This is a genomic window from Beijerinckia sp. 28-YEA-48 (assembly GCF_900104955.1).
Taxonomy (GTDB): domain Bacteria; phylum Pseudomonadota; class Alphaproteobacteria; order Rhizobiales; family Beijerinckiaceae; genus Terripilifer.
The window spans coordinates 4,273,817-4,386,363 of record NZ_FNSI01000001.1; the positions used below are offsets into that span (position 1 = coordinate 4,273,817).

Consider the following 112,547-nt stretch of genomic DNA (forward strand, 5'->3'; position numbering starts at 1 on the left):
CAGAGAAGACCAAAAGCGGCTTGCCAGCCTGATCGGACAGAATCACATAGTCGATCGACGCCAATGGCGCCGCAGCAGCGATTTGATTGCGAAAGGCTGTCAGATCTGAAGAGCGCAGGCTGTCGCTTGTCGCCACCGTTCGCAGCGTATGAGCGATCTTCTCGACGTCGCGATGCAATATTTCGGTGATGCTTTCAACGACATCGAAACGCCGGGCCTCGATCACCCGGCGCTCGGCGCTGGCATAACGATCAGCGAGGTAGAGACTCAGAGCCAGAAGCGGCAGCAGGATCGCCGCGATGAGCAGGACAAGCAGCGTCCGGATGGTCAGCGGACGCGGTCTTGCCGCGGGGCCGGGCAATCCTTCACCGCCCATCATCTCGTGCTGCAAAGACGGAGCGGAACTCTCCCGACCGAACATTTCACCTACCAGGTGGCCCGACGATGTTTCCCCTTATGGCAAAACACGACGGCAACAATCTCAAATCGATACTATTCATCAGCAACAATCGTCATATTCGCACAAACCGGCTCCACAAGGAACTCTGAACCGGCGCTCCCAACATCGCCGGATGCGTGCGGAAAAGAAAGCGGCTGCCATTCGGCAGCCGCAGCTTCTGGAGATCTCTGGCGTTCTATCGCCCGGTGGATCGATCAGGCGGAGGGTTCAAACCCGGCGCGGTTGGCGCGGAGCTGCCCGGACGGGCGGGCGTGACCACCTTGAACTCAGGCGCGGTCTTTAACTCTTCCTTCGTCGTGTTCAACACCAGCCGTTCCTTGTCATCTTTCATCGTCACCTTGATGTTCTGAAACGGCACGGCAATATTCTTCTCACCTATACCAAGGAAGCCGCCGACACCGATGACCGCGGCCGCAACCGCGCCACTGGAGCGATCAAGGAGAAGATCGTTCACCTCGCCGATCTTCTCGTCCTTGGGATCATAAACATTCTTGTTCACGATCCCTGACGCCAGGGATTGGCTCGACGAATATGTCGTCACATAATTCGACGCGGGCGCCTGTGACATCGTGGACGGCGCGGATTGCGCGATGGCAGAACCACCCGCCAAGATGGCAAGAAGCGCCGCTGCGCTCACGCTCTTCAACATGGCCTGTTCCTTCCGTGTGTCGTTGATCGGCCGGAAGCGGTTTTGCTTTGGCTTCCATCGATGAAACGTCCAGTCGCTGCGGGGGTTCCGTGTTCAGAGGCAAGTCGACGATTGCGTCCGTAAATTGGAGAGCCAAAAGCGGCTTGGGAACTCGCCTTCGATTGAAACGTTAGCCATTTGACCGTTCTCCAAAACGGTTTGTTTTCGATAATTATGAACCGATCGCCGCGCGGACGATATTCGCGGGACTATGGAGTATTATGCCATGACGCTCGGCACTCTCCTGCTGATCATACTTATTTTGCTTCTTCTGGGTGTGATCCCGACGTGGCCGCACAGCCGCAGTTGGGGCTATGCACCCTCTGGTACACTAGGTACGATCCTCATCGTCGTTCTCATTTTAATGCTTCTGGGACGCATCTGATTTCAACAACAATGGAGCACCACACATGGCTCAAGTAGATGACATCGAAAAATTCGGGCGCAAGCTGACAGATGATTATACGGCGCTGCGCGAGGATATTTCCAAGCTTTCGGAGACGGTCGCCAAACTTGTTTCGCGACAAGCCGACGTCGCTGGCGACAGAGTTGCCGAAGCGGTGGGAACGGCAAAGGCCGCCCTGGCGGACTCCGCCGAGAGGGCTCAGGATAAAGTTAAAGGCATCGGAGCGGACATCGAGTCCAGCATCGAACGCAATCCCTATTCCGCGGTTCTGATCGCGCTGGGCGTTGGCCTTGCCCTTGGCCTCTTGAACCGTTCGCGATAGGCCGATGCAGAAGCTCTTCGCGACGTTTCTCACGGAAGCTTCAGGGCATGGCCGCAGGTTGGCGATCTTTGCGATCGTCATGATCTGCGCCGTGCTGCTCGGCCTCATCGGCGTGGGCTTTGTGACCGCCGGCGCGTATTTGTGGCTGGCGCCACGCTATGGCGCGATGGAAAGCGCGTTTGGCATAGGGATCTTCTTCATCGTCATCGCGGTCATCGCCGCGGTGGCCGCCAGTACGAAGCAGGCCCCCTCCAGCGCGACGGCAGCGCCCGCCGCGGCCGCTCCGCCCAAAGTTGAGACGCCAACCCCGCCGGCGGTGAACAGCCTGCTCCAGGCCTTGCAGGAGAACGGACGGGACAATGAGCGGCTTGCCGTGCTGGCCGCCACCGAGGCCATTAAGAGTGCCAGCCCGCTGCAACTGGTCGTCACCGGCCTGGTGGCTGGCTATGTCGGTGGCCAGATGTTGAAACAGACCCTGACGAAGGCGAAAGACCGACGGCCTTAATACAGGCCGTCGGCGACGCCGGTCAGAGTGATGACCGGCTCGGTCAGCGGGAGGTGACCGCCTGATCGCGCCGTTGCGATTTGCGATCGAAGAACAGAGCCTGGCTGACCACCGCCTTCACCGTTCCCGGAACATAAGGCTTGGCGATCAGAAAGGCTGGCTCCGGCGCTTGGCCGGTCAGAAAACGTTCGGGATAAGCGGTGATGAAAATCACCGGCGCCTCGAAGGAGCCAAGGATTTCATTCACCGCCTCGAGCCCGGAGCTGCCGTCAGCCAGATGAATATCGGCCAGGATCAACCCCGGCTGGTGCAGCTTTGCAGCCGAGACGGCTTCCTTGTGGGTGCGCGCGACATTGACGACGCTGTGGCCGAGATCCTCGACCAAGGCTTGCAGATCAAAGGCAATAAAGGGCTCGTCTTCGATGATCAAAATATTGGTGGCGATCTGTTCGTTGATCTCCTGCCCCGCATCCGCCAGCAGCCGATCGACCGTAGCGACCGAACAATCCATGATCTGAGCGATCTGCGCCTGGTCGAAACCCTCCAGCGTCCCCAGCAGGAAGGCGACGCGCGGCCGCTGCGACATGGCGCCGAGATGGCGCTGTGCGCCGGCTTCGTCGCCATAAGCAGAAGTTTCCGGCACGGCCCGCATCGGGTTCGACGACCAGCATGCGAGGAAGCGCCGATAGAGCGCGATCCGGAGATCGGGCGCCGCCTTGAAATCATCAGGGGCGGCGACCAGTGCCTCAAGCGTCGCCAACACATAGGCATCGCCATCGACTTGCGTGCCCGTAAGCGCCCGGGCAAACCGGCGCAAAAACGGGACATGTCTGGAAATCGACTCGGAAATGGCCATGTATCGCCCTTTTGTCGTCTTGAGACTCGCCGCATCCGCAATTTGGCATTGCGACGTAAACGTCTGTCATCAAAAATAGTTCCGGGATAGGGAACCTGTAATCGACTCTCGCGTTGGCTCTCACAGACCAGCTTACATGATGCTGAATGTGCGAGATTCAATAAGTTGAGGGCGCCGCTTCTATTTAGGATGCAGTTAGATGAGCGAACCCGAAAAAACGGATCAGCGGGACAAAGTGGATAATAAGCTCATTGAAAACAAGCCGGATGCCGGCCGTCCGCCCCGCCGGCGTACTTCCCCCGCCAAGCGGGAAGTTCATGCGCAGATCGGTCGCCAACTGCGATCCATCTACGACGATGTTCTGAACCAGCCCATCCCGGATCGTTTCCTCGATCTGCTGCTGAAACTGGAAGACGATAAGCGTGACAAGTAGCCCTCAGCAAATCCAGGAAGCGGCCACCCCGTCCCTACGGGCAGATATGATCGCGGCCATCCCCAGCTTGCGGGCTTTCGCTGTTTCGTTATCCGGCAATGCCGATCGCGCCGACGATCTGGTGCAAGAAACCTTGGTCAAGGCCTGGGCCAATCTTGGCTCGTTTCAGGCCGGTACCAATCTCTCGGCCTGGCTCTTCACCATTCTACGCAACGTCTATTATTCCGAATATCGCAAGCGCCGACGTGAGGTCGCCGATAGCGATGGAATCTTTGCGGCGCAGCTGATCGAACCGGCGGCGCAAGACGATCACATGCACTTCCTCGACTTCCGCGCGGCGATGCAGAAACTGCCGCCCGACCAACGCGAGGCGATCATTCTCGTCGGCGCGTCCGGCCTTTCTTATGAAGAAGCCGCCGCTGTGTGCTCCTGCGCAGTCGGCACGATGAAGAGCCGCGTCAATCGCGGCCGCAACAAACTGGGCGAGCTGCTAGCCGCCAATCCATCGCCCGAAAAAGTTGAGCCGCCTGAAAAATAATCTCAAAGATGACCTACTGCGCAGCCACCGGCTGCGCGACGTGACGGCGTGGCAACAGCACCAGCGCCGAAGCGATCAGACATAGGGCGCCCGCCACGAAGAAGGCTGGCAGATAGCTGTCGAGAACGGTGCGTGACAGACCAGCACCGAAAGCCGCTGTGGCCGCGCCCAATTGATGGCCGGCAAAGATCCAACCGAAAACCAGATTGGCGCGTTCACGACCGAAATGCTGCGCTGCCAGTTTCACCGTCGGCGGCACGGTGGCGATCCAGTCGAGGCCGTAGAACATCGCGAACAGCGACAGGCCGTAGAAGGAGAAGTCGGTGAACGGCAGATAGAGCAGCGAGAGGCCGCGCAAGCCGTAGTACCAGAACAACAACCAGCGATTGTCGTAGCGATCCGACAGCCAGCCCGACCCGACGGTGCCGACGAAATCGAAAATGCCCATCATCGCCAACACGCCGGCAGCGCTCACAGCTGCAAGGCCATAGTCGCCACACAGCGAAATGAAATGGGTCTGGATCAACCCATTGGTCGAGGCGCCGCAGATGAAGAACGTCGCAAACAACACCCAGAAGATTCCGGTGCGCGAGGCATCACGCAAGGCTTCGAGCGGGGCGGTGACCAACGACCATAGCGACGGCGTGTTCGGCGCCGGCGGCACGACCGCGCTCTCGCCATAGGGCGCGAGCCCCAAGTCCGACGGACGGTCGCGCATCAAGAGGATGACGGCGATCGCGGCGACAACCTGCAAAGCACAAACGAGCAGCAGGGCCGAACGCCAGCCAAGGTGATCGGTGATTTGCGCCATCAGCGGCAGGAAGACGAGCTGTCCGGTGGCGGAACTGGCGGTCAGCAGGCCGATCACCAGGCCACGCCGTTCGGTGAACCAGCGTGTCGCCACCGTCGCGCCCAGCACCAGCGCCACGAGGCCTGTGCCAAAGCCAACGACGACGCCCCATAGCATGACCAGCTGCCAGACCTGGGTCATGGCGAGGGAAGCCAGCATGCCGCCACCGATGAGGGAAAGCGCGGTGAGGATGACTCGGCGCAGACCGAACCGGTTCATGAAAGCGGCGGCGAACGGCCCCATCAGGCCAAACAGCAAGAGGCGGACGGCCAAGGCGGAGGAAATTTCCGCCGTCTGCCAGCCAAATTCCTTTTCCAGGGGGACGATCAGAACGCCGGGTGCGCCGACGGCCGCCGCGGTGACCAGCATGGTCAGGAACGTCACGGCCGCCACGACCCAACCGTAATAAATGCCGCGGCCACTGAGCGTCGCGGCCAGACGAGAAGACAGCATGGGAGCTCCGAAATAGGCGGCGCCCGGAGATCCACGAGGTCCGGCCGTATCGCTTTACATTACGATCATCATATTATATGTTGAGCGTCATGTAAAGGAGCTTTCGCGCATGCGCTACGGCAAGGGGCATAAGGAGGAGACGCGGAAGCGAATCCTCGATGTGGCGTCAAAGCGGTTTCGCAAGGACGGCGTCGATGCGGTGGGCGTGGCTGGCCTGATGGCTGATGCCGGCCTGACCCATGGCGGCTTCTACAGCCATTTTCCGTCCAAGGAACATCTGGTGCGCGAGGTGCTCGATACCGTTCTCGACACGCGCCACACCAGCCTTGAACGCTCAGCCGCCAGCGGCAACGGCATCGAGCCGGTGATCGAGCGCTATCTCAGCGAGCGGCATCGCGACCAGCCGGAAGATGGCTGCCCCTTTGCCTGTTTCGCCGTGGAGATCGCCCGCCACGATACCGAAACGCGCGACATGTTCACGACGAAATTCAAACGCCATGTCGAATTGCTCGCAAAGCATCTGCCGCAGGGAACGGAGGATCAACGTCGTCAGCGCGCCACCGCCCTGCTCGGCCTGATGTCGGGCATGCTGCAATTGGCGCGGGCGACACCGAGCCAGGAAACCTCAGCCGAGATCCTTGCCAGCGCACGCCAGCATGCCGTGGCGATGGCGATGGCGCCCTACGCCTGAAGAACTGCGTTTCTGTCGAAGCGCAATTTGCTTCATAGCGTTTTGCAGTTTGACTTAGTCAAACGTCACAAAGACGCGTCAAACAAAGATCCCTGGCAAAATTGCGTTTCTAACGAAACGCAATTTGCTTTAGTCGTTGTGGGTCTCGTGCACGCTGATGGCGCCGATCTTCCAGTAGCCGGCAGCCTTCACCCATTGCTTGGGATGGCCATGATCTTCGACGAGGATGCGGCGCAGGCGCTTGGCGGTGAGAGATTCGCACGCCACCCAGGCATAACCATCGCCCGACGGCAGTTTCTGCTTGGCCACCGCTTCATCGAGCAAAGTGGTTTTGCCCGGTTCGGCCTTGCCGCGATGCAGCCAAATGGTTTCAACCAACGCCTTGCTGTCGAACTTCTGTTCTTCGGCCGCGTCCGTCACCTCGGCGATGACGATCGCGCGGGCGCCCGGCCGCAATTCGGCGAGACGGCGGGCGATGGCGGGCAAAGCTGTTTCGTCACCGACGAACAGGTTCCAGTCGAAATCGTCAGCGACGACGAACGAGCCGCGCGGACCACCTATGCCGAGGATATGACCGGGCGCGGCCTGCATGGCCCATTGCGTCGCCGGCCCGGCTTCGTGAATGGCGAATTCGACATCGAGTTCGCCCGTGGCAGCATCGTAACGACGCGGCGTGTAATCGCGCATGATTGGCTTCTCGCCATCCTCCAACGGCGGCGCACCGGGCACCGTCACCACAGGCTGTGTCTCGCCTTCACGCGGGAAGAACAGCTTGATGTGATCGTCATAGGCCGCGCTGAAAAAGCCTTCGAGATCGGCGCCCTTGAGCGTGACACGGATCATGTTCGGCGTGACATGGGCGACGCGCGCGACGGTCAGCAGGCGGCGTTTGGTTTCGTGGCGCACGCGCTCAATGCGATGCGGCGCTTCGGGAGCGGAGGTTGCAACAGCAGTATCGGACATCTGAATTCCTTCGAAAGAGCTGGCGGATTGCCAGACACTGCGACGGCCGTTCTCAGGACGGGGACATCGCAGCATGATCACTTGAGCGCACAGCCGCTCACATCAGGATCATGCCGAAGGTAGGACCGCTTCACGCCCAACGCAAGGATTGGCGCGCAATCTTGAACCTTTCAAATCTACGTCGCTAGAATGCGGCCAATAGCAGGGCCACTCAGCGCACGCCGTAAGCTTCGGCCATCATATCGATCGTGGCGAGCTTGGCCTGGAACACAGACCAATCATCCGCGGCGGCGATCGGCGCCCAGACCGCCTCGACCTCGTCGATCAGCATCGTACAGGGAGCTTCGAGGGCGAAATAAGCATGGTCGACTTTGGCCCCAGCGGCGGTCTCCCTCCGCAGCAGATCGGCCCGCACCGGGGCGAATTCGGCCTGAGCATAGAAAGCCGCCATGGGACCGGCATCGGCCCGCGCCGCGCCCGCCGCGCCGCCATACCAATCGAAGAAGAAACGTTCGAACGGCATGCGCGTCTTCTGCAGAAACGGCCAGATGACGCGCGCCAGCGCCGTATCCTTCTCGTCGCCCTGGCTGACGATGCCCAGACGCCGCATCAAGGCCGCGAGAAAGGCTTCGTGAAAAGCTGGCCTGAAGGCTTCCAGGGCTTTCTCCAAAGCCTCTTGCGGTGCCAGCGGCAACAGGCATTCGGCGAGCCGCGCCAAGTTCCACAGCAGAGTGTCGGGCTGCGCGCCATAGGCATAAAGGCCGTTCTCATCGAAATAAGCGGCCGTGAAACGCGGATCGAGCACCAGCAGAAAACGCCACGGGCCGTAGTCGAAACTTTCGCCAGTGATATTGATATTGTCGGTGTTGAGAACGCCGTGAACAAAGCCCGCAAGCATCCATTGCGCGCCCATGACGCCAACGCGGCGGCAAACCTCCTCGAGAAAGGCCACCGCGCGCGCCTCGATGCCGTCGCGCCACAGCGAGGGCATATAGGTGGTGATCGCATAATCGAGGAGACGCGCGATATTTGCGTCCTCTTGCAGATGGCGAAAGCGTTGGAACGTGCCGATGCGCAGATGCGAATGGCTGAGCCGCACCAGAACCGACGAGCGGGTCGGCGAAGGCTCGTCGCCACGCACCAGATCCTCACCCGTTTCGATCAAGCTGAAAGACTTCGATGTGTTGACGCCGAGCGCCTCCAGCATTTCCGTCGCCAGGATTTCGCGCAGGCCACCCTTGAGCGTCAGGCGACCATCGGCCGTGCGCGACCAGGGCGTCTGGCCGCTGCCTTTGGTCGCCAGATCGAGCAGGCGACCATCGACGCGATCATAAAGTTGAGCGAACAGAAAGCCACGGCCATCGCCGAGATCGGGATTGTAGTGGCGGAACTGATGGCCGTGATAGCGCAGCGCCATCGGCTGTTCGAAACTGCCCGGCAGCGGCTCGAAGCGCCCGAAATGCGCGATCCATTCGGCATCCGTTAAATCGGCGCAGCCCACCCGCTCGGCCCAGCGCTGGTTGCGATGGCGGATGATGTGCTTGGGAAAATCGGCGGCGACAACGAGATCGTAAAACTCCGGCCCCAGCGCGGCATGCGCCTTCGCAGGACGAAAATCAGGCGAAAGCGGCATGGGTGATCAAGCTCTTGGCTGTCTCTTGGGGCGTCGTATCAGGCAGGCTGGAAGTTCATGGCGACGCCATTGATGCAATAGCGCAGATAAGTCGGCGGCGGGCCGTCGTCGAAGACGTGGCCAAGATGGCTGCCACAGCGGCTGCAATGCACTTCCGTTCGCACCATGCCGTAGGCACGATCGACCGTTGTCTCCACCGCGCCCTCGATCGGATCGTTGAAGCTCGGCCAGCCGGTGCCGCTCTCGAATTTCAGCTTCGAGACAAAAAGCGGTTGATCGCACCCGACACAGGTGAATGTGCCCGAACGTTTCTCATAGTTCAGCGCGCAGCTCCCCGGCGCTTCCGTGCCGTGTTCGCGCATGATGTGGAATTGCTCCGGCGTCAGAAGTTCACGCCATTCGGCATCTGTGTGCGTGACCGGATATTGCTTGGTATCCATGGGAAACTCCCAGGTTCCTTGAGGGGATATAACGGCAATATAGGCGGAAGCTTCTGGTTTTTCTATATTGGCTGAGCCGGCTCTAGGCTGATCGAGCCTTAGACTTGTAGGGCGCCATGCCTTCGCGGGCCAGTTCATCGGCGCGTTCGTTCATCTCGTGACCGGCATGCCCCTTCACCCAATGCCACGCGACATTGTGCGGTTGTTCCGCCGCATCGAGGCGTTGCCACAGGTCGGCATTCTTCACCGGCTTTTTATCGGCCGTGCGCCAGCCGTTGCGCTTCCAATTCTTGATCCAGCCGGTGACGCCACCGCGCACATATTGGGAATCGGTATAGAGATCGACATTGCAGGGACGCGTCAGCGCCTCGAGCGCCATGATCGCCGCGGTCAATTCCATACGGTTATTGGTCGTCTCGGCTTCGCCGCCGGACATTTCCTTGCTGCGCTCACCCCATTGCAGAATGGCACCCCAGCCGCCCGGCCCCGGATTGCCCGAGCAGGCGCCGTCGGTAAAAATCGTAGCCCGCCCGGTCATTTCAGCAGCCCATAGTCACGCACGGATTGAACCTGCTGATGGAATCGCAATTTTTTCACATATTCGATCGGGTCTTTCGGCCGCACCAAGGCGCCATCAGGCACGTTCAGCCAGTCCACCAGCCGGGTGAGAAGAAAGCGCAAGGCGGCGCCGCGCGCCAGCAAGGGCAAGGCCTCTTTCTCGGCGCCGGAGAGCGGACGGATCTTCTGATAGCCGTCAATCATCGCCATGCCCTTGGTGATGTTGAAGGACATGTCGGCCTCGAAACACCAGGCGTTGAGACAGATCGCCAGATCGAAGGCTAAAGCATCATTACAGGCGAAATAGAAATCGATCACGCCCGACAATTTGGGGCCAAGGAAGAAGGCGTTGTCGGGAAACAGATCGGCGTGAATGACACCGGCGGGCAGCTGCTGTGGCCAGGCGCGTTCCAGATGAGAGAGCTCATCGGCAACCATCACCGCAAGGCCGGGCAGAACGCTGTCGGCGCGCGCTTCAGCGGTGCGAAACAGCGGATTCCAGCCGCCGACAGACAGCGCATTGGCTCGTTTCAGCTCGAAATCGCGACCGGCGTCATGCAATTGTGCCAGGGTTTCACCGATCTGAGCGCAATGCTGGACACCGGGTCGACGCACCGACATGCCATCGAGAAAGGTGACGATGACGGCGGGGCGGCCGGCGAGGCGGCCCAGTGCATCGCCCCGTCGGTTGTGCACGGGCAGCGGACAATTGACGCCACGGCGGGCCAGATGCTCCATCAGGCCGAGAAAGAACGGCAGATCGGCCTCGACGACGCGACGCTCGTAGAGCGTGAGAATGAAGAAACCGGCCTCGCAATGAAGCAGATAATTCGAATTCTCGACGCCCTCGGCGATACCCTTGCAGGACAGCAGGCCACCAAGCTCGTAGCCCACGAGAAAGACCGCAAGGTCTTCGTCGGAAATTTCAGTGTAGACGGCCATTTCTGGGTTCCGGCAGCGGATCGCGCCGTTTTGCCGTGCGCTTGCGCCCGTGTTAGCCACGTGGGCCGGCCAGGTCAAACACTAGGCGTCAAACTAGGGCGAATGGTGGGCACACGAATTTATCGAACATAACAGAGCAGAAACGCTGGAATGCTGGGTTTGTCGGCCGCCTTCGCATGGGCCTCGTCCTGGATTTTCTCTTGGATTTTTCCTTGGTCTTGGGCCTTTTTCACCATCGGCGCCTCGGCCGCCCAGACCGCGCGCAACGCCATGCAGCGCGACCTCACTGCCACCCTCGGCACGGCCGGGGCCACCTATGTCCGCTTTCTGTTCAGCCTGCCGTTCATCGCTGTCCTGTTCCTGATTGAAACAGCGGTCATCGGCCTGAATCCGCCGCATCTGTCGGCGGCCAGCCTGACCTGGCTGCTCGTCGGCGCGCTGGCGCAGGCCTTGGCGACGGGCCTGATGCTGGCCGGCATGAAGACACGCTCCTTTGTGGTGGTCACCGCCTATACGAAGACGGAACCGATCATCCTGGCGATTTTCGGCGCCATGTTTCTGGGCGATCACCTGTCGCCAGCGGCGATCGCCGCCGTGATCATCGCCACCGCCGGCGTCATGCTGATGTCTTGGCCAAAACGCGCCGCCGGGACACCAACCAGCAAAGGCGAATGGCAATCGGCAGCCCTGGGGCTGGCGGGCGGCGCCTTCTTCGCTCTTTCAGCCACTTGCTATCGCGGTGGCCTGATCGGCCTCGATGGATCAAATGTCGTCATCATCGCCACCACGGCCTTGCTCGCCGCGCAGCTGATGCAATGCGCCTTGATCATCGTCTATCTCGCACTCTTTGATCGCACCTTGCTGAAAGCGATCATCATACACTGGCGCAAGTCGCTGTTTGCCGGCGGCATGGGCGCGCTCGCTTCGCAGCTGTGGTTGATGGCCTTCACCCTCACCTCCGCCGCCGCCGTGCGCACGCTGGCGCTCGTTGAAGTGCTGATGGCGCAGGTGGTGACCCGCCGGATGTTTAGGCAAGGCACGTCACGGCGCGAATATATTGGTATGGCGCTGATCGTGAGTGGCATCGTTCTGCTGCTGCACGGCTGAACGCTGATCGCTCGCCATCTGCAAGCGCATCTGCGGCAGGGCGTGCGGATATTCGGCACGTAGAAACGTGATCAGTTCCTCACGGATCTGGCAACGCAGATCGAAGGTGCGCGGCGACGTCGAGGCGCTGACGAGAATGCGCACTTCCATGGTCGCCTGTTTAAAATCAGTGATCTGCACATTGACCACTTTGCCGTCCCACAGCGACGAGCGACGGGCGATCTCCTCGACCTTGCGGCGCAATTCATCGATCGGCACCATATAATCGAGATAGATCATCACCGTACCGATGAGCGCCGCGCCTTCGCGCGTCCAGTTCTGGAACGGCTTCTCGATGAAATAGCTCAACGGCAGCACCATCCGGCGCCAATCCCAGATGCGGATGACCACATAGGTCGAGGTGATCTCCTCGACATTGCCCCACTCACCTTCAACGAGCAGTGCATCGTCGATACGGATCGGCTGGGTGATGGCAAGCTGAATGCCGGCGAACAGATTCTTCAACACTGGCTGCAGCGCCAGACCGATGACAACGCCGGCAGCACCAGCGGAAGCGAGCAGACTGAGGCCATATTGCCAGACGCGCTCGAAGGTCATCAGGCAGGCGGCGACCGCGATAATGATGATCAGCAGATTGACGACGCGGCGCAGGATGTTCGATTGGGTGACATGCTTGCGCGCCAGCAGATTGTCTTCCGCATCGAGCTTGAAACGGCGCAGATAAACCACCGTCCAGATATGCACCGCGATCTGCGCCATCCACGCCAGCAAAATGATCAAGGCGATGGTCAGAAAATGCGCCAGAGCTCGCGCCAACCCGGTCGACAGCGGCAAAACGGCTTGAGCCAGCGCCAACGCCACCATGATGGCGAACAGGCGCGAAGGCCCCTGGGTGCGCGACACCAGCGAGCGCCAGAACAGATCGCGATTGGCGACCATGATGGTCAGGCGCTGAAAAATGATGCGATGGGCGACGATCGCCAGCACGCCAAACAGCATCAGCCCGCTCAGATCGACCAACCAGATGGGGAAGAAGGCGATCAGACGTTCGACTTGGGCGAGCGCGTCAGTCAAGGGCATCGGCGAAAAGCATCGAATTGTCCTTTTGGGGACAACCCGATCACCGCTGCGACGGTTCCATCCGCCTTATTCGATACGTGATTTTCGCGTTAGGCGCGCTGGCGCAATTCACGCGGCGGCGGGAAATGCACGCCCTCCTGCGCCGTCACCACGGTTTCCACCGTCACGTCGAAATGCGCCCGGAAGCCGTCGAGAATTTCCTCGACCAGAACTTCCGGCGCCGAGGCGCCCGCCGAAATGCCGACCCGCGTCACCTTTTGCAGTACTGGCCAGTCGATGTCGGAAGCCCGCTCGACCAGAAGCGAAATGGCGCAGCCAGCGCGCTCGGCCACTTCGCGCAAGCGCAGCGAATTGGACGAATTCGGCGCGCCGACGACGATCATCGCCTCAACCTGGGTGGCCACGGCCTTTACCGCGTCTTGCCGGTTGGTGGTGGCGTAGCAGATGTCTTCCTTGTGTGGGCCGACGATATCCGGGAAACGTTGGGTCAGCGCTTCGACGATCTCGCGGGTATCATCAACCGATAAGGTGGTCTGCGTCGCCCAGGCGAGATTTGCCGGATTGGGCAGCGCCAACCGTTCGACATCGGCGACGGTCTCGACGAGCACGACGGCGCCGTCGGGCAATTGTCCCATCGTGCCCTCGACCTCGGGATGGCCGTCATGACCGATGAGGATGACCGTGCGCCCACGCCGGGCATGGATCTCCGCCTCGCGGTGCACCTTGGTGACAAGCGGACAGGTGGCGTCGATGGTGAGGAAATTGCGCTGGCGCGCCGCTTCCGGCACCGCCCTTGGCACACCATGGGCGGAAAAGATGACCGGCGCCTCGGTATCGGGAATTTCATCGAGATGATCGACGAAGATCGCGCCCTTGGCGCGCAGGCTGTCGACCACGTAACGGTTATGGACGATCTCGTGACGGACATAGACCGGCGCCCCATACAGCTCCAGCGCCCGCTCCACGGTGTCAATGGCGCGCACAACCCCGGCGCAAAAGCCGCGCGGGGCACAAAGCAGAATCTGAAGTTTCGGGCGTTCGCTCATCAAACCTATCCTGTGTCGTGTCCTTGGAGCGCGGCGCGCGACACTGTCAAGACCAACCGTGCAAGACCAACCGTACAAGACTAACCGTGGCGGAACATCTCTGTGATTCTTTCCATCAAACCATCGCGCACGCTGCGATAGGCTTCGAGCCGTTGCTCGCGCGACCCGTGCACGGCCGTCGGATCGATCGTTGGCCAGTATAACGCATCAACCGCCATGGTGCGAATATAGTCCAGCGTCGTGTGGTGAGCCTCGGGCGACAGGCTGATAATCATATCAAAATTGTCATCTTCAAGATCATCGAAGGTGCGCGGCACATGGCGGGTGATATCGATGCCGATTTCGGCCATGGCCGCCACGGCGAAGGGGTCCAGCTCGCCCGGGCGCACGCCAACCGAGGCAAAGAAGACCTCGCGCGGGAACAGGCTGCGGCCGATCGCCTCGGCCATGGGCGAGCGGACCGCATTGAAGGTGCAAGCAAACAGCAGCGATTGCGGGCGTTTGCGTGAGGCAAAGGGCGAGGGAGCGGGATCGCTCATGCGCACCGACGGGCCATTAATTCAGCCCCTCCGATGCAACGCGGTCAAAAGCGTGAACAGGCGGCGCGCGGTGTCGAAATCGCACTCCACCTTGCCATCGAGACGCTCGGCAAACAGATGCGCGCCATCGTTGTGCAGGCCGCGACGGCCCATGTCGATGGCCTCGATCTGCGCCGGGGTCGCCGTGCGAATCGCCGCATAATAGCTTTCGCAGATGGCGAAATAATCGCGCAGGATGCGGCGAAACGGCGTCAGCGAGATGATGTGGGTGACAACGCTCTCGCCTTCGCGGCTGCGCACCTCGAGCGCCAACTTCTTGTCGTGGATCGCGACATGTAGCGCATAGGGGCCATCGTCGCGGCCCGGCAGGCTGAAATTGCTGTCCTCGATCAGATCATAGATCGCGATCATGCGCTCGTGTTCCTGATCAGCGTTGCCTCGGCCGATCGAGGCCTCGTCAAGCGTCACAGAAAGCAACCGGCGCGCATTTTCAGCGGTCATAAATCATCCCAGATCTGCATCATCCAAGGTTGAGGCGGATGGAGACCGAGCGCGCATGCGCATCGAGCCCTTCCGCCTTGCCCAGCGCGATGGCCGCCGGCCCGAGAGCGCGCAGACTGTCGGCACTACATTTGAGGATCGACGTGCGCTTCATGAAATCGAGTACGCCGAGCCCCGACGAGAAGCGCGCCGAGCGCGCCGTCGGCAGCACGTGATTGGAGCCGCCGACATAGTCGCCGATGGCCTCCGGTGTATGGCCGCCGATGAAAATGGCGCCGGCATTGCGTACCTTGGTCGCCAAGGCATCGGCATCGGCGGACATGATCTCAAGATGTTCGGGTGCGAGGCGATCGGTGATGCCGATGGCATCAGACAGGCGCGCGCACAAAATAACGGCGCCGAAATCGCGCCAGCTCGCAGCGGCGATGTCGCGGCGCGGCAAGGTCGCCAATTGCCGTTCGAGCGCGCCGACAACCGCATCGGCCAGGCCTGCATCGTCGGTGATTAATAGCGATTGCGCCGCCACGTCATGTTCGGCCTGAGCCAACAGATCAGCGGCGATCCAATCGGGATTAGCGGTGCGATCAGCCAGGATAAGAACTTCCGACGGACCAGCGATCATGTCGATGCCGACCTTGCCAAAGACGCGGCGCTTGGCGGCGGCAACGAAGGCATTGCCGGGACCGACGATCTTCGCCACCGGCGCAATGGTCTGCGTGCCATAGGCAAGCGCGGCAATGGCTTGGGCGCCGCCGACTCGATAGATTTCATCGACACCGGCGATATCAGCGGCCGCGAGCACCAAAGGATTGATGATGCCATCTGGCGTCGGCACCACCATGACGATGCGCGGCACGCCGGCAACCTTGGCCGGCACGGCATTCATCAGCACGGATGAGGGATAGCTCGCCGTGCCACCGGGCACATAGAGGCCAACCGCTTCCACCGCGCTCCAGCGCCAGCCGAGCTCAACGCCTTCCTCGTCGCTGAAATGCACATCGCTTGGCCGTTGCCGCTGATGAAAGCTGAGAATGCGGCGATGGGCGAAGTGCAAGGCTTCCAACGCCGTCTTGTCGCAAGCGGCAATCGCGGCTTCGATTTCCGGGCGCGAGATGCGCAAGCCAAGAGCGGCCACATCGACACGATCGAACTTCAGCGACAGGTCCACCAGTGCCGCATCGCCGCGGGCCACCACATCCTCAATGATGGCGCGCGCCGCATTGTCGACGTCCTCGGACACTTCACGCTTCATGGCAAGCAGCGCTGTGAATTCGTGCTCGAACCCAGCATCGCGCATATCCAGCCGCACAGGCATACACAACTCCTCGTCGCGCGCGTTTCCGGCGCGCTCAACCTTGAAAATTATTTATCGGTTTCGCCGAGCGGGTGCCCGGGCACGGCGCGCGCCGGCCAGCGCCCACCAAGATCGCGCAGTTGCGCATCGATACATTCGACATGCAAACGCACCGCCGCACCGCCGGAGAACACGAGGTCGACAATGCCGCCAGGCGCTTCGTCTTCGGCGAAGGTGATCCCCAGCAGATTGAGCGTCGTCTCACGGTTATGCTGATCGAAGCCGGACAGGGCCGCCTTCTGCACGCTGTCGAAATGCAAGCCCGCGCGTGTGCGTTCCGGCTTGCCCGCCGCCGCCGCCAACCAGTCGAACCGACAGCCGACCAGCGCGAAACGGCGCTGCGCCGGCAGATAGGTCATGTCGGCGACGCGGAAGATGGCGTCCTGCATGGCGGCCGACAACACTTCCACGTCCTCGCCGTCGAGAGCGAACAGGCGGAGCGGTTCGGAGAATGTTTTCGTCGGCGCGTTCATGGGTTCATATCATAGGCTTATGTGTTGGGCCGTCTAGTTGGCCCGTCACGTTGGGCGATCTAGCCCGGATCGCTCACGCGTTCGATCATCGCGCCGCAGCCTGCCAGCTTATGCTCAAGCCGCTCGAAGCCGCGATCAAGATGGTAGACGCGATGGACCGTCGTCTCACCTTCCGCCGCCAACGCGCCGATGACAAGAGACACCGAGGCGCGCAGGTCCGTCGCCATCACCGGCGCCCCCTTCAGCTTCGGCACGCCCTCGACAATTGCCGTATCGCCATCAAGCCGGATTTTGGCGCCAAGCCGGGCCAGTTCCTGCACGTGCATGAAACGGTTCTCGAAAATCGTCTCGGTGACCCGCGACGTGCCCGAGGAGCGGGTCATCAAGGCCATGAACTGGGCCTGCAGATCGGTCGGGAAGCCGGGGAACGGATCGGTGGTCACATCGACCGGCGCGATGCCCGCGCCATTGCGCTGAATGCGGATGCCATGATTGTTCGAGGTGACGGTGGCGCCCGCTTGCGACAAGTGATCGAGCGCCGATTGCAGTAGATCAGGCCGGACGTTTTCGAGGAAGACATCGCCACCGGCCATCGCCACCGCCATGGCGAAGGTGCCAGCCTCGATGCGATCGGGCAAAACCGCATGCTGGGCGCCGCTGAGCGAACCAACACCGGAAACTTCCAGCTCGGACGTGCCGATGCCCTTGATGCGCGCACCCATTTTGACAAGGCAATTGGCGAGATCGGTCACTTCCGGCTCGCTGGCGGCATTGCGGATCAGCGAGTCGCCGTGCGCCAACACAGCGCCCATCAGCGCCGTATGGGTGCCGCCGACCGTGACTTTGGGGAAATGAATTTCGCCCCCGCGCAGGCCTTTCGGCGCCTTGGCGACCACGTAGCCACTGTCGATATCGATCTGCGCGCCAAGCTTTTCCATGGCCAGCAGCAAGAAATCGACCGGGCGCGTGCCGATGGCGCAACCGCCCGGAAGCGACACCCGCGCTTCGCCCATGCGCGCCACAAGCGGCGCCAGCACCCAGAAGCTGGCGCGCATGCGTGAGACCAGTTCATAGGGGGCGACGGTGTCGACGATATCGCCTGCGGTGAAGCGGATGGTCTGGCCGGCATTGGCGCTGTCGCCGTTGCGCTTGCCATCGATCATGTGATCGACGCCATGGTTGCCGAGGATGCGGATCAACATGCGCACGTCGGCCAGACGCGGCACGTTCTCCAGAACCAGGGTTTCCTTGGTCAACAGAGAGGCGATCATCAGCGGCAGTGCCGCGTTCTTTGCCCCCGAAATTGGAATTGAGCCGTTAAGTTTCTGCCCGCCGACGATTCGAATCCGGTCCATCTGCACTCTCAATAGGTGGCGCCGCCACGGACGCTGGTTGCCCCCTTTCTAACATGATTCCGGCCAGATCGAGGCCCCAATCACGGATCTTCCCGGTCTTCACTGGTCTCGCCCCCCGACTTGCGACTGCGGGACTGGTCCTTGCGGCGCTTCAGATTGTCCCGCAGCGCCTGGGCCTGGCGGCGCAGGCGCGCCCCGGCGGCCACGGTCTTGGAATTGGGCGCAGGCGCTTTTGCGCCGGAATCGGCCGTTTCGCCTTCGGTTTTCGTGTCGGAAGCCATAGGGAATGACATATAAACCTGCCGATCGGCGGGCAAGTGGTCCGATTTGAGCACCGCCGATTTGGGGAATTCACTATGTCGCGACGCCGCGCCGATGTTGTCCTGGTCGAGAACGGCCATTTCGAAAGCCGGGCGCGGGCACGGGCCGCGATCGAAGCCGGGCTGGTCTTCGCCAACGGCAAACAGGTGCGCCGGCCCTCGGAAGAACTGCCTGAGGACGTCGAAATCCGCGCCAGCGCTCCCCATCCCTGGGTATCGCGCGGCGGGCTGAAGCTGGTGGCGGCCCTGGATGGCTTCGGAATCGACCCGAAAGGCCGCATTTGCCTCGATGTTGGGGCCTCGACCGGCGGTTTTACCGAGGTTTTGCTGGCGCGCGGCGCCGCCCGTGTCCATGCCATTGATGTCGGCCATGGCCAATTGCATGCCCGCTTGCAGCACGACCCCAGGGTTTTGGCCCGCGAAGGCACCGATGCCCGGCAGCTGAAGCCGGCCGATTTCGTCTCGGAAGCCGGCGTCGTGGAAGCGCCAGATCTGATCGTCTGCGACGTCAGCTTCATTTCCCTCGCCCTGGTCCTGCCGCCGGTTCTGGCGCTGGCAGCGCCGGGGGCGCAGTTGGCGGTGCTGGTCAAACCGCAATTCGAGGCTGGGCCGGGCAAGGTCAACAAAGGCGTGGTGCGCGATCCCCTGGTGCATGACGCCGTGTGCGCGAAAATCCGCACGCTGGTCGAAAGCCTCGGCTGGCGCTGCCTGGGCCTCCTGCCCTCGCCGATCGAAGGCGGCGACGGCAACCGGGAGTTCCTGCTCGGCGCGCGGCGCGATTAAGCCATTCGCTTTGCGCCCCGGGACAGGCTAGACAACCCCATGTTTCGCGCCAGCACTCTCACCATCGAACGCCTCGGACAGCGCGGCGAAGGCATCGCCGTCAATGATAATACGTCGGTTTTCGTTCCCTACACCGTCCCCGGCGATGTCATCGAAGCCGAACTCGACGGCACCCAGGGCAAGCTGGTCAAGATTCTCCAGCCGTCCCCCGATCGGATCGCCGCCTTCTGCACCTATTTCACCGCCTGCGGCGGCTGCGCCGTGCAGACGCTTGCGCCGGCGCCCTATGCTCAGTGGAAACGAGATCTCGTCAGCGCGGCCCTCACGCATCAGCGCGTCGAGGCGACCGTGGCGCCGCTCATCGACGCCCATGGTGCAGGGCGGCGGCGGGTCACGTTTCATACCCGCATCCGGCGCGATGCCCTGGAGCGCACGACAATCGAAGTCGGCTTCATGCGCGCCCGCGCCCATGACATCATCGACATTGAGGCCTGCCCGATCCTGGCACCGGCGCTGGACGGCGCGGCCCATATCGCCCGGCGCATCGCGCAATTGCTGGCGCAAACCGGCAAGCCGCTCGACATATCGTTGACCGAAAGCCTGGAAGGGCTTGATGTCGATATTCGTGGCGTCGGCAAACTCAGCCCGCCTTTGCGCCAGCAGATGGTCGAACTGGCGCAGCACATCAATCTTGCCCGGTTGTCGAATCATGGCGAAGTGATTGTCGAGAACCGGCCGCCACGCCTGCGCATGGGCCAGGCCATTCTGGTCCCGCCGCCAGGGGCTTTTCTGCAAGCAACGGAAGCGGGCGAAGCGGTGCTGGCGGACCTCGTCCGCAAAGCGATCGGCAAGAGCAGCCTTGTCGCCGATCTGTTCGCTGGCGTCGGCACATTCACCCTGCGCCTGGCCGAGATAGCGCGGGTTCACGCGGTCGACACTGACGCCGCCATGGTCAATGCCCTGAGCCGCGCCGCGCATAACACGCCCGGCCTGAAGACGATCACGGCTCAGGCGCGCGATCTGTTTCGACGTCCCCTCGCCGTAGCGGAACTGAAAGATTATGACGCCGTCGTCTTCGACCCGCCACGGGCCGGCGCGGAAACGCAGGCCAAGGCGTTGGCGCAATCGGACGTGCCTGTGATCGTCGCGGTGTCGTGCAATGCGCAGACCTTCGCCCGCGACGCGAGCATCCTGATCGAGGGCGGCTATACGCTCGGCACGGTCACGCCGGTCGATCAGTTTCGGCACTCGCCCCATGTCGAGGTCGTCGCCACCTTCCGCAAACAGTCCTCGCGGGCGATCAAACGCAAACGCAGCATACTGGGTTAGAGTTGCGTTGTATCAACCGGCGCGCAGGCGGCGCCAGGCCACCAGAGCAAAGATGACCAGCAGTGTCACCGCTAGGCCGAACCAGGTGAACGCGTAGGACAGATGATCGTTGTGGATGTTGACGGTGGTGGCGCCGCCGCGCAACACCGCACCCTGGGCATTCGGATCGGCATCGAGCGAAAAAACCGCCGCGTCGTTCAAGCCCAAAGCCTTGGCGATGGCCGGCGGATCGCGCGTGTACCAAGTGTGCTGCGCCGGATCGTCTGATGGCGTGAACATGTTGCGGTCTTCCGGCCAGCGCAACACACCCGACAGAGTGACGTTGCCTGTCACCTGATCGGCCACACGCTGCGCCGGATCGCGCAGACGCTCCGGCACGAAGCCGCGATTGACGAGAATCGAGCCGCCGCTTTCAAGCCTTAGCGGCGTCAATACATAGAAGCCCGCTTCGCCCAGGCCGGAACCTGCGGTGCGAAAGACAAAGGCTTCCTTGTCGTGATCGAAAACACCTTTCACCGTCACGTGCCGGTATTCGTCCGCAGCCTGTGACAGCGAAGACCAAGACGACGGCAAAGGCTGCGGCGGCGCGTTGAGACGTTCGGCGATCTGGGCGAGCAGCCCTTCCTTCCAAGCCAGCCGCTGCAATTGCCAGAAGCCCAGCGACATCAGGAACGCAAAAGCGGCCAGAGCGAATACCGCCGGCAGCAGGAGCGAGCGGGCGCGCATCGCCCGGTCAGCACTCATGGCTCGAGACGGCCCTGTTCCGCCTTGTTGCGATATTGCAGGGCGACGAGCAGCCCCTTCAGCGGTCGCAACAGACCGAGGCAGACGATGAGCGTCAGCGGCATGAAGATCACCATATGAACCCAGAACGGCGGCTCGTAATTCAGTTCCGTCCACAGTGCCGCGCCGAGCACGAGAAAGCCCGCGAACAAGGTGACGAAAACCGCCGGACCATCGCCGGAATCCGCGAATTTATAGTCGAGCCCGCAGGCGTCGCATTTCGGCGCCAGATTGATGAAGCTGGTGAACAGCCGACCTTGCCCACAGCGAGGGCAGCGCCCAGCGAGCCCGGTCGAATACGGCGACTGCGGCGGATAGTGCCCGTCAAAATCCATCTCGACCTCCGAAACAGAAAGGGCGGCTCAGCGCCGCCCTTGTTGTTATGTCAGCGCCGGCTTTAGTGCCCGGCGATCGGGGCGCCGTGATTGCCCCAGACATAGATGCAGCAGAACAGGAACAGCCACACCACGTCGACGAAGTGCCAATACCAGGCGGCGAATTCGAAGCCGAGATGCTGTGTCGGTGTAAAATGGCCGGCATAGGTGCGGAACAGGCAGACCAGCAGGAAGATGGTGCCGACCAGCACGTGGAACCCGTGGAAGCCCGTCGCCATGAAGAAGGTGGCGCCGTAGATCGAATCCTTGAAGCCAAACGGCGCGTGCGCATATTCATACGCCTGCACGCAGGTGAAGATGGCGCCGAGGATGACCGTCAGCCACAGGCCCTTCTTGAGACCATCGCGATCGCCATGCAGCAACGCGTGATGCGCCCAGGTGACGGTGGTGCCCGACGTCAGCAGGATCAGCGTGTTAAGAAGCGGCAGATGCCAGGGATCGAACACTTCGATGCCCTTCGGCGGCCAGACACCGCCGAGGAATTCGGCGCGCGCCACCTGATGCGCCTCGTTCGGGAACAGGCTGGCATCGAAGAACGCCCAGAACCACGCCACGAAGAACATCACCTCGGAGGCGATGAACATGATCATGCCGTAGCGATGATGAATCTGCACGACGCGGGTATGGAAACCGCCTTGCGCCTCGCGCGTCACGTCGGCCCACCAGGCGGCCATGACGTAGAGGATGCCGATAAAGCCGACGCCCGCGATATAGGGCCCGAGCTTCAGGCCGAACATCATCATGCCCTTCATCCACATGATGGCGCCGACCGCCGACAGGAAAGCCGAGATCGAGCCGATCAGCGGCCATGGGCTCGGATCGACGAGGTGATAATCGTGGTTCGGTTTGGCGTGGCCGTCAGCCATGAGCGTCCTCGTTGGGTCGTAGATGGTCTTAGATGATCTTGTTAGAGATTGGCCTTATCCGCTTCCTTCGCCGCCGCAACGGGCGACTTCTGGCGGACGGGCATGAACGTGTACGACAGGGTCAGGCTCTGCACCTGTCTCATCGTCTCTTCTTTTTCGAGCGCCGGATCGAGATAGAACACGACGGGCATATCCATGCTCTCGCCGGGGCCGAGTGTCTGTTCGGTGAAGCAGAAGCAGGAGATCTTGTTGAAGAAGCCGCCGACCTGGTCAGGCGCGACATTGTAAGTGGCGATGCCCGTCACCGGCTTATCGGAGCGGTTGACCGCCTTGTAGAACACCGTCGCGGTTTCGCCCGTGCGCAGCCGCATCTGGCCGATCTCGGGTTCGAAGGTCCACGGGATGCCACCGCCGACATTGGCGTCAAAGCGCACGGTCAGCGTGCGTTCGCCAAGACCTGTTGCCGGCCCTTGGGCAATGATCGGGGTACCGCCGAAACCGGTGGTCTTGCAGAACATTTCATAGAGCGGCACAGCGGCAAACGACATGCCGAGCATGAACAACGAGGTGCCAGTAACGGCAATCGCAATGCGGCGATGCGCCCGCGCCTGCGGCGACTTGCTCTGAGTCTTGCTTTGCTTTGGGTCGTCCGGAAGTTCGCTCATAGCTTTTCCTACAACGGCCGATCGAACACGCCCGCGCCAAGCTTGGCCCAGGTGATGACGTAGAACAGCAAGGCGACGAAGCCGATGGTCAGGCCCAAAGCCAGATTGCGCGCGCGGCGGCGCTTCTCCTGCTCAGGCGTGAGCCGGATACCGGGAGGATTGTCGTTCTGGGCGGGTTGATCAACCATGGCGCTCACTCAGAATCCCCATCGGGCGAGACAATTCTCGACGACGACGACGGCGAAGAGAACGAAAAGATAGAGAATCGAGAAACCGAAAAGCTGCATGGCGGCCCGATCGGCCGAGGCACCGGTGCGCACAAGCCAGACCCGCACGGCGAGCGCCAGCATGGCGAGCCCCGCCACCGCCGCGATAACACCATAGACCGGCGAGGCGAAACCGAAGAACCAAGGCGACACGCCGAGCGGCGCCAGCAGAATCGTGTAGAGAAGAATTTCGAGCCGCGTGTGATCCGGCCCTTTGACATTCGGCATCATCGGCACGCCGGCGGCGGCGTAATCCTTCGACTTGACCAGCGCCAACGCCCAGAAATGCGGCGGCGTCCAGATGAAGATGATGGCGAAGAGAAGAACGCTCGACAGGCTGACGCTGCCCGTGGCGGCCGCATAGGCGACAACCGGCGGAAAAGCACCGGCGGCGCCGCCAATGACGATGTTCTGCGGCGTCGAACGCTTCAGCCACATCGAATAGATGACGGCATAAAAGAAGATGGTGAAGGCGAGCAGGCTCGCCGCCAGCCAGTTGGTGGCGATGCCGAGCAGAACGACCGAGAACGCCGACAGGATGAGACCGAACGCCAGGGCTTCGCCCGGCTGCACCCGGCCCGAGGGGATCGGCCGGGTTTTCGTGCGGCTCATCACCGCGTCGATATCGGCGTCGTACCACATGTTCAACGCGCCCGAGGCGCCAGCGCCGATGGCGATGGCGAGAAGCGCGGTGAAGCCCAGCACCGGATTGATCTTGACCGGAGCGATCAGCAGGCCAGCGAGCGCCGTGAAGACGACCAGTGACATGACGCGCGGCTTGAGCAGCGCGAAATAGTCGCCCGGGCCCGCCAGCGACACGAGCGCAGGATCGAAACCGTTCTGGTCGCTGACGAGACTCATTTACTCAACCTGCTGCGCGCAATGGCGCTTTGCCTAAAGGAGGTCGGCCCAAGGGGGGCCGACTTATTAGTGGTCCGAGCCGGTGATACGCGGCAACGTCTCATACTGATGGAACGGCGGCGGCGACGGCAGCGTCCATTCCAGCGTGGTGGCGCCTTCGCCCCACGGATTGGCACCGGCGGGGATCTTACGCGCGAACGTCTGCCAGACGATGTAGAGGAACAGCAGCACGCTCAGACCGGAAATGTAGGAGCCGTAGGACGACACCTCATTCCACAGCAGGAACGCATCCGGGTAGTCGACGTAACGACGCGGCATGCCGGCGAGGCCGAGGAAATGCTGCGGGAAGAACGTCAGGTTGACGCCGATGAACATCATCCAGAAGTGAATCTTGCCGAGCGTCTCGTTGTACATGTAGCCCGACATTTTCGGGAACCAGTAGTAGAACGCGGCGAAGATCGAGAACACGGCGCCCAGCGACAGCACGTAGTGGAAGTGCGCGACGACATAATAGGTTTCGTGCAACTGACGGTCGATACCGGCATTGGCCAGCACGACGCCGGTGACGCCACCGACCGTGAACAGGAAGATGAAGCCGATCGCCCAGATCATCGGCAGACGGAAGGTGATGGAGCCGCCCCACATGGTGGCGATCCACGAGAAGATCTTCACGCCCGTCGGAACCGCGATGACCATGGTCGCGAACACGAAGTAACGCTGCGTGTTGAGCGACAGGCCGACCGTGTACATGTGGTGAGCCCACACGACGAAGCCGACGAAGCCGATGGCGACCATCGCATAGGCCATGCCGAGGTAGCCGAAGATCGGCTTCCGCGAGAAGGTCGAGACGATGTGGCTGACGATGCCGAAGCCGGGCAGAATCAGGATGTACACTTCCGGGTGACCGAAGAACCAGAACAGATGCTGGAACAGGATCGGGTCGCCGCCGCCTTCCGGATTGAAGAAGGTGGTGCCGAAGTTACGATCGGTCAGCAGCATGGTGATGCCACCGGCGAGAACCGGCAGGGACAGAACCAGCAGGAAGGCCGTGATCAGCACCGACCAGGCAAACAGCGGCATGCGGTGCAGGGTCATGCCCGGCGCGCGCATGTTGAAGATGGTGGTGATGAAGTTGATGGCGCCGAGGATCGAGGACGCGCCAGCCAAATGCAGCGACAGAATGACGAAATCCATCGCCGGGCCGGGGTGACCAGCATTGGACGACAGCGGCGGATACATCACCCAGCCACCGCCGAAACCGTGCATGCCCGGCGGACCATCGACGAACATCGAGATCAGGAGCAGCGAGAACGACGCCGGCAGCAGCCAGAACGAGATGTTGTTCATCCGCGGGAAGGCCATGTCGGGCGCGCCGATCATCAGCGGCACGAACCAGTTACCGAAGCCGCCGATCAGCGCCGGCATGACCATGAAGAAGATCATGATGACGCCGTGGCCGGTGATGAACACGTTGTAGAGATGCTTGGCGTGATCGAGCGAACCGTCGCCCGTCAGCATCTTGGAAATCCACGGGAAGATGTGGACGCCAGTGCCCGCGAGTTCGGCACGCATGGCGATAGACAGCGCCGTACCGATGAGGCCGGCGAAGATCGCGAAGATCAGATAGAGCGTGCCGATGTCTTTATGGTTGGTCGAATACAACCAGCGCCGCCAGCCTGTCGGCAGCGGGTGCGCATCGTCATGATGGTCGTCGTGGGTGGCTGCGTGAGTTGCCATGTTCGTATTCCTTGAAAACCTTCGACTACATCAAGCTGTGGCGCGATCAGTTACCCACGGCCGCCGCGAGGCGGACCGGAGATTCAACTTCTGCGAATTTCTTCTGACCTTCGGCAAGCCAGGTCTTGTAAGCCTCTTCGCTGACCACGCGGAACACGATCGGCATATAGGCGTGGTCCTTGCCGCAGAGCTTGGAGCACTGACCGTAGTAGATGCCTTCCTTCTCGGCCTTGAACCAGGTCTCGTTCAGACGACCGGGCACCGCGTCGATACGCACGCCGAAGGCGGGAACGACGAACGAATGAATGATGCCGACCACATCAGCGGTGACCTGCATGCGGATGATCTTGTTGACCGGAACGACCGCTTCATTGTCGACGTCGAGGAGGCGCAGCTTGCCGGGGGCGAGCGTGTCCTGATCGAGCAGGCGCGACTGGAACTCGAAACCGCCGCCTTCATCCTTCGGATAGGAGTAGGTCCAGGCCCAGGACGCGTTGCCGGTGACTTTCACCGTCATGTCCGCATCGGGAATGATGAGCTGGTGGTTGAGCAGACGGAACGACGGGATGGCGATACCGAGCAAAATCAGCACCGGCAGGACCGTCCAAGCCACTTCCAGGAGCGCATGGTGCGTCGTCTTCGACGGCACCGGGTTGGCCTTAGCGTTGAACTTAACGACGATGTAGATGAGCAGCGCCAAAACGAACAGGCAGATCACCGTGATGATCGGCAGCAGGATGGCGTTGTGGAAGAAATCGATCTCGTGACCGATCACAGTCACCGATTCCGGCAGGCTCATCCCACCGGGGCGCGGAGCGCCAACGAAACCCTGCGCCAGCGCCGGCCAAGCCGCAGTCATTGCCCCGATCGCGGCCAAAGATCCTGCGACTGACCGGAGCACGCCTGCGCGGAAAATTCTTGATGTCATGAAAGTCGCCGCTCCCGTCAAAACGAATGACGATTTACAGCCTGTCAGTCGAGCCGGCAAACCGCCAGCGGCCCATCAGGCAAACCCCTGGAGCCAAACGATTGCCACGGCTCCTTTGGATCGGTTCCAACCACAATCCGCCAGCGAGCGCAACACAGCGATCCGTGCGGCATAAGGGCGCGTAAATTTTATGCTCTGCGGCGGACATAGCCAGGTGCTTGGCCAGGTGCTTGTTAAGGCGCTTGTTGTGACCGTCCGAATCGGCTTCCGTGATTGCCTTGGGCGGCGCGGCCTTCGATAATCGCCGGCAACGTGATTCGGCCGTTTTTCTGTGTTCAGCCGTTCGCAGAAAGCCTGTGCCTGGAGACTTTATGACTGCCCCAACGCCCGTTCGGCCAAGTTCCGCTCGCTTGATTCCGACTCACCAGATCTCGACTCGCCTGGTTCGGAGCGCGCTTGGCGCCCTCGCCCTGATCGTTCTCGGTTCCCAGGCGATGGCGCAGCCCGTCGTGCGCGGCAAGCATGGCGACTGGGAGATGCGCTGCGAGACCCCGACGGGTGCCAGCCGTGAGCAATGCGCTTTAATTCAATCGGTTGCGGCCGAAGACAAGCCCAATATGAACCTTGTCGTCATCGTGCTGAAGACCGCCGACGGCAAGTCCCGGCTGCTGCGCGTGATCGCGCCACTGGGCGTGTTGCTGCCCGCCGGGCTCGGCCTGAACATCGACCAGGCCGACAAGGGCCGCGCCGGCTTCGTCCGCTGCATCCCGTCTGGCTGCATTGCCGAAGTGGTGATGGACGACAAGCTGTTGGAAGAAATGCGCAACGGCAAGACGGCCACGTTCATCGTCTTCGAGACGCCCGAACAAGGGACCGGAATACCATTAACCTTAACAGGGTTTAAAGACGGCTACGAAAAGCTCCCCTAATGATGCTCGTTTTTGGGACTATCTATTTGATCTGAAATAGACTCCCACGATGAGCAAAGCGTCCTGCCCGGAACCATCCACACCGTTATGCCGCCACGCGCCGGGTAGCCAGTCGCCCGATCTTAAGATATTTCTCGCCGAAATGACGGTCGCAATGACCAGCGCTTGGCCCCAAACCGGGCCGAACCAGTGCAGCGTAACGGAGTAAGGACATGCGTCAGGCAACAACAGCGGCCCGGACTTTGCGGTTTTCGCTGGCACTGGCAGCATTTGGGGTGCTTTCCGGCTGTGCTGGCGGCGGCAGCGGCGATCCGGCCGATTCGATCGGCAATGTCCTCGCCCGTGGCGCCTTCGGCGGCGTCAAGGAGCAGCCCGTCGATCCGCGGCCGCAGACCGAAGCTGAGGTCACCTGCCCCACCGTGGACGTTCGGGAAGGTGGCGCCGCCTATCGCGCCTATGCCGGCGGCCAGTCCAACGAATCGCTGCGTTACCAATATTCGCTCGGCGAAGTGGTGCGTGATTGCCGCGTTGTCGGCGGCCAGATTCTGATCAAGGTCGGCGTCGAAGGTAAGGTCCTGCTCGGCCCCGCCGGCCAGGCGTCGAACTTCACCGTGCCGGTTTATGTCGGGGTGCGCGCCGAAAACGGCGAAAAGATCGTCACCAGCAAGCTCTATAATGCCTCCGTCTCGATCCCGTCAGGCCAGAGCCAGGGGGCATTCACGCTCGTTACCGACGAATTGTCGGTGCCCTATCTGCGTGAGGGCGCCAATGAAGATTATTTGATCTTCGTCGGCTTCGAGAATCCCGGCCGCAACGCCCCCGCGCACCGCACGGCGCGCCGCCGGCATTGATCGCCACAAAGACGCGTCAAAACAAAGATCCCAGGCAAAGTTGCGTTTCTGACGAAACGCAACTTGCTTTGATGGGCAGCTGCCCCCAGCATTTTAGCGCTTCCGTCAAAATTCTGCCCACCGCGAATTGACAGGCGGCCGCGCTCGGCTACTTTGCCACCGTCAGATCAAGACCCTCCGCGGAAGAGTCCGAATCGGTGCAAACCGTTTCGGCGCCGAAGGCGCAACCGCCCCGGAAACGCTCAGGCCAATGGACCGCGCGAGGGATGACACTCTGGAAAGCGACACGCCACGATAGGCGGGTCCACCGACGGGCGTAACCGGCGGTCGCGCAAGCGACGCGGGAAATCTCTCAGGTCACCGGACAGAGGGGGCGCAGGATCGAGGTCCAAGGTGGGCTCGATCGTGCGTCGTACTCCTGTTGAGGTGTTTCCGGGCATGTCCACTGACGTCAAGCATACGCCGCTTCATGGTCTTCATCAGGCGCTCGGCGCCCGAATGGCGGCTTTCGCTGGCTATGACATGCCGATCCAATATGCGACGGGGATCCTCACCGAACACAATTGGACGCGCAGCAGCGCCGGCCTGTTCGATGTCTCGCACATGGGCCAGGCCTTTCTCGTCGGCCCCGATCACGACACCACGGCCGCCGCGCTGGAAGCGCTCTGCCCCGCCGACGTGCGCAGCCTGACGCCGGGCCAGCAGCGCTATTCGCAGTTCCTCAATGCGGACGGCGGCATTCTCGATGACTTCATGGTGGCGCGCCCCATCGCCGGCGACGGTACGTTGGCGCTCGTCGTCAACGCCGGCCGCAAGGACGAGGATTACCGCCACCTCGAATCATCTCTGCCCAAATCCGTCCGCCTGGTGACGCGCGACGATCGCGCCTTGCTAGCGCTGCAGGGGCCGCTCGCCGTTGACGTGGTGACGAGCCTCGGCGGCATCGCGGCCGACATGCTTTTCATGACGGCGCGGCCACTTACCATCAGCGGCATTGCCTGCGAGGCGTCGCGCTCGGGCTATACGGGCGAGGACGGCTTCGAAATTTCCGTGCCCGCCGATCGCGCCGCCGACCTGTGGACGCTGCTCACCGCCGATGCACGGGTAAAGCCAATCGGCCTGGGCGCACGCGATTCGTTGCGGCTCGAAGCCGGGCTCTGCCTCTACGGCCACGACATCGACGAGACCACCTCGCCGATCGAAGCAGCGCTTGCCTGGTCGATCGCCAAGCGTCGCCGCGAAGACGGTGGTTTTCCGGGCGCGGAACGAATCAAACGTGAAATCGCTGAAGGCCCCCGCCGCAAGCGCGTCGGCCTGACCCTCGAGGGCCGCCAACCGGTGCGCGAGGGCGCCGAGATTCTCGCCGGCGGCAGCGCGACCGGCATCGTCACCTCAGGCACATTCTCGCCAAGCCTCAATCGCCCCATCGCTATGGGCTATGTCGCGACCAACAATGCCGCCAAAGGCGTGGCGCTTGACATTCTGGTGCGCGGCAAGGCGCTGCCCGCGCAAACCGCAACCATGCCTTTCGTTCCCCATCGCTACAAACGCTGACTTAAGGAGCCACCCGTGAGCACCACTTATTACACGCAGGATCACGAATATATTCGCGTCGACGGCGACATCGGCATTGTCGGCATCAGCGACCACGCGCAACAGCAATTGGGCGACATCGTCTTCGTCGAACTGCCGGCATCGGGCAAGATCGTCGGCAAGGGTGAGCAGACCGCCGTCGTCGAAAGCGTCAAAGCGGCGAGCGAGATCTATGCGCCTGTCGGCGGCGAGGTGATCGAGATCAACAGCGCGCTGGAAAGCGAACCAGCGGCGGTCAACGAAGACGCTGCCGGCAAGGGCTGGTTTCTCAAGCTCCGCATCAAGGACCAAAACGAGCTCGCCGGCCTGATGGATGAAGCGGCCTATGCCGCTTTCGTCAAAACCCTCGATTAATCAGAGAGTCTCCCATGCGCTTTCTGCCGCTGACCCCAGACAACCGCGCCGAGATGCTGCTGCGCATCGGCGCTGCCGGCATCGACGATCTTTATGGCGATGTGCCGCGCGACAAACTGCTTGCCAAAGCACCCGATCTGCCGCGCCACGCTTCGGAAATCGAAGTCGAGCGCGCCTTGGGGCGCATGGCCGAACGCAATATCGACGCCGGATCGGCGCCGTTCTTTGTGGGCTGCGGCGCCTACAAGCATCATATTCCAGCCAGCGTCGATCACCTGATCCAGCGCTCGGAATTTCTGACCAGCTACACGCCTTATCAGCCGGAAATCGCCCAGGGCACGTTGCAGATGCTGTTCGAATTCCAGACGCAGGTGGCTTCGCTCACCGGCATGGAGGTCGCCAATGCCTCCATGTATGACGGCTCGACCGGCTGCGCCGAAGCCGTGCTGATGGCGCATCGGCTGACCAAGCGCAAACGCACCGTGCTCTCCGGCGGCCTGCATCCGCATTATGGCGAGGTGGTGCGCACCATTTCACGCATGGCCTCCGACGATGTGGTCAGCCTGGCAGCCGATCCGACAGCGACAGAGAATATTCTCGACCAGATCGACGGCACGACCTCCTGCGTCGTCGTGCAATCACCCGATGTCTTCGGCAATCTGCGCGATCTCAGGCCGATCGCCGCCAAATGCCAGGCACAGGGCGCACTGCTGATCGCCGTATTCACTGAAGTCGTGTCCCTGGGCCTCGTCGAAGCGCCCGGCGCCATGGGTGCCGACATCGTCGTTGGCGAAGGACAGTCGATCGGCAACGGGCTGAATTTCGGCGGGCCCTATGTCGGCTTGTTCGCCACGCGGCAGAAGTTCGTGCGCCAGATGCCGGGCCGCCTCGCCGGCGAGACCCGCGATGCGGAAGGACGGCGCGGCTTCGTGCTGACGCTCTCGACGCGCGAACAACATATCCGACGCGAGAAGGCGACCTCGAACATCTGCACCAATTCGGGCCTGTGCGCCTTGGCCTTCTCGATCCATATGAGCCTGCTCGGTCAGGCCGGGCTGAAGAAGCTGGCGCGGGTCAATCATGCCAATGCGGTGCAACTCGCCGATCTTCTGGCGCGCGTGCCCAATGTCAGCGTGCTCAACGATGCGTTCTTCAATGAGTTCACTATTCGCATCAAAGGCAATGCGGCGCGGGTGATCGAGGATCTGGCGGAGCGTGGCGTTTTGGGCGGCGTGCCGTTCTCACGCCTGGCGCCACGCGCCGGGCTGGATGATCTCATCGTCATCGCTTCCACTGAAATGAACACCAATGCCGACCGGGCTGCCTTGGCCGCCGCGCTGAAAGGACTGATGTGATGTTGAACACGCACGGACGCCCCACCCATGCTGGCGACATCGGCGTCGTCGGGCGCAACACCTTCAGCCGCAACCGCGCCTTGCAGATGGAAGAGGCGCTGATCTTCGAGACCGGCCACCTCGAAACCACCGGCCTCGATCTGGAAGAACCCGGCGATTTCACGCCGCGCCTGGGCGAGCACGAACGCACGAGCGAGATCGGCCTGCCCGGCCTCAGCGAGCCAGAGACCATGCGGCACTATGTGCGGCTGTCGCAGAAGAATTACGCCATCGACGCCGGGCTCTATCCGCTCGGCTCCTGCACGATGAAACACAATCCGCGCCTGAACGAGAAACTGGCGCGCCTGCCGGGCCTCGGCGATATCCATCCGCTGCAGCCGCAATCAACCGTGCAGGGCGCGCTCGAGCTGATTGAAACGCTGGCGCATTGGCTGATGACATTAACCGGCATGCCGGCGGTCGCCATGTCGCCGAAGGCCGGCGCCCATGGCGAGGCCTGCGGCATGATGGCGATCAAGGCCGCCATCGCGGCGCGTGGCGAAGGCGCGACGCGCAATGTCGTCCTCGTGCCCGACAGCGCCCACGGCACCAATCCGGCCACCGCAGCGCTGATCGGCTATCACGTGCGCGCCATCCCGGCACGCGACGACGGCCGGGTGAGCGCGCAAGCCGTGCGCGATGCACTGGGCCCGGATGTGGCGGCGATCATGCTCACCAATCCCAACACCTGCGGCCTGTTCGAAACCGAAATCGTCGAGATCGCTGCGGCGGTGCATGAGGCCGGCGCTTATTTCTATTGCGACGGCGCCAATTTCAACGCCATCGTCGGCAAGGTGCGGCCGGGCGATCTCGGCATCGACGCCATGCATATCAATCTGCATAAAACCTTCTCGACGCCCCATGGCGGCGGTGGCCCGGGCGCTGGCCCTGTCGTGCTGTCGGCGGCGCTGGCGCCATTCGCACCGGTGCCATTCATCCATAAGGACGGCGAAACGCTACGCCTCGTCGAGGATGCGGAAGGCACCGAGAGTTTTGGCCGCATGACCGCCTTCCATGGCCAGATGGGCATGTTCGTGCGGGCGCTGTCTTACGCCATGTCACACGGCTCGGACGGCTTGCGGCAGGCGTCAGAGGATGCGGTGCTGAACGCCAATTACATCCGCGCCTGCCTCGCCGATCTGATGTCGCAGCCGTTCGGCGATCACTTCTGCATGCATGAGGCACTGTTCGACGACCGTTGGCTGAAAGACACCGGCATCACCACGCTCGATTTCGCCAAGGCGATGATCGACGAGGGCTATCATCCGATGACGATGTATTTCCCGCTGGTCGTGCATGGCGCGATGTTGATCGAGCCAACCGAATCGGAATCGAAGGCGTCGCTCGATCTGTTCATCATGACCATGCGTGACCTGGCCATGAGCGCACGCAATGGCGAGGCCGAGCGCTTCTCCGGCGCGCCCTATCTGGCGCCGCGCCGCAGGCTCGACGAAACGCTGGCTGCACGCCAGCCGGTGCTGCGCTGGCAGCCGCCGGCCGTGGCTGTGGCGGCGGAATAGATAGAAGCGGAGGGGCGTGGCTATCGCGCCCCTCCGCTCTTCCAATCAGCCCCGTTGATCTTTCCGTCAGCGCTCCGCAGCCGGCTGTGGTTGCCGTGTCGTTATATTGAAGTCGGCGGCTCGCAGGATATCGGCCGCATCATCGAGGGGCGGGTAGATGCGTTGTTGATTGGTCCGGCGTTTGTGTGCCTTGGCGGCTTCACCTGTCTTCTCGACCACTCGCTCCCATCCATTGGTTAAAACGGCGCCCGCGCCACCCAGGTCGAGACATGTCGCATAGGGCGAGGTCTTGAATTCAACGGGATCGAGGCCGAGAAGGCCAGCTGCCGCGTTGTAGCCTGCGTACTTTCCCATCGGAATGGCATGCTGGCAGCTCGGAAGAACATAGTGTCCCTCTTCCGCCCGTGCCGCAGCGGTATCGCCAGCCACGTAGATGGATGGATCAGTCGGAATTTTCAGATAGTCATCGACAAAGATACGGCCGATCTTATCGCGCTCGGCCTCGATGAATTGAGTCAATGGGCTCGCAAAAATACCTGCCGTCCAGACAACAGTCTGCGTTGGAATACGGGCACCATCATCAAACTCGACAGAATCAGCTGAAACGGCGGCGACTTTCGCATCCAGTTTAAGCTCGACGTTCAATTCATTCAGAGCCGCCAGAATGGTTGGCCGAGGACCACTCCCCAATTCGGGGCCCACCACCGGTGCGACATCGACCAGAACGACGCGCACTTCCGAGCTTGCATCGAGGCGGGCGGCAATCGCGCGCAGTCGCTCCACCAGTTCGGTTGCGATCTCAAGACCGGTAAAGCCAGCTCCGACGACAACTGCGGTGAACCGCCCGACGCCCCGCGGCAACTGGTGAATATGACGATCAAGCGCGATGGCGCCCTCCATCGTGTCGACATCGTGCAAATAGCCTGCGCCCGCGAACCCGGGCCGCTGAATTTGGCTGCCGCTTGCCAGCACGAGTTTTCGATAGACTATCTGCGTCTTTTTTCCCTCAACGCTTGCAAGCGTTATGGCCTTGGCCTTTTGATCGATCTCAATGACGCTCGCATCGATCTTATTGACGTCGATCGGCTTTAAGATTCGCGCCAAGGGCACAGCCATGTTCTGCGGCTCTGCTTCATAGAGGCGCGGACGCATCACGAGATCGCGCCCCGGACAAGCGAGAGCGATTGAGAACTGTCCGCTGTTTTTCTGCCTCAGTCGCGCCGCGGACGCCGCAGCCCAAACGCCGGCGAAACCACCACCGACGACCAGAATATCCGTCATGCTTTCATCAGTCATTTCATCACCATGAGAGAACGATCATTGAAACGAGGGTTTGGCTAAAAGTGCTGTCCACCATCGAGCCGGGGGGTTGACGCAAACAACATGAGCGCGCTTACGCAGCTGACCGCGCAGACTCCAACCATGTAGAGCGACACCAAAAAAGACGATGGATCGATGGCAAATAGAGACGTTGCGAGAAGCGGCGACATGCCTCCCAAGATGGACGCCACACCTAATGTCCAGCCCATCCCGGAGTAGCGGACAGCGGCCGGAAACAGATCGGCCAATATGCTTCCCTGCAGGGCATGAGTAATCGGGAACACCGCGCCCATGCCCATCAACGTGAGAAAGACAACCGTCGGATTCTTTGTATTGAGGAGCGGAAAATACGCCGCAGCCGCTACAATCAGGATCAACGTTCCGATGATGAAAATCGAACGTCGACCATTTCGATCAGCCCATCGACCCCAGATCGGAATGCAGATGAACCAAAGGATGCTGCCGCAGGTCACTCCCAGAAGAAGCATTGAGCGATCGAGATTAAGCGCCGCCGTGCCATAGGAGAGCGAAAATACGCTCCAGACGTAGGAAACCGTGGACGCCGAACAGATCGCTAGCGCCGTGAGAATGATCCTGAACCAATTATTCCTAAGCGCTTCGATCCCCGGCGCGGAAACAATCTCCCGCTTCTTCTTGGCCCTAAGAAAGTGCGGCGTTTCGGCGATTCTCAAACGGATCACCAGCCCGAATGCAACGAGAATGAAACTCAGAAGAAACGGAATGCGCCATGCCCAGCTGGTGAATGTTTCCGGCGAAGTGACCGCCGTCGTCGTGAAGAATGCCAGATTGGCCAGCACCGTCCCAGCCGGGACACCCATCTGCGGAAAGCTGCCATAGAAGTTCATGCGGTGCGCCGATGAATGCTCGACTGAAATAAGGACCGCTCCTCCCGTTTCGCCGCCCAACGCAATACCCTGCAGAAGTCGCAGCCCCACGAGCAAAATCGGAGCTGCTATTCCAATCGTTTCATAAGTCGGGAGAAGACCAATGAAAGCTGTCGAGCCGCCCATGATGAGCATCGATACGATCAGTGTTTCCTTGCGGCCGAGTTTGTCGCCGAAATGACCGAAAATGAGCCCGCCAACGGGGCGGGCGGCAAATCCGACGACATAAGCGGCAAAAGCCGCAAGTGTTCCGGCCACCGGATCAAGGCCTGGAAAGAACTGCTTGTTGAAGATCAGCGCTGCGGCCGTCCCATACAGAATGAAATCATACCATTCGATAGTTGCCCCTATAAGACTGGCGGCGGCCACGCCTGACATGTTTTGTGTCGGCGGACCTGCGACCCTCACTTCAGACGCGACGTCGGTCGCGCTCGATTCTGACATTTCTCCCACCCTCTCCTCCAAATTCTAGATATCTTATATCTAGAATAATCTGGATGGCCAGTATCCAGGTTGCAACTATTGTTTTCGGGATATATTTATTGCCGGGTCTTATGAATGGACGCTCAACGCCGGTCCGCCAAAGGCAAAGCCACAGAAGAAGCAGGTGCCACAATGAAAATGAGCGAAGGGGTCGAATGGGCAACACATTGCTGCCTGACGCTGGCTTGGCTGGAAGACGAAACCGATACCGCTATCCCAACGGCGACCTTGGCTGCAGCCTTCGATTTACCCGCTCACTATCTCAACAAGTTTCTCCAGGCCCTGGCGCGCGCTAATATTTTGGTTTCGACGGTTGGCCCCAAAGGCGGCTTCAGACTGGCGCGTCGGCCAGAAAAAATTACCTTGCTTGATGTCGTGAACGCCATTGAAGGCGAGGATGAAGCATTTCGTTGCACCGAGATCCGGCGACGCGGAGCCGGCGTTACAGGCAAGTCCAGCGAATTCGGCCGGCCGTGCGGTATCGCTGTCGCGATGAAAAAAGCCGATCAAGCTTGGCGCAACGCTTTGGCGGCGCAAACCGTTCGGGACTTGATGGGGCCAAAATCCGCAGCGGGCGCCGCCCGCATGCAGTGCTGGTACGCCTCGCGAAGCCGGTGAGAGAGAGCGATTCTGATCTAGCCGACAGAATCGGAATCGAAGTGCTCAAAACTCAAAGCAAGGGCCTCGGTTCGAAACCGAGGCCCTTGGCTTATTGTTTTACGGCGGTGTTCGCCTCACCTGGCCCGCTGCTGCTGAGCCTGCGGCGCGGGCTTTGGCGCCAACGGATCAGCGGGGTTGAGCTGGCGCGGCTGGTAGTTCGTACGCACCAGGCGGCCGTTCTTGCCCATGAGAACGAACAGGCGATTGCCGCCATCGTCCTGGATGCCATAGATGTCCTGAGCGGTCTCGCCAAAGCCGCTCGAGGACTGCTGCTGCAATTTACAGCCCAGCGCGTTCTGGATGCTTTCCAGGGTCGCTCCGGGGCGAAGAGTGGCCGCCTTCTCCTTGCTGATCGAGCAAGGCGCGGCCTGCGCGCCAGCCACGGAAGCGATTGCAAAAGCAAAGAAAACTGCAATAGACGTCTTCATATTTCCCTCATCAATCCTGCTTTTCCTAATCCATCGCCGCCCAGCCGAACTTCAGCAACGGCAAAGTGGTCTTGGCAAAATCCGCAGCGGTCGCCACGAGTTTCGGTCCATCCAAAATTATTTTGTCGGCAATCGGCATGCGGACGATGAAATTACGCGATCGCAAGGCCGGCGACAATTTGTCGTCAACCTCCTGAAAGCCCTGTGGATTGCGCTTCAGAGCTTCGTTGGTCGACAATTCCAGCCCCGCGTCCTGGAGCTTGCCCTCGATGCCAAGCCAGGCCGTGCGCTTGGCGACGATGGCCTTGCGCATGGCGAGCAGTTGCGGCGGCTCGGGATGATAGAAGCCGGCGGCCAGGAAACAGCCCTCCGGTGAAATGTGGGTGTAGAGCAGGCCGGGCGAGCCCTTGGTGCCAGTGCGCGTCAGCACGCAGCCCGCATTGGTCTTGTAGGGCTGCTTGTTCTTGGAAAAGCGTACATCGCGGTTGAGACGGAAGATCGCCCGTTTCGGCTCGCCCTTCAGCGGCAGCTTGCGCGCGCCAAACTCGACCGACAGCGCCGCGACATAAGCCTCCAGCGGCTCTTTGACGGCGCTGACATAGAGCGCACGGTTCTCCTCGAACCATTCGCGTGTCTGGTGGAAGCCCAGCGCCTTGAGGAATTTCAAGGTGTCTGGAACGAAGCCGGGAAAGGCCGGCGCAATGGTCTTCGGCGGCATCGTTATTGGGTGTCCGGCTCGAAGCGCAGCGCCACGCCGTTCATGCAATAGCGATCGCCCGTCGGGCGCGGGCCATCGGGAAAGACATGGCCAAGATGGCCGCCACATCCGGCGCAATGCACTTCCGTGCGCATCATGAAAAGGCTGCGGTCGACGGTGGTTTCGATCGCATCGGTGAGCGGCTCGAAAAAGCTCGGCCAGCCGGTGCCCGATTCGAATTTCGTCTCCGCATTGAACAGGCTGCGGCCGCAGCCGGCGCAATGAAAAACGCCTTGGCGCTTTTCCATGTTTAGCGGGCTGGTGCCAGCGCGTTCGGTGCCGTGGTGGCGCAACACGTCATAGGCCTGCGGCGACAGTTGCGCGCGCCATTCCGCGTCGCTCTTGGCGACGGGGAATGTCTTCTCTTCCGTCGGTGCGGATTTTCCAAACAACGCCATGGCCTCGTTCCTCAGCGGACTGTCAAAACAACGAACCCTGATCTTTCGCCGGCGTGACACGCCCGGGTTTTTGCGGCTTCGCCACGGCGGGCGCCTCACCCTCGGCCTGCGCCTTCACATGACCATCGGCGAGTTCGATGTCGAGCACGGTGCCTGGCGTGAGCGCCATGATGGAGCGCACCGGCGTGCCGGAGGCATCGCGCACCAAAGCAAAACCGCGCGCCAGCACGTTGCGATAGCTGAAGGAAGCCAGCAATTGCGTCATGGAGCGCAGCAGCTCCTGCCGACGCGGAACGACGATGCGTGCACATTGCGCAAGCCGCTTGTCGAGATCCGCGATGCGCAGGCGCTGGGTGCCGATCCGCTCGCTGGCGTTGTGGACGCGATGGCGCATGGCGGTGCGCAGACGGTCGCTTTTCACCCGCAGATCGCTCGCGCGGCGCTCAGTGAACAATCCAGGCCTGGCCAGCGCGACATGGCGGCCGACCAGCGCATCGAACTGGGCGCGCCGCCGTGCCATTTCGGCCTGCGGCGAATGTTTGGCCAAGAGGCTCGCCAGGCGGCCGAGGCGGAGTTGGCGCGCATTGATCGTCTGATGCAGCCGCGCCGGCAGGATTTCCGCCGCACGATCGAGACGCTGACGCGGCAGCGCCAACAGATCCTCGGCATTGGGGAGCGCGCGCGCCAAAGCCCGGAGATCGCTGCGGCGACGTTCGAACAAGCGGGCGCGGGCACTGAGGATACGGCTTTCAAGCGATGCCACCTGCGCCAGGAGATCGCTGCGCACCGGCACGCACATTTCCGCCGCCGCCGTCGGTGTCGGTGCGCGCTTGTCGGCGGCGTGATCGATGAGGGTCCAGTCGGTCTCGTGGCCGACGGCTGAGATCAGCGGAATCATGCTGCCGGCGGCAGCGCGCACGACGATCTCGTCGTTGAAGCCCCACAGGTCTTCGAGCGAACCACCACCGCGCGCGACAATGATGACATCGGGACGCGGCAGGGCCCCGCCTTCCGGCAGCGCGTTGAAACCATCGATGGCGGCGGCGACTTCAGCGGCGCTGGTCTCGCCCTGCACGCGCACCGGCCAGACCAGAACGCGCGTCGGGAACCGATCGGCGAGACGATGCAGGATGTCGCGAATCACCGCGCCGGTCGGTGAGGTGACGACGCCGATGACACGCGGCAGGAAGGGCAGCAATTGCTTGCGCGCTTCATCGAACAGGCCTTCGGCGCCTAGGCGCTTGCGCCGCTCCTCGAGCTGCGCAAGCAGCGCGCCGACGCCGGCCGGCTCGATCGATTCGACGACGATCTGATAGGCGGATTTGCCGGGCCAGGTGGTGATCTTCCCGGTGGCAATCACCTCCATGCCTTCTTCCGGCTTCACCCGCAGGCGGCCGTAAGTGCCCTTCCAGATGACCGCATCGATGCGCGCGCCTTCGTCCTTCAGTGAAAAATAGCAATGGCCGGACGAATGTGGGCCGCGCCAGCCCGAAATTTCGCCGCGCACTTTCACATAGCCGAAACGATCCTCGATGGTGCGCTTGAGCGCGCCAGAGAGTTCCGAAACCGTGACTTCGGCGGCATTGCTCGGGGCGGCGGGTTTTGTCTGCGATTCTGCTCGGGCGACCATGGCTCTGAATATGGGGGATTCGCCCGCTCGGCAAAAGGCGCCTGATCGTTTTGGGGCCTATTCGACGGGTTCGCCTCGAGTCTGGCTCAGAACCTTGCCCAGATTATCGAGAATCGTCCCCCAGCCGGCCTGGGTGCGCGCCTGGTAATCCGGCAAAACGCCTTCATGGGTCAGTGTCAGCAGGCATCCTGAGCCCTGTGGGGCGATTTCCACCGTCACCCGAGTGAAATCGGCCGAGAATTGCGGCACGCCGAAGCTGAACACCAGCCGGCGCGGCCGCTCGATCTCCAGATATTCGCCTTTATGGATCACATCGACGCCATCGCGCCGGTCGACGAAGAGAAATTGGCCGCCGACCCGCGCATCGATCTCCGCCGTCACCATCTGGCCGGTGGCGGTGGCGAAGAGGAATTGGCTGGCTTTCGCCGGGTCGAGCCACGCATCGAACACCCGCTCGACCGAGGCGGAGAAAACATGGGTGACCTGAATCCGGTGCCGCTCATCGTCCATGGGGTTGTTCCTCAGTTTTGGCGGCTACGCCCTCGACTTGGTCCTCAGCTTTCAGCAGCGCATCGAGCGCCTGCAGACGCGCCGCCCAGACGCCCTGTTGATCGGCGATCCAGCGGCCCAGCGCCTCCATGGGGCGTGGATCAAGCGCAAGAATATGCTCGCGGCCGACCCGGCGGCGATGCACGAGACGGGCGTTTTCCAGCACTTTTATGTGTTTCGATACCGCATTGAGCGAGATCGCATAGGGCTTGGCGATTTCGGTAACCCTGAGATCGCCGCCGCCCAGCCGCTGCAGAATGGCGCGCCGGGTCGGGTCAGCGAGTGCCGCGAGGGTGGTGTCAAAAGCGGGTTCGACTTGGATCATGGCATATATTCAACCTTATAGTTGAATATTTACGCACATTGTTTTCGCAGTCAAGTTCATAACCGCGCTATCAATCTTGCCAGCCGCTGGCGTGTGTGTCACAAGGCGCGCGCTTTCAGATTTACGGCCCTGCGCCGACGAAGCATGCTGCCGTAGCTCAGTGGTAGAGCACTCCCTTGGTAAGGGAGAGGTCGAGAGTTCGATCCTCTCTGGCAGCACCAGTTTTTCTTGTTATTTCAATTGGATCGGGCGGCCACTCCCTTTCCTTAGGGAACAAAGACGCCTCTCGACGGCAAGTCCGAGGAATCTTTGTCGCTTAGCCAATCCGCGCGCAAGTACGCTCCAAAGCGATTGTCAGCTGAATATGGGATCGCGCCCCGGCGGGAAGCGGGGGGCGCTTCAAATTTGTGGTCTCGCTATTCACGTCGGCTTCCGCCTCGTCGGGCCAGGCCGGCGAGCATACAGCCTACCGATATCTGTCCGCGTTCTTCAGAACTGTGACATAGCGCGCCACGCCTTCCTCAACATTGAGGAAAGGTGCGGCATATCCTGCCGCCCGCAGATTGCTCATCGAGGCCTGCGTGAAATATTGATATCGCTCACGCAGTTCCTCGGGCATCGGCACATAGTTGATCTGCGGCTCTCGTCCGCAAGCCTTGAACAGAGCTTCCATCAACTGACGGAAACTCGCCGCCTGTCCCGTGCCAACATTAAACAAGCCGACACTGGGGCCGTGCTCCAAGAACCAAAGCGCCACTTCGACGGCGTCATCAACGTGAACAAAATCACGTAACTGACCGCCGTCCTGATAATCGCTTCTATGGCTTTTAAACAGGTCGATCGGTTGACCGCTGATCGCTCTTTCGAAGTTCTTGCCAACCACCGAAGTCATCGAACCTTTATGGTATTCATTGGGACCATAAACGTTGAAGAACTTAAGACCGATGCACTTCGGCGGCAACGGCAGACCCGCGCTGACACGCTCCGCGACGACGAGATCGATCTGATGTTTGCTCCAGCCATAAAGATTGAGAGGCTTAAGCTGGCGCAACTCCGAGAAAGAGAAATCATCCGTAAAGCCGTCATCGCCATTGCCATATGTCGCTGCGGATGACGCGTAAATCAAAGGGACCTGAGCCTGTGCGCACCAGTCGATCAATTCAAGCGTATAGAGGAAATTGGTGCGCATGATTTCGTCGCCATTCGTCGCCGTCGTCGACGAATTCGCGCCCATGTGAATAATCGCGCTGGGCTTCAAACGGTCCAATCGCCGCGTCAGATCTTCCGGGAAGACAAACTCCCGAAACATCCGTTTGCGCAAATTCTGCCAACGGCTATCCGAACCAAGCCAATCGCACACCGCGATATCGTTGATCCCCTTTTCGTTCAGCCGGGTGACAATATTCGAGCCGATGAATCCCGCGGCGCCCGTCACGACAATCATTGTATCTCCACTACTTTAGCGCCGTTCAGCATGCGCGAAATGCCTTCGATGACATCGGACGGCTTTATGCTGGTTAGACATATCAGGTCTTTACCACATTCGGAGGGGTCCTGTATCCCGCACCCGCAACACGGTGTTCGCCTCGAGATGATTAGGCCTTCGCCGTCCTGGCCCCATTCATTCCAATTCACCTGGCACATATGAATGCTGACGACCTTAGCCCCTCGGACCGCGGCAAGATGTTTGGGTCCCGTATCATTTCCAACGACCACGCCAGCGAAGGACAGCAATGCGTCCATATGATCAAAGGGCAACAACCCCTCAATGATCTGAATGCCACCGTGAGATTTCAACTCGGCCGTTACCGTGGCCGGCAACGGGTCATCCGCGAAAAAGACAACCGGCAGTCCCAGCTCCTGACGGCAGCGAATAGCCGTCGCAACGAAATTCTCGAGAGGCCATCTCTTGATCGCCAATCTCGCGCCACTGTGCAGAACGATGTAGCGACCTTGTTGCAAACCATAATTTGCAAGAACTGACGAAAGACCCGGACGCGGTGGGAGCCTTTCAGGCTGGGGCGATGCAACAACACCCAGCGACTCAACCAGACTCCTCAACATCGTCGTATGCGATGCTTTTTCCCGCCGATTGATAGGATCACGCGTGCTGGCCTCAACGGCCAGGTCAAGAAATGCAAAGACCGTCGGATTGAACCCGACGAGATAACGCGCGTTCAGCATCTTCAAAACCGGCCTGGAATCAGCCCCCGGAGACAGATCTACAGCCAGATCCACGGGCATCTCCGCAAATCTGGCGCGCAGCTGATCCTCGTCGCTCTTGCTCAAATGACGCGTTCTGGTCGCGTGATCATAGGGAAAGGCAACCGCGACAACCTCACTGAACATGCCCAGCGTTTCAACGAGCGGTTTGTTCGCTGGCGTCACGAGTGCAATAAATTCGCTCGACGGCAAGATCTCCCTGATCCGAAGCATCGCCGGCATCGACGTGGCGACGTCGCCAAGCTGATCAAGCCGCATGATGACGACCCGGCGCAACGGTTCCTGGAATACGGAGCGATTGGCGGGACGGACCATGGATGGCAACGCCAGAACACGTTCGACAGCAGAACGTCTTTCCTTCGGATCAGCCCTAGGAATAATGGCGTCAGACACATCTAAAGCATGGGTGCCCGCGCTATTATCTACGTAAGCGGCCCAATCGGCGCGCAAAGCCGCGCCCGCATTGAAGTCCACCGACATTGAAATGTTGACAAATCCATTGGGGAAATTCGAAACGTCTGCCCAGACATTGCAATAATAAAGATGCATGCCTTGCGCGTCGGTGGCCGCAATATCAGGCGTCACCTGCTCGGCAATCTCACCATTCAGTCGAACGGCGGCGCGGACGATGCGGCGGCGCGAATATACCCGCGCACGAACGGCGACGACGCTGCTAAGGCAGGTAAATTCGACGCCTTCGATGCTCTTTCTCAGCCATCCCGTATCGATCAGCTCGATACGCTCAGGTCCATGAAACAGATTGTTCACAGCAACGACATTTGGCTGCGGCTGAGCATTCTCTTTCGATGTCTGCCCTCCTGCCCGAGCGACAGCCTCGGCCACCACCGGATATTTTTGCACGATGCCCGATATTTCCCCGGGCTCTATCGTTTCGGACATGAGATCCACGAGGCGCTGTCCAACCTCCGGATCTTTATGTTCGAGGACATAGGCCAACAGGCTTTGAAACGCAGGCTTGTTTTCCCCGAACAATCGCCGAACTTCGATATTCTTCAACGATAGATTAGGCGGCACCCAGCCATCGAATGAAATCCACGGGCGACGAACGAGCTCCGCTTCGATGGGACCGCGGAACTCTGTCGGCACAGTCCTTGCGACTTGAAGCAATTTTTGATCGTCAAGAAGACGGGCAAGATACGCAGCGGCTCGCACATCGGGCTCAGCTTTTTGGCCGTCCGAAGACATCATGTTCTTGAGGGCTTCAACAACAGGCCCAGGAATCTGTTCAGCATCTCCGGATGCTGCGAGCGCGGCGTTGGAATGATGGGTCGGTGCGGCAAACATCGCCGCAATGATCGCCGGATCACGATTGGCGATGTCGATTGTTTCTTGTAAACGCGTCGCGATTTGCCGGCTTGCGTTCAGCAAAACACGATCGGCCAAAAGGCCGATATTTTTGGGCTCCAGCAAATCTCGCAGGGATATTGGAATTTTGCCGTCTAAATGCTCGGTGACATCGGCCAGTTTTTCCGCCGCTTCAACAATCGATCCGCTTTCGGAAAATACGGCTCCAACCACGCCGTCAATCGCCGCCGCAAGGCCTGGCATCAACGCCGCGTATTCTTCATCGTCCCATAAAAGGCGGTCAAAGAATGCGACGGACGCGCCATTTTTGATGGCCGAAGCGCCAGCGGCGCTAAGCTGCGTCCGCGTGCGGCCGGGCGCCGCCACGACCGCGGCAAATGGGGTTTTTTCAGTGCTTTCAGCCCCGCTCGATTGTCCGCCAGATCGTGTTTCAGGCGTTAAAACAAAATTGAACTTCGCTGCGACGTCTTGAATCAACGCGGCGCGCTCGCCAGAGGTACCCGCGACCAGAAGCGCCAATTGAAAGAGCATTTTAGCATGCGACATCAAAAGCAAGGACGTCGCAGCAATTGACGCCTTTACCAGAGCGTCGAAGTTCAGAGGGGCCGCTTCGGCATATGCCAGCAAGCCGACAACACTGGCTGTACCGTGCAAGAGAGGCAGAGGGCCCGCGCTTGTCCTGATCTCCGCAAGATTCTTAAGCGCTTCATGGTGGCCCAACACATAGCACGCTTGAAAGGCGCAGTCGGACGCCGCGAAATTAAATCTGCGCTTAAAGACGAGGCCGGCCTGATTGATAGCCTCTGGTATTTGCGCGGGATCGCGAACCTTGGATAATCTCTTAATGGCCTTCGCGGACCAACCGAGGTGATCCTCGCACATCGCGGCTTGAATGCGCGCACCGTCATAGGCCGGATAGAAACGTAAAAGCCAATCATATGCTCTGACGGCGGCTAACCAGTTGCCGCGATTACGGCGATCGTCAGCAATTTTATGAACAACCGCAGCCGTCCGCCCTTTGGCAAACTCAATCACGGAAAAAATACGTTTCATGGCCGGTCGACTGCTTCCTTTGCCCCGGTACGGGAGGTAGAAACCCTGGCTCGAGCAGCGACAGCAGCTGCAGATAATTCCTAACTGGCGTTCGCAACTCGATCACCGCGAAGAAGCTGAAAGTCTTGGCCTCTTCGCGGTCGCTCATTCACCCTATTCTCCAGGGTCCCTTAAGATCCCCTGATTGCGATGATCGCAATCGAAGTCGACGGAAAGCCGTCAACGCTTATCTTCACATGCGGTGAATTCGGCTTATTGAGATCATTCATGTATTGATGAGGAAATGGCGGCACGTCGACAAAGCTGTCAAAGAAGCCAGATCCAGCCTCAAAATCGATGGCAAGCAATCGGTCGCCTTGCTTTTCAAGACGCTCCCGCAATATTTCAAAATGCTTTTTCTGAAAAAGCACCGTGCCCCAATTGTCGATCGTTTGCGTCTGATCGAAATTATATTCGGTCGTGTGAACCGCCGCGCCTCCCGGCTTCAATGTCTTCATGGCGTTGCAAACGAACTGAAGCCCTTTTTCGATCGAACCGAGATGTTCGAAAGCGCAAATGGACCAGCAGAAATCAAATTTATCGTTCAAATCAGCCGGAATGGCTGTCATGTCGACAGGACGATAGCTGCAATTGGCAGAGAACTGCTCCCACGTCCCAAACTGCTCGCGCCAAAGCGGCTTGATATCGCTGGCGTGTTGATCTGTGAGACGCCACCCTTCGGCACGCGAATCGTCCGCCCCCAAATCCGTCGCCACAATTTGCGCACCTTGCCCGACGAAATAGGCGGGCAACGCTTCCGCGCCGACAGCAAATCCCAAACCAGACTTGCCTTTGGCGAACATACCAAGTTCCCATAAACACTGAAGAGCATATGCATCCTCCCAAACCTTGCGATGCAGATATGGGGTATACTTCAACTGGTCAGTCCAGAATAAAAACCAATCCGACGAGAAGTCTGCCTCTCGACAAATTCGGCCGGAAATCCCTATGTTCTGAGGTTGTTTTAAAAGCGGCTTGGATTTGATATGCTGATAATAGGTTAGTTCCGCGATATACGAAGCAAGGACTTTAGAGTTCAATCGAATGTTGTCGATATCAGACAAGAGAGCAGATAAACCGCCGAGCGGCCGGTTATGCTCGTCGACTCTTCTGCGCAGCAATTCACTCAATGCCGCAATATCTTTATCTTCCATAGAACTCCTCGCTTACAGTACGTCGCGAGCACATATGGACGACAATCCTAGTCGCGAATGCGCCGTTCCGTTCGCCTCCATAAGACAACTCCTGAAAAATGTATAGGCGAGCAGAATGCTAATATGTCTGTGCGGAACGCCATCCATCATCCTGAATGGCGTCATAAGACTGATGACGACGGTTGCTCAATCGACTTTCGATTCTTTCGACGCTGTGGGCGCGAACGACACCAGTGAGTTACGCAAGGCATGGCGTCCCTTGGACGACAAAAATGCACTCATCGTATACAGCAACAATCTCCAGAATGATCTTGCTCAGCTCCTCTTAGGCGCGCGTCTTCCCATTCTGCTTTGCATTGATGACTTCTCTTATCTCATGAACAACGCGATGGCGGACGGCATCACCACGACAATGGAAGGCGCCCAACGAGCGACCATTTGGTATGCGCAACTCGCGGCAATTGCCACGTCCGGACAAGCATTTTGTATCAACTCCAAAGCATATACTGAAGAAGCAATAGATATAGCCAAGAAAGTGATGGATTATTTCCAGATAAAATACACGGAAGAGGCATTGAGTGAAATAAGAAAAAATATAAATGGCGATTCAGATTTAAATATTACCTTCCAGGAATTTATCAAACGTGAATTTGGGCACGCCTTCGATCCGAACCTTTACCGTACTTCAGGCTACACTTTCGACGGAGTCGGCGTCGACAGTATTATAAATGAATTGGCTACATCTTACGCCGTGCTCGCTGACGGCAAACCAGTCGAAAAAGTCTATTGGCACCGTCTGCTTTTTCGCTACGGCGACGTGCCCGACAAATATCTTCATGGCTCCGTCGCGCTCGTTGGCCCAGCGCGCATGCTGTTTTTTGGGCCCTATCTACATTTACCTCTCGGACAATGGGTCGCGGAGATCGAGTTCGAAGTGGCCGAATGTGGCGCCGACACGATTGCCATGGCAGATGCCTATGATGATGGCATTTTGAATGCCGTCAGCATGCGCTTTCCCCGGCAGGGAATCTATAGCTTTACTATAGAGTTCGAGGTCACAGATCCCCTAAAGGCCATCCAGATACGCCTGCAGATGCTGAAAGGCGCTATCGAGGGCGAGTTTTTACTTCATGGGATTGAGGTCAAACGCCAATCCCTTGCTAACTGACGGGTCGCGTCTTAGTGGGATACGGGGCTCGTCGGTCACCGGTATGTATGTTTATGCGCGAAATCACTGAACACCTGCATCAAGTCACAATCGTTGTCCTCGGCGATCTCATGCTCGATCGCTATCTCGTTGGGGACGTCGAGCGCATATCGCCGGAAGCCCCCGTTCCTGTCCTGCGTTGGTCGTCGGAACGCGAAACGGCCGGCGGCGCCGGCAATGTCGCGTTGAACATTGCTTCGCTTGGCGCGCACGCACGCCTCATTGGCATTGTCGGCGACGATGAGGAAGGCCGGCGCCTTGCCCGCATTCTTCAATCGGCTGGTGTCGCTTCCGATCTCGTCGTCGACACGCAAGCGCCGACAGTTTCGAAGACACGCGTGCTTGCCGGGCATCAGCAGCTGCTGCGGATCGATCAGGAAATCATCTGCGAGCCTCATCAACAAGTCGAGGCTGCCATTTTGGCGAAACTGTCGGCCGCAATCTCCGATGCGGATGCCTTGATCATCGCCGATTACGCGAAAGGATGCCTGTCAGACAGCATCCTTCGAAAGGCGATTGCCTTAGGCAAGCAGGCCGACATCCCGATCATCGTCGATCCCAAGCGTTTCGATTTTACCGCCTATGCTGGCGCCACCTATATCAAGCCGAATCGGAAAGAGTTGTCGCTCGCCACAAAGATTGATTGCTCGATACCCGAAAACATCCATGCGGCCAGCCAAAACGTCATTGCAATCACGGGCTCGAATATTCTTTTGACCCGCTCGGAAGACGGCATGTCGTTCTATGGAACCGACGGCCACGACTTACACCTGCCGACGGAAGCGGTCGAAGTCTTCGATGTCTCGGGCGCCGGCGATACGGTTGCCGCCTGCTTCACTTTGGGCATTGCCACGGGCGCCACCATTAGCGGTGCGATGCGCTTTGCCAATGTTGCCGCCGGCATTGTCGTTGGCAAGACCGGCACGGCAACAGTCACGATCGCGGAAATATTGGCGGCGGAATCCGCTGCTGCGCCCACGGACACTCTCCCACGCGGCGCGCTGGCGTCGTGGGAAGGGGCCAAGGCTGTCCGTGAGCAGTGGAAAAGCGAAGGTCTGTCGGTTGGCTTCACGAACGGCTGCTTCGATCTTCTGCATCCGGGACACATCTCGCTGTTGCAGGGCGCAGCAGCCCATTGCGATCGCCTGATCGTCGCCTTGAACACCGACGCCTCCGTCTCCCGGCTCAAAGGCCCGTCGCGCCCCGTCCAATCGGAAGCGGCGCGCGCCGAAGTGATGGGGGCTATCAAAGGTGTCGATCTCGTCGTGCTGTTTGATCAAGAAACCCCTCTTGAGATTATTCGGTTGCTGGTGCCCGATGTTCTGGTGAAGGGCGCCGACTATGCGGAAGAGGCCATTGTCGGTAACGAGATCGTCAAAGCCGCCGGCGGTCGCGTCGAAAGAATCGAACTGCGGCAGGGGCAGTCGACGACCAAGCTCATTGGGCGAGCCAACGATAAATCGGGCGCCAAATTGGCGGTGGATCTGAACTAACCCAGGATCGTTCGCGTGACAGACTTCAACAAGATGGCGGCCGAGGCCCGCGGCTGGCTGTTAAACAGCGCCATCCCGCTCTGGCTGGAACGCGGTGTGGACTGGAAGGGCTATGGCTATCACGAGAGCCTCAGCCTCGACACGGTGGAATGCTCCACAGCCTTCAAACGTCTTCGGGTGACGACGCGGCAGATCTATGTGTTTGCCGCTGCTACGCGCATGGGCGTTACCGACGCGCGCGCCGCGCTCGATCACGGGCTGGATTTCCTTTTGGATAAAGCACGCCATCCCGACGGCGGTTTTGCCAGCCGTTTCGATCTCGCCGGCAACATCATCGATCCAACCCGGGATCTCTACGATCTGGCTTTCTGTCTCTTCGCCTTCGCGCATGCCTATTCGATCCGGCGCGACCAGGCGCTGCGCGATGAAGCCCGCAAGCTGGCGACGTTTATTGCGACGCGCATGCATCATCCCCATGGCGGCTTTCACGAAGCCTTGCCGATCTCCAACAACCGACGCCAGAATCCTCATATGCATTTGCTTGAGGCCGCGCTTGAATGGCGGCGCCTCGACGATGCGGCGATTTTTCGCGATCTGTGCGATGAGATCATCGCGCTCTTCGAGCAGCGATTTTTCTCCGCGCCGCATGGCGCACTCATCGAGCATTTCGATGATACACTCGTCCCCGCCGCTGGCGATTTAGGACGCATCACGGAGCCTGGCCATCATTTCGAATGGATCTGGTTGCTAGATCGATACGAAACCGAGGACTCTCGGAGAGACCAGACCCGCGATCTTCTGTATCAATTCGCCATCACACACGGCCTTGATGGCAGCTCCGGCCGTTTATATGGCGAGGTCTTGACCGACGGGGTCGTGCAGACGCGCGAAGCGCGGGTATGGCCACACACCGAATGGCTCAAGGCCGAATTGGTCTTGCCCTATGATGACAAGGTCGAACGCGTTTCCAAAGCTTGGCGCGCCCTTCGCGCCTTTCTCGCAAGCCCGGTCGAAGGCCTTTGGCACGAGCGTTGGCTGCCGCATGAGGGACGGTTTTCTCACGAACCGGCCCCGGCCTCGTCCCTGTATCATTTGACATTGGCGATCGAGTGCTTCGCAGAGGTCGCCGAGCGGGACGGAGTGAAGTGCAGTGATTGAAACGGGTAAAGCTGGCGCTGCCTTAAAGGGCGCGGTGTTTTTTGATCGCGACGGCGTCTTGAATGTCGACAAGGGCTATGTCTATCGCCCCGAGGACTTCGAGTGGATACCGGGCGCCCAGAAAGCGATCCAGCTCGCCCAGGATGCCGGCTATTATACCTTTGTGGTCACCAACCAATCCGGCGTCGCCCGCGGCTTCTACCAAGAAGACGATATACACCGGTTGCATCAATGGATGAACGCCGAGCTCGCCCGCTCTGGCGCGGAAATCACGGCTTTCTATCATTGCCCTTTCCATTCGGAAGGCAGTGTCGAGGCATATATCGTTGCCGATCATCCGGATCGAAAGCCCAACCCCGGCATGATCCTAAGGGCGATCGAGGAGTGGCATCTCGATCCGAAGATGTGCGTGCTGATCGGCGATAAGACGTCAGATATCGAAGCCGCGTCGCGCGCCCATGTCGAAGGCCTGTTGTTCGACGGCTCGAACTTGCAGACCGTTGTCGAACGCTGGCTGGACAGGCAGGCCGACTAAGCCGAGGCGCAAGCCCCTGGCCTGAGCGACAGTCCTGGCCACATTTTTCACAAAATATCGCCTGCTGCAGCGCAAGATTTAACTTGTGCGCCGCACAAACACGTGTCAGCCTTAGTGACAATCCGGTGACGGAGCCAGACTGACCCCGCAACTTGCAGATGGAGGTGATCGTGAAAGCCGGTCAAATAGTCCAGCTCAAGACCGCTGCCCGTGCGGCGCAGCATATGTCGATCCCGCCCGAGGCAGAAGGCACGGTGATCTGCACCTATCGCCTGCTGCAGCGGTTTCCCCGCCATCCCGACCGGGTCGATGTCGACTTCAAGGACTATGGCGTGCTGTGGGGCGAAGCCTCCGACCTCTTCGAGGTCAAGAGCTGCGGCGAAGCTCCCAAAAACGCTTAGTCAAAACGCGGATTGCCTGCAGACAGTCTAACCCAGCGCGGCGAAGGCCGGCGCATAATCGATACGCCCTTCGCGCGCCAGCACATCGTCCCTGAGCGTCAGCAGCATCAGATATGGCCCGGCATAGGGCGAAATGAAACCGCTGGCCCGCGCTACATCAAAGCCGAAGCGGCGATAATAGGCCGGATCACCGAGCACGAAGACAGCTTGCCAAGGTTCGGACCAAGCCTCTGGCCATGCTTCCGCGGCCGCCCGTTTCAAGCCTTCGCGGATCAACGCACTGCCGATGCCGCGGCCCTGCCACTGCGGCAGCACAGCCACGGGGGCCAGGCCCAGCGCTTTGAAGGGGGCCGTCATTCTTGAGAACATGACGTGTCCGACCACGGCCTCTTCTTCAATCGCGACCAGCGAGATCACGCTGTCGCCGGCGGCACGGAGCTGATCGACGAGCGCCGCCTCCACCGCTTGTCCGAAGGCTGCTTCGACCACATGGTGAATGGCGGCGATATCGTCTGGTTGCTCATCTCTGATCAGCATCGATAACCTTGCTATGGTTCTGCCTTAGCTTACTGCCGCCGATTGTTCTTCAATCCGCGCTTCGGATTCAACACCCGTTAACGACAGCAGCACTTGCGTCGAAGATTCATGCCCAAGCGATTGTCAGGCAGCCATCACCTGATACCGTTCTTTCAATGCATAAATTTCAAACAATTTGAGTTTTTCATGGGTGACCGGCGCAAATTGAGCCTGTCCCAGTAAAGTCGCATTAACGCGGCTTCCCCTATGAACGAACGCTCGCCAGTCCTTCGGACATCCCAATGCCGTTGCAAAATGTTCACGACATCGTTTCGAAATCTCCGGACGACCGCTCATTTCGCACCATCCGCATCCTTGCCGTTCTGGCGGGGCTCGGCCTGCTTGCGTTCTTTTCCCATGTCCTGATCGATTCACGCCGCGATACCCTGCGATTTGCCGCGCAGGCCGATGCCAATCTGGCACGCGCCATAGCCCAGGATATCGCCATGGCATTCGAGAGCTATGACCTCTCGTTGAAAGGCGCGCGGCTTGCGCTTACCGAGCCCGATCTATCCAGTGCAGCTGAAATCGTGCGGCAGTTCGCGCTTTTCGATCATTCAGCCAATGCGCGCTATCTCAACCGCATGGCGATCGTGAATGTCGACGGTCGGATCGTCGCCGATTCCCATCGCAGCAATCCGCTTCCCACTGACAACCTGTCGGACCAGGAATTTTTTACATATCAGCGCGACGCCACCGACGATGCGCTCTTCGTCAGCAAACCATTGCAGCTGCGTCTCGATAATGGCGAGTGGTCGACCGTGTTGAGCCGGCGGATCATCCGGCCCGATGGCACATTCGGTGGCATCGTCATCAGCAGCTTGAACTTAAGCTATTTCCAGGCAATGTTTCTGAATCTCGATATGGGCGATCAAAGCACGTTCTCCATCATCGGCACCGATCGCACGATCTTCTCGCGCCAGCCATTCCGGCTGCGGGAGATCGGCAGCAAGCTCGGCGAGAACGAGCTGTTCAAACACTATCCGGCCAAGCAAATCGGCAGCTTCGAAAGAGTGTCGATGTCAGATCAGGTCGAACGCATATACACCTATGCGCGTATCCCCAATCTGCCGTTGATCGTGGTCGTCAGTTCAGCCAAAGCGCGCATTCTGGCTGGATGGCACCAGAAGGCCATGATCATGGCCTCGGTGCTCACAATGCTTATGCTCGCGCTGGTGGCGGCTGGCATGCTGCTGTCTCGGGAGTTTCGTCTGCGCCGCCGCGCCGAGATGAAGATGACCGCGCTCGCCACGCGCCTGGCCTATATGGCGACCCGCGACAGCCTGACGGCCTTGGCGAACCGCCGGTCGTTCGATGATACCGCGGCGAAGGAGTGGAAACGCGCCATGCGCGATCAGCTGCCGTTCACGCTGCTGCTCATCGATATCGACAATTTCAAAACCTACAATGACGAGTACGGCCATCTGCGCGGCGACGATGCGTTGATTTCGGTCGCCGCCTGTATCCGTAAAAATCTCAAACGCCCCGCGGATTTCGCGGCGCGCTACGGCGGCGAGGAATTCGTTATTCTCTTGCCCGATACCGATCAATCGGGCGGGCATATCATCGCCGAGGATATCCGGCGTTCGATCGAGATCGCGCATCTGGCCAATGGCGCGCCGAAGGCCGTCACGGCCAGCATCGGCATCACGACCGTCGTTCCCGCGCACAGCCTGCCGTTCGCCAATGCCTTCGCGGCCGCCGACAGCGCGCTCTATTGCGCCAAGAGGTTAGGCCGCAACCGCATTGAATACCGCGATTGCGACCTTCCCGCTGACAAGATCAGGGCTTCTGCCGCTTAGCACTGTGACGGCTCGGCGGGCGCGGCAGGCCGAGATTTTCGCGCAGGGTCGCGCCTTCATATTCCTTGCGGAACAGACCGCGCTTCTGCAATTCGGGAATGACCATGTTGCAGAAATCGTCGTGCTGGCCGGAGATATAGGGCGGCATGACGCAGAAGCCGTCGCAGGCATTGGCGGCGAACCATTCCTCCATATAGTCGGCGACCTTCTTGACGCTGCCGTGGATGGAATTCTTGCCGCGCGCGCCGGCGCAACGCTCGCCGAGCTGGCGAATGGTGAGATTCTCGGCGCGCGCCATCGCCATGATGCTCTCGAAATGGCCCCGGCTGGCATTGGTCAGCGGCAGATCGGGCAGCGGCTCGTCGAGCGGATAGGGCGTCAGATCGGCGCCACCCAGCATGGTCGAGAGAATTTCGCGGCCGACAATGGGATGGATGAGCGATTGCAGCGTGTTGAAATCCTCGGCGGCCTTGTCGTCGCTTTCGGCGACGACGACGCTGATGCCCGGCAAGACCTTTAGATGATCGGGATCGCGATTGTAGGCCGTCATGCGGCCCTTGACGTCGTCGTAATAAGCCTTGGCGGCCGGAATGTTGAGATGCGGCGAGAAGATCGCCTCGGCGTATTGGGCGGCAAGCTCACGACCTTCATCGGAAGCGCCGGCCTGCACCATCACCGGATAGCCTTGCGGTGGACGCGGCACGTTGAGCGGACCACGGACCTTGAAATGCTCGCCCTTGTGATTGAGATGATGCATGCGATCGGGCTCGAAGAACAGGCCGCTTTCAGCGTCGCGGACGAAAGCGTCGTCATCCCAGCTGTCCCACAGCCCCTGCACCACTTCGGCGAATTCGCGCGCCCGCGAATAACGTTCCGAATGTTCCTTGACGCCATCACGGCCGAAATTCTTAGCCTCCGCCGGCTGGCCCGACGTCACCAGGTTCCAGCCAGCACGCCCGTGGCTGATGTGATCGAGGGAGGCGAATTTGCGGGCGAGGTTATAAGGCTCGTTATAGGTGGTGGAGGCAGTTGCGGTGAGGCCGATGTTCTTCGTCACCATGGCGAGAGCCGATAGCAAAGTGATCGGCTCGAAATGGGCGACGAATTGGACCGAGCGCGAGATCGCCTCGATATCAGCGTCGCGCGTCGCATTGCCGTCGGCGAGGAAGATCATGTCGAATTTGGCGCGCTCCGCCGTCCGCGCGATTTCGACATAATGCTCGATGTTCTGATGAGCATCGCGCTGCGCCCGGGGATGGCGCCATGACGCCACATGATGCCCGGTGGGATTGAAGTAGGCCGCGAGCCTCATCTTCTTGTTCATCGATCGCCCTCTCACTGTTCCGTTGCATCGGCGCCGGATCGACGCCCCCTGCCTGGTCCCGGATAGAAATCGCGACGCGTGGCTTTTGCAATAGCTCTCTTGCCGACACGCGCGCGCATTGCCTAAATTGCAACATGCTGCGACGCAATAACAGGGCGGGAGCCGTTCTTCTTGATGCGAAGAACCGTGATCAACACCGATATCTTATCGATGACCGACACGATCGTTTCATTCTCGCGAACTCTCGCCGCCACACTATGTGGCAGGACCTTTGGCTCACGTCAGCCAAGCTGAACGACGATTCGGAAGTGGCCGTCATCGGCCTTCGGCGATGGCGGTCGCGCGGTCGGCGATATGGTGCGGGGTGGCGATGATCTTGTTGACATAGGCGCTCATCTCCTCGCCCCACATGGGCAGGATCTCAGCGCCGCGCTTTTCGGAATCCTCGCGATACCCTTTGTCCTGCAGCATATCGACGAAAGCCTGGCGGATGATGCCATAGGCCTTCTCGTTCATATCCGGCGGACCGGCGAAACCGCGACCGATGGTCGTGATCGATGTCATGAAAGTGAGGATGTCGCGCGCCTCCTGGTCCTGCGCCAGTTCGACAACCGTTGGCACATCCGGAAACATCGGATGGCGAAAATCGGAATATTGCACGATGACGCGAACCTTCTTCTGATCAAGCCAGTCCTTGAGTTGTTCCTTGAACAGAATGGCTGGCGACACGGTGGCCTGGGTCTCGCCCCGCTCCATCGACACGCGGGTCTCGTTGGTGCCGGGATAGCCGCTGATCACCTTCCACTTCATGCCGAGAAGGACATTCATCGCCCGGGCGATGTCATTGTGCACGCCACCGACACCGACCGCCGCCGTGACGACCTCGGTCGTCTTCAGATCCGCGATGGTTTTAACCGGCGCGGTGTGCCAGACCATATGCACCGGCACATTCGGCGCGATGCGCACGATATATTTGAACTTGCTCGCATCGTAGCGCACGCCGGCCATATGGCGGGCTTGATTGGTCGCCACTTCCTGCGTCACCACGGCAATGGCCGTTCCGTCTTTCGGCGCCACGCTGGCGAGATAGTTAAGCGCGGTGATACCAGCGCCGCCGGGCATATAGCTGATCACCACGGTCGGATTGCCGGGAATGAACCGGCTCAGATACTGGCTCGCCAGCATCCCATAGAGGCCATAACCCGTGTCGACCGTACTGCCCGGGAGAATGATGCGGATCTGCTTACCGGCGAAATAATCCTGCGCCTGGGCCGGCACCGCCAAAACAGTTGAGACAGTCAAGGCTGTGAAGCCGGTCGCGGCGAGCGCGCACCATGCCCGTGTGCTGCAAACGAGACGCATGTTCCCTCCCAGGATATGTGAAGTGCTAACTGTCAGGCCGGGCTGTGATCGGCGCGAAAAGCTGAGAACGCGCGCGGCTCCGGTGCGGCCCTGTCATCGACTTCGATGTCGAGAACGACCTCACCGTCCGAGGTCACTTCCAAGAGCCGTGCACAGCCACGCGTGCCGACATGAGTACCGGCTGGTTTGCCGTTGTCGTAACACAGGCCGCCGAAGGTGATCAGCGTGTTGCCGGTTTGCGGCAGGCGCCGCGCGCCGCCCTGGTAGCAGCCGAACAGAGCCGGCTGGCGCTCCTCGCCATATTGCCAGATCTGCCTGATGGTTCGGCTCTTCTCGTCGATCTCGAATTCAACAGCGCGGCTGAAGTTCTCAGTCGGATCGACAGGTGTCTCGAATGCGCCAGCGCGGAAATTGCCATTGTCGAAACACAGAATGCGGCCCGGTCCAGTCACCGAGCAATCGTGCTGATGGAACTGCCAACGCACCGATGGGTCAGGCTTGAGCAGATATTGCCGCCAGGGATCACGCCATTCGCTGGGATTGCCGAGGATCCAGCGCAGCCGTCCATCCTGGCGGCCGAATTTGATGATGCAATCCTGATGGCGCAGCGACACGACAAAGCAATCGTCGTTGGGATCATAGGTGACCGCATTGGCATGCGACCAATCATTGGTGCCGGGAAAGCCGAGATGATGCCAATAGTTGTCGAAACTGCCGTGGGTGATGCGATAGGGATCGATCAGATCGAAGATGTGATAGGCGCGCACCAGGCGACCCTCACGCGTGATCTCCTTCACCATATCGCCGACGACCGCGGCCCGGTGGCGGGGCGCGTTGCGATCGGCACTGTTCGACGGCCAGTCGTCGAAAGAACGTTGCTCGGCATCGAGGATGAGGAAATTGCCGTTCGGCATCACATTCACCGTGTGATGCGTGTGGTTCACCGGCAGTTCGACACTGCGCAATGGCGGCGTCCGATCCTTCCACTTGTCGCGGGAATGCCAGGTGGCATGGATCGAACCGTCGGGGTTCACCTCGTAAATGATGCCCTGCATCGACTGGGAAAATAGAATTTTGCCATTGGGCAGGCAGCGCACGTCTTGCGAGGTTCCCTCGAAGCGACGCTCCAGCGCGATCTCACCCTCAGGTCCAACCCCGATCAGCCAGCCGACCGTCGTGCGCGGGCCAGCGCCGCCGCCGGGGCGGGTGGTGAAGTAAACCGTGCCAGGTTCGCGACGCCGCGCGTTGGACGTCCTGACGGTAATCGGCAAAGTGCCCGTTCGCGTCCACATGGTGTCCAGCATTCTTCCCCCCACGCGATCTTGCCTGACTTTGACCGAGACGATTGATTTTTGGCGCTATCGCAGCAATGGAAAAGCGGTATCGTGCCACTAGATGGCACGTTCGCCAGCAAATCCACGCGGACTGGAGATTGGGCAATGGAGGCTCTTCCGCAGATCCGCGCGGTGCATCGGGCGCTCGATGTGCTGGAGTTTCTGGCCGCCAACGGCCCCTCGGAACTGCACAGGCTCCATAAAGGCACCGGTCTGTCAAAAAGCACCTTGCGGCGCCTGCTGGCCACCTTGATGGAGCGGCGCTTCATCCGCCTGGGGCTGAGCGATGGCCTGTATCGTTCCAACATCGCCGCCTCGGACAGTTCCCATGCCGAGATGGTTGTGCGCATCGGCGAGCTGGTGGAGGCGGCCAAGCCGCATATGCTGGCGCTGACACGGGAGACCGAATGGCCCGTCGATCTACATATCTATGCCACCGGCCGGATGCGGATTCTGGAATCCACCTATGGTCAAAGCCCTTTTCCTTCGTCGAACATGCTGAAGCCCGACACCGAGCTGAGCGTTTTCGCCGCTGCGACCGGGCTGGCCTATCTGGCGGCCCTAAGCGAGAAACAGCTGATCGCGTTGATCGACACGCTCAAGGGTGAAAAATCGGCGTCACTCGAGCGTTTCGGACTGACAGCGCCCCTGTTGATCAACGATCTGATCAATATCCGCAGCGCCGGCTTTGCGACGCGACGCCAGTCCCGCACGGGGCTCGGCGATCGCAACGCCATCGCCGTGGCGCTTTATGACGGCCGCCAGCCGATCGGGGCTTTAGCGATCAGCTGGAAGCGCCAGCTGATGAATGCCTCAGCCTTCGCCGCGCTCCATCTTGACCGCCTGAAACAGGCAGCGGGTGCCATTTCAGCCTCATTAAGTGGGGAGGACGAAGCCGGACGACCGGCCCCCGACGTTTATGCCTGGGACTACTCCTAGCGCATTTCCACCCGTGCCGGTTGGGCAAGCAAAAACTGCCCTAGGTCAAAGAATCGCCGGCTTGGTTCTGCTTCAAGCTGGCCCTAATGGCCCAATCTTGTCTCCGGGGAGGACTTGTTTCCCAGGACGGCTTGATTCTTGGGACAACTTGGGCCGATCCTTTGTTTCACCTGCGGGGTATATAAAACAATGCATACGCAAGTCGCGATCATCGGCGCCGGACCTGCCGGGCTTTTCCTTTCGCATCTGCTGAAAGAAAAAGGCATCGAGAGTGTCATTCTGGAAAGCCGCAGCCGCGAATATGTGGAGGGACGCGTGCGCGCCGGCGTGCTGGAGGCTGGCACCGTCGACACGATGGCACGGCTCGGCCTCGATGAGCGGATGCGCCGCGAAGGCATGGTCGACAACGGCCTCGATATCCGTTTCAACGGCCGCACCATTCATTTCGATCTGCCGGCGATGACCGGCCGCAGTGTCATGATCTATGGCCAGCAGGAAGTGGTGAAGGATCTGATCGCGGCACGGATCGCCGCCAATGATCCGCTGATCTTCGAAGCCCCCGTCAGCCGTATCGAGGGCATCGAAAGCGATAAGGTGACGGTGCATTATCAGGAAGCGGGGGAACCCAAGACGCTCACCTGCGATTATGTCGCCGGCTGCGACGGCTTTCACGGTATTGGTCGAGCGAGCATGCCGCAGAATGTGTTGAAGACCTTTCAACATGTCTATGACTTCGCCTGGTTCGGCGTACTCGCGCGCGCCCGGCCGCTTCATGAAATGACCTATTCCAATCACGATCGCGGCTTCGCCCTGTGCAGCCGCCGTTCGCTGTCAGTCTCACGCCTCTATCTGCAAGTGCGCGCCGACGAGAAGATCGAGAACTGGTCGGATGACCGCTTCTGGAGCGAGTTGCACACGCGCATGTACGATACGGACAACGAGATCGTCGAAGGGGAAATTTTCCAGCGCGATCTGGCGCAATTGCGCGCTTTCGTCGCCGAGCCGATGCGGCACGGTCGCCTGTTCATCGCCGGCGACGCAGCCCATATCGTGCCCCCGACCGGCGCCAAGGGGCTGAACGCGGCGGTGGCCGACGTGCGCGTCATGGCCAAAGCCTTTGGCGATTTCTATCGCAACGGTTCCACCGTCGGGATCGACAGCTATTCGCAACAATGCGTCGAGCGCGTGTGGCGTGTGGTGCGCTATTCGACCCATATGTCGTCGCTGCTGCATCGCTTCGACCACACGCCGATGGATCGCAAACTGCAATTGGCCGAGCTTGAATCCCTCGCCAATTCACGCGCGGCACAGACGGCTATCGCCGAGCAATATGTCGGCCTAAACTCGGTCAACGACTAAACTCAAAAACGATCGCAGCGGAGAAAAGCGTGGCGGACACATCGCTCTTTCACGACACGATGGCGGAAATGACCGCAACGGCCATTACGGCCGCCGCGCAGCGTGGCGCCATCGCTCTGCTGCCGATCGGCGTTATCGAATGCCATGGGCCGCATCTGCCGGTGGGAACCGACGCGTTCATCGCGTTGGAACTCGCCCGGCTGACGCAGCGCTATGCTGCCGTAGCGGGGCGCGAATGTATCATCGCGCCGCCGTTCTACTGGGGCATCAATGGCATTCTAGTCGACTTCCCCGGCAGTTTCCGCATTCGTCCGGAAACCGCCGCAGCGCTGCTGCGCGATGTCATTGACTCTCTTATCGCCAATGGCTTTCGCGAGGTGCTGCTGATCAGCCACCACGGCGATCGCATCCATAACGAAATGATCCGCGACGTGCTGAACGATCAGCACGCGCAGGGCAACACCGGCGCGCGCTGGCTCTATACGCCGTTTCGCTGGCGCATGTTCGAGCGGCTGGGGCTCACCGGCAAGGAACCGATCTGGGTGCCTTGGGAGCCGATCCCAGCGCTTGAGGATTTCAAGCTGACGGGGCTGCTCGGCGTCCATGCCGATGAATATGAAACCGCCGCCATCGTTCGCTACTTCCCCGACACGGTGGACTATGCCGCGCTGAAAACCGTCGAGCCGACGCGCCTCACCCTGGCCGATCTGCAGGAGTGGCGCACCGGCGGGGAAGCCGCAAAGCGGTTGACGCCAGGCGGCTATTTTGGTGCGCCCAATCCGGTCGATCCGGATCTGTGGCGACACTATGATGAGACCGCGAAGGTGATGGCAACGGCGATCGCCGGCTGAGCCTCAAGCGAACTGGTATCCCTGCTTCTTTGTGCCTATTCTTGCTCGATTGAATCGAACGCGTTGGGCAAGAGAGCTGGCTATGAGCGACCTTAAAGCGGTGATCCGCGATCTACCGAAGTGCGAATTGCACATTCACATCGAAGGCAGCCTCGAGCCCGAACTGATGTTTGCCTTGGCCCGGCGCAACGGCATTGCTCTGCCTTATGATTCAGTGGAGGCGGTGCGTCGCGCCTATCATTTCAGCCAGCTGCAGGATTTTCTCGACATCTATTATCAGGGCATGTCGGTCCTGATCACCGAACAGGATTTCTTCGATCTCGCCTGGGCCTATCTGGAGCGTGCGCACGCCGACAATGTTCGGCACGTGGAGATATTCTTCGATCCGCAGGGACATACCAGTCGCGGTGTTGCCTTCGAGACCGTGGTGGCTGGCCTCTACCGCGCTTGCCAGCAGGCAAAGGCGACATTCGGCATCGATGCGACGATGATCATGTGCTTCCTGCGCCATCTCGATGAGAGCGATGCGGAACGCACACTCGAATCCGCCCTGGCGCACCGCGACAAGATCGTCGGCGTCGGGCTCGATTCCTCCGAGAAGGGCCATCCACCAAGCAAGTTCAAGAATGTGTTCCGCAAAGCGCGCGATGCCGGCTTTCATCTCGTCGCCCATGCGGGCGAGGAAGGGCCGGCCGACTATGTCTGGGAGGCGATCGACATTCTTGGTGTCGAGCGGATCGATCATGGGGTGCGTTCGCTCGAAGACCCGGCGCTGATCAAGCGGCTGGCGCGCGATCGTATTCCGCTGACGGTCTGCCCGTTGTCCAATCTCAAGCTCGGCGTGGTTGCCGATCTCGCCGATCATCCGTTGCAACGGATGCTCGACAACGATCTCGTCGTCACTGTCAATTCCGACGATCCGGCCTATTTCGGTGGCTATGTGGGAGAGAATTACACAGCCATCCAGTCGGCGCTCAATCTGTCCGAGGCCGAAGTGACGGCTCTGGCCCGCAATGGTTTTACCGCGGCCTTGATGAGCGATGGCGAGCGCGCCAGCGCGCTCGCCGCTTTCGATACGCCGCCCAAAAAGGCCTGAACGGCGGAACGCTTAAGCCTCAAGGATCAGTGAGCGCTGTTCGTCACTTTCAATTCGTCGAGGGCGCTCGTGTCAGCCGCATCGTCATCGGTGAAGCGGTCGCCGAAGTCGAACATATCGTCGTGCTGGAAGCCGTCGATGCTCTGCACTTCCCACCAATTGTGGTCGAGGTCTTCCAGATAGAATGAGTAGACGCCGTGTTGCAGGTTCGGCTTCAGGACCTGTTTGATCTTGTACTGTTCCTGGTACTTCAGGGCATTCTGATGGGCTTCGTCGACCTTCTCGCGGCTCTCGACATCGATGCCCCAATGGTTGAGCACGTTCAACGGATGAACGTTGTCGCCCACTTCGACGCAGACGATGTGGAATTTCAGGCCGCAGCGAACGACCATGGCCGGCAGCGCATGGCGCACGCATTCCAGCCCCAGAAATTCCTCATAGAATTTGCGGCTGTCCTTCATGTTGCGGCATTCCATCGTGCCATGCGACATGACATAGGGCTTGATGATCGACTTACGTTCCGCCGTCGGCTCGACAATACCGTCGACGATCATTTCGCGTGTGATACTCATCGTGTTCTCCCTCCACTCTTGATTTAGCCGTCGACCTTCTCGGCGAGATCGGCTTGCGTCAGAAAACTGTCGGCGAAAAACGCGTCCTCCGGTAGTCCGTTTTCCGCAAAGTCGCGTCGGGCAGCTTCGACCATCGCTGGCGCCCCGCAAACATAGACCTCGACCCCGGACATATCGCCAATCATATCCATCGCGACGCGATGTACCAGCCCTTGCCGACCCTCCCAGGCACAGGCCTGCGTCGGCTCGGACAGGACAGGAACATAAGTAAAATCACTGCGCGCCTGCGCCCAGGCTTGCGGCAGATCACCGAGATAGAGATCCTGGCGGGTGCGCGCGCCCCAGAACAAGGTGATCGGACGCCGCTTGTCGATCCCGCGCTCGAAAGCCCATTCGCACATCGCCTTAAGCGGCGCGAAACCGGTGCCGCCCGCCACCATGACAATTGGCTTGTCCGTATCGTCGCGCAACGAGAACGACCCCAGCGGCCCCTCGAACTTCAACAAATCACGCTCTTTCAGCTTCGCCAGCACAGTTTCCGCGAACCAGCCACCCGGCAGATGGCGGATATGCAATTCGATCGCGATGACACCCGCCACTTCCGGCTTGGAGGCGATCGAATAGCTGCGGCGCGTATCATCAGGGAGGAGGAATTCGACATGCTGCCCGGCAACGAATTTCATGTTTTCATTCAAAGGCAGGCGCAGATCCAGGATCGAGACATCCGGCGCTGGTCTTTCGATGCGGCTGACGCGGCAGGGAACCTTGCGCACCTTGACGCCGGCCAAGCCTTCCAGCTCCTTGACCTGAATGCGCAGATCCGAGCGCGCGCGCGCCTGACACAAGAAGGCAAGGCCCCGCGCGCGATCCTGTTCGCTGAAATAGGACGGATGCACATCGCCGAAATCCACCACGCCTTCGGCGATGATACCGCGACAGGCGCGACACATGCCGACGCGACAGCTGAACGGCATGGACAATCCAGCTTCGAGACCGGCATCGAGAATCTTCTGCTCGGCAGAGATCTCAAAGCTATGGCCGCTTGGCTCCAGCGTGACCTTGTAGGACATGTCGCGCGCTGCCTCCCTGGCACGCAAAAGCAGTTGCGTGCATGTTCTCTTACCGGCAGACTAACATTCTACACCAGGGAGGGCAATTATGCGTTACGCGACCATCAAGACGAGCCACGGACTTCGCCCGGCCGTGCTTGTCGACGACGAGATCCTCGATATCGCCGCTGCGCAATCGTTGCTCGCGCCCGATGTTGCAGCGCCGCAAAGCCTGCTTGAAATCATTCAGGGTGGTAGCGAGGGCTATGATCTGGTCGCCAATCTTTTGCAGGCCGTGGGACCCAAGGGCGCGCAGTTGCGCTCCGCCGGTGTCTTGAAACCTTATGCAGGTGCGAAACTTGCCGCGCCACTGCCCAATCCCGGCATGGTGCTGTCGATCGGCGCCAATTATCACGAGCATCTCAAGGAGATGAACACGCCGGCGCCCGCAACACCGATGTGCTTCTATAAGAGCGTCGCCAGCATCATCGGGACGGGCGAAAAGATCATTCCGCCCAAGAGCAATCCCGACATGCTCGACTGGGAAGGCGAGTTCAGTGTCGTGATCGGCACGACCTGTCACGATGTCAGCATCGACGATGCGCTGAAATATGTAGCCGGCTATACGATCGTCAACGATGTCTCGGCGCGCGACTGGGTGGCGCCGGCGCTGGTCGCCCAGGGCATGATGAATACGGTCGTCGCCTGGGAGCACAATATTCTCGGCAAACTGTTTCCGACCTTCTGTCCGATGGGGCCGGTGATCGTCACGGCCGACGAGATTGCCGATCCGCACAATCTCAATCTGGTGACGCGGCTGAACGGCACAGTGGTCCAATCGACCAATACGTCGGACCTGGTTTTCAACGTCGCCCAGATCATCTCCTATTACTCCCGCTTCCTGATCCTGCGGCCGGGCGACGTGATCACCACGGGATCGCCGAGCGGCGTCGGCTATGGTCGCAAGCCGCAGTTGTTCATGAAGTCCGGCGATGTGATCGAGGTTGAGGTTCAGAACATCGGCGTTCTCCGCAACACCATCGCCTGACCGCTCGACGGCTAAGAGAACAGCCATACAGCCCTGCGCACGGCGGGGAGCGGCCATGCACGCCTCTCCCGCGCCATCCCTGCTCTTGCCCCACCGTCCGATATGGTTTTTGTGGGCCACGAGCCCGCTTCGGGGCGGGATCGGGGTAAATTTAGATGGATTTTGACTCTCTACCCTCGATCTGGCTGCTGATGCTGGCTTTTCCCGCGGTCACCGCCGCTTATGCCATTTTCGCCATGGCCGGTTTCGGTGCCGTCTTCATCTCCGCCCCAGCCCTAGCGCAGGTGATGCCTGTCGCGACCATCGTGCCAGTTCTGGCTCTGGTGGACTGCGGCGCCGCCGTGATCAACGGTCTGAAACTGGGTCGCAAGGTCGCGTTTAACGAGCTGAAATGGCTCATCCCGCTGATGGTCTGCGGCACACTGATCGGCGTTAAGGCGCTGCTCGTCATCCCGGCCAAGCCGATGATGTTCGCACTCGGCACTTTCGTCGTCTGCTATGCGCTTTATTCCTTGTTCGTGCCGCAGCGCGGCGGCGAGATCAGCCGCAAGTGGATCGTGCCTTTCGGCTTCTTCGGCGGCATTTTCAGCGGCATGTTTGGCAGCGGCGGCTTCGTCTACGCGATGTATCTGACGCGACGCCTGTTCGATCGCGACGCCATCCGCGCCACCCAGGCGGCCCTGATCAGCCTGAGCTCGTTCACTCGTGTCGTGCTTTTCGCCATCGCCGGCATCTATAGCGACCTGCATACTTTGACGCTGGCGCTCGCCTGCGTGCCGGCGATGTTCCTGGGCACCTGGATCGGCCATCGCATTACGGTGTCGATGTCGCGCGAACAGTTTCTGCGGGCGATCTATTGCCTGCTGCTGATCTCCGGCAGCGCGCTGCTGCTGCGCGCCTGGTTCAGCGCTTAGAGCGTTTTGCAGTTTGACCTAGTCGACGGCCCGCTTTCTGACGGTTGACATCAAATACACTCTATAGTGTACTTTTGATGTTCCAGGGAGGGACCGAATGACCATTCAGCGTGATCTTTTTGTCGAGATGAGCGACGGCGTGAAGCTCGCCGTCCGCCTGCATATACCCGCAGGCGCGGGCCCGTTCCCGACCTTGTTCGGCGTTTCGCCTTATCGCTTCGACAACGACGACCTGCCGGACACCAAGCGTTTCCTGTGGCGCGAGACCGGGCCGATCCATTGGTATCTCGAACAGGGCTATGCCTATGTCCGCCTCGACGTGCGCGGCTCGGGCCGCTCGGGCGGGGACTATGGCTTCTTCAACACGCGCGAGCGACGCGACCTCTATGAAGTGATCGAATGGATCGCGGCGCAGCCCTGGTGCAGCGGCAAGGTCGGCGGCATTGGCGAATCCTACTACGGCACGTCGCAATGGTTCATGGCGGCGGAGAAGCCGCCGCATCTGGCCTGCATCGCGCCCTATGACGGCCATATCGATCTCTATAACGGCTGGGCCTATACGGGTGGCATTCCCAGCGAGTTCATGTCGCTGTGGTGGAACAACACGGTGCGGCCGATCAATCGCAATCCGGCGCAGGGCGAGAGCCGCCATATTCCTTATGATCTCTCCTACGAGATTGGCCTGCATCCAACCTATGACGACTTCTGGAAGGAGCGCGAGCTGCGCTCAAAGCTCGCTGATGTCTCCATTCCGATCTATTCCATCGGCGTCTGGGCCAAGATGGATCTGCATCTGGGGGGCAATATCGCCGGCTGGGATCTGGTCAAAGGACCGAAATGGCTGATGATCACCGGCGCGCCGAATGCCTTCGAGGCCTGCGCCGAGTTCGAGACGCCAGCCTTCCATGAAAAGATTCTGCTGCCCTTCTACGATCGCTATCTAAAGGGGATCGAGAACGGTTTCGAAAACAAGCCGGCGGTCGAAACCTTCGTCAGGGGCAAAGGCACGCTGCGCGCATCAACTGCCTGGCCGCCAAGCGACGTCAGCGAACGGGTCTTCTATCTCGGTGATCAACCCAGCGGCACGGTTCAATCTTTGAACGATGGCAGCCTTGCTGGATCACCGCCCGCGCAGGGCGGCGCGACCTCCTATGATTATCCGCGCGCCGATTGGGCGATCGGTGTCGCCACGCTCGATGCCAAAGGCCCCGATCCGCTGCGCGAAATTCTGACTTTCACCTCAGCCCCGCTTGAGCGCGATATCGAGATCGCCGGTCCCTGCGAGCTTGTCGTCTATCTCTCCTCGACAGCCAAGGAGGCCGATCTCATCGTCCGGCTCAGCGACGCGCCGGATGGCGGGCGCGCCAATGTCATCACCAAGGGCTGGCTACGGGCGTCGCACCGGCAGACGGACAAGACGCTAGACCGTCCTCGCGCGCCAGCGCCCGATCACCGCCGGGAAGTGCCGCTTGCACCCAATGAGATCGTCGAATGCCGGGTGCCGCTGATGCATGCCGGCTATCTGGCGAAAGCCGGTTCACGCTTACGGCTCGAAATCGCCAATGGCGATTCCCTGATCACCGATCCGATTTTCTCGCATGCCTATACGCCCGACCGGGTCGGCCGCGACACCATCCATCATACATCAGCCCATCCGACCCGGCTGCTGTTGTCGGTGCTCGAATAGACGGGATGAAGATGCGATGACATGAAGGCCCGGTTCTGATTGAAACAGAACCGAGCCGTCGCTTTTCTGAGTGCGTTAATTTAGTGGGCGCCGCGCTGGTAACGATACGGCCCCATCATCATAAACAGAGCGATGCAAGCGAGGCAGACCGCAGCGAGGACGTACATCGTCAGCGAATAGCTGCCGGTCGCCTCGCGGCTCATGCCAGCCAGAAAAATCCCCGTAGCGCCGGCGAATTGAAACACGGCGAAAATCGCACCGTAAATTTTGCCTAGCGATTTGCGGCCATGATAGCGCGGGATGATATAGCTCAGCACGTCGAACTCGGCGCCGACGATTAGGCCAGCGAGAGCCGCGCCGACAATCGCCATCGGCAAGCTCGGCCCCTGGGCATAGAGCAGGGCCGTGATGAAACCGCCGATCAAAAAGAACGCCATGACGATCGACGCTTGCACATGATCGAGCAGCCAGCCCGTCCCCAGCCGGGCGACGATCAAGGCAATGCCGAAAGCCGATGGAATGGCCGTGGCGGTCGCTGCCGGAATGCCGGCGTCGAGAAAGATGCGAACCTGATGGACGACCGTCGTGCTGCTGAAAAGGCCGAGCAGAAAGAAGGCAGCGACAGCGATCAGGAACGGCCGTGTCTTCGCCGCCTCCCAGAACTCCTGCCCTTCCCCGATCGCCGCCGCGACGTCGCGGGTCGGCTCGACCAGGAAAAAATAGACCACCGGCCACACCAGCAGGGCGAGGACGCCCAGCCCGAGAAAGGCTTCGCGCCAGCCATAGGCGCCGATCAACGTGGCGACGATCACCGGCGTCAAGGCCACTCCGACGCCGATGCCCGCATTGGCGACACCCAGTGCCAGGCCGAGGTTTTTATCGAACCAGCCGGCCGTCGCGCGCAGATAGGAAATCGGCCAGCAGCCTAATCCGCAAATCGAGATCCCCACCCAGGCGGCATAGAAAACCATCAGACTGTTGGGCAGGAAATACATCGAAGCGAGCGAAGCCGCGAACAGCGGAATGCTGATCAGGATCAGCCGGCGGCTGCCGTATTTGTCGACGAGCGCCCCCTGGATCGGCGACAGGATCATGATCATGATCGTGATGATCGAAGCGCCGATGGCGATATCGGGAATGCGCCAGCCAAACTCCTGTTGCAGCGGCGCCATGAAGGCGGCGAAAGCCAGGACCGTCAGCGAACTGGCGCCGAAGGTCAGGCCAAACATCGATGCTAAAGTCGTCGACCAACCAGCATTGCCGCTGCCGGTCCTCACGGCATGCGCCGCCATAGATTGCGGAATCTGAGTCATCGTTCCCTCCCTTAGCCAATGCCCCTCCGCACTGGCCCCCTCAAAAGGATACTAATCAGTGTAGTTTATCTGTCAACGGGAGGCGCGAGCGATCGAACCAATTCAGGCGAACGGCGTTAGGCCTTGCAGACGCGCCAGGCGCGACACCGAACGGGAACGGACAAAGGGGAGCGTAACGGATCACCGCAGCTTCGAGCCCAGCCGAAGTTCCGCGGTCATAACATCCACCTAAGATGCGTGGATGTTTTTCGCACTCGTAATTTTGTATTCACCAATCGTTGCAGAACCCGTGCGTAATTACTGAGCAGCGATTGACTTTTACAACCTGGAGTTCCAGTGCAGTGGTCCACACACGGCGGGATTCTTTTAGGCCACGTCGAACGTGTTTGCTGGGTTAGCTTAACTGGTAAAGCCACCAGACGTATCTGGTGAGATGATAGGTTCAAGTCCCTTCACCCAGCTCCATTCCTCATAGCTATATTTAGAGGACGTCGGATTTTTCTTATTTCTCCGACCTTTAGCATGACCAACCGTTGACGCTACTCTCTTGTTAACGTTAATGTAGTGTTAACAATGGCATTCATCTCTGGGGCAGTAGTAGCGCTATGTCGTATGAAACAACGGCGTCTGTGTCTGAATCTGTACATGAAACTGTCGATAGGAACGTAGCCCTACCGCAACCGCCGCGACCTGTTCCAGCGATTGCTCCAGCTGGTGCTCCCGCTCTTGTCCCAGTTCCTGCCCCGCCTAAGAACAACCGCTTCTTCCCACGCCAAATCACCGCCGAGCTGGTGTTGAAAGCGTTCAACACGCGCGCCTTCAAGCGCGAGAAGCCGGACAATCCTGATCTCATGCTTGGCATTATTCAGGAGGCCTTGACCAAAGGCGCGCCGGTGCCCTTCGTCGTCTATTGGGGCAAGGGGCCGCGCCCGTTCTTTGGCACGCCGGAATTGAATTGCCTCGACTATATGAATTCGATGATGGAGCGCATCCGGCAGATTTATCCCGCCGGCGTCGACGTCACCTTGATCTTCACGGATACCCACGCCGCGCTGAACGGCCATAAGCACGAAGCCATCACGTCCTATTTCGGCGAACTCACGGCCAATGCCGCAGCAAGAGGCTTCAAGACCCGGCTGCTCAGCGAGTTGATCGCCGAGATCGATCTGCCGTTGCAGGCGGATGCGGCGCAAGCCGTCGTGCCCAGCTATCTGATGACCACCTTGCGCGACTGCGCCGCCAAATGGTTCCGTGGCGAAGGCACCGTCGAGGAAGGCGCCACGCGCTATTACCAGGCCAATATGATCGAGCGGAAAGTGGTCGAACTGATCTATCCGCGCTGTATATTCGTGAGCTTCAACGGCAGCGAGATGCGCGACATCTTTCCCGAGCATCTTCCCGTTTTTTACATGTTCTCGATCCGCCACGGCGTCAGCGACAAGCCCTGGTTCCTCCCTTCGGAGCCTATCCCCGCGACCGGACAAGGCGGCATAGTGATGGGCTGAGACGACCGGTGAAAGGGCAGTTCATGGCCGACTATAAGGTGATGTCGGCTGGAGATACCGCACTGGTGGTTGATTTCGGCAACCGTATCGAACAACGCATCAGTGAACGGGTCGTCGCCCTAGGGCAGAGCTTGAGCGAACAGAAGATTCGCGGCATCTCCGAAATCGTCCCGACGATCCGCTCGCTCATCATCTATTACGAACCGCTGATCGCTTCGTCGGGCGCCCTACAAGCCTTGATCGACGCCACCATGTCGGGGCTTCTGGTCCAGGAAAGCTCCGGCCGGCTGTGGCAAGTGCCCATCTGCTATGATCCCGCGCTGGCGCTCGACCTGACCTATGTGGCGGACACTTGCGGCATGTCTCCCGCCGAGGTCGTCGATCTGCACAGCAGCATCAAGTATCATGTCTATATGCTGGGCTTTCTGCCTGGCCTCGCCTATCTGGGCGACTTGCCCGACGCATTGGCCTTGCCGCGCCGCGAGAGCCCGCGCCTCAAAGTGCCCGCCGGATCGGTGGGGATCGGCGGCAAGATGACCTGCATCTATCCGATGGAGACGCCATGCGGCTGGCATCTCATCGGCCAATCGCCTGCGGCGCTCTGGGCCCAGGATGGCCATGCCGATGCGCTGCTCTCGGCCGGCGACAAAGTGCAACTGCAACCCATCTCGCTGCGCGAGTTCGAGCATTTACGAGCGAGCGGCAGCGCGCCAATCCCCATCTTGTCATGACGGCGGCGCTCGCCATCCTCGAGCCGGGTCTACAGACCACTGTCCAAGACCTGGGAAGGCCTGGCTTCCAACATCTCGGTGTTGCCGTCGGCGGCGCACTGGACCCGTTGAGCTTTCGCGCCGCCAATGTCCTGGTCGGCAATGCACCTGAAGTCGGCGCGCTTGAAGTGGCCTATCTCGGCCCGAAACTACGTGTGGAGGCCGACAGCCTGCGCTTTGCCTGCGCCGGCGCCAACGTCTCCGTCGAAGTCTTCCCGGATGAGACAGCCCGAACCGGCACCTCGGTTGGCACATTGCGCAGTTTTAGCGCCCGGCGCGGTGACATCATCCGCATCGGCGCGCTGCAGGATTCCGCCGTCGCCTATATCGCGGTGGAAGGCGGCTTTGCGCTGCGACCCGTCTTCGGCAGCGTTTCGACCTATATTCGTGGCGGCATGGGTGGCTGGCATGGCCGCGCCCTGATGGCCGGCGACCTGCTGCCGTTGCAACGACAAAGCGCCAGCGAGCGTGGCGAATATCAGATGAGCGAACTGGATCTCAGTTTGCCGCCACGCTTTCGCGTCATCGTCGGGCCGCAGTCCGACTATTTCTCCGATGCGGCGCTGCGCCAACTGTTCGAGGGGCAATATACCGTCAGGCCCGATTCAAACCGGATGGGCATGCGCCTGTCCGGCCCGAAACTCGAACATGCGCAGGGCTTCAATATTATTTCCGATGCGATCGCACCGGGGTCCATCCAGGTTCCAGGCGATGGCCAGCCGATCATCCTGATGGTCGACCGGCAAACGACCGGCGGCTACCCGAAGATCGCCACAGTAATTTCAGCCGATCTTCCGGCACTCGGACGGGTGCGCCTGGGCAGCAGTGTCGCCTTTGCGGAAGTCACCCTTGAGGAGGCGAGCCGGCTGCGCCGCCTGTTCCTCGATGAGATCGAATCCCTGCCCCGTCGTCTCTCTCCCTACCAGCCTGGCGACATCGCCAGCCGATTGTTCGGCGTGAACCTGATCAGCGGCGTTGTCGACGCCTCGCTTCCGGCATAGACCCTGGACCACCATGAACGACGCCGCCTCGCAAAACCCGTCCCTGCCACGCCTCGCCGAACCGGCGGCCGCCGCTGCGCGGCCACCGGCGCAGGCCGAGGGCAATATCCCGCTCGGGATCATGTGCATGATCGCCGCGACGGTCGCCTTCGCCGCCACCCATGCGGTCAGCAAATGGCTGATCGCCAACTACCCGATCGGCCAGGTCATGTTCTCGCGCTCGCTCGTCGGGCTGGTGATCGCCTCGGCCATTCTGCTGCCGATCCATGGTTTCAGTGTCTATGGCACCAAGCAGCCACAAAACCATCTGATGCGCGGGCTGTCGCAATCGTTGTCGCAAACCTTTTCCGTTTTGGCGTTTGGCCTGATGCCGCTGGCCGGCGCCGTCGCCATCAATTTCTCGGCGCCGCTGTGGTCGGCGCTCGTTGCGATTGTCTTTCTCAAGGAGAAGGCCGGGCCGGTGCGATGGCTCGTCCTGCTCATCGGCTTCACCGGTGTGCTGATCGTGACCAATCCTGGCGCGGACACGTTGACGCTCGGCGCCATCTTCGCTCTGCTCAACGCCATCATGCTGGGCACGGTGACGGTGGCCGTACGCGGCATGGCTTCGACGGAATCGCCACAGACTCTGCTGATCTGGCAATTAAGCACAGTGACGTTTTTCCACGCCTTTCTCTTGTTCTTCGGCGTGAAATGGGCGCCGCCCGCTGACCTGGCGCTGTTCGCACTGGGCGGCATCACCAATCTGATCGGGCAATATTTCTGGACCAAGGCGCTGGTCCTGGCGCCGGCCACCGCCGTCTCGCCGTTCTTCTACTTCATGCTCGTGTGGGTGATGGTGATCGGATTTCTGGTCTGGGGCGATGTGCCGACCACGGCGCTGCTGACCGGCTCGGCCATCGTCATTGCCTCCGGCCTGTTTCTTTTGTGGCATGAAGCGCGCCGCCGGCGCGCGAAAGCGGCTTAAAGCAAATTCCAAAACAGTTTCAGCGCGGCCCGGCGCGTTACGCGGGAATATACTTCTTGTCTTCCCATTCCTCGATCACTGCAGGGACCTCCGTGATCGGCACCGGCCTGCCGGGGAGATAGCCCTGCACGGCGCCGCAACCGAGCCCCTGCAGCAATTGCAGCTGCGCCGACGTCTCAATCCCTTCGGCAACGGTTTTGATGCCCAGCCCATCGGCCAAGAGCACAATTGCCTGAACAATGACATTGCTCGAGCTGTCACGGCCGAGATCGGCGACGAAACTGCGATCGATCTTGACGATGTCGAAGGGGAAGTTGCGCAGATAGGACAACGACGAATAGCCCGTGCCGAAATCGTCGAGCGCCAGTTTTACGCCAATGTCCTTCAGCCTGCGCAGGGTGGAGATGGTTTTATCCGTCTCATCGAGCAGCACCCGCTCGGTGATCTCAAGAGTGAGGCGGCTCGGCTCCAGGTTGGTTTCGAGCAGCACGCGGCTAATGGTCTGCGATAGGTGCGGACTGACGATCTGGACCGGAGACAGGTTGACCGAAACACTCAGCTCCCCTGGCCAGGATTTAGCGGCGCGACACGCCTCGCCAAGTGCCCATTCGCCCAGGGGAAGAATCAAGCCGCAATCTTCCGCCACGGAAATGAACGTCGCCGGCGAGATCATACCCTTTGTCGGATGGTGCCAGCGCGCCAGAGCTTCGAACGCCACGATCGCATTGCGTTTGACATCGATGATCGGCTGGTAATGCAGTTGCAACTCGTTGTTCTCGAGCGCATGGCGCAGATCCGATTCGACCTGATGACGATCATTGACGTCGTCATGCATGCGCTGCTCGTAGAACCGATAGGAACCGCGCCCCGACACTTTGACCGCATAGAGCGCCAGATCGGCCGCCACCAGAAGATCGTCGTCGGTCTTGCCATCGCGCGGGCCTACGGCGATGCCGACGCTGACGCTGGTGGTGATCAGATGACGGTCAACCTGGAACGGCTGCGTCACCACGTCGATGAGCCGCGCCGCCAATTTCTGGATTTCTTCATAGCTGTCGAAAGAGCTGATCAGAATCGCGAATTCATCGCCGCCCAAGCGGGCAAGCAGGTCGTTCCGGCGCAGAGTCGCCCGCAGCCGTTGCGCCACCTCGACCAATAGTCGGTCACCAATCCGATGGCCAAGAGTGTCGTTGACGACTTTAAAGCGATCCATGTCGAGAAACAGAACCGCGAATTCCGCCTGTCGTTCTTCAGGCACGCCTGACATGCGGCGCTGCCGGGTGAGTTCATCGATCTTGGAGCGGAACACCCGTCGGTTCGCCAGTTTCGTCAGCGGATCTTCCGAGGCGAGCCGGGCAATATGGGCCTCGGCTTCGCGGCGCACGGTGATGTCGGTGAACGTCTGAACGACGCCGCCATCGGGAAGCCTGGTTTTACGCACTTCGATATAGGCGCCATCGGGGCGCTTGTAGTCTTCGATCTTCGGGTCGGTTGTCGGCTCCCCGGCCTTGCGGTCGACAGGATCGATGGCGAGGGTGAAATTGCCGTTCCGAGCGCCAAATTGCGCCAGCTCGAAAAAGGAGGGCGGCTTTTCGACCATGTCCTTCGGCAATTGCAGCAGCTCACCGCAACGCCGGTTGAGGATCGGCACCTGGTGATCCTTGGTGACCAGCATGATGCCCTGGCTGATATGCTCCAGGGTCAGCTGCAATTGTTCCGCTTTCTGCTGCGCCCGCTCCTCGGCCCGGAGGATCTGCTCCAGCGCGATCAAAGTCAGAAGCGTGAGGCAGCCGACAATCCAGACGTTCTGTTTAAGATTGGCCCAGGACGCCTCGTAGATGGCATTGGTTTTCGTGCTGACCGAGACCCAGAGCGGATAGCCGCGCACCGGATGGACGGTGATGAACTGCGCCTCATCGTCAGGGGATACACCTGTATCCTCGAAGGTCGTGTCCTTCCCGGCTTCCATGGCGCTGAACAGTTTGGTGCCCTTCAGGCTCTGCCCAAGCGGCAAACGTTCGGCAGCCCCGCCGCTCGAACGCACAACGCCATCGCTGCCGATCAAAGCGACCGCTGTCGCCGATCCCAGATCGATCTTGTCGTAAAAACTGGCAAAATGCTCAGGCGACATCGAGGCCACGACGACGCCGGCGAACGAGCCATCCTTATTGGAGAAGCGACGGGTGAATTGAACCGACCACTTGCCGCTGGCCCGGCCAATCACCGGCTTGCTGATGAACAGCTTGTCTTCATTGCTATCGAGATGCGCCCGGAAATGTTCGCGATCCTTGACGCTGATCACGCCTGTTGGCTGGGCCGTCGCGTTGGAACCGCGGCTGATGCCGTCGGCATCGATGACCGCCATCTGAACGATGATCTCGCTCAGGACGTCGGTGGTCATGACGATGGTCTGGTAGTCTTTATAGTCCTTCGCCGCCTCGACGCTGCGCCGCAGATAGAGCAGGGACTTATCGATCTCACCAATAGACCGCAGAACGTTCTCTTCGAACAGCATGGCATAGTTCTGATTACGCCGTTCGTAGTCGAGCTGGTCCTGGTTGATGTCCTCGCGGTAGATCGCCGCGACGGCGACCCACAACAGGGCAATGATGATCATCCCCAGAATCGCGGATGTCCGGCGCTGAAAGATCAATTTTGGCAGATGAGCGATGTGCAGCTGCATTTCGATATGCGCCTTGATTTCCTTAGGCTAATTTGGCGTATCGTTGTTTCAATAACTTTAATCCCCCGACTTTTAGGATCGCTGGTTAAGCCAACGTTAAGACGCGACCTCTTCCACGGCGGTACTGTGCGACTTCGGACACGCGGATCATAATAAATGACATTTAGCTGACGCGGAATTTTTCGCGGCGGAACCTGTCGACTTCATTAATAATATCAATATGCGCCGTCGGCCGATTCGTCATCAAGGCGGCCTGACGGGAAAACCGCCGCCGAAATGATCGGCAGCGGTTCAAAAAAGCGAGCTTAGATCAAAAGATTACTGCGCCGAGATATGAGCCTCGGCGACGATCTTGGCATTGATGGCGGCGTCGTCGCGCATCAATTTGCCCAGGTCTTCCGGGGTGCCAGCCTTAATTTCGAAGGTTTGCGACGTGAGGCTTGCCTCCACCTTCGGATCACGGAGGATTTTAGCAATCTCCGTATTGAGCCGCTGAATCCGCTCCGGCGGTGTCCCACCCGTGGTCAGAACCGCGAACCATGACGTGACCGGCGGCATGTTCTTGACCCCGATTTCGGTCAGCGTCGGTGTATCCGGCAGATATTTGGTGCGCGTCGCATCGGTCAACGCGATGGGAATGAGCTGTTTCGTCTCAAAAAAAGGCAGAACCGCATTCAACGGCGCCATCATCACCAAAATCTGCCCGGAGACGAGATCGCTGACCGCAGGCTGCGTTCCCCGATAAGGAACATGCACCAAGGTGAGCCCCGTCGCCCGCGACAGCAGTTCACCGGCGAGATGCGGCGGAGAGGCGATACCCGGGGAATTGTAGCTCGCGCCCTCCTTCAGAGTTTTGACCTTATCGACGAACGACTTGTAGTCCGTTGCCGCGAAGGACGGATGGACCGTCAGGACGGTCGGCGTTTCACCCAGCTTAATGACCGGCGCCAGGTCGTTGAACACGTCGAAGGGCATATCCTTGCGCATGGCCGGCAAGGTGACCAGCGTGTTGGAGGCGATCAGCAGGGTGCGGCCATCCTTTGGCGCGCGGGCGACGAAATCGGCGCCAATCGCGCCGGACGCGCCCGCCCGGTTCTCAACAATCATCCCTTCGCCCAACACCGGGCCGAGCTCGTTGGCGACGGTGCGGGCCAAAATGTCGAGGGTGCCACCAGCGGGAAAGGGCACGATGAAACGCATCTGCGCGCTTTCCTTGGGCACGCCCCCCTGGCTCTGGGCGAAAACAGCAAGGCCTGACAGCGACACGGTCGCAGCTACCAGAAATCCTCGCAACAGCGCCTGACGCCCAATGGCCCCGCGATTTCTCATCTCTCTATCCCCTCGCTTTTAAGGCCTGACTTGGCCCCACCGGACCATCCGCGCCGGCTCTTTAGATGTTGTAAAACTAACATATGCCGGAAGCGATAAAGTTGGAAAGCTAATTGTTTTTGCAAATGATGCCTGTCTTGACGGCACCTACAGCAAAGTATGAGCTTGCGCAGGCTCGCGAATCCGTTATAGATTTAGATTAGCTATCCAACATATCAGCGTAGACGCTGATCGTGATCGCCACGTTGAAGGAGAGGAGGCCGTTATCATGACCGGCACTGTTCGGCGCCCTCGTCGCGTTGCCGCTTCGCGTCCGCGCCTACCGGCGCCTGGCACCTCGCCGCTCGATACGGGCACGAAAGCCAGCCGCATCCGTCAGAAAAATGCTGCGCTAGAAGCGGATTCGATCCTGCCCGCCACGCTGGCCACACCGCCCTTCCTGAGCGAGCCTTCCGTTTCAAGCCAGGGGCCGCTGCTGCGCCATCTCCGGCGGATCGCTTTCGACACCTATGAAGCCCTGGCCGGCAATCTCGGCATCAGCCCGGTCGGCAGCCTGTTGCTGCGCATCCTCGCCACCGGGCCCTGCGACAGCGACAAGCTGCGCGAGCTGGCCGCGCTCGACACAGTCAGTTTCGCCAAGGAAATCGGTTTTCTGCAGCAGGCCAACCTCACCGCGATCACCGCGCCTTCGGCCGACCGGCGGCGGCGCATCTATGCGCTGACCAAGGAGGGGCGCGCCACGCTCATCCGCGTTCGCCGCGTCATCGCCTCGGTCGAACGCTCGTTCCTGGCCGGCCTCAACGAACGCGAGGCATCGCTCTTCACACGCATCTTCACCAAACTGGTTCTGGCGCACTCCGCCAACGGCACCATCCGCCAGAACCCGGCGGTGATGGATCTCCTGGACGGTAAGCTTGATCCAGTGGCGCTGCTGCGCCGTGGCCGACAGATTTCCGTGGACCTGTTCACGCTTGAATGCGGCACACTGAACATCACGCCCATCGAATCCGGCGCCCTCAATCTGATCGGCGCGTTTGAGACGATCGCGACCAAGGATCTGCCGAAACTTATCGACGTCAATCGCGGCTCGGCTTTCGCCGTCGTCGCCAAGCTGCTGGCGATGGGCTTCCTGTCCCCGGAAGAACATGCGCAGCGCCGCCTCACCCTGACGCCAATCGGCAAGATCTTCCAAAAAGATCTGGCTCTGCGTGTGAAGCGCGTCAACGCGCGCATGTTGAGCGTTCTCAATCGCAGCGAACAGACCCATCTGATCCGCCTGATGCAGAGCATCTATCAACACAGCAAAACCGCATGATCAAACCCGCATGACGCGGCGATAAATTACAACGGATGTAACGACAAAATATCCATCTAAAAGACTTGCAAGGAGACTATCTATGAGTGGAACATCTCACCTGCCGCAGATTGCCAAGATCGCTTCACATGGCGCCGCCGCAACCTATGAAACGATCACGGCCACGCCGTCGAGCCCGCATGTCGGCGCCGAGATCAGTGATATCGATCTCACCCAGCCGCTCAGCAACAAGCAGGTCGAGGAATTGCATGATGCCTTCGCCCGCTATCAGGTGATCTTCTTTCGCGACCAAAAGATCAGCTTTGAGGATCAGATCCGCCTGGCTGGCTATTTCGGCCCGCTCGGCAAGCATGTCGGCGCGTCCACCATCAGCAAGAAAACCGACAACGATCTGGTGCGGAAATTTCACTACGACGAAACGTCGAAACAGATCTCCGGCGAGAACTTCCATTCCGACCAATCGTGCGCCGCCGTTCCGCCGCTCGGCAGCATGCTTTATAACCACACCGTGCCGCCGGACGGCGGTGGCGACACCATGTTCGCCAGCATGTATGCCGCCTATGAAGCCCTGTCGCCACAGATGAAGGCCTATCTGAAAGGCCTCACCGCCACCCACGATGGCACGCGCGTCTTTGGCCCCGGCACCCCGGTCAACGTGCATCCGGTGATCATCCGCCATCCGGTCACAGGACGCGAAGTGATCTACGTCAACACGGATTTCACCTCGCACATCAACGAATTGCCACGGCTCGAAGGCGACCGGATCCTGCAGTTCCTCGTCGACCACTGCAACAAGCCGGAATGGACCTGCCGCTTCCGCTGGCGGCCGCATTCGATCGCCTTCTGGGACAATCGTTGCACCCACCACAAGGCGATCTGGGATTATTGGCCGAATGTGCGCTCGGGATTCCGTGTGCAGATCGAGGGCGTCGCGCCGCCGGTGGCGGCCTGACCGGCCAGGGCCGCCCGCAAAATATTGCAACAAGGGGCGCGCTTAACCATGACCAGATGGCTGTCAAGCCGAAACAATATCGTAAGGCAGGATTTATCCGCAGTATTGCGGCATTTATCCGTCGATCACGAACGGTCGCCTGTTGCACAAATCAGGCGATCGACGTAGCTAGTGGCCGTGCCTTAATTCCATTTATTCCCACTATGGAGGGAAACTGTGCAAATGCGTTTTAAAGCTGCGATCGCCGGCATCCTGTTCGCGATCCCCCTCGCTGGTTGCCAGACCACGCAGGAATCCGCCGCCAGCGCGCAAATGACCTGCGATGCCCAGGGCCTGCGCCCCGGCACCGAGCGTTATCGCCGCTGCGTCGCCGCGACCTACCAGACCAATCGCGCGCAGTCGCAAGACGCCGCGAACGCCACCACGGCGGCCGTTGCGGCTGGCGTCATCGGCGGCGCGGTACTTGGCGCGGCTGCGAGCGGTCCGGGCTACGGCTACGGCTACCGTCGCTGCGGCTACTACGGCTGCTGGTAGTCAGAACTATCCGGAGGGCGGGCCTGCCCGCCCTCCATCTTTTTGATGTTACGGATACCACGGTCGCTTTCGACCGATTTGCCTGAGCCGCGAGCTTCGCCCGCCATTTCAAGCCTCAGGCCGTTTCAGCCACTTCATGTTGTCGTATCGGTGGCGCTGCAGCAGTGCTGTTGCTTTCACGTGGATTTGCCTGCGCGTTCGCTTGCGCACGCCTCGGCTCCAAATGCTGGCGTACTGGCTCTTTATCAAGACGACTCATTCGGCACGCCAAGCCGCCCAAGCGCGTGGCTAGAACGTAGATTGTTCTATCAGAAACTGGCGCCATCGACCTTTCGGATTTCAAGCGCATCTAGATCGATGCCCGGAACACAGCGCAGATTGACGGCGCGCATCTTAGCACCGCCCATTTCACCCTTGGCGAAAACCTGCGTGCCACACGTCTGGCAGAACTGATGTTCGATCTTGTGCTTGTTGAACGTGTAAGCGACGAGGTCCGCCTCGCCGCTTTCGAGAGAGAACTGGGTGACCGGCACGAAAGTCAGCAGAAAGCCCTTCCGTCGGCAGTGCGAGCAATTGCACGACATTGCCTCTTTGGGCGGTTCGCCATCAACGGAAAAAGCAACCGCGCCGCAGTGGCAGCTTCCACGATAGGCCATGGCGTCTCTTCTTTCCGAAGTGTGAAGTCGATCGGTGCTTCGCCGTCACGATATATGAGTTCGATGCCTGATGAAAGCGGGCAAGAGTATCGGGCACGGCTAACCATAAGATCCTGGAGTCGTGATTTGCGAAGCTGTTAAATATCCGCCAGATTCGAATTCGAAAGGCGGATAATAGCGACATGAGTGAACCACGGAACGGCTCGCGCAGCACGCTGCTCGCGGTCGAGGACACCGAATTCCTGCTGCGCGATGAGATGCGGCCGATCCGCTTCGCTCTGGAATACAGCAAAGCCGAGCTGTCGTTGCGGGACTGGGGCATTCGCTCGACCATTATTGTTTTCGGCAGCGCGCGCATTCCCTCGCCCGAGCAGGCCGCGACCACCGCCGCGAAAGCGCAGACGGACGCCGAAAAGACACTGGCGGAGAAGGGGCAGAAGCGCTCCGAATTTTATCGGATCGCGCGCGAGTTCGCCCACATCGCTTCGCAGCGGGGCGGCGCGCTAGCGCCCAAGAATCGCTGGCGTGACAATGTCATCACCACCGGCGGCGGCCCTGGCATCATGGAAGCCGCCAATCGCGGCGCGTTCGATGCCGGCGCGCCGACGGTCGGCTTCAACATCACCCTGCCGCATGAGCAGGAACCCAATCCCTATATCACGCCGGAACTGAGCTTCCGCTTCCACTACTTCGCGATGCGCAAGATGCATCTGGCCATGCGCGCCAGAGCGCTGGCGGTTTTTCCCGGTGGCTTTGGCACCCTGGACGAACTGTTCGAGGTGCTGACACTGCAACAGACGCACAAAGCGCCGCCGGCGCCCATCGTCCTGTTCGGCGAAAGCTATTGGCGCAGGATCATTAATTTCGACGCCTTCGTCGAAGAAGGCATGATCTCGGCCGACGACCTCAAACTGTTCGAATTCGCCGAGACCGCCGAGGAGGGCTGGGCTTCGCTCGTCCGCCGGGGCTTGCACATTCAGGGTTCGGAACAGATCGACTGAACCCCTCGCCGACGCAGCCCCGCCACAATAGCTTTACCTAGACATAGATCCAACCGCGCGCGGCGCCGCGGATCGATGGTGCTGTTCCAAAGCGAAGCCACTCACCTCGTTAAAGCGCGGCGAAGCCACCATCGACGGGCAGTACGACGCCGGTGATCGCCGCGGCCTCCGCCGAGCATAGAAAAGCCGCAGCGCTCGCGATCTCCTCGGGTGCGATCACCTGTCCAAGCGGCGCCGCCTTGCCGACCGTGTCGCTGCCGCCTTGCTTTTGGCGCAGCTCGGCACCGGCGCCTTTCATCGGAACAGCCATGAAGCCCGGCGCGATGCAATTCACCCTTATGCCGCGCGGCCCATAGGCGACGGCGAAGGTGCGGGTCAGTGATTCGACGCCAGCTTTGCTGGCCTGATAGGCATAAGCGCCCTTGGCGCGCCCCATGAAAGCCGTGACACTGCTGAGCAACAATAGGGAAGAACCGTTCGCCAATCGCGTGCCCGCCAGATCGCAGAGATAAGCCACGCCGTTCAGATTGATATTGAGAACCTTGGCGATGGTCGTGGGATCGGACGCGCCGGCTTGTGTTTCCAGCAGAATGCCATGAGCGGCGACCACGCATCTGATGGTGCCCAGCGTTTGCGCATGATCGAACAGGGCGACGAGGCTTTGCGGATCGGTGACATCGCATTTGAAGAAGGATTGGCCGGCCGCAACCGGGCGAACATCGAGATCGGCGGCAATCACATGCAGGCCACGCGCCTGCAATACGGCTGATATCGCCGCGCCGATCGCGCCTGTGCCACCGGTGACAAGAGCGATATCAGTCATAGCATTTCCTTCACTTCCGCTTCGCGGAGATCATAATCAAGGCCTGTGCGGGCATCGCCGGTGATCTTGGCTCGAAAGGCTTCGATGGTGCCGGGCCAATGGGTGAAGACACCGCCATCGCCGCCAGCCCGATACCAAGACGAGCAATTGCCGAGCACCAACACGCTATCGCTGGCGCGCCGCTGGATATCCTGGTTGTAGGTGTCGTGGGTCTGCGGCGACACTTCGACGGTGCGCGCGCCGCTGCGGGCCATGGCTTTCAGAGCATCGACGATCAAGGCAACCTGGCCCTCAATGAAGTCGGTGGCCGAGGCGCCGCTGACATTTGGCCCGTTGATGAGGAACAGATTGGGGAAGCCTTTGACCAAGGTGCCGTAATAGGCCTCAGGTAGTTCTCGCCAGAAGGCTTCAAGCGTTTGGCCGTCGCGCCCGGCGATTTCGAGCCCGCCGAGCATATGGGCCGTGTCGAAGCCCGTCGCCCAGATGATGAGATCGACCGGATAGGCATTGCCTTCCTTGTCGACGATGCTGCCTTCCGTGAGGCGGGAGACGCCACTGCCAATCACCTCGACATTTGGGCGTTTCAGCGCCGGATAATAGTCATTGCTGAACAGCGGGCGCTTGCAGCCGAACCGGTAGTTCGGCGTGAGGATGTCGCGCAGGCGCGGATCGTGGATCACCTTATCGAAATGCTTGCGCCATTCGCCTTCCTGCTGCGCGATCAATTCGCTGTTCATCGGAAAACGCGCTTCGGCGATCTTCTCGAACAGGCGGAACCATTCCTCGCGACGCTCGCGTTGGCGGGCGGCGAAGTCCGGGCTCTCGCGATCCTCCAAGGCGAAGAACAGATCGGGCCGTGGCAGGACATAGGACGGCGTGCGCACGAAGACATGCGCCTTCCTGGCATGTTGCGCTGCATAGGGTGTCACCTGAATCGCGGTGGCGCCGCCACCGACAACGGCGACGGCCTTGCCCTCCAATTGAACCTTGTCCGACCATTCGGTCGTGTGCAGCATTTCGCCTTTGAACAGATCCCTGCCGGGCACATTCGGCACGACAGGGCGTGACAGAAGACCCCCGGCCCAGATTAGAAAGCGGCTTGTGAAACAGCGCCCGTCCTTGGTCTCAAGGGCCCAGTGGGCATGCTCTTCGTCCCAGATAGCGCGCGCGACCTCGGTGCGAAATTCGATCGACGGCCGCACGTCATATTGATCGGCGAATTCACTGAGATAGTCCCAGATCTCATTGCCGGGGGCGAAGTTAGTCGACCAGTTGCGCCCAGGGAAGTAGGAAAAGGCATAGAGATCGATCGGCGTGTCGCAAGCGACATTCGGATAACGATTGGCGCGCCATACACCACCCAGATCGTCAGCCCGCTCGAACACGACGATGCGATTGATCCCCGCCTGTTTGAGCTTGGCGGCAGAGGCGAGACCACCAAGACCGGCGCCAACAATCGCGACGTCATAGGCTTGCGATGGCTTGTGTTCGCTGCCGCCGTGTAATGCGCTCATAGTTTATCTCGCTCGTATTGCTTAAAGTACGGGATCGGTCGGACGCCGGCTGGTGCCGTGCGCGATCTGTTGGCGCAGTTCATGGCCATCCAGATAAGCGACCTCGCCCTTGATCAGACCGTCTTCGAAATAGATCCACACCGTCATCGGCAGGCACAAAGTCTTGCCGGAGGTCGGCATGCCAAAAAAGGTGCCCGTTGGCGTGCCGGAGAAATAGCCGTTCCCGACCATGATCTCATCGGAAACCACCCAGCGGTGCGGAAAGAAGCCTTGGCCCTGAAACGTCGTCAGGCGGATGCGATAGAATTCGCGCATGGCATCGAAACCGCGCACCTCGAGGCCCGTGGCGTACATAAGTTGAAACGGCTCGTTGCGCGTCATGGTCTCCATCGTGCCATCGAGGTCGCCCGACCACTCGGCGCTCGTATGGGCCAGCATCATCTGCCAATTGTGCCTGGCTGCAATGCCACCGGCCCAGTGGATGTCTTCGGAATAATCGAATGGCGCCGCCCGCTTGGCGATTTGCGACGCATCAAGGCTGAGCATGTTCCTCTCCCAGGTCCTTTGACCCTTGCCCCTTGACCGCACTTTTGAGCCGCGCGTCAGGACGCCTCGAATGTGCGGCCTGACAGATAGCGTTGCAAATTTATGTTCATGTTGATTACTATTTCCGGCGTGAATATGAGGGTCGCCCCGTGCGCAATATGAACATGCTCGACCTCAACCTCTTGCGGGTGTTCGAGGCTTTGATGCGCGAGCAGAATGTTTCGCTGGCGGCCGAGCGGTTGAATCTCACCCAACCTGCTGTTTCCAATGCGCTCAACCGCTTGCGCGCGGTGTTCGAGGATCAGCTCTTCGTGCGCACGCGCAATGGCATGGAGCCAACGCCGGTTGCGTTGGCTTTGTATGAGCCGATCCAGCAGGGGCTGACGTCGATCCGGTCGGCTCTTTCCGAAGGCCTGGCTTTCGATCCCGCGACCTCGCAGCGCAATTTCACCATCATCACGACGGATGTCGGCGAGCTCACCTATGTGGCGCAGCTGCTGCGGATGCTGTCGCGCGAGGCGCCGCATATTGATCTGGAAGTCATGGAGGCTTCGCGAGAGGAGTATGAGAAACTGCTCGATAGCGGCAAAGCCGATTTCGCGCTCGGCCGTTTCAAGATCAGCGATTCATTTCGCTGCGAGTTGATCGGCTCCTGCATCTATGTCGCGGTGATGTGCAGCACATATGCGCGCAAGCTCGGCATAAAAAAGGGCAGTGTCATTCCTTATGACACATTCCTCGGCCTGGCCCATGTCGATGTCATGCCGCGCGGCGCGACGGCCAATCCGATTGCCCCAGCGCTGGGCCGCGATGCAGCGCGGCGGCGGATCGCGCTGACGATCCCGCACACGTCGGTTCTCTCAGGGCTGCTTCCAGATACTGAACTGGTGGCCACGGTGCCGCAGCCGGCGGTGTCGAGCCTGTGTCGCAGCGGCGCGCTGACCTGGGCTTACCTCTCCTTTGAAACCGAGATTACGCAGCTGTTCATGGGCTGGCACAAGCGCCAGGATAGCGACAAAGGCCACGTCTGGATCCGCGAGAAACTGCGAGCCATACAAGTGAACGAATAGCGGGCGCTATTGCAGCCGGCCGCGTGAGGTCTCGCGCAAAGAGAACACCGTCGCTGTCGTAAACAGCGCGATCACCGCCACATAATAGGCTGGTGCCGTCGCCGAGCCGGTTTTGTCGATCAGGATCGTCGAGATGAACGGGGCAAAGCCGCCAAACACAGTCACGGCAATAGCCGAAGAAATGCCAACCATGGTCGCGCGCCGTTCGGTTGGGAACAGTTCCGAGATGATCGCCGGGCCGACGCCAGCGATCATCGCCGTAAAGACCGACATGACGATCTGCAGCAGAACGATCACCTGAAAGCCCGGTGCGCTGGCGATGATGCCATAGAAGGGAATGGGCAGCAGGATGAAGGCCGCAGCGCCCGCGCCGAACACAGGACGGCGGCCCAGCCGATCGGAGACGGCACCGAAGACTGGGATGAGAAACACGCCAATCAAAGTGCTGATCGATGTCGACCACAGGGCCTGTTGCGCCGAGAGGCCGCCGTAACGCTGCGTATAGGTGGTCATATAAACCATCACTGCGAAACTGGTGACCGACCACAAGGCGACGACGCCGACGGATTGTAGCGCGGCGAAGAAGGAGGAGCCCTGGTTCGGCGCCTGTCGCTGCGCCACAGCCTGACTTGGGGCCTTGAACCTCGGCGTTTCCTCGACGTTGCGACGCATGTAGAGCGCGACCACCGCCAGCAGGCCACCAAGCAGAAACGGAATGCGCCAGCCCCAGGCTTCCATCTCCGCCGGCGTCAGAAAGGACGAGATGATCGCGACCGTCCCCACGCCGAGCAGCAACCCGCCATAGGTGCCAACCTGATGAAAGCTAGCGAAGAAACCACGCTTGGATTCGGGCGCCCATTCGATGAGATAGGCTGCGGCGCCGCCAAATTCGGCGCCAGCCGACAGACCCTGGGCCAGACGCGCCAACAAAATGAGGGCGGGTGCGGCAAGCCCGATCGTTGCATAGGTGGGCGATATGCCGATCAGAACGGACGCGCCTGCCATCAAGAACATCGCAAACAGCAGAACGAACCTACGCCCCTTGGTATCGGCGATACGACCGAAGATGATGGCGCCCAGTGGCCGGGCGACGAAACCGGCGCCAAAGGCCGCGAAGGTGGCGAGCAGGGCCGCAGTTTCGTGTGTGGAGGGAAAGAAGTTCCGGGCGATATAGACGACGACAAAGCCATAGACCGTGAAGTCGTACCATTCGAGAATATTGCCAAGACTGGCGATGGCCACCGAGCGCCGCGCCTTCGATGGCGCGGACGTCGACTCATAGATGGCCGTGACTTGATCTTGAGCGCTCACCGGCGTTCCCCCTCTGTCTTCCTCGCGTGACGGCTGTTGTCACGTCTTCGAGCCGGCGCCCTATGGCAAATCGCGTTTCGATAGCGCGATTTTGCCTAGAACCTCCGTTTTGACGCGTCTTCATCTCGCTCGGCGATTCCGCCGAGCTGTGAAACGCTACAGCCGGTGACAGATTGGTGCCGGTGTCAGACCCGACAGGCAAATTCAGATTTCGGATAGATCAAATCGGCGGCGTGAATTTTGGTGCCGGTTCCCGCAGGAGCGCCGACCGTTCTTTCCGCGACTAACGGCAGCCTGGACCGTAAGAAATCGTGTTTCTAGCGAACCGCGATTGCCCCGACCCTGGGTGCCGAGGCGCCCCCAGGCTCAGCCCTGTGGTTCGATTTTAGCGATACGCACGTAATCCACCCAATCGCGGATATCGCGAAGGAAGAAGTCTCGCGCCTGATCCGGGGTGATGATCCATGGGTCGCTGGCGACGCTGTTGAGAAACTGCTTGGCTTCTGGCGTGGCCGTCACCTGATTGAAGTGCTTGTTAATCTGCTCGACGATCGGCCTTGGCGTTGCTGACGGCACCATGGCGGAAAACCAGCCGGTGACATTCATCGGCGTTCCAAGTTCGGTCATGGTCGCAATGTCGGGATTTGCGTCCAGACGTACGTCGCTGCTGACGGCCAAAATGCGCACACGGCCTTCCCGCGCTTGCGATGCTCCGAAGATATTGTCGTACAGGGCGTAGTCGATAGCGCCACTTTTAAGATCGTTCATGGAATCGGCTGACGCGCGATAAACAACCTCGACAGCTTCGAGCTTGTTCAATTCCTTGTAGATCGCGCCCATCACCTTCGCCATGGGATTGGAGGTGCCATATGTGACTTTGTCACCACGTGCCTTGGCGAAGGCCGTGACCTCAGCCACGCTTTTCCAAGGCTTGCTTTGATCGACACAGAAAAACGTCGGTTGACGGCTAATGGCAGCGCAAACCGTAATCTCCTTGGCGACATCGACGGGAGGGTTTTTGAACAACTGCATGTTGGCCGCCAAGGCCCCGGCACTGTGCACGTAGATCGTGTGTCCATCGGGCTTCGAGAGCGCTGTGTATTGGGTGGCGACATTGCCAAGCGCGCCGATGCGATTTTCGACGATGATCGTTCGACCGAAAAGAGGCCGCAATTTCTCCGCGTACCATCGCACAATGAGATCCGCACCAGAGCCAGCGGGAAAAGCGCAGACGAAACGCACATCCTGCGAAGGGTATGATTGCGCCCGGACGATCGATGGGGACATGACGGTAGCGCAGGCGGCGATCATGCCTGAGTTAAACCGGCGGCGAGATAGGTTGTTTTCATCCTGGATCATGCACGTCCTCCCCCCATTTTACGGACGCAAACTGGCGTAAACGCTCAGTTGGACCGACGGGCTGTTTCGCCCCGGATCAAAACCTAGGCGCGCAGCCGCGTACGGCTCGACAAGACGTCGCCTGTTGGCGGACGGCCGGAATAGGCCGGCATCCTGATGCCACCCTTTCATATTATGCATAAAATGAAAAACTTGCACAATAAATATTTCCTGCATAAAAATCTGAGGTTGGCGGAGGGTAAAGACCTTCCGAAAGCTCCTCGGCTAGGGAGACGACATTGGCATTCTCACCAGCGGCGCTTCGATTTCGAAAGCTGCCTTTCACACCATGAATAGGGGCTCATGCCTGTTTGGGCCCGCCGCGCCACAGCAAGAGACCCCAACCCAAAGACCAGTGCGCCACGCTCTCGTGCAGGAAAAATCAGAATATGAAATTGAAACCGTTGTTTGCCGCGACATCGATATTACTGGCGCTTTCGCCCATCGCCGGCCAGGCTCAGGACGCAGCCGCTGGTCAGGCCGTTTATAACCAGTGTCGTCCCTGCCATCAGGTCGGCGAGAACGCGCGCAATCTCATCGGCCCTGAACTCAACGGCTTGCTCGGTCGCAAGGCTGGCTCGGTGGAAGGCTACAGTTATTCAGAAGCCAACAAGAACTCCGGCATCACCTGGGATGAAGCGACGTTCAAAGAGTACATCAGCAACCCACGCCAGAAAGTGCCTGGGACCAAAATGGCGTTCGCCGGCATCAAGAACGAAACGCAGATCCAGAATCTGATTGCCTATCTCAAGACCTTCGCGGCCGACGGCAAAGCACAATAGCTCCGCGCGGCCCTTCGTTCGCTCAACGCGAGTTCAGCGATGAATACACAGCGCGAACGGCCTCCTCACCCCCTGAAGTGTGAGAGACCCTGGCCAGAGCGCAACGACAGTCGGCAGATTTCCTACTCTGAACATTCAACATCAGCAGGAGAGACACGTGGGTTTCATATCGAAGAAAGCCATATGCGCGATGTTCGCGATCGGCTTCGTCACGCAATCGGTGACCGCCGGCACCCTGGATGAATGGGAAAAGGTTCAGCTTCCACAACGTCCCGAACCGGAAGCCGTCAGTGTCGATCCGACTAAAACCGCTCTCCTGATGCTGGACTTCAATCGTCCGCCTTGCGACCCGGCGACACGCCCAAGATGCGCCGCGACAATTCCAGCGGCCCAGGCTCTGTTGGAGAAAGCCAAAGCCGCCGGCGTCTACGTCATCTATACCTTGGGCGGCGGCGGAACCGCTGCCGACATGGACAGCCGCATTCAGCCCTCTGGCGCGGAGCCCACGTTCACCGCACCGCCCAACAAGTTTCTGGGATCTGACCTGGAAACGCTTTTGAAGAGCCGCGGCATTGAAACAATCATTCCCATGGGCGCCGCTTCAAACGGATCGATTCTCTACACGTCCAGTGAGGCCGCATTTCGCGGTTACAAAGTCGTCGTGCCCGTCGATGGCATTTCGGCGGCCACGGTTTACGCGGAGCAGTTCACGATTTGGCAGTTGTTGAACGGACCAGCCGTGAACAATCGCGTTAAACTGACAAGAACAGACACCATCAAATTCGCGCCCGGAAACTGAAGCGGACGATATTCGCCGGCTGATCGCGGGTCGGCGCTTCTCGACAGTTAGGCGCTCTGCGCGGCGTCGGGGTGAATTGCTGGAATGAATACAACTAAGGACCCAGCCTGACGATAACGTGATCTATGTCACGAGAAATGGGTTGCTTAGTAGAGATCGAACTCTCAGCGCGGTGCGTCGAGCACCGCGACGGTATCGTTCGCGTCGGTCGATACGACATTTAAATAATGATTGTAGCGCAGGTATTTCTTGAAACAGGTGACAGCCGAAGTCACGCTGACAGTCTTGCCTAGATAGCAACATTCAAGACGAAACAAACCTTGCCGCGCGCGATCCATATTGTAGCCTGATCGCAAGTTCCGATATTCGCTATCGGAGCCTACGACCATCAGGTCGTTTCCTCCCTGACTTGGCTCCGCTTGTTGATTCATTCAACGGCGGAGTCACTTTTCTCCGCGAGAAAAGACGAGTCAGAAGTTAGGTCGAATGGCGCGACATTCTCGCGCGATGAAATGATCGCAGCTAGCGGCGGCTTGATAGCAGGCTTCGCGTTTGTCCGGAGCTGCTTGCAACTGGGCAGCGAGAGTGACCGCCGAAAGCCTCGACACGATCGTCCGTGCTTCTTGCTCTATCTGCTTCGTGTCGAGCCATTATTGTACGTCCCGCACCCCGCAGTTCCGAATCTGTTGTTCAGAGGGAGCGGATTGAAACGGAGGTAATTTCAATCTTACCGGTGATCCGGGTTCTGCGGGATGCGGGTTTTCCGGCCGGGGTATTGCGCCCCCCGACCGAAACCTAATGCGATGAGCCAAGCCTCATGCGATCAGCGAAATTCTTCGCTTTAGAACGTGCGCTCGACGCGGACACGACCCGTCCAATTACTCGGGCTGACGTCAGCCAACGTGCCAAGACCGACCGGAACCGTGAGCGGCAAGGTCTGATTCAGGCGGGCGTAGGACAGCTCGACACCAATGTCGAAGTTGCGCACCGGCGACCAGATCAGACTGCCCATGACGCCCCACACGTTGGCATCAGACAGACCACCATTGGCCCAGCTGGTATTGCGGGTCACCGAGCCTGGGGTGATACGTGCATATGAACCGATCAAGTTCGAACGCAGCGATGGGGTCCAGTAGTGGGTGAAGATCGCCGCAGCCGACCAAGCCTTGGTCTGCTCCGAGCCACCAACCGTACAGGCCGCGTTCACACAGAACAGCGTGACGTTCCGGTCTACGCGCAGAAAGCCGCCAAGCCAGCTGCCGGAGACCGCAGGGTTGGAATTGATGCCGGAGTTCGTCACGTAGTCGAGCGCGCCGACGCCGTAAGCCGCCCATGCCTGGATATGATCGCCTTGAGCGATCATCGGCAGGTTGATGCGAACGCCACCGCTGACCGCCCAGCCCGTCTGTTTGACCTGCGGACCGGCGTTGCCGACAACCGCGAGATTGGCGTTGCCGAAGGTGGCGATGTTCTGCAGCACCGCGGCCGACAGCATCGCGGAACCCCACGGCTGATCGATGCGGACGTTACCGACGAGAGCCGGCAGACCCTGAGGGTTGGGGCCCGCGGTCGCCGCCGTGCCGGTGAACGGGTTGGCGCCGAGCGTGTTGACCGAGTTTGACAACGTCAGTTCGCCGCGATTCTCCACTGCGATCGATGCCGAGATGCCGCCACCGAAGGTCGCTGTGTAGGCGAGCTGGCGGATGCCGTTCGGGAACGACGCGGTGAACATCGAATGATACTGGTAGGCTGGCAGGAATGTGAAGTTTGAAGCGGCCTGACCGGCGGTGAAACCGGCAAAACGAATGTAAGCGGCTTCGATCGTCGTGGTGTTCGCGTTGCCCGCCGCGAACACGCTGCCGCTGTAGCCTGGCGGGGTATTGGCGAGACCGGACGCTGCCTGCAGACGGAGCGAGAAGACAGTCTGTACCGTCCCCCAGGCGGATTGCGTGCGCGCATCCATGTTGATGATGCCGCGTGCGTACCAACCGTTCTGGTCAACCGCATTCGAGCTGATGAACGTGCCCGTCCCGCCGCCGGTCGAACGCCCTGACACCGCGTTCTTAGCCGGGGTGTACCAGGTGTCGACACGAACACGGCCGCCGACCTTCAAGCAGGTGTCGGTGCCGGGAATGAAGTAGAAGCCTGCACCATAAGCGTCACAAACCCGCACGAATTCGACAGGCGTGGACTTAATTGAGGGCAAATCAGCGGCCTGGCCCGAGCCCGCCATTGTAAGGAGTGCTGCTGAACCGAGCACAGCACTTCGCGTCAACATCATGGATTGATTCCTCCGTCAGAGCTCTCGGCGGGTGCCGAGTCAGCCATTCCGTAGAACTACCATGTTTGTGCACAAAAAAGCTTTTGTGCATTTATTAAATAATGTGTATGCCCAGCGTGCTGCCTAGCAGCGCTGCGAATTGGGGACTCGCGCTGTAATTGCCCAAGATGGCATGATCATCTCGGCGCGGACGCCAGCTTTCTACAACAAACCGCAGTCGGTCGAGAACATCATCGATCATCGCGTCGGACCTATTGTCGATGTCTTCGATCTCGATGTTGCTGGCTTTCCGGACGCCGCTTCAAACGAATCGATTCTCTATGCGTCCACTGAAGCCGCATTTCGCGATCACTAGGTCGTCATTCCGGTCGATGGCATTTCGGCTGCCGCTCTCGACACGGAGCAGTTCACGCGTTGGCAGTTGCGGACCGGACAGAAGAACAGACACAATCAAATTCGCGCCTGGCAACTGAAGCGAGCGATCTTCACCGGCTTGTCACACCGGTAGGCTCAAATCGATCACGAAACGGAAAGTTCATTGGTTTAGTTTGGTGGAGCCAGACGGAATCGAACCGACGACCTCTTCAATGCCATTGAAGCGCTCTCCCAACTGAGCTATGGCCCCACGCCGCAAACCGGCCTTTCGGCGGTTGCGAAATACACGATCCGTTGGGACGGACCGGGCGCTTGCGTCGCCCTTTCGGGCGGCGCGGCGCGTGTATAGCGCCTCATCGACAGCTTCACAAGCGTTGTGCAAGCTGTCGGGAGGGAAAATTCTCAGCTTTCTTCGTCGGTCTCGATATCGCCGTCGATCAGGCCGGACACGTCGTCGTTATCTTCCTCTTCTTCTTCAAGGAAGGTCTCGTCGTCGCCAGCGTTATCGTCGTCTTCGATCTCAATATCGTCATCTGACGCGCCAACAGCCTTGGCCTCGGCAGCATCGGCATCCTCAAGGGACACCAATTCCACATTCGCCGTATCTGGCTCGGCCTCGTCGTCGGCCTCGGCCCGGCGCGCCGGCGCGGCGCGCGCGGCCACAGCCTGGAACACAGTGCCGCACTTCGGGCAGATGATCGGATCGTGGTTAAGGTCGAAAAACTTAGTGCCGCAGCTCTGGCACTGGCGTTTGCCACCTAGGTCCGGTTTCGCCACTTGTCAAAACCTCATGCAATTCTGGAAGAACCGCCGCGCCGCCGGGCGGAACATGGAAACCAATTCCGGACGCTCCCGTTAGTGGGCTGTCGCGCGCCTGTCAAATGGGAAGTTAGTCGCCCGTTGCAATAATGACAGGAGCAGTTTGCGCATGGTAGGAGCGCCGCGCGAGACCTCTGAGTTCGCCCGCATTTTTGAGGATAAAATGGCCGCCGCCTCCCACGCCCATTCCGCCCCGATTCCCTTGACGGCGGCCGCCTCAGGCCCCCTGACCGGGCGTCTGCGGGCGCCCGGCGACAAGTCGATTTCCCATCGCGCCCTTATTCTGGGCCTGCTGGCGGTCGGCCGCACCACGATTGAAGGCCTGCTGGAAGGCGACGATGTCCTGCGCACGGCCGACGCCTGCCGCGCGCTGGGCGCTAAGGTCGAGCGCACCGGCCCCGGCCAGTGGACGGTTGATGGGGCTGGCCTCGGCACCCTGCAAACGCCTCGCGATGTCCTTGATTTCGGCAATGCCGGCACCGGGACCCGACTGATGATGGGTGTGGTGGCCGGCCACCCGATCGAAGCAACTTTCGACGGCGACGCCTCCCTGCGCAAACGCCCGATGCGCCGTATTCTCGATCCGCTGGCGCTGATGGGCGTCCAGGTCGTCGCCGAGAGCGAAGGCGGGCGCTGCCCGATCGTCCTGCGTGGCACCGGCGACCCGGCCCCGATCGAATATCGCACCCCGGTTCCATCAGCTCAGCTTAAGTCAGCTATCCTGCTCGCCGGCCTTAATTCGCCCGGCCAGACGACGGTTATCGAAACCGAGGCGTCGCGCGACCATACGGAAAAAATGCTGGCCTATTTCGGCGCCAATATCGTCTCCACCCCGGACGGGCCGCACGGGCGCAAGATTGTGCTGGCCGGCCGGCCGGAGCTGAAGGCGCGCGACGTCATCGTCCCGGCCGACCCCTCGTCAGCCGCTTTCGCCCTAACGGCGGCGCTGCTGGTGCCTGATTCGGACGTCATCATCGAAGGCATGATGATGAATCCGCTGCGCATCGGCCTGTTGACCACCCTGCAGGAGATGGACGCACGAATCGACGTCCTCAACGCCCGCATCGAGGGCGGTGAGGACGTGGCTGATCTCAGGGTGCGGACGTCGCAGCTCAAGGGCGTTGACGTGCCCGCGGCTCGGGCGCCGGCGATGATCGATGAATATCCGATCCTGGCGGTGGTGGCGGCTTTCGCACAAGGCGAAACACGCATGCGCGGACTGGCCGAATTGCGGGTGAAGGAATCAGATCGCCTGGCGGCGGTGGCCGACGGCCTGATCGCTGCTGGCGTGACCTGCCGAATCGAAGGTGACGATCTGATCGTCACTGGCGGACAAGACGGTCCCGGCATCGTGCGTGGCGGCGGCACGGTGAAAACTCATCTCGATCACCGCATCGCCATGAGCTTCCTGGTGATGGGCCTCGCCTCGCAGCAGCCGATGACCATCGACGACGCGGCGATGATCGCCACCAGCTTCCCGACCTTTCAGCCGGAGATGCAGCGGCTCGGCGCGAAGTTCAGCGGCTAACTCCGTCATTGCGAGGAGCGCAGCGACGCGGCAATCCAGGAGCGTGTGGTGCCAAGAAAGGCCTGCGGTGCAGGCTTTTCCACGTCTATGACTTTACACCTTAACCCCTGGATTGCGTCGCTGCGCTCGCAATGACGGTCTCGTTTTCGTGCGCTGACGAGAAACAGCTCTACTTCGATCGTTCCCGCTCGATCAGCGCCAGCACCGAGGCGAGCCGGTCTTTCACGGGCTTGGGCGCATCGATGATATCAGCGACAACCTTCTGCACTTCCTCGCCGGACACCGGATTGATGTCGAGATTCATCTTCCGTGCGTCTTCAAGGAAGGCCGGCAGTTTCATCGTCGCTTCAAAGGCGGCGCGGAGCGCCTTGACCCGTTCCGCCGGCACCTGCGGTGACGTGAAGAACGGCCGGCCGATGACGGTGGGAGCCGAGAGCAGACGCATGGCCTGCCGATCCAGATCGTTGGCGGCAAGATCCATCATCAACGGCACATCCGGCAGATCAGATGCGCGTTTCAGGCCAACCTGCACCAGCAGATAGACCTTCTTGTCGCGAATCCAGTCAGGCCGGGTCGCCTTCCAGGAGGCCCAAGAATTGGAGCCGCGGCCGGCGACCTCGCCTTTCTCCATGGCGAGATTGACCTCATTGCCACCGGGATAGCCGAGGATGATCTTGAACTTGGTGCCGACCATGCTGTTGAGCACCTGCGGATATTGCGCCGAAGTGTTGTAGCCGGTGGCGCCCATGGTCGATTCGACCTTGCGCGCGTCCTCAATGGTCTTCACCGGCGAGGTGTACCAGGTGGAGACCACATTATTCTCGACGATCGGATTGCCGATATAGATCAGCTCGCGGCTGTCGAACTTGACGCCGCTGTCGCCGAGCGCCTGTTCCAAGGCGATCGATTGATCGGCGATCCCCAGCACCGTCCCATCCTTGGGGGCAACACTATGGACATAGGCGGCGGCGATCCGGCTGCCGGCACCGGTCATGTTCTTAGGCACCAGCTTGGGCTTGCCGGGGATCTGATCGCCGAGATAGCGGGCGAGCAGCCTTGCGTAAGCATCATAGCCGCCGCCGACCGTGAAGCCGATGATGAGATCGATATTGTTCTTGGAGCGGTAGAACTGTTCGACGGCGTCCTGAGCGCGATCTTGGGCCTGTGCCGGGCTTGAGACAGCGGCGAAGGCGGCCAAAACGGCGGCCGGAGCCAGTCCGAGCCGTTTACCAAACGAAAATAGGGGCAATTTCTTGCGATTCACCGGACGTTCCCTTTCCCTGACGGCCTTATCTCGGCCTGTTTCCAGACCAGACATAGCGTCCCGGAACGCCCGTTGAAAGCCAGTAACGGGTTAAGAACAGCGGTTGGCGATCTTTTCCGCGCCCTTGACCGCCCCTACCTTATGTCTGATAGCTCTAGGAACTATTTTCATAGCCAAGTCCGCGTCTCGACTGAGAGCCTTGGGACTGCGCAGGGGTCATAGAATGAGCGAGACGATGGCGTGGCTGTCTACGATCGAAGAAGTGATCGAGGACGCCAAGGCCGGGAAGATGTTCATCCTGGTCGACGACGAGGGTCGTGAGAACGAAGGCGATCTTGTCATTCCGGCCGAAATGGCCAACGCCGAGGCGGTCAATTTCATGGCCAAGCACGGTCGTGGACTGATCTGCCTGTCGATGACCCAAGACCGAGTGGAAGAACTCGGCCTGCATCTGATGTCGCAGAAAAACCAGACGCTGCACCACACCGCCTTCACCGTGTCGATCGAGGCGCGCGAAGGCGTCACCACCGGCATCTCGGCGGCCGACCGCGCCCAGACCATCGCGGTTGCCATCGACCCGAAAAAGGGTCGCCGTGACATCGTCACCCCGGGCCATGTCTTCCCGCTCGTCGCCAAGGAAGGCGGCGTGCTGGTGCGCGCCGGCCATACGGAAGCCGCCGTCGACATTTCGCGTCTCGCCGGCCTGAACCCGGCTGGCGTCATCTGCGAGATCATGAACGACGACGGTACGATGGCGCGCATGCCAGACCTCGTGCAGTTCGCGCAATTACATGGGCTGAAGATCGCCACTATTGCCGATCTCATCGCTTATCGCCGGCGCAACGAACGCCTGATCAACATGATCTCGGAATCGAAGATCAACAGCCGCTATGGCGGCGAGTTCAAGATCCGCGTCTATTCCAACTCCGTCGAATATGCCGAGCACATCGCTCTCATCCGTGGCGACATCTCCGGCGACGAGCCGGTGCTGGTGCGCATGCATCAGGCGAGCATTCTGTCCGACAGCCTCGGCGACATTGGGCCGCCGGAAATGGTCGGCGGCACCTTGCGCGCGCGCAGCGGCGAACTCGCCGGTTCCATGCGCATGATCGCCGAAGCCGATCGCGGCGTCGTCATCTTCATCCGCGAGACGGCGCCGACCTTCATCAGCCGCGCCCTGAAAGAACGCGAAGGGCAGGCACGCGGTCCCGTGTCGGAACTGCGCCAATATGGTCTGGGCGCGCAGATCCTGCTCGACCTCGGGCTGAAGAACATCATTCTGCTCTCCAACACCCAACACAATATCGTCGGTCTCGACGGCTATGGGTTGACAGTGGTCGGCCAGCTGCCGATCAAGGAAAGCACCAATAAGGGATGAGCCGCAAAGGCTGATCCACTGCGAATAAGCGAGCCGGCGAAAACAGCCGGCCGATAAAATTTAGGGAAGCCGGCACATAACCGGCGCGGAAATGCGAAGAGGACGCACGGGATGACAGTCATCACGACGGATCGTCGTAGGATTGAGCTCGCCGGTATCGATATCGAACTGGCGCTTCATGGCGAAGGCAAGCCGCTGCTTCTGCTCTCTGGCGAAGAGCAGTTGGAGGACAATCTGCCGCTGATCGCCGATCTGGCCAGGCACCATCAGGTGATCGTGCCATCGGCGCCCGGGTTCGGGCGCTCGGAACGTCCAGACTGGATCGGCTCGCCCGACGACATCGCCTATATCTATCTCGATCTTCTCGACAGGCTGGGCTTGCGCGATGTCACCGCCATCGGCTTCTCGCTCGGCGGCTGGATCGCCGCTGAAATGGCGACGAAGAACAGCGCGGCGTTTTCCAAGCTCGTTCTGGTCAGCCCCTATGGCGTGAAGATCGGCGGCCCTTACGATGTCGACATTCAGGACATCTGGACGTCGCATCCCGACAAGGTGGCGGCCTGGCGCTGGCACGATGCCGCCAAAGGCAAACGCGATTTTCTGAGCATGGATGACGATGCGCTCACCGTGGTGGCGCGCAATATCGAGAGTTTCGCGCGTTTCTGCTGGGACCCCTATATGCACAATCCCAAGCTGAAACGGCGCCTGCATCGCATCCAAGCGCCGACCCTGGTGGTCTGGGGCGAAAACGACGGCATCGCCGATGCCGCCTATGGCAAGGCCTATGCGGAGCTCATTCCCGGCGCCGCCTTCAAGACCATCGCCGCCGCCGGCCACTATCCGCACATCGAACAGCCGGAAGCCTTCGGCAAAATCCTGAACGATTTCCTCGACTGACATCAGCAGCGAGAAAGGCACGCCCTATGTACGCCTGGCACTTCACGGAAATGCCCTATCCGCATCTGCCGCCGATCGAGACGCTGAGCACGATGCGCGTTTCGCTGGCGAGCCAGCATTTCGATCCGCGTCTCGGCGCCGATCTCTACAACCGCTATTTCGACGAATATCTGATCGCCGACGATCTTGGCCTCAATCTATTGCTCAATGAGCATCATCAGACCGCGACCTGTATCGATGTGGCGGCGCCCTTGTCGGCGGCGATCCTGGCGCGGCAGACGCGCAAGGGGCGCATCTGTATTCTCGGCAATCCGATCGCCAATCGCGGCGATCCGCTGCGCATCGCCGAGGAAATGGCGATGATCGACTGCATTTCGCGTGGCCGGCTCGATGTCGGTTTCGTGCGCGGCGTGCCCTATGAAATCTTCGCCGCCAACACCAATCCGACGCAAACGGTCGAGCGCCTGTGGGAAGGCATCGACCTCGTCACCAAGGCCTGGACCACGACCGATGGTCCCTTCAATTTCGAAGGCCGCTTCACCCATCGCCGCGCCATCAATCTGTGGCCGCGTCCCTATCAGACACCGCATCCAGCGATCTGGCTGACCGGATCAAGCGATCTCGACAATATCAAACGCGCCGCCGCGCGCGGCTTCGTCTTCGCCACCTTCCTGCAACCGCATGCAAAGGTGAAGTGGATGTTCGATGGCTATCGCAGCGCTTTCCGCGATACTGGCCTGCCGGGTGGCGGCGGCACCGCCTATATGCCTTTGGTCTTCACCGCCGACAGCGACGCGGAAGCCGAGGCCGGCGCCCGCGAGCTGACCTGGTATCTCGACGCCAAGTCGGAGCCGCAATACCGCAACCCGCCGGGCTATGTGACGGTGGATTTCAACGTGCAAGCGTTGAAGGGCGCTTTCTCGGGACGCTCCGAGGCGATGCGCAAACAGTCGATCGAATTTCTCAAGGATCAGGGCGTGCTGATCTACGGCAAACCCGACGACGTGGCCCAACAGATCAAACGCCTCTACAATCTCGTCGGCGGCTTCGATCATCTGTTGATGATGCAACAGGCCGGCTACATGAGCCATGAGCGGACGGTGAAGAGCATGACGCTGTTCGCTAAGGAGGTCTATCCGCAGATCCTCGACCTGCCGCGCACCAAGCCGCTCAGCGTCGCGGCGGCCGAATGACAACAGGCCAATATGTGAATGTCGATGGCGCGCGCACCCATTACTACGAGGCGGGCACGCAACATCGCGGCGTGAGGCCGACCATTGTGCTGTTGCATTCGGGCGAGTTCGGCGGCTGCGCCGAGTTTTCCTGGGAGCACAATATCGAGGCGCTGGCGGCGCGCTATCACGTGTTGGCGCCGGATCATCTGGGCTTTGGGCGTACCGACAAGATTTTCGATTTCGAGAACATGGTCGCCCGCCGCATCCGCCATATTCAACGTTTCATCGAGGCGATGGCGACAGGACCGGTGCATGTGATGGGCAGTTCGATGTCGGGCGGCCTGTGCCTGATGGTCGCCGCGCGCACCAATCCCGACTGGCCGCTGCGCTCGGTGACCTGCTGTTCGGGCGGCGGCGTGGCGCCCGATAACGCGGCGCGGCGGGTGCTGAATTCCTACGACGGCACGAAAGAGCATATGCGCCGCATCATCGAGGTGATGTTCGTCGATCCGAAATGGGCTGCGGATGATGCCTATATCGCTCGGCGCGTCGCCATGGCGAATGCAACCGGCGCCTGGGAGGCGATCGCGGCGGCGCGCTTCAAAGCGCCGTTTCACCAACGAACAGACAATCCGGCAGAACGCGAGGCGCTCGACTATGCAGGTATCAGAGTCCCTGTCTTGGTCTTCGCCGGACGCCAGGATCCACTGCGCAATCCTGGCTATACCGATGATTTCGTGCCGAAAATCCCGCGCGCCGAGCTGCATTTCTTTGAAAACGCCGGTCATATGGGTAATATTGAATATTCGCATGCGTTCAACGCCCGGACGTTGAAATTTCTCGCTCAAGTGGATGGAGCGTGCTAAGGCCGCCGGGAACAAAAACTACGGAATTGTGACCGGTGACCGAACAGTCTGCTCCTTTTGACGTCCGCCTGACCGCCATCCGTTTTGCGGCGCTGGATACCAACCTCTATGAGTTCCGTCGTCTCGATGGCGCGCCGATGCCGCCGATCGCGCCGGGCGCCCATATCGACATCCATCTGCCCAACGGCATGATGCGGCAATATTCGCTGACGACCGCCGAAGGCGACCCGAACGCCTATGTGGTCGGCATCAAGAAAGACCGCGCCAGCCGCGGCGGCTCGAAGTTCATCCACGACCAGCTGAAGGTCGGCACGGTTCTGCAACTGGGCGGCCCGCGCAACAATTTCCCGCTCAACGAGACGGCGCCCCATACGGTGCTGGTCGCCGGCGGCATCGGCATCACGCCGATCTGGTGCATGGCGCAACGCCTGCAGAAGCTCGGCGCCTCGTGGGAAATGCACTATTCCTGCCGCGAGCGGCCGGAAGTGGCTTTCATCGACGAATTGACCAAGCTGCCGAACGTCAAGCTGCACATCGACGCGGAATCGAACGGCAAATTCCTCGACATTCCTGGCATTGTCGCGGCCGCGCCGGCGGGCTCGCATTTCTACTGCTGCGGCCCGGTGCCGATGCTCAACGCCTATGAAGCAGCGACCAAGGATCTGCCCGAAGGGCAGATGCACATCGAATATTTCACCGCCAAGGAGGCCGCGGCCCTCGACGGTGGCTATAAGGTGCGCCTGGAGCGTTCCGGGCAGGAATTCACCGTGCCGCCGGGCAAGACCCTACTGCACGTGCTGCGCGATGCGGGCATCGACGTCAGCTATTCCTGCGAGGAAGGCGTCTGCGGCTCCTGCGAGACTGTGGTCATTTCCGGCACGCCGGACCATCGCGACAACATCCTGACCGAGTCCGAGCGCAAGGCCAGCAAGACCATGATGATCTGCTGCTCCGGCTCGAAGAGCGACCTGCTGGTTCTCGATCTGTGATCTTAAATGGGTGCGACGCCGGAGCGGTTTCGCACCCATCCCGCCTTTAGTGGGGCAAATATCTCAATTTCCATGATTTTCAGGCCGGCAGAGCCCGATTCCTTGTGATCCAGGGCGACATTACCGCCCCTTGGAAAGCGCTGCGGCACGGCTTAGAACCGCTCCAGTTTATCAACAGGATTGGGCCTCAGCTCGATGACCTATCAATACGCTCCAATGTTTCCGCTGGCCAAGGACAAGACTCCCTACCGCAAGATCACTTCGGAGGGCGTAAAGGTCGAAAAGCTCGGCGACCGGGAAATTCTCACCGTCAACCGCGAAGCGATGCGTCTGCTCGCCGAACAGGCGATGATCGACATCAACCACCTGCTGCGTCCCGGCCATCTGCAGCAGCTCGCCAAAATCCTCGACGATCCGGAAGCGACCTCGAACGACCGTTTCGTCGCCTATGACCTGCTGAAGAACGCCAATATCGCCGCCGGCGGTGTCTTGCCGATGTGCCAGGACACCGGCACCGCCATCGTCATGGGCAAAAAGGGCCGCCTGGTGTGGACCGAAGGCGAAGACGAAAGCGCGCTCGCCGAGGGTATCCGCGACGCCTACGAGAAAAAGAACCTGCGCTATTCGCAGGTGGCGCCGCTCTCGATGTTCGAGGAAAAGAACACCAAGACCAATCTGCCGGCGCAGATCGACATCTACGCCGAGGGCGAGAGCGAATATAAGTTCCTGTTCATGGCCAAGGGCGGCGGCTCGGCCAACAAGACCTTCCTGTTTCAACAGACGCCTTCGGTGCTCACCCATGACCGGTTGGTGGCCTTCCTGAAGGAAAAAATCCTGACGCTCGGCACCTCCGCCTGCCCGCCCTATCATCTGGCCATCGTCATCGGCGGCACGTCGGCGGAATTGAACCTGAAGACCGTCAAGCTCGCCTCGACCCGCTATCTCGACGGCCTGCCGACGAGCGGCGGCGATGACGGCCATGCCTTCCGCGATCTGGCGATGGAAGAAGAAATCCATAAGCTGACGCAGAGCCTGGGCGTCGGCGCGCAGTTCGGCGGCAAATATTTCTGCCATGACGTGCGCGTCATCCGCCTGCCGCGCCACGGCGCATCCCTGCCGATCGGCATGGGCGTGTCCTGCTCGGCCGATCGCCAGGCGACGGGCAAGATCACCAAGGACGGCGTGTTCCTCGAACAGCTCGAACACGATCCGGCGAAATTCATGCCGCATGTCGATGAAGCGACGCTCGGCGGCGATGTGGTGAAGATCGACCTCAACCAGCCGATGGCTGAGATTCTGGCGACATTGAACAAATATCCGATCAAGACACGCCTGTCCTTGAGCGGACCGATGATCGTGGCGCGCGACATGGCGCATGCCAAGCTGCGCGAGCTGCTCGATGCCGGCAAGCCGCTGCCGGATTATTTCAAGAACCATCCGATCTATTACGCCGGCCCGGCGAAGACGCCGGAAGGCATGCCGTCTGGCTCGTTCGGGCCGACGACCGCGGGACGCATGGACTCTTTCGTCGAGCAGTTCCAGGCGGCTGGCGGCTCGTTGGTGATGCTGGCCAAGGGCAATCGCTCGGCGGCCGTGCGCGACGCCTGCAAGAAGCACGGCGGCTTCTATCTCGGCTCGATCGGTGGTCCCGCCGCGCGGCTGGCGCAGGATTGCATCAAGAAGGTCGAGACCGTCGCCTATCCGGAACTCGGCATGGAAGCGATCTGGCGCATCGAAGTCGAGGATTTCCCGGCCTTCATCGTCGTCGACAACAAGGGCAATGACTTCTTCAAGGAATTGAACCTGAGCTGAAGGCGTCACAGCTCATAGCGTCATAGGACAAAAGCCGCTGCGATGCAGCGGCTTTTTGATTCTGGCACACGCTCTGGATTTTCGATCACACCTGCGGCGTGTCGGGAAAGACACTGAGAACGCCCCTTGCATGGGGTTGTTCCTCAGAATTGGCCAATACCCCCCTCCTCCGCCGAGAGGATAGCGGGGTGGTACCCGTCGCCAACAGACTGAAAGTACAAAGGAGAGGCGGCGGAATTATGGTCCTGGCCGAAACCTCGGCCTTCACCCTCATTGCGAGCGCAGCGAAGCAATCCAGGAGTCAGGATGTAAAGACCTGGACGTCAACGGGTCTGCACCACGGGCATTTCTTAGGCTTGTACCACGCGCCCCTGGATTGCTTCGTCGCTACGCTCCTCGCAATGACAGGAGCAGAAACTGCCGTAGCGCCTCGTGACCAGCAATTACTATCAGCGAGCCACATCCATTTCGCTTGAGAATACTCTAATTCGCCGCAGCAGCCGCGAACGAATCGAACAAAGCAAGAAGGCGTTTCTGCAACGCCTGCCAATTCGACAGTTCGTCACGATGATGAAAGAAATGAAAATGCCTGCCTTTATTTAGAAAGCGATGCTGGCACCGAACAGGACCGCAATTGACGGTGGTTGGATTCACGTCATCCGAGCCGGTGAAATACCAGGAAGTTCCGCTTTTCGAGAGTCCGTATTCAACGACGGAATCCGCGCCACTGCCCGACGCCTCCTTTTCTATTAGGTTAGCAAACCACCTTGTATCCCACTCGACAAAGACGCTGCTATCCCAACGTTCGCGCGGCCCCCAGCCGAACCAAGGCGCCGGAAGAGGCGCAAAGTCGGGCGCTGAGGTCACGATGCTCAAATGAAGAGAGGCGCCACCGCTCCATTTGGGATAGTAGCTGCGAAGAATGCGATAAGCTTCTCCTCGAGCTGGAATGCGAAAGTAATCATTGTCGATTCTCTGAGGCCATAAGATCGGCAAACGATCGGCGAAATCGCGCTGCGGTACGCAGGTTATCGATGTTCGTTGACCGTGGAGCACGCCATCGACGAAGTTGTGCTTATAATAGGACCAGTGACGCAGATACGGCATCGTACCGCTGCCTAGGATGAGAACGGCATGGTGCTGGTTTTGTCCCCCAGCCTCCCCCGTTGCCCGCATTCTTACTATGGAAAGATCGAACAGCGTCCGTGCCGGCCGATAATCCCCGGCACCATCGGCAATCTCAATACAGTAGGGATCGGCGCCAGCGATTTCGCGAACGTTTTGAACGACGCGGAACGATGTCCAGACGCAAACAACAACAATGAGCGTGACGGCCGCCAAGCCCGACCAAAGAAGCTTTTTCAGCCACGGCCGAGCCTGTATCGGAACTTGCACGTAGCCACTACACGCGCATCGGCATCAGCACGTAGAGCGCCGCGGCGCCGTCGCGATCCTGGATCACGGTCGGCGAACCGGCATCGGCCAGTTTGAACAGGGCCGTGTCGCTGTCGAGCTGCGAGGTGATGTCGAGCAGATAGCGGGCGTTGAAGCCGATATCGATCGCCGTCGAATCATAATCGACTTCGAGTTCCTCGACCGCCGAACCGGAATCCGGATTGGTCACCGACAACGTCAGCTTGCCATCGGCGATGGCGAGCTTCACGGCGCGGCCGCGTTCCGACGAGATCGTCGAGACGCGATCGACGGCTTGCGCGAAGGAGCCGCGCTCGACGGTGAGGCGCTTGTCGTTGTTGGTGGGAATGACGCGGGTATAATCGGGGAAGGTGCCGTCGATCAGTTTCGACGTCAGCACCACATTGCCGAAGGTGAAGCGCGCCTTGGTGGTCGACATTTCGATGCCGATTTCGCTGTCGGCATCCTCGATCAACTTCTGCACTTCGGTCACGGCCTTGCGCGGAATGATCACGCCCGGCATGCCCGGCGAGCCTTGCGGCGCCGGCATTTCGACACGCGCCAGACGATGGCCATCGGTGGCGACGGCGCGCAGCATGGTGTGGCCACCGGAATCGGTGGTGTGCATGAAGATGCCGTTCAGATAGTAGCGCGTCTCTTCGGTCGAGATGGCGAACTGCGTCTTCTCGATCAGTTTCTTCAGATCGCCCGCCGGCAGAACGAATTTGTGGCTGAGATCGCCGGCATTGAGATCGGGGAAATCGGTCTCGGGCAGCGATTGCAGGGTGAAGCGCGAACGGCCCGAGCGCAGCAGCAGCTGGCCGCCCTCGCCCGACTGTTCCAGCGACACCTGAGCGCCGTCCGGCAATTTGCGGACGATGTCATAGAGGGTGTGGGCGGGCAGTGTCGTGGCGCCCGCCTGGCCGACATCGGCCGCCACCGTTTCGGTGATCTCGAGATCAAGATCGGTCGCTTTCAGCAGCAGCGATCGGCCGGCTGCCTGCAGCAACACGTTGGACAGAATCGGGATCGTATTGCGCCGCTCGACGACCCTGTGTACATGCCCGAGCGATTTCAGAAGCGCTGCGCGCTCCAGCGTGACCTTCATAGCCGGACCCATTCCCTGATATTCAGCCCAATAGCTTGTCCCAAAGGGCTGAAATTGTCGCCGTTTGCAAGGCCCTGTGCAAGCGCGCCTCGAGCCCGTGTGGACAGCGGCCCCGACTTTCAACAGCTTTCCACCGCGTTGCGGTAAAGACACCCATGCTTTACCGGGGCTTAATCCGGACGCCGTAATTTCTCATTGCCGCCGCTTTCCTCGGTCGATCTGCCATCGATCCCCTTGAGAAACGACCGGCGGGGCGGGCGTGGAGTGCAATGCGCGGTATTTTCAGCAGGAAAGAGCCCGTTTTCGACTCGCCGAAGCGGCGATCCGAAGAATTGCGCGCTGATCCCGCCGATCGGCCGACGCGACCCGGCCGCAAACAAGCGGCCCCAGAGCGGGGCAAGGCCAAGCGTAAAAAGGGCTTTCTCAGCGGCCTGATCGGTGGCGGCGGCGGTGGGAACGATCGCGCCGCGCCCAAAAAAGGCCGCCGCAAGCGCCGTTCAGCCTTCGGTACGTTGATCTATCTGACGTTGATCACCGGCATCTGGGGCTGTGTCGGGCTGGCCGGCCTGATCGCCTATCATGCGGCGCAATTGCCGCCGATCGACCAGCTGGCAGTGCCGAAGCGGCCGCCGAATATCGCCATTCTCAGCGAAGACGGCGTGCTGCTGGCCAATCGCGGCGACACCGGCGGGCCGGCGGCGCATCTTCGCGACCTGCCGCCCTATGTGCCCAATGCCTTCGTCGCCATCGAGGATCGCCGCTTCTACAGCCATTGGGGCATCGACGTCCTAGGGATTTCCCGCGCTCTGTTGCGCAACGCCACCGGCAGCAGCAGCATGCAGGGCGGCTCGACGCTGACCCAGCAGCTCGCCAAAAATCTGTTCCTGACCCAGGAGCGGACCATGTCGCGCAAGATCCAGGAGGCCATCCTGTCGATCTGGCTTGAGCAGAAATATTCGAAGAACCAGATTCTCGAACTCTATCTCAACCGCGTCTATTTCGGCTCCGGCGCCTACGGCATCGAGGCCGCGGCGCAGAAATATTTCGGCCATGGCGCGCGCCAGCTCACCTTGTCCGAATCGGCCATGCTCGCGGGCCTGATGGTGGCGCCGACACGGCTGGCGCCCAACCGTAATCCCAGCGGTGCGGCCGATCGCGCCGCCAAGGTGATCACCGCCATGGCGCAGGAACACCTGATCACCGACGCGATGGCGAGGATCGCGATGGCCAAGCCGGCCACGGTGACGCGCGAAGCCGGCGCGGCTTCGATCAATTACGCCGCCGACTTCGTCATGGATATTCTCGACGACACGGTCGGCGCGATCGACCAGGACATCGTCGTCACCACCACATTGAGCTCGGTGCTGCAGTCCTCGGCCGAGCGGGCGCTGACCGAAGAGATCAATAAACTCGGCGGCCGTTACGGCGTGTCGCAAGGCGCCGTCGTCTCAATCGATCCGAACGGACAGATCCGCGCTTTGGTCGGCGGACGCAATTATGCCGACAGCCAGTTTAACCGCGCGGTCGCGGCGAAACGGCAGCCGGGCTCGGCGTTCAAGCCTTTCGTCTATCTCACGGCTCTGGAACGGGGCCTTACGCCCGACACCGTGCGTGACGACGCGCCGATCAACATCAAGGGTTGGCGGCCGTCGAATTCGTCGCGCGAATATTTTGGTCCGGTGACGCTGACGCAGGCGCTGGCATTGTCGTTGAACACGGTGGCGGTGCGCCTGACGCAGGAAGTCGGGCCGAAGGCTGTCGTCGCCACGGCGCAGCGCCTGGGCATCGTCTCGGAGTTGCAGCCGAATGCCTCGATCGCGCTTGGCACATCGGAAGTGACGCCGCTTGAACTGGTGTCGGCCTATGCGCCATTCGCCAACGGCGGCATTCGCATTCAGCCGCATGTGATCACGCGCGTGAAAACCGCCACCGGCAAGCTGCTTTATCAACGCAAGGGCTCGAGCTTCGGACGGATCATCGATGCCAGATATGTGGCGATGATGAACGGCATGATGCAGGAAACGCTGCTCACCGGCACGGCGCGCAAGGCGGAGCTGAAAGGCTGGCAGGCCGCCGGCAAGACCGGCACGAGCCAGGATTATCGCGACGCCTGGTTCGTTGGCTACACCAGCAGTCTCGTCACTGGTGTGTGGCTCGGCAACGACGACAATTCGCCGACCAAGAAAACCTCGGGCGGCAATCTGCCTGTCGATATCTGGAGCCGCTTCATGCGTGAAGCGCTGAAAGACACTGTGCCGCAGCCCTTGCCATCGGCTTCTTGGCGCGATTCCCTACCGCCGCCTTCGGCACCACCGGGCATGATTCCGTCAGCGCCTATGCCGCAAGGTTCCATACCGATGGCCTCGCAAGCGCCGCTGCCGCCAGCTTCGGTGCCGCAAACCGGCGGTTTGATACCGCCAGCGCCCATCGGCCCCACCGGCAACGGGCCGATGACCATCAATCAAGCTGGCCAGGCCGGTCAGAACTCGGCGCGTAACGGTAACAACAGTGTGAGCCGGCCGCCGTCGATCCGGCGTGACAACGGCAATCCGTTGATCCCGCCGGCGCCGATCGGCAATGACCGGACAGGCTCGATAGAGCCGCAACGACAGCCTGGAATTTTGGAAAGATTGTTCGGCGGCTGAGTGTAACCGCCGAACGTTCAGCCTAAGCGCATGTTCGCTTAGTGCAGACTCACCGTCTGCAGCGAATGCTCCCAGGCGTTGGCGATCGCCGCATCCTTCGAATCGGTCAGGATGATCGGCGTGCCATCGGCGGAGAGCAGGGCGAAAAGATTGAGGCCCGGCTGAATCTCGCCGATCTGTGGAAATAGACGTTGCGCATCTTCCGACTTGATCGGGCGCACATAAGCAATCATGCCGCCGCCGAGATGGGCGAATTGTTCCGGCGTCAACGACACGTTCGCAATGGTGTTCATGTCATGTTCGGTCATTTTTACGCTCCTTACTCTGGCGTCCCGTTTGGGCCCGCCCCGCTTTGGCGCTGACATTCAATCCCGCGCCGCAATGTTGATCTTCTGCACGATCCGTTCCGGTTGTGGCCGGGCGAGATCAACGGACAAAAGACCGTTCTTCAAATCCGCTCCCAAGACCTGCATGCCTTCCGCAAGCAGAAAGGCACGTTGGAACTGGCGGGCGGCGATGCCGCGATGCAGGTAGACCCGTTCCTTGTCTTCGGTCTGCCTGCCGCGAATGACGAGCTGCTGCTCTTCCAGCGTCACTTCCAGCTGGTCTTGGGTAAACCCCGCAACGGCCAAAGTGATCCGTAGCCGTTCAGGATAATTATCGCTCTTGGCGAGGCGCTCGATATTGTAGGGCGGATAACCGTCAGCGGCGGTTCTCGACACCCGATCGAGCGCCCGCTCGATGTCATCGAAGCCGAGCAGGAAGGGGGAATTCAATGTGGGTAACCTGGACATCGTCTTAATTTCCTGAAGCCCTGCTGGCGCCTCGTCGGGGACCCTTTCGGCATCCCAGTATTCTTAGCTGTATTCTTGGCTGTACTCTTGCCTGCGACCCCACCGGGATCACCAGACCAATATGGGCATGGTTTCGCCCCGATCAAGATGAAATCCAGCGCGGCGCTTCTTCCTCCAGAATAAATCGGTGAAAATCGAATCCTGTCTCGAGTGTCGGCTTAATCACTGCGAAATAAGGGGAAATATCGAAATCCCTGGGGGTGAACAGGGAACGGTTCTGGATATGCAGGATTTCACGATTGCGTTCGGCCTTAGGCGAATCCTCGCCAGCGGCGGCAGCCGCCGCCTCGGCCGCCCCGATCGCCGGCAGGATCGGATAACCGATCGAATAATAGGCCTCGGCGATCAAGGTCGAACAAATGGCCCGGGTCGGCGAACCGGCCCCGAAGGCCAGAAGGCGGCGCCGCAGCCGGGTCGGCACCGGCGGCATGGGCATGAAATATCGAAACAAATCGATGAAATTGCTGAGATCGTAAGCGTAACCGATGCGTGAGCGGCCGAATTCGCAGACGCGCTCCACATCGCTCATGCTGACGCCGACCGGCCGGCAGATCCGGGTGTGGGCGCCGGCATATTTCGACACCGGGATCGAGATGACGCCCAGGTCCATATCGGCTTCGATCATCGCATGGGGTTCGCCGTCGGCCTCGGTGCGGCCCGGGATCGGGCCGACATAGAGGCAGGCATGCGACCAGGTCGACTGGGTCAGATATTTGATCGCCGTGGCGACGCGCGTATTGCCCTCGATCAGCACCACGTCGCCGGGCCGCAGCGTGCGGACAAAGGCGTCGGGATTGCCGGTGGTCAGCGGCATGAAACCTTTCGCCGGTTGGGTGAGATAGCTGGCAATCCATCGCCCGATCTTCTCGAGCATGTTTCCGTCCTGATCCTGTGCCGCGTTGTTGGGTCCGCGCTTTGCGCCGGCCGGGCGGCCGAAGCATAGTGAGCTGCCGTATAATTAGTGAGCGAAGCCGCCCAGCGCCATCCCTCGTCCTACGGGGGTGCGATCAAGGAGGAACCGGTGGTCAGGAAGGTGATTTCGGCACAAGAAGCAGATGAGTTCACGACCACCATCGCCGTGGCGATCGAAACCGTGCCGCCGGAGCGGCAAGTGCTGTTTCTCGTCAGGCTCGCGGTGATCCTCGCCCAACTTGTCGGCGACAAGGCGAAGATCGCCGAAGCGATTCGGCTGGCGCGGCGGGAGTGAGTGAAAGAAAGCCCCTCGGCGGCTGATCCCTGAGCGATCAACGGGCAGCGCGAATGATCAGCCCGATCGACGTGCAGGCGAAGCCACCGATGGAAAGCCGGATGTGCGGCGTTTCGGGAAAGGTGAGAGTTGGTCTGGGATTGAAGGCGTAAGGCGGACCGTCGATGAAGCTATCAAGGATTCTGTCGCCGGGATTGTAATCCACCGCGACAAGTTCGTGACCGTCTTTACGGAGCCGTTTGTCGAGTTCCGCGATGTGACGCTCTTGAAACAAGACGGTCGGCCAATTGTCGATCGTTTCATCGCCCGCCTCGAAGCTATATTCCGTTGTATGAACCGCGAGGCCGCCTGGCTTCAGACATTTCACGGAATTGGCAACGAACTGCAGGCCGAGCTCGATCGATCCCACATGTTCGAACGAGCACATCGACCAGCAAAAATCGAACTGTCCGTCGAGGTCGGCCGGAATCTGGTTCATATCGACGGAGCGGAAACGACACAGCCGATCGAACTCCGTTTGATCTAGAAATTCCGCGCGGTAGAGCTGCGCCAGATTGGCCGCATGCTGGTTGGTCTGCGTCCATGCGACCGACCGTTCATCGTCAGGCGCCAGATCCGTGGCCAATATCTGAGCGCCACGCGCAGCGAGAAACGCCGGGATTGGTTCGGCGCCGACAGCGAAGCCGAGACCGGATCGCCCGCTCTCCAGCAGGCCCGCTTCCCAAAGCGCCTGGAGGACAAAGCAAAGCTCCCAAATCTTCCGGCTGTAAATCGGAGTCAGCCTGAGTTGACCGCACCAATATCGCATCCAATCGGACTCGATATCAGCCTGTCGGCATAATTTGCTCGACAGGCCGACCCGTGAGGGTTCGGCGGGAACCGGCGCCAGCGGCCCCGCGGCGGCCGCGTCGTAAAGCTCCCTGGCCATAGCCGCACCGAGCAACTTCACGTTCCAGCGCAGAATGGCGATTTCTTGAAGCACCATGGCCAACGGGGTGATGTTCGGTTTGCGATCGGTCGTCGTTCTTTCGACCGCATTGTGAATCGTTTGCACGACCTGCTGATCACCTGCCGCTATCTGCGTTGCCAACTCCAAGGCTCGATCGTCGAGCGTGGCAATGCGCTGGCGCAATTCCGCGAACCGCTGCTCCTGCTTCTGTTCCAAAGCGGTCAATTCTGGAAGGAGTCCCTCTTTGAGGAACGGAAACATTTGGTTTCCGATCCAACGTAACACCCTACCCATCGTTCGCGCCTTTGCTAAATCGATCTACGTTCTTGATGCCAAACTCTCACCTTCACCTCGGCGCGCTCCTCGCATCCGAGTGGAAAGGTGACGATGGGGAATGGAACAGACAGTATCCGTCACAGCGCGCTCGGCAACACCCGATCCGGCGGCTTATGGCCATCGAGAAACGCCTTCACGTTGATGATGACCTTCTCGCCCATCTCGACGCGGCCTTCGTAGGTGGCCGAGCCCATGTGCGGCAGCAGCGTTACTTTGCCGGCTTTCGCCAGACGCACGAGCTTTGGCGCCACCGCCGGCGCATGCTCGAAGACATCGAGACCGGCGCCGGCGAGCGCATTGGTCTCGAGCATGCCGATCAGCGCTTTCTCGTCGATGATCTCGCCACGCGCCGTGTTCACCAGAATGGCGGACGGCTTCATCAGCTTGAGGCGGCGTGCCGACAGGAGATGAAAGGTCGCCGGCGTGTGCGGACAATTGACAGAAACGATGTCCATGCGCGCCAGCATCTGATCCAGCGAATCCCACCAGGTGGCTTCGAGCGAGGCTTCGAGCGCCGGCGCGACGCGGCGGCGGTTGTGATAATGCACCGACAGGCCGAAGGCGCGCGCCCGCTTGGCCAGGGCCTGGCCGATGCGGCCCATGCCGACGATGCCGAGCCGTTTGCCGTTGATGCGATGACCGAGCATCCAGGTCGGCG

Annotated in this window: 113 protein-coding genes, 3 tRNA genes and 1 riboswitch (2 of these 117 running past the window's edge); of the genes, 52 read left to right on the plus strand and 64 right to left on the minus strand. The window is 60.3% G+C overall.

What is annotated here, in order from left to right; genetic code table 11:
* A protein-coding gene (locus BLW50_RS20005) for a PAS domain S-box protein (RefSeq protein ID WP_210186104.1) crosses the window boundary here: on the minus strand, nt 1-391 show its beginning. It extends 2,450 nt beyond the left edge of the window; 391 of the gene's 2,841 nt are visible here — the first part of the coding sequence; it begins with the start codon at nt 389-391; its stop codon lies off the left edge, out of view.
* 244 nt (nt 392-635) lie between these two features.
* A complete protein-coding gene (locus tag BLW50_RS20010) occupies nt 636-1,109 on the minus strand; it encodes a PRC-barrel domain-containing protein (protein WP_090705801.1) in 474 nt (157 codons plus the stop codon).
* Between the two features lie 265 nt (nt 1,110-1,374).
* Here BLW50_RS20010 and BLW50_RS20015 point away from each other — a divergent pair, with 265 nt between their 5' ends.
* From BLW50_RS20015 to BLW50_RS20025, 3 genes are read left to right on the plus strand one after another with little or no spacing between them, the layout of a single operon-like run.
* Nucleotides 1,375-1,533: a DUF3309 family protein gene (locus tag BLW50_RS20015; protein ID WP_090709426.1), complete on the plus strand. Its 159-nt coding sequence runs from the start codon at nt 1,375-1,377 to the stop codon at nt 1,531-1,533.
* A gap of 25 nt (nt 1,534-1,558) precedes the next feature.
* The gene (locus tag BLW50_RS20020; RefSeq protein WP_090705802.1) at nt 1,559-1,876 is read left to right on the plus strand and encodes a DUF883 family protein; all 318 of its coding nucleotides are present in this window, start codon (nt 1,559-1,561) and stop codon (nt 1,874-1,876) included.
* A gap of 4 nt (nt 1,877-1,880) precedes the next feature.
* Nucleotides 1,881-2,381 carry a hypothetical protein gene (locus tag BLW50_RS20025; protein WP_090705803.1) on the plus strand — a complete coding sequence of 167 codons (501 nt, stop codon included), beginning with the start codon at nt 1,881-1,883 and terminating at the stop codon, nt 2,379-2,381.
* 43 nt (nt 2,382-2,424) lie between these two features.
* Here the strand turns inward: BLW50_RS20025 and BLW50_RS20030 are convergent, their stop codons facing one another.
* Nucleotides 2,425-3,237 carry a response regulator gene (locus tag BLW50_RS20030; protein ID WP_090705806.1) on the minus strand — a complete coding sequence of 271 codons (813 nt, stop codon included), beginning with the start codon at nt 3,235-3,237 and terminating at the stop codon, nt 2,425-2,427.
* 199 nt (nt 3,238-3,436) lie between these two features.
* Between BLW50_RS20030 and BLW50_RS20035 the strand changes: the two genes are divergently transcribed.
* Nucleotides 3,437-3,670, plus strand: coding sequence for a NepR family anti-sigma factor (locus BLW50_RS20035; RefSeq protein ID WP_170850265.1), 234 nt, complete (start codon nt 3,437-3,439; stop codon nt 3,668-3,670).
* Nucleotides 3,660-4,208: a sigma-70 family RNA polymerase sigma factor gene (locus BLW50_RS20040; RefSeq protein ID WP_280141516.1), complete on the plus strand. Its 549-nt coding sequence runs from the start codon at nt 3,660-3,662 to the stop codon at nt 4,206-4,208. The genes BLW50_RS20035 and BLW50_RS20040 overlap by 11 nt, the downstream gene beginning before the upstream one ends.
* A 13-nt stretch (nt 4,209-4,221) precedes the next feature.
* On the opposite strand, the gene BLW50_RS20045 is transcribed toward BLW50_RS20040, so the two are convergent.
* Nucleotides 4,222-5,511 carry an MFS transporter gene (locus BLW50_RS20045; protein WP_090705811.1) on the minus strand — a complete coding sequence of 430 codons (1,290 nt, stop codon included), beginning with the start codon at nt 5,509-5,511 and terminating at the stop codon, nt 4,222-4,224.
* A gap of 109 nt (nt 5,512-5,620) precedes the next feature.
* Here BLW50_RS20045 and BLW50_RS20050 point away from each other — a divergent pair, with 109 nt between their 5' ends.
* The gene (locus tag BLW50_RS20050; protein WP_090705813.1) at nt 5,621-6,202 is read left to right on the plus strand and encodes a TetR/AcrR family transcriptional regulator; all 582 of its coding nucleotides are present in this window, start codon (nt 5,621-5,623) and stop codon (nt 6,200-6,202) included.
* A 129-nt stretch (nt 6,203-6,331) separates the two neighbouring features.
* On the opposite strand, the gene BLW50_RS20055 is transcribed toward BLW50_RS20050, so the two are convergent.
* From BLW50_RS20055 to BLW50_RS20075, 5 genes are all read right to left on the minus strand, one after another.
* A complete protein-coding gene (locus BLW50_RS20055) occupies nt 6,332-7,165 on the minus strand; it encodes a siderophore-interacting protein (protein WP_090705815.1) in 834 nt (277 codons plus the stop codon).
* Between the two features lie 211 nt (nt 7,166-7,376).
* The gene (locus BLW50_RS20060; RefSeq protein WP_090705817.1) at nt 7,377-8,798 is read right to left on the minus strand and encodes a protein adenylyltransferase SelO; all 1,422 of its coding nucleotides are present in this window, start codon (nt 8,796-8,798) and stop codon (nt 7,377-7,379) included.
* A 38-nt stretch (nt 8,799-8,836) separates the two neighbouring features.
* On the minus strand, nt 8,837-9,238 hold the full coding sequence (gene msrB, locus BLW50_RS20065; RefSeq protein ID WP_090705819.1) for a peptide-methionine (R)-S-oxide reductase MsrB: 402 nt from the start codon (nt 9,236-9,238) through the stop codon (nt 8,837-8,839).
* Between the two features lie 82 nt (nt 9,239-9,320).
* Nucleotides 9,321-9,776, minus strand: coding sequence for a ribonuclease HI (gene rnhA / locus BLW50_RS20070; RefSeq protein ID WP_090705821.1), 456 nt, complete (start codon nt 9,774-9,776; stop codon nt 9,321-9,323).
* Nucleotides 9,773-10,738 carry a homoserine kinase gene (locus tag BLW50_RS20075; protein ID WP_090705823.1) on the minus strand — a complete coding sequence of 322 codons (966 nt, stop codon included), beginning with the start codon at nt 10,736-10,738 and terminating at the stop codon, nt 9,773-9,775. The genes rnhA and BLW50_RS20075 overlap by 4 nt, the downstream gene beginning before the upstream one ends.
* Before the next feature lie 150 nt (nt 10,739-10,888).
* Between BLW50_RS20075 and BLW50_RS20080 the strand changes: the two genes are divergently transcribed.
* Nucleotides 10,889-11,845, plus strand: a complete 957-nt coding sequence (locus tag BLW50_RS20080; protein WP_244544326.1) for a DMT family transporter — start codon at nt 10,889-10,891, stop codon at nt 11,843-11,845.
* Here the strand turns inward: BLW50_RS20080 and BLW50_RS20085 are convergent.
* From BLW50_RS20085 to BLW50_RS20120, 8 genes are all read right to left on the minus strand, one after another.
* Entirely contained in the window at nt 11,780-12,925 is a 1,146-nt protein-coding gene (locus tag BLW50_RS20085; protein ID WP_090705825.1) for a mechanosensitive ion channel family protein, read from the minus strand. The genes BLW50_RS20080 and BLW50_RS20085 overlap by 66 nt on opposite strands.
* A gap of 89 nt (nt 12,926-13,014) precedes the next feature.
* Nucleotides 13,015-13,971: a 4-hydroxy-3-methylbut-2-enyl diphosphate reductase gene (ispH, locus tag BLW50_RS20090; RefSeq protein ID WP_090705827.1), complete on the minus strand. Its 957-nt coding sequence runs from the start codon at nt 13,969-13,971 to the stop codon at nt 13,015-13,017.
* An 80-nt stretch (nt 13,972-14,051) separates the two neighbouring features.
* A complete protein-coding gene (locus BLW50_RS20095; RefSeq protein WP_090705829.1) occupies nt 14,052-14,510 on the minus strand; it encodes an arsenate-mycothiol transferase ArsC in 459 nt (152 codons plus the stop codon).
* Nucleotides 14,511-14,531: 21 nt separating this feature from the next.
* Nucleotides 14,532-15,011: a UPF0262 family protein gene (locus BLW50_RS20100; protein WP_090705831.1), complete on the minus strand. Its 480-nt coding sequence runs from the start codon at nt 15,009-15,011 to the stop codon at nt 14,532-14,534.
* Nucleotides 15,012-15,030: 19 nt separating this feature from the next.
* Entirely contained in the window at nt 15,031-16,326 is a 1,296-nt protein-coding gene (hisD, locus tag BLW50_RS20105) for a histidinol dehydrogenase (RefSeq protein WP_090705833.1), read from the minus strand.
* Between the two features lie 47 nt (nt 16,327-16,373).
* Nucleotides 16,374-16,838 carry a DUF2948 family protein gene (locus BLW50_RS20110; protein WP_090705835.1) on the minus strand — a complete coding sequence of 155 codons (465 nt, stop codon included), beginning with the start codon at nt 16,836-16,838 and terminating at the stop codon, nt 16,374-16,376.
* 59 nt (nt 16,839-16,897) lie between these two features.
* Nucleotides 16,898-18,193 (minus strand): UDP-N-acetylglucosamine 1-carboxyvinyltransferase, encoded by a 1,296-nt coding sequence (murA, locus tag BLW50_RS20115; protein ID WP_090705837.1) that lies wholly within the window; start codon nt 18,191-18,193, stop codon nt 16,898-16,900.
* Nucleotides 18,194-18,273: 80 nt separating this feature from the next.
* Complete coding sequence (locus BLW50_RS20120) at nt 18,274-18,486, minus strand: hypothetical protein (protein WP_139267689.1); 213 nt, start codon at nt 18,484-18,486, stop codon at nt 18,274-18,276.
* A 63-nt stretch (nt 18,487-18,549) separates the two neighbouring features.
* Here BLW50_RS20120 and BLW50_RS20125 point away from each other — a divergent pair, with 63 nt between their 5' ends.
* A complete protein-coding gene (locus tag BLW50_RS20125) occupies nt 18,550-19,296 on the plus strand; it encodes a TlyA family RNA methyltransferase (protein ID WP_090705844.1) in 747 nt (248 codons plus the stop codon).
* 39 nt (nt 19,297-19,335) lie between these two features.
* Nucleotides 19,336-20,625, plus strand: a complete 1,290-nt coding sequence (locus tag BLW50_RS20130) for a class I SAM-dependent RNA methyltransferase (RefSeq protein WP_090705845.1) — start codon at nt 19,336-19,338, stop codon at nt 20,623-20,625.
* 12 nt (nt 20,626-20,637) lie between these two features.
* On the opposite strand, the gene BLW50_RS20135 is transcribed toward BLW50_RS20130, so the two are convergent.
* The 8 genes from BLW50_RS20135 to coxB all read right to left on the minus strand — a co-directional run bounded on the left by BLW50_RS20135 (nt 20,638) and on the right by coxB (nt 27,057).
* A complete protein-coding gene (locus BLW50_RS20135; RefSeq protein ID WP_170850266.1) occupies nt 20,638-21,369 on the minus strand; it encodes an SURF1 family protein in 732 nt (243 codons plus the stop codon).
* Nucleotides 21,366-21,743, minus strand: a complete 378-nt coding sequence (locus BLW50_RS20140) for a DUF983 domain-containing protein (protein ID WP_090705847.1) — start codon at nt 21,741-21,743, stop codon at nt 21,366-21,368. The genes BLW50_RS20135 and BLW50_RS20140 overlap by 4 nt, the downstream gene beginning before the upstream one ends.
* Nucleotides 21,744-21,805: 62 nt before the next feature.
* Complete coding sequence (locus BLW50_RS20145) at nt 21,806-22,669, minus strand: cytochrome c oxidase subunit 3 (protein WP_090705849.1); 864 nt, start codon at nt 22,667-22,669, stop codon at nt 21,806-21,808.
* Nucleotides 22,670-22,710: 41 nt separating this feature from the next.
* Nucleotides 22,711-23,334 carry a cytochrome c oxidase assembly protein gene (locus tag BLW50_RS20150; protein ID WP_090705852.1) on the minus strand — a complete coding sequence of 208 codons (624 nt, stop codon included), beginning with the start codon at nt 23,332-23,334 and terminating at the stop codon, nt 22,711-22,713.
* Between the two features lie 8 nt (nt 23,335-23,342).
* Nucleotides 23,343-23,522 (minus strand): hypothetical protein, encoded by a 180-nt coding sequence (locus BLW50_RS20155; RefSeq protein WP_090705854.1) that lies wholly within the window; start codon nt 23,520-23,522, stop codon nt 23,343-23,345.
* 9 nt (nt 23,523-23,531) lie between these two features.
* Nucleotides 23,532-24,461, minus strand: a complete 930-nt coding sequence (locus BLW50_RS20160; RefSeq protein ID WP_090705856.1) for a heme o synthase — start codon at nt 24,459-24,461, stop codon at nt 23,532-23,534.
* 66 nt (nt 24,462-24,527) lie between these two features.
* Entirely contained in the window at nt 24,528-26,198 is a 1,671-nt protein-coding gene (gene ctaD / locus BLW50_RS20165) for a cytochrome c oxidase subunit I (protein WP_090705859.1), read from the minus strand.
* A 46-nt stretch (nt 26,199-26,244) separates the two neighbouring features.
* A complete protein-coding gene (gene coxB, locus BLW50_RS20170; RefSeq protein WP_090705861.1) occupies nt 26,245-27,057 on the minus strand; it encodes a cytochrome c oxidase subunit II in 813 nt (270 codons plus the stop codon).
* Nucleotides 27,058-27,497: 440 nt separating this feature from the next.
* Here coxB and BLW50_RS20175 point away from each other — a divergent pair, with 440 nt between their 5' ends.
* From BLW50_RS20175 to gcvPB, 6 genes are all read left to right on the plus strand, one after another.
* Entirely contained in the window at nt 27,498-28,055 is a 558-nt protein-coding gene (locus tag BLW50_RS20175; RefSeq protein ID WP_090709435.1) for an invasion associated locus B family protein, read from the plus strand.
* A gap of 212 nt (nt 28,056-28,267) precedes the next feature.
* On the plus strand, nt 28,268-28,906 hold the full coding sequence (locus BLW50_RS20180; protein ID WP_139267690.1) for a hypothetical protein: 639 nt from the start codon (nt 28,268-28,270) through the stop codon (nt 28,904-28,906).
* A 170-nt stretch (nt 28,907-29,076) separates the two neighbouring features.
* A riboswitch (glycine riboswitch) is annotated at nt 29,077-29,174 on the plus strand.
* Between the two features lie 170 nt (nt 29,175-29,344).
* Entirely contained in the window at nt 29,345-30,460 is a 1,116-nt protein-coding gene (gene gcvT, locus BLW50_RS20185; RefSeq protein WP_090705865.1) for a glycine cleavage system aminomethyltransferase GcvT, read from the plus strand.
* 15 nt (nt 30,461-30,475) lie between these two features.
* Nucleotides 30,476-30,853, plus strand: a complete 378-nt coding sequence (gene gcvH / locus BLW50_RS20190; protein ID WP_090705867.1) for a glycine cleavage system protein GcvH — start codon at nt 30,476-30,478, stop codon at nt 30,851-30,853.
* Between the two features lie 14 nt (nt 30,854-30,867).
* A complete protein-coding gene (gene gcvPA / locus BLW50_RS20195; RefSeq protein ID WP_090705870.1) occupies nt 30,868-32,208 on the plus strand; it encodes an aminomethyl-transferring glycine dehydrogenase subunit GcvPA in 1,341 nt (446 codons plus the stop codon).
* On the plus strand, nt 32,208-33,767 hold the full coding sequence (gcvPB, locus tag BLW50_RS20200) for an aminomethyl-transferring glycine dehydrogenase subunit GcvPB (RefSeq protein ID WP_090705873.1): 1,560 nt from the start codon (nt 32,208-32,210) through the stop codon (nt 33,765-33,767). The genes gcvPA and gcvPB overlap by 1 nt, the downstream gene beginning before the upstream one ends.
* Before the next feature lie 66 nt (nt 33,768-33,833).
* Here gcvPB and BLW50_RS20205 read toward each other — a convergent pair whose 3' ends face one another.
* Both BLW50_RS20205 and BLW50_RS20210 read right to left on the minus strand, forming a co-directional pair.
* Nucleotides 33,834-35,063 (minus strand): NAD(P)/FAD-dependent oxidoreductase, encoded by a 1,230-nt coding sequence (locus BLW50_RS20205; protein ID WP_210186105.1) that lies wholly within the window; start codon nt 35,061-35,063, stop codon nt 33,834-33,836.
* Nucleotides 35,064-35,104: 41 nt separating this feature from the next.
* Entirely contained in the window at nt 35,105-36,436 is a 1,332-nt protein-coding gene (locus BLW50_RS20210) for an MFS transporter (RefSeq protein WP_090705876.1), read from the minus strand.
* 114 nt (nt 36,437-36,550) lie between these two features.
* Between BLW50_RS20210 and BLW50_RS20215 the strand changes: the two genes are divergently transcribed.
* Nucleotides 36,551-37,093, plus strand: coding sequence for an RrF2 family transcriptional regulator (locus tag BLW50_RS20215; RefSeq protein ID WP_210186106.1), 543 nt, complete (start codon nt 36,551-36,553; stop codon nt 37,091-37,093).
* A gap of 116 nt (nt 37,094-37,209) precedes the next feature.
* Here the strand turns inward: BLW50_RS20215 and BLW50_RS20220 are convergent, their stop codons facing one another.
* Genes BLW50_RS20220 through BLW50_RS20245 form a run of 6 tightly spaced genes read right to left on the minus strand, consistent with a single transcriptional unit; the run spans nt 37,210 to nt 41,222 of the window.
* Nucleotides 37,210-37,563 carry a hypothetical protein gene (locus BLW50_RS20220; RefSeq protein WP_090705878.1) on the minus strand — a complete coding sequence of 118 codons (354 nt, stop codon included), beginning with the start codon at nt 37,561-37,563 and terminating at the stop codon, nt 37,210-37,212.
* 25 nt (nt 37,564-37,588) lie between these two features.
* On the minus strand, nt 37,589-38,281 hold the full coding sequence (locus tag BLW50_RS20225; protein ID WP_170850268.1) for a DUF2461 domain-containing protein: 693 nt from the start codon (nt 38,279-38,281) through the stop codon (nt 37,589-37,591).
* A gap of 2 nt (nt 38,282-38,283) precedes the next feature.
* Nucleotides 38,284-38,718 carry a peptide-methionine (R)-S-oxide reductase MsrB gene (gene msrB, locus BLW50_RS20230; protein ID WP_090705882.1) on the minus strand — a complete coding sequence of 145 codons (435 nt, stop codon included), beginning with the start codon at nt 38,716-38,718 and terminating at the stop codon, nt 38,284-38,286.
* Between the two features lie 22 nt (nt 38,719-38,740).
* Entirely contained in the window at nt 38,741-40,348 is a 1,608-nt protein-coding gene (gene xseA / locus BLW50_RS20235) for an exodeoxyribonuclease VII large subunit (protein WP_090705884.1), read from the minus strand.
* Nucleotides 40,349-40,405: 57 nt separating this feature from the next.
* The gene (locus BLW50_RS20240; RefSeq protein WP_090705885.1) at nt 40,406-40,858 is read right to left on the minus strand and encodes an SRPBCC family protein; all 453 of its coding nucleotides are present in this window, start codon (nt 40,856-40,858) and stop codon (nt 40,406-40,408) included.
* Nucleotides 40,848-41,222, minus strand: coding sequence for an ArsR/SmtB family transcription factor (locus BLW50_RS20245; RefSeq protein WP_090705886.1), 375 nt, complete (start codon nt 41,220-41,222; stop codon nt 40,848-40,850). Before BLW50_RS20245 ends, BLW50_RS20240 begins: the two co-directional genes overlap by 11 nt.
* Before the next feature lie 146 nt (nt 41,223-41,368).
* Here BLW50_RS20245 and BLW50_RS20250 point away from each other — a divergent pair.
* A tRNA-Thr gene (locus BLW50_RS20250) sits at nt 41,369-41,443 on the plus strand.
* A gap of 245 nt (nt 41,444-41,688) precedes the next feature.
* Here BLW50_RS20250 and rfaD read toward each other — a convergent pair.
* The 4 genes from rfaD to BLW50_RS20265 are packed head-to-tail and all read right to left on the minus strand — an operon-like array spanning nt 41,689 to nt 47,017.
* On the minus strand, nt 41,689-42,666 hold the full coding sequence (rfaD, locus tag BLW50_RS20255; protein WP_090705889.1) for an ADP-glyceromanno-heptose 6-epimerase: 978 nt from the start codon (nt 42,664-42,666) through the stop codon (nt 41,689-41,691).
* Nucleotides 42,663-45,824, minus strand: coding sequence for a glycosyltransferase family 9 protein (locus tag BLW50_RS20260; RefSeq protein ID WP_090705892.1), 3,162 nt, complete (start codon nt 45,822-45,824; stop codon nt 42,663-42,665). Before BLW50_RS20260 ends, rfaD begins: the two co-directional genes overlap by 4 nt.
* The gene (locus BLW50_RS30750) at nt 45,799-45,972 is read right to left on the minus strand and encodes a hypothetical protein (protein WP_170850269.1); all 174 of its coding nucleotides are present in this window, start codon (nt 45,970-45,972) and stop codon (nt 45,799-45,801) included. Before BLW50_RS30750 ends, BLW50_RS20260 begins: the two co-directional genes overlap by 26 nt.
* Before the next feature lie 22 nt (nt 45,973-45,994).
* The gene (locus BLW50_RS20265; RefSeq protein WP_139267691.1) at nt 45,995-47,017 is read right to left on the minus strand and encodes a class I SAM-dependent methyltransferase; all 1,023 of its coding nucleotides are present in this window, start codon (nt 47,015-47,017) and stop codon (nt 45,995-45,997) included.
* A gap of 172 nt (nt 47,018-47,189) precedes the next feature.
* On the opposite strand from BLW50_RS20265, the gene BLW50_RS20270 reads away from it, so the two are divergent.
* The 5 genes from BLW50_RS20270 to BLW50_RS20290 all read left to right on the plus strand — a co-directional run bounded on the left by BLW50_RS20270 (nt 47,190) and on the right by BLW50_RS20290 (nt 51,811).
* Entirely contained in the window at nt 47,190-48,185 is a 996-nt protein-coding gene (locus BLW50_RS20270) for a hypothetical protein (RefSeq protein ID WP_090705897.1), read from the plus strand.
* A 53-nt stretch (nt 48,186-48,238) separates the two neighbouring features.
* A complete protein-coding gene (gene rfaE1 / locus BLW50_RS20275) occupies nt 48,239-49,717 on the plus strand; it encodes a D-glycero-beta-D-manno-heptose-7-phosphate kinase (RefSeq protein WP_090709441.1) in 1,479 nt (492 codons plus the stop codon).
* A gap of 15 nt (nt 49,718-49,732) precedes the next feature.
* Entirely contained in the window at nt 49,733-50,875 is a 1,143-nt protein-coding gene (locus tag BLW50_RS20280) for an AGE family epimerase/isomerase (RefSeq protein WP_090705900.1), read from the plus strand.
* Nucleotides 50,868-51,410, plus strand: a complete 543-nt coding sequence (locus tag BLW50_RS20285) for an HAD family hydrolase (protein WP_244544327.1) — start codon at nt 50,868-50,870, stop codon at nt 51,408-51,410. The genes BLW50_RS20280 and BLW50_RS20285 overlap by 8 nt, the downstream gene beginning before the upstream one ends.
* A gap of 170 nt (nt 51,411-51,580) precedes the next feature.
* Nucleotides 51,581-51,811, plus strand: a complete 231-nt coding sequence (locus BLW50_RS20290) for a hypothetical protein (protein ID WP_139267692.1) — start codon at nt 51,581-51,583, stop codon at nt 51,809-51,811.
* Nucleotides 51,812-51,838: 27 nt separating this feature from the next.
* On the opposite strand, the gene BLW50_RS20295 is transcribed toward BLW50_RS20290, so the two are convergent.
* Complete coding sequence (locus tag BLW50_RS20295) at nt 51,839-52,348, minus strand: GNAT family N-acetyltransferase (protein ID WP_090705905.1); 510 nt, start codon at nt 52,346-52,348, stop codon at nt 51,839-51,841.
* Between the two features lie 281 nt (nt 52,349-52,629).
* On the opposite strand from BLW50_RS20295, the gene BLW50_RS20300 reads away from it, so the two are divergent.
* Complete coding sequence (locus BLW50_RS20300) at nt 52,630-54,189, plus strand: GGDEF domain-containing protein (protein ID WP_090705907.1); 1,560 nt, start codon at nt 52,630-52,632, stop codon at nt 54,187-54,189.
* Here the strand turns inward: BLW50_RS20300 and BLW50_RS20305 are convergent.
* The 3 genes from BLW50_RS20305 to BLW50_RS20315 all read right to left on the minus strand — a co-directional run bounded on the left by BLW50_RS20305 (nt 54,170) and on the right by BLW50_RS20315 (nt 58,179).
* On the minus strand, nt 54,170-55,513 hold the full coding sequence (locus BLW50_RS20305; protein ID WP_090705909.1) for an LLM class flavin-dependent oxidoreductase: 1,344 nt from the start codon (nt 55,511-55,513) through the stop codon (nt 54,170-54,172). The two genes, BLW50_RS20300 and BLW50_RS20305, sit on opposite strands and share 20 nt — an antisense overlap.
* Before the next feature lie 315 nt (nt 55,514-55,828).
* The gene (locus BLW50_RS20310; RefSeq protein WP_090705912.1) at nt 55,829-56,875 is read right to left on the minus strand and encodes a Bug family tripartite tricarboxylate transporter substrate binding protein; all 1,047 of its coding nucleotides are present in this window, start codon (nt 56,873-56,875) and stop codon (nt 55,829-55,831) included.
* Between the two features lie 32 nt (nt 56,876-56,907).
* Nucleotides 56,908-58,179, minus strand: coding sequence for an aryl-sulfate sulfotransferase (locus tag BLW50_RS20315; protein WP_090705915.1), 1,272 nt, complete (start codon nt 58,177-58,179; stop codon nt 56,908-56,910).
* A 135-nt stretch (nt 58,180-58,314) separates the two neighbouring features.
* Here BLW50_RS20315 and BLW50_RS20320 point away from each other — a divergent pair, with 135 nt between their 5' ends.
* The 4 genes from BLW50_RS20320 (at nt 58,315) to BLW50_RS20335 (ending at nt 62,454) form a co-directional block, all read left to right on the plus strand.
* Nucleotides 58,315-59,148, plus strand: coding sequence for an IclR family transcriptional regulator (locus BLW50_RS20320; RefSeq protein WP_090705917.1), 834 nt, complete (start codon nt 58,315-58,317; stop codon nt 59,146-59,148).
* Between the two features lie 189 nt (nt 59,149-59,337).
* Entirely contained in the window at nt 59,338-60,507 is a 1,170-nt protein-coding gene (locus tag BLW50_RS20325) for a 4-hydroxybenzoate 3-monooxygenase (RefSeq protein WP_090705920.1), read from the plus strand.
* A gap of 29 nt (nt 60,508-60,536) precedes the next feature.
* Entirely contained in the window at nt 60,537-61,358 is an 822-nt protein-coding gene (locus BLW50_RS20330) for a creatininase family protein (protein WP_210186107.1), read from the plus strand.
* A gap of 82 nt (nt 61,359-61,440) precedes the next feature.
* On the plus strand, nt 61,441-62,454 hold the full coding sequence (locus BLW50_RS20335; protein WP_090705922.1) for an adenosine deaminase: 1,014 nt from the start codon (nt 61,441-61,443) through the stop codon (nt 62,452-62,454).
* Nucleotides 62,455-62,480: 26 nt separating this feature from the next.
* Here the strand turns inward: BLW50_RS20335 and BLW50_RS20340 are convergent, their stop codons facing one another.
* The gene (locus tag BLW50_RS20340) at nt 62,481-63,026 is read right to left on the minus strand and encodes a VOC family protein (RefSeq protein ID WP_210186108.1); all 546 of its coding nucleotides are present in this window, start codon (nt 63,024-63,026) and stop codon (nt 62,481-62,483) included.
* Nucleotides 63,027-63,049: 23 nt separating this feature from the next.
* Nucleotides 63,050-64,096, minus strand: a complete 1,047-nt coding sequence (locus tag BLW50_RS20345; RefSeq protein WP_090705925.1) for a CDP-6-deoxy-delta-3,4-glucoseen reductase — start codon at nt 64,094-64,096, stop codon at nt 63,050-63,052.
* 88 nt (nt 64,097-64,184) lie between these two features.
* Here BLW50_RS20345 and BLW50_RS20350 point away from each other — a divergent pair, with 88 nt between their 5' ends.
* The 3 genes from BLW50_RS20350 to BLW50_RS20360 all read left to right on the plus strand — a co-directional run bounded on the left by BLW50_RS20350 (nt 64,185) and on the right by BLW50_RS20360 (nt 67,724).
* On the plus strand, nt 64,185-65,123 hold the full coding sequence (locus tag BLW50_RS20350) for a fumarylacetoacetate hydrolase family protein (protein ID WP_090705927.1): 939 nt from the start codon (nt 64,185-64,187) through the stop codon (nt 65,121-65,123).
* A 155-nt stretch (nt 65,124-65,278) separates the two neighbouring features.
* Complete coding sequence (locus tag BLW50_RS20355) at nt 65,279-66,037, plus strand: sulfite exporter TauE/SafE family protein (RefSeq protein WP_090705930.1); 759 nt, start codon at nt 65,279-65,281, stop codon at nt 66,035-66,037.
* 97 nt (nt 66,038-66,134) lie between these two features.
* Nucleotides 66,135-67,724, plus strand: coding sequence for a CocE/NonD family hydrolase (locus BLW50_RS20360; RefSeq protein WP_090705932.1), 1,590 nt, complete (start codon nt 66,135-66,137; stop codon nt 67,722-67,724).
* Between the two features lie 80 nt (nt 67,725-67,804).
* Here BLW50_RS20360 and BLW50_RS20365 read toward each other — a convergent pair whose 3' ends face one another.
* Entirely contained in the window at nt 67,805-69,037 is a 1,233-nt protein-coding gene (locus BLW50_RS20365) for an MFS transporter (protein WP_090705935.1), read from the minus strand.
* A gap of 388 nt (nt 69,038-69,425) precedes the next feature.
* Between BLW50_RS20365 and BLW50_RS20370 the strand changes: the two genes are divergently transcribed.
* From BLW50_RS20370 to BLW50_RS20390, 5 genes are all read left to right on the plus strand, one after another.
* Nucleotides 69,426-69,502: transfer RNA gene (locus BLW50_RS20370), tRNA-OTHER, on the plus strand.
* 329 nt (nt 69,503-69,831) lie between these two features.
* Complete coding sequence (locus BLW50_RS30755) at nt 69,832-70,542, plus strand: hypothetical protein (RefSeq protein ID WP_170850270.1); 711 nt, start codon at nt 69,832-69,834, stop codon at nt 70,540-70,542.
* Between the two features lie 23 nt (nt 70,543-70,565).
* Nucleotides 70,566-71,273: a 5-oxoprolinase subunit PxpB gene (pxpB, locus tag BLW50_RS20380; protein ID WP_170850271.1), complete on the plus strand. Its 708-nt coding sequence runs from the start codon at nt 70,566-70,568 to the stop codon at nt 71,271-71,273.
* On the plus strand, nt 71,270-72,313 hold the full coding sequence (locus BLW50_RS20385) for a 5-oxoprolinase subunit C family protein (RefSeq protein ID WP_090705942.1): 1,044 nt from the start codon (nt 71,270-71,272) through the stop codon (nt 72,311-72,313). Before pxpB ends, BLW50_RS20385 begins: the two co-directional genes overlap by 4 nt.
* Before the next feature lie 13 nt (nt 72,314-72,326).
* Complete coding sequence (locus tag BLW50_RS20390; RefSeq protein ID WP_090705945.1) at nt 72,327-73,280, plus strand: DMT family transporter; 954 nt, start codon at nt 72,327-72,329, stop codon at nt 73,278-73,280.
* Nucleotides 73,281-73,317: 37 nt separating this feature from the next.
* Here BLW50_RS20390 and BLW50_RS20395 read toward each other — a convergent pair whose 3' ends face one another.
* Together BLW50_RS20395 and BLW50_RS20400 are read right to left on the minus strand one after the other, a co-directional pair.
* Nucleotides 73,318-75,897, minus strand: a complete 2,580-nt coding sequence (locus tag BLW50_RS20395) for a bifunctional diguanylate cyclase/phosphodiesterase (RefSeq protein WP_244544328.1) — start codon at nt 75,895-75,897, stop codon at nt 73,318-73,320.
* A 384-nt stretch (nt 75,898-76,281) separates the two neighbouring features.
* Nucleotides 76,282-77,292: a Bug family tripartite tricarboxylate transporter substrate binding protein gene (locus tag BLW50_RS20400; protein WP_090705950.1), complete on the minus strand. Its 1,011-nt coding sequence runs from the start codon at nt 77,290-77,292 to the stop codon at nt 76,282-76,284.
* 268 nt (nt 77,293-77,560) lie between these two features.
* On the opposite strand from BLW50_RS20400, the gene BLW50_RS20405 reads away from it, so the two are divergent.
* The 3 genes from BLW50_RS20405 to BLW50_RS20415 all read left to right on the plus strand — a co-directional run bounded on the left by BLW50_RS20405 (nt 77,561) and on the right by BLW50_RS20415 (nt 80,093).
* On the plus strand, nt 77,561-78,607 hold the full coding sequence (locus tag BLW50_RS20405) for a helix-turn-helix domain-containing protein (RefSeq protein WP_090705952.1): 1,047 nt from the start codon (nt 77,561-77,563) through the stop codon (nt 78,605-78,607).
* An 82-nt stretch (nt 78,608-78,689) separates the two neighbouring features.
* Nucleotides 78,690-79,559 (plus strand): TauD/TfdA dioxygenase family protein, encoded by an 870-nt coding sequence (locus tag BLW50_RS20410; RefSeq protein ID WP_090705954.1) that lies wholly within the window; start codon nt 78,690-78,692, stop codon nt 79,557-79,559.
* A 222-nt stretch (nt 79,560-79,781) separates the two neighbouring features.
* Nucleotides 79,782-80,093, plus strand: a complete 312-nt coding sequence (locus BLW50_RS20415; protein ID WP_090705956.1) for a hypothetical protein — start codon at nt 79,782-79,784, stop codon at nt 80,091-80,093.
* Between the two features lie 308 nt (nt 80,094-80,401).
* Here BLW50_RS20415 and BLW50_RS20420 read toward each other — a convergent pair whose 3' ends face one another.
* Nucleotides 80,402-80,749 (minus strand): GFA family protein, encoded by a 348-nt coding sequence (locus BLW50_RS20420; protein WP_090705957.1) that lies wholly within the window; start codon nt 80,747-80,749, stop codon nt 80,402-80,404.
* Nucleotides 80,750-80,931: 182 nt separating this feature from the next.
* Between BLW50_RS20420 and BLW50_RS20425 the strand changes: the two genes are divergently transcribed.
* Nucleotides 80,932-81,750 (plus strand): LOG family protein, encoded by an 819-nt coding sequence (locus BLW50_RS20425; protein ID WP_090705959.1) that lies wholly within the window; start codon nt 80,932-80,934, stop codon nt 81,748-81,750.
* Between the two features lie 109 nt (nt 81,751-81,859).
* Here BLW50_RS20425 and BLW50_RS20430 read toward each other — a convergent pair whose 3' ends face one another.
* From BLW50_RS20430 to BLW50_RS20440, 3 genes are read right to left on the minus strand one after another with little or no spacing between them, the layout of a single operon-like run.
* Nucleotides 81,860-82,573, minus strand: coding sequence for an SDR family NAD(P)-dependent oxidoreductase (locus BLW50_RS20430; RefSeq protein ID WP_090705961.1), 714 nt, complete (start codon nt 82,571-82,573; stop codon nt 81,860-81,862).
* Nucleotides 82,570-84,087, minus strand: coding sequence for a flavin-containing monooxygenase (locus BLW50_RS20435; protein WP_090705964.1), 1,518 nt, complete (start codon nt 84,085-84,087; stop codon nt 82,570-82,572). Before BLW50_RS20435 ends, BLW50_RS20430 begins: the two co-directional genes overlap by 4 nt.
* Nucleotides 84,088-84,108: 21 nt before the next feature.
* Nucleotides 84,109-84,633, minus strand: a complete 525-nt coding sequence (locus tag BLW50_RS20440) for an ester cyclase (RefSeq protein ID WP_090705966.1) — start codon at nt 84,631-84,633, stop codon at nt 84,109-84,111.
* 158 nt (nt 84,634-84,791) lie between these two features.
* Here BLW50_RS20440 and BLW50_RS20445 point away from each other — a divergent pair, with 158 nt between their 5' ends.
* A complete protein-coding gene (locus tag BLW50_RS20445) occupies nt 84,792-85,703 on the plus strand; it encodes a LysR family transcriptional regulator (protein WP_244544482.1) in 912 nt (303 codons plus the stop codon).
* Nucleotides 85,704-85,709: 6 nt separating this feature from the next.
* On the opposite strand, the gene BLW50_RS20450 is transcribed toward BLW50_RS20445, so the two are convergent.
* A complete protein-coding gene (locus BLW50_RS20450) occupies nt 85,710-87,014 on the minus strand; it encodes an MFS transporter (protein ID WP_090705969.1) in 1,305 nt (434 codons plus the stop codon).
* A gap of 366 nt (nt 87,015-87,380) precedes the next feature.
* Nucleotides 87,381-88,373, minus strand: coding sequence for a Bug family tripartite tricarboxylate transporter substrate binding protein (locus BLW50_RS20455; RefSeq protein WP_090705973.1), 993 nt, complete (start codon nt 88,371-88,373; stop codon nt 87,381-87,383).
* A 428-nt stretch (nt 88,374-88,801) separates the two neighbouring features.
* On the opposite strand from BLW50_RS20455, the gene BLW50_RS20460 reads away from it, so the two are divergent.
* Both BLW50_RS20460 and BLW50_RS20465 read left to right on the plus strand, forming a co-directional pair.
* Complete coding sequence (locus BLW50_RS20460; RefSeq protein WP_090705975.1) at nt 88,802-89,194, plus strand: c-type cytochrome; 393 nt, start codon at nt 88,802-88,804, stop codon at nt 89,192-89,194.
* 157 nt (nt 89,195-89,351) lie between these two features.
* Nucleotides 89,352-89,993 (plus strand): cysteine hydrolase family protein, encoded by a 642-nt coding sequence (locus tag BLW50_RS20465; protein ID WP_139267694.1) that lies wholly within the window; start codon nt 89,352-89,354, stop codon nt 89,991-89,993.
* Nucleotides 89,994-90,157: 164 nt separating this feature from the next.
* On the opposite strand, the gene BLW50_RS30470 is transcribed toward BLW50_RS20465, so the two are convergent.
* Nucleotides 90,158-90,424 (minus strand): hypothetical protein, encoded by a 267-nt coding sequence (locus BLW50_RS30470; protein ID WP_139267695.1) that lies wholly within the window; start codon nt 90,422-90,424, stop codon nt 90,158-90,160.
* Between the two features lie 410 nt (nt 90,425-90,834).
* Nucleotides 90,835-92,274, minus strand: coding sequence for a porin (locus BLW50_RS20470; protein ID WP_090705980.1), 1,440 nt, complete (start codon nt 92,272-92,274; stop codon nt 90,835-90,837).
* Between the two features lie 172 nt (nt 92,275-92,446).
* Between BLW50_RS20470 and BLW50_RS20475 the strand changes: the two genes are divergently transcribed.
* Nucleotides 92,447-92,629 carry an HFCD family protein gene (locus BLW50_RS20475; RefSeq protein ID WP_090705982.1) on the plus strand — a complete coding sequence of 61 codons (183 nt, stop codon included), beginning with the start codon at nt 92,447-92,449 and terminating at the stop codon, nt 92,627-92,629.
* Between the two features lie 194 nt (nt 92,630-92,823).
* Here the strand turns inward: BLW50_RS20475 and BLW50_RS20480 are convergent.
* Both BLW50_RS20480 and BLW50_RS20485 read right to left on the minus strand, forming a co-directional pair.
* A tRNA-Ala gene (locus BLW50_RS20480) sits at nt 92,824-92,899 on the minus strand.
* Between the two features lie 152 nt (nt 92,900-93,051).
* Nucleotides 93,052-93,426: a TIGR02300 family protein gene (locus BLW50_RS20485; RefSeq protein WP_090705984.1), complete on the minus strand. Its 375-nt coding sequence runs from the start codon at nt 93,424-93,426 to the stop codon at nt 93,052-93,054.
* Between the two features lie 205 nt (nt 93,427-93,631).
* Between BLW50_RS20485 and aroA the strand changes: the two genes are divergently transcribed.
* Nucleotides 93,632-94,996: a 3-phosphoshikimate 1-carboxyvinyltransferase gene (aroA, locus tag BLW50_RS20490; protein ID WP_090709449.1), complete on the plus strand. Its 1,365-nt coding sequence runs from the start codon at nt 93,632-93,634 to the stop codon at nt 94,994-94,996.
* 169 nt (nt 94,997-95,165) lie between these two features.
* Here aroA and BLW50_RS20495 read toward each other — a convergent pair whose 3' ends face one another.
* Entirely contained in the window at nt 95,166-96,260 is a 1,095-nt protein-coding gene (locus BLW50_RS20495) for a Bug family tripartite tricarboxylate transporter substrate binding protein (RefSeq protein ID WP_170850272.1), read from the minus strand.
* Nucleotides 96,261-96,483: 223 nt separating this feature from the next.
* Here BLW50_RS20495 and ribB point away from each other — a divergent pair, with 223 nt between their 5' ends.
* From ribB to BLW50_RS20525, 6 genes are all read left to right on the plus strand, one after another.
* Nucleotides 96,484-97,638, plus strand: a complete 1,155-nt coding sequence (ribB, locus tag BLW50_RS20500; protein WP_090705988.1) for a 3,4-dihydroxy-2-butanone-4-phosphate synthase — start codon at nt 96,484-96,486, stop codon at nt 97,636-97,638.
* Nucleotides 97,639-97,749: 111 nt separating this feature from the next.
* Nucleotides 97,750-98,535, plus strand: a complete 786-nt coding sequence (locus BLW50_RS20505) for an alpha/beta fold hydrolase (protein WP_090705990.1) — start codon at nt 97,750-97,752, stop codon at nt 98,533-98,535.
* A gap of 26 nt (nt 98,536-98,561) precedes the next feature.
* Nucleotides 98,562-99,728 (plus strand): LLM class flavin-dependent oxidoreductase, encoded by a 1,167-nt coding sequence (locus tag BLW50_RS20510; RefSeq protein WP_090705992.1) that lies wholly within the window; start codon nt 98,562-98,564, stop codon nt 99,726-99,728.
* Nucleotides 99,725-100,576, plus strand: a complete 852-nt coding sequence (locus BLW50_RS20515; RefSeq protein WP_090705994.1) for an alpha/beta fold hydrolase — start codon at nt 99,725-99,727, stop codon at nt 100,574-100,576. The genes BLW50_RS20510 and BLW50_RS20515 overlap by 4 nt, the downstream gene beginning before the upstream one ends.
* Before the next feature lie 35 nt (nt 100,577-100,611).
* A complete protein-coding gene (locus BLW50_RS20520; protein ID WP_090705995.1) occupies nt 100,612-101,565 on the plus strand; it encodes a PDR/VanB family oxidoreductase in 954 nt (317 codons plus the stop codon).
* 195 nt (nt 101,566-101,760) lie between these two features.
* Nucleotides 101,761-103,377 (plus strand): fumarate hydratase, encoded by a 1,617-nt coding sequence (locus BLW50_RS20525; protein ID WP_090705997.1) that lies wholly within the window; start codon nt 101,761-101,763, stop codon nt 103,375-103,377.
* A gap of 483 nt (nt 103,378-103,860) precedes the next feature.
* On the opposite strand, the gene BLW50_RS20535 is transcribed toward BLW50_RS20525, so the two are convergent.
* Together BLW50_RS20535 and dnaN are read right to left on the minus strand one after the other, a co-directional pair.
* Nucleotides 103,861-104,772 (minus strand): hypothetical protein, encoded by a 912-nt coding sequence (locus tag BLW50_RS20535; RefSeq protein ID WP_139267696.1) that lies wholly within the window; start codon nt 104,770-104,772, stop codon nt 103,861-103,863.
* 7 nt (nt 104,773-104,779) lie between these two features.
* Nucleotides 104,780-105,898 (minus strand): DNA polymerase III subunit beta, encoded by a 1,119-nt coding sequence (gene dnaN / locus BLW50_RS20540; RefSeq protein WP_090706003.1) that lies wholly within the window; start codon nt 105,896-105,898, stop codon nt 104,780-104,782.
* A gap of 269 nt (nt 105,899-106,167) precedes the next feature.
* Here dnaN and BLW50_RS20545 point away from each other — a divergent pair, with 269 nt between their 5' ends.
* Nucleotides 106,168-108,543 carry a transglycosylase domain-containing protein gene (locus BLW50_RS20545; RefSeq protein ID WP_090706006.1) on the plus strand — a complete coding sequence of 792 codons (2,376 nt, stop codon included), beginning with the start codon at nt 106,168-106,170 and terminating at the stop codon, nt 108,541-108,543.
* Nucleotides 108,544-108,581: 38 nt separating this feature from the next.
* On the opposite strand, the gene BLW50_RS20550 is transcribed toward BLW50_RS20545, so the two are convergent.
* The 3 genes from BLW50_RS20550 to BLW50_RS20560 all read right to left on the minus strand — a co-directional run bounded on the left by BLW50_RS20550 (nt 108,582) and on the right by BLW50_RS20560 (nt 110,271).
* Nucleotides 108,582-108,851 carry a BQ00720 family protein gene (locus tag BLW50_RS20550; protein ID WP_090706008.1) on the minus strand — a complete coding sequence of 90 codons (270 nt, stop codon included), beginning with the start codon at nt 108,849-108,851 and terminating at the stop codon, nt 108,582-108,584.
* Nucleotides 108,852-108,908: 57 nt separating this feature from the next.
* Nucleotides 108,909-109,337: an Hsp20 family protein gene (locus BLW50_RS20555; RefSeq protein ID WP_090706010.1), complete on the minus strand. Its 429-nt coding sequence runs from the start codon at nt 109,335-109,337 to the stop codon at nt 108,909-108,911.
* 142 nt (nt 109,338-109,479) lie between these two features.
* Entirely contained in the window at nt 109,480-110,271 is a 792-nt protein-coding gene (locus BLW50_RS20560) for a C40 family peptidase (RefSeq protein WP_090706013.1), read from the minus strand.
* Nucleotides 110,272-110,358: 87 nt separating this feature from the next.
* Here BLW50_RS20560 and BLW50_RS20565 point away from each other — a divergent pair, with 87 nt between their 5' ends.
* On the plus strand, nt 110,359-110,604 hold the full coding sequence (locus BLW50_RS20565) for a hypothetical protein (RefSeq protein ID WP_090706015.1): 246 nt from the start codon (nt 110,359-110,361) through the stop codon (nt 110,602-110,604).
* A gap of 37 nt (nt 110,605-110,641) precedes the next feature.
* Here the strand turns inward: BLW50_RS20565 and BLW50_RS20570 are convergent, their stop codons facing one another.
* Entirely contained in the window at nt 110,642-111,814 is a 1,173-nt protein-coding gene (locus tag BLW50_RS20570) for a class I SAM-dependent methyltransferase (protein ID WP_170850273.1), read from the minus strand.
* Nucleotides 111,815-111,966: 152 nt separating this feature from the next.
* Nucleotides 111,967-112,547 carry the 3' portion of a 2-hydroxyacid dehydrogenase gene (locus tag BLW50_RS20575; RefSeq protein WP_090706019.1) on the minus strand. 415 nt of this gene lie beyond the right edge of the window, so only the last 581 of its 996 coding nucleotides appear in the window; its start codon lies off the right edge, out of view — the gene reads right to left on this strand; the stop codon is at nt 111,967-111,969.

Coding starts and splice junctions, on each gene's coding strand:
- BLW50_RS20400 (WP_090705950.1), bottom strand. CDS start 77,292: ATGAGAAATCGCGGGGCCATTGGGCGTCAGGCGCTGTTGCGAGGATTT.
- BLW50_RS20345 (WP_090705925.1), bottom strand. CDS start 64,096: ATGTCCTACAAGGTCACGCTGGAGCCAAGCGGCCATAGCTTTGAGATC.
- BLW50_RS20015 (WP_090709426.1), top strand. CDS start 1,375: ATGACGCTCGGCACTCTCCTGCTGATCATACTTATTTTGCTTCTTCTG.
- BLW50_RS20100 (WP_090705831.1), bottom strand. CDS start 15,011: ATGACCGCTGAAAATGCGCGCCGGTTGCTTTCTGTGACGCTTGACGAG.
- BLW50_RS20260 (WP_090705892.1), bottom strand. CDS start 45,824: ATGAAACGTATTTTTTCCGTGATTGAGTTTGCCAAAGGGCGGACGGCT.
- aroA (WP_090709449.1), top strand. CDS start 93,632: ATGGCCGCCGCCTCCCACGCCCATTCCGCCCCGATTCCCTTGACGGCG.
- BLW50_RS20455 (WP_090705973.1), bottom strand. CDS start 88,373: ATGATCCAGGATGAAAACAACCTATCTCGCCGCCGGTTTAACTCAGGC.
- BLW50_RS20510 (WP_090705992.1), top strand. CDS start 98,562: ATGTACGCCTGGCACTTCACGGAAATGCCCTATCCGCATCTGCCGCCG.
- BLW50_RS20405 (WP_090705952.1), top strand. CDS start 77,561: ATGACCGGCACTGTTCGGCGCCCTCGTCGCGTTGCCGCTTCGCGTCCG.
- BLW50_RS20210 (WP_090705876.1), bottom strand. CDS start 36,436: ATGTCAGAATCGAGCGCGACCGACGTCGCGTCTGAAGTGAGGGTCGCA.
- BLW50_RS20110 (WP_090705835.1), bottom strand. CDS start 16,838: ATGAACGCGCCGACGAAAACATTCTCCGAACCGCTCCGCCTGTTCGCT.
- pxpB (WP_170850271.1), top strand. CDS start 70,566: ATGGCCGACTATAAGGTGATGTCGGCTGGAGATACCGCACTGGTGGTT.
- rfaD (WP_090705889.1), bottom strand. CDS start 42,666: ATGATTGTCGTGACGGGCGCCGCGGGATTCATCGGCTCGAATATTGTC.
- BLW50_RS20160 (WP_090705856.1), bottom strand. CDS start 24,461: ATGAGTCTCGTCAGCGACCAGAACGGTTTCGATCCTGCGCTCGTGTCG.
- BLW50_RS20525 (WP_090705997.1), top strand. CDS start 101,761: ATGACCTATCAATACGCTCCAATGTTTCCGCTGGCCAAGGACAAGACT.
- BLW50_RS20355 (WP_090705930.1), top strand. CDS start 65,279: ATGGATTTTGACTCTCTACCCTCGATCTGGCTGCTGATGCTGGCTTTT.
- BLW50_RS20470 (WP_090705980.1), bottom strand. CDS start 92,274: ATGATGTTGACGCGAAGTGCTGTGCTCGGTTCAGCAGCACTCCTTACA.
- BLW50_RS20550 (WP_090706008.1), bottom strand. CDS start 108,851: ATGACCGAACATGACATGAACACCATTGCGAACGTGTCGTTGACGCCG.
- BLW50_RS20060 (WP_090705817.1), bottom strand. CDS start 8,798: ATGCCGCTTTCGCCTGATTTTCGTCCTGCGAAGGCGCATGCCGCGCTG.
- BLW50_RS20385 (WP_090705942.1), top strand. CDS start 71,270: ATGACGGCGGCGCTCGCCATCCTCGAGCCGGGTCTACAGACCACTGTC.
- hisD (WP_090705833.1), bottom strand. CDS start 16,326: ATGCCTGTGCGGCTGGATATGCGCGATGCTGGGTTCGAGCACGAATTC.
- BLW50_RS20310 (WP_090705912.1), bottom strand. CDS start 56,875: ATGCGTCTCGTTTGCAGCACACGGGCATGGTGCGCGCTCGCCGCGACC.
- BLW50_RS20335 (WP_090705922.1), top strand. CDS start 61,441: ATGAGCGACCTTAAAGCGGTGATCCGCGATCTACCGAAGTGCGAATTG.
- BLW50_RS20570 (WP_170850273.1), bottom strand. CDS start 111,814: ATGTTTCCGTTCCTCAAAGAGGGACTCCTTCCAGAATTGACCGCTTTG.
- BLW50_RS20055 (WP_090705815.1), bottom strand. CDS start 7,165: ATGTCCGATACTGCTGTTGCAACCTCCGCTCCCGAAGCGCCGCATCGC.
- BLW50_RS20240 (WP_090705885.1), bottom strand. CDS start 40,858: ATGGACGATGAGCGGCACCGGATTCAGGTCACCCATGTTTTCTCCGCC.
- BLW50_RS20035 (WP_170850265.1), top strand. CDS start 3,437: ATGAGCGAACCCGAAAAAACGGATCAGCGGGACAAAGTGGATAATAAG.
- dnaN (WP_090706003.1), bottom strand. CDS start 105,898: ATGAAGGTCACGCTGGAGCGCGCAGCGCTTCTGAAATCGCTCGGGCAT.
- BLW50_RS20340 (WP_210186108.1), bottom strand. CDS start 63,026: ATGAGTATCACACGCGAAATGATCGTCGACGGTATTGTCGAGCCGACG.
- BLW50_RS30470 (WP_139267695.1), bottom strand. CDS start 90,424: ATGAATCAACAAGCGGAGCCAAGTCAGGGAGGAAACGACCTGATGGTC.
- BLW50_RS20150 (WP_090705852.1), bottom strand. CDS start 23,334: ATGAGCGAACTTCCGGACGACCCAAAGCAAAGCAAGACTCAGAGCAAG.
- BLW50_RS20515 (WP_090705994.1), top strand. CDS start 99,725: ATGACAACAGGCCAATATGTGAATGTCGATGGCGCGCGCACCCATTAC.
- BLW50_RS20220 (WP_090705878.1), bottom strand. CDS start 37,563: ATGAAGACGTCTATTGCAGTTTTCTTTGCTTTTGCAATCGCTTCCGTG.
- BLW50_RS20325 (WP_090705920.1), top strand. CDS start 59,338: ATGCATACGCAAGTCGCGATCATCGGCGCCGGACCTGCCGGGCTTTTC.
- BLW50_RS20215 (WP_210186106.1), top strand. CDS start 36,551: ATGGACGCTCAACGCCGGTCCGCCAAAGGCAAAGCCACAGAAGAAGCA.
- BLW50_RS20265 (WP_139267691.1), bottom strand. CDS start 47,017: ATGGAAGATAAAGATATTGCGGCATTGAGTGAATTGCTGCGCAGAAGA.
- BLW50_RS20425 (WP_090705959.1), top strand. CDS start 80,932: ATGAGTGAACCACGGAACGGCTCGCGCAGCACGCTGCTCGCGGTCGAG.
- rfaE1 (WP_090709441.1), top strand. CDS start 48,239: ATGCGCGAAATCACTGAACACCTGCATCAAGTCACAATCGTTGTCCTC.
- BLW50_RS20395 (WP_244544328.1), bottom strand. CDS start 75,897: ATGATCATCATTGCCCTGTTGTGGGTCGCCGTCGCGGCGATCTACCGC.
- BLW50_RS20295 (WP_090705905.1), bottom strand. CDS start 52,348: ATGCTGATCAGAGATGAGCAACCAGACGATATCGCCGCCATTCACCAT.
- BLW50_RS20145 (WP_090705849.1), bottom strand. CDS start 22,669: ATGGCTGACGGCCACGCCAAACCGAACCACGATTATCACCTCGTCGAT.
- BLW50_RS20045 (WP_090705811.1), bottom strand. CDS start 5,511: ATGCTGTCTTCTCGTCTGGCCGCGACGCTCAGTGGCCGCGGCATTTAT.
- BLW50_RS20560 (WP_090706013.1), bottom strand. CDS start 110,271: ATGCTCGAGAAGATCGGGCGATGGATTGCCAGCTATCTCACCCAACCG.
- ctaD (WP_090705859.1), bottom strand. CDS start 26,198: ATGGCAACTCACGCAGCCACCCACGACGACCATCATGACGATGCGCAC.
- BLW50_RS20075 (WP_090705823.1), bottom strand. CDS start 10,738: ATGGCCGTCTACACTGAAATTTCCGACGAAGACCTTGCGGTCTTTCTC.
- msrB (WP_090705819.1), bottom strand. CDS start 9,238: ATGGATACCAAGCAATATCCGGTCACGCACACAGATGCCGAATGGCGT.
- BLW50_RS20415 (WP_090705956.1), top strand. CDS start 79,782: ATGCGTTTTAAAGCTGCGATCGCCGGCATCCTGTTCGCGATCCCCCTC.
- BLW50_RS20390 (WP_090705945.1), top strand. CDS start 72,327: ATGAACGACGCCGCCTCGCAAAACCCGTCCCTGCCACGCCTCGCCGAA.
- BLW50_RS20410 (WP_090705954.1), top strand. CDS start 78,690: ATGAGTGGAACATCTCACCTGCCGCAGATTGCCAAGATCGCTTCACAT.
- BLW50_RS20085 (WP_090705825.1), bottom strand. CDS start 12,925: ATGCCCTTGACTGACGCGCTCGCCCAAGTCGAACGTCTGATCGCCTTC.
- BLW50_RS20475 (WP_090705982.1), top strand. CDS start 92,447: ATGATCATCTCGGCGCGGACGCCAGCTTTCTACAACAAACCGCAGTCG.
- BLW50_RS20360 (WP_090705932.1), top strand. CDS start 66,135: ATGACCATTCAGCGTGATCTTTTTGTCGAGATGAGCGACGGCGTGAAG.
- BLW50_RS20555 (WP_090706010.1), bottom strand. CDS start 109,337: ATGTCCAGGTTACCCACATTGAATTCCCCCTTCCTGCTCGGCTTCGAT.
- BLW50_RS20180 (WP_139267690.1), top strand. CDS start 28,268: ATGCGTCAGGCAACAACAGCGGCCCGGACTTTGCGGTTTTCGCTGGCA.
- BLW50_RS20010 (WP_090705801.1), bottom strand. CDS start 1,109: ATGTTGAAGAGCGTGAGCGCAGCGGCGCTTCTTGCCATCTTGGCGGGT.
- BLW50_RS20305 (WP_090705909.1), bottom strand. CDS start 55,513: ATGAACAAGAAGATGAGGCTCGCGGCCTACTTCAATCCCACCGGGCAT.
- BLW50_RS20050 (WP_090705813.1), top strand. CDS start 5,621: ATGCGCTACGGCAAGGGGCATAAGGAGGAGACGCGGAAGCGAATCCTC.
- BLW50_RS20365 (WP_090705935.1), bottom strand. CDS start 69,037: ATGACTCAGATTCCGCAATCTATGGCGGCGCATGCCGTGAGGACCGGC.
- BLW50_RS20430 (WP_090705961.1), bottom strand. CDS start 82,573: ATGACTGATATCGCTCTTGTCACCGGTGGCACAGGCGCGATCGGCGCG.
- BLW50_RS20130 (WP_090705845.1), top strand. CDS start 19,336: ATGTTTCGCGCCAGCACTCTCACCATCGAACGCCTCGGACAGCGCGGC.
- BLW50_RS20140 (WP_090705847.1), bottom strand. CDS start 21,743: ATGGATTTTGACGGGCACTATCCGCCGCAGTCGCCGTATTCGACCGGG.
- BLW50_RS20205 (WP_210186105.1), bottom strand. CDS start 35,063: ATGACTGATGAAAGCATGACGGATATTCTGGTCGTCGGTGGTGGTTTC.
- BLW50_RS20155 (WP_090705854.1), bottom strand. CDS start 23,522: ATGGTTGATCAACCCGCCCAGAACGACAATCCTCCCGGTATCCGGCTC.
- BLW50_RS20270 (WP_090705897.1), top strand. CDS start 47,190: ATGACGACGGTTGCTCAATCGACTTTCGATTCTTTCGACGCTGTGGGC.
- ispH (WP_090705827.1), bottom strand. CDS start 13,971: ATGAGCGAACGCCCGAAACTTCAGATTCTGCTTTGTGCCCCGCGCGGC.
- BLW50_RS20245 (WP_090705886.1), bottom strand. CDS start 41,222: ATGATCCAAGTCGAACCCGCTTTTGACACCACCCTCGCGGCACTCGCT.
- murA (WP_090705837.1), bottom strand. CDS start 18,193: ATGGACCGGATTCGAATCGTCGGCGGGCAGAAACTTAACGGCTCAATT.
- BLW50_RS20125 (WP_090705844.1), top strand. CDS start 18,550: ATGTCGCGACGCCGCGCCGATGTTGTCCTGGTCGAGAACGGCCATTTC.
- gcvPB (WP_090705873.1), top strand. CDS start 32,208: ATGTTGAACACGCACGGACGCCCCACCCATGCTGGCGACATCGGCGTC.
- BLW50_RS20095 (WP_090705829.1), bottom strand. CDS start 14,510: ATGAGCGATCCCGCTCCCTCGCCCTTTGCCTCACGCAAACGCCCGCAA.
- coxB (WP_090705861.1), bottom strand. CDS start 27,057: ATGACTGCGGCTTGGCCGGCGCTGGCGCAGGGTTTCGTTGGCGCTCCG.
- BLW50_RS20435 (WP_090705964.1), bottom strand. CDS start 84,087: ATGAGCGCATTACACGGCGGCAGCGAACACAAGCCATCGCAAGCCTAT.
- BLW50_RS20135 (WP_170850266.1), bottom strand. CDS start 21,369: ATGAGTGCTGACCGGGCGATGCGCGCCCGCTCGCTCCTGCTGCCGGCG.
- BLW50_RS20175 (WP_090709435.1), top strand. CDS start 27,498: ATGACTGCCCCAACGCCCGTTCGGCCAAGTTCCGCTCGCTTGATTCCG.
- BLW50_RS20320 (WP_090705917.1), top strand. CDS start 58,315: ATGGAGGCTCTTCCGCAGATCCGCGCGGTGCATCGGGCGCTCGATGTG.
- BLW50_RS20080 (WP_244544326.1), top strand. CDS start 10,889: ATGCTGGGTTTGTCGGCCGCCTTCGCATGGGCCTCGTCCTGGATTTTC.
- ribB (WP_090705988.1), top strand. CDS start 96,484: ATGAGCGAGACGATGGCGTGGCTGTCTACGATCGAAGAAGTGATCGAG.
- BLW50_RS20445 (WP_244544482.1), top strand. CDS start 84,792: ATGAACATGCTCGACCTCAACCTCTTGCGGGTGTTCGAGGCTTTGATG.
- BLW50_RS30750 (WP_170850269.1), bottom strand. CDS start 45,972: ATGAGCGACCGCGAAGAGGCCAAGACTTTCAGCTTCTTCGCGGTGATC.
- rnhA (WP_090705821.1), bottom strand. CDS start 9,776: ATGACCGGGCGGGCTACGATTTTTACCGACGGCGCCTGCTCGGGCAAT.
- msrB (WP_090705882.1), bottom strand. CDS start 38,718: ATGGCGTTGTTTGGAAAATCCGCACCGACGGAAGAGAAGACATTCCCC.
- BLW50_RS20300 (WP_090705907.1), top strand. CDS start 52,630: ATGCCGTTGCAAAATGTTCACGACATCGTTTCGAAATCTCCGGACGAC.
- BLW50_RS20505 (WP_090705990.1), top strand. CDS start 97,750: ATGACAGTCATCACGACGGATCGTCGTAGGATTGAGCTCGCCGGTATC.
- BLW50_RS20225 (WP_170850268.1), bottom strand. CDS start 38,281: ATGCCGCCGAAGACCATTGCGCCGGCCTTTCCCGGCTTCGTTCCAGAC.
- gcvPA (WP_090705870.1), top strand. CDS start 30,868: ATGCGCTTTCTGCCGCTGACCCCAGACAACCGCGCCGAGATGCTGCTG.
- BLW50_RS20025 (WP_090705803.1), top strand. CDS start 1,881: ATGCAGAAGCTCTTCGCGACGTTTCTCACGGAAGCTTCAGGGCATGGC.
- BLW50_RS20120 (WP_139267689.1), bottom strand. CDS start 18,486: ATGTCATTCCCTATGGCTTCCGACACGAAAACCGAAGGCGAAACGGCC.
- BLW50_RS20350 (WP_090705927.1), top strand. CDS start 64,185: ATGCGTTACGCGACCATCAAGACGAGCCACGGACTTCGCCCGGCCGTG.
- BLW50_RS20440 (WP_090705966.1), bottom strand. CDS start 84,633: ATGCTCAGCCTTGATGCGTCGCAAATCGCCAAGCGGGCGGCGCCATTC.
- xseA (WP_090705884.1), bottom strand. CDS start 40,348: ATGGTCGCCCGAGCAGAATCGCAGACAAAACCCGCCGCCCCGAGCAAT.
- BLW50_RS20420 (WP_090705957.1), bottom strand. CDS start 80,749: ATGGCCTATCGTGGAAGCTGCCACTGCGGCGCGGTTGCTTTTTCCGTT.
- BLW50_RS20460 (WP_090705975.1), top strand. CDS start 88,802: ATGAAATTGAAACCGTTGTTTGCCGCGACATCGATATTACTGGCGCTT.
- BLW50_RS20545 (WP_090706006.1), top strand. CDS start 106,168: ATGCGCGGTATTTTCAGCAGGAAAGAGCCCGTTTTCGACTCGCCGAAG.
- BLW50_RS20315 (WP_090705915.1), bottom strand. CDS start 58,179: ATGCTGGACACCATGTGGACGCGAACGGGCACTTTGCCGATTACCGTC.
- BLW50_RS20020 (WP_090705802.1), top strand. CDS start 1,559: ATGGCTCAAGTAGATGACATCGAAAAATTCGGGCGCAAGCTGACAGAT.
- BLW50_RS20030 (WP_090705806.1), bottom strand. CDS start 3,237: ATGGCCATTTCCGAGTCGATTTCCAGACATGTCCCGTTTTTGCGCCGG.
- gcvT (WP_090705865.1), top strand. CDS start 29,345: ATGTCCACTGACGTCAAGCATACGCCGCTTCATGGTCTTCATCAGGCG.